We start from the raw sequence: 106,066 nt of genomic DNA, 5'->3' as shown, positions 1-106,066 counted from the left end.
CTAGGGGGTCATCCCGACTTACCAAACCGATGCAAACTCCGAATACCTGGAAGTGCCGAGCATGGGAGACACACGGCGGGTGCTAACGTCCGTCGTGAAAAGGGAAACAACCCAGACCGTCAGCTAAGGTCCCAAAGTTATGGTTAAGTGGGAAACGATGTGGGAAGGCTTAGACAGCTAGGAGGTTGGCTTAGAAGCAGCCACCCTTTAAAGAAAGCGTAATAGCTCACTAGTCGAGTCGGCCTGCGCGGAAGATGTAACGGGGCTCAAACCATACACCGAAGCTACGGGTATCACTTAGGTGATGCGGTAGAGGAGCGTTCTGTAAGCCTGTGAAGGTGAGTTGAGAAGCTTGCTGGAGGTATCAGAAGTGCGAATGCTGACATGAGTAACGACAATGGGTGTGAAAAACACCCACGCCGAAAGACCAAGGTTTCCTGCGCAACGTTAATCGACGCAGGGTTAGTCGGTCCCTAAGGCGAGGCTGAAAAGCGTAGTCGATGGAAAACAGGTTAATATTCCTGTACTTCCGGTTATTGCGATGGAGGGACGGAGAAGGCTAGGCCAGCTTGGCGTTGGTTGTCCAAGTTTAAGGTGGTAGGCTGAGATCTTAGGTAAATCCGGGATCTCAAGGCCGAGAGCTGATGACGAGCGCTCCTAGAGCGCGAAGTGGTTGATGCCATGCTTCCAAGAAAAGCTTCTAAGCTTCAGATAACCGGGAACCGTACCCCAAACCGACACAGGTGGTTGGGTAGAGAATACCAAGGCGCTTGAGAGAACTCGGGTGAAGGAACTAGGCAAAATGGCACCGTAACTTCGGGAGAAGGTGCGCCGGCGAGGGTGAAGGACTTGCTCCGTAAGCCCATGTCGGTCGAAGATACCAGGCCGCTGCGACTGTTTATTAAAAACACAGCACTCTGCAAACACGAAAGTGGACGTATAGGGTGTGACGCCTGCCCGGTGCCGGAAGGTTAATTGATGGGGTTAGCTAACGCGAAGCTCTTGATCGAAGCCCCGGTAAACGGCGGCCGTAACTATAACGGTCCTAAGGTAGCGAAATTCCTTGTCGGGTAAGTTCCGACCTGCACGAATGGCGTAACGATGGCGGCGCTGTCTCCACCCGAGACTCAGTGAAATTGAAATCGCTGTGAAGATGCAGTGTATCCGCGGCTAGACGGAAAGACCCCGTGAACCTTTACTATAGCTTTGCACTGGACTTTGAATTTGCTTGTGTAGGATAGGTGGGAGGCTTTGAAGCGTGGACGCCAGTTCGCGTGGAGCCATCCTTGAAATACCACCCTGGCAACTTTGAGGTTCTAACTCAGGTCCGTTATCCGGATCGAGGACAGTGTATGGTGGGTAGTTTGACTGGGGCGGTCTCCTCCTAAAGAGTAACGGAGGAGTACGAAGGTGCGCTCAGACCGGTCGGAAATCGGTCGTAGAGTATAAAGGCAAAAGCGCGCTTGACTGCGAGACAGACACGTCGAGCAGGTACGAAAGTAGGTCTTAGTGATCCGGTGGTTCTGTATGGAAGGGCCATCGCTCAACGGATAAAAGGTACTCCGGGGATAACAGGCTGATACCGCCCAAGAGTTCATATCGACGGCGGTGTTTGGCACCTCGATGTCGGCTCATCACATCCTGGGGCTGAAGCCGGTCCCAAGGGTATGGCTGTTCGCCATTTAAAGTGGTACGCGAGCTGGGTTTAGAACGTCGTGAGACAGTTCGGTCCCTATCTGCCGTGGACGTTTGAGATTTGAGAGGGGCTGCTCCTAGTACGAGAGGACCGGAGTGGACGAACCTCTGGTGTTCCGGTTGTCACGCCAGTGGCATTGCCGGGTAGCTATGTTCGGAAGAGATAACCGCTGAAAGCATCTAAGCGGGAAACTTGCCTCAAGATGAGATCTCACTGGAGCCTTGAGCTCCCTGAAGGGCCGTCGAAGACTACGACGTTGATAGGTTGGGTGTGTAAGCGCTGTGAGGCGTTGAGCTAACCAATACTAATTGCCCGTGAGGCTTGACCATATAACACCCAAGCAATCTGCGCGGAAGCCGGATTGTGGTGGTGAAGACGAATGAACCGAAGATTCGTGAACCCACAAAGATCACATACCCGATTTGCCGAAGCGTCGAAAGACGAGTTGGCACACAGAATTTCTTGACGACCATAGAGCATTGGAACCACCTGATCCCATCCCGAACTCAGCAGTGAAACGATGCATCGCCGATGGTAGTGTGGAGCTTCTCCATGTGAGAGTAGGTCATCGTCAAGATTAAATTCCGAAACCCCTATCTGCGTACGCAGGTAGGGGTTTTGTCTTTGCGCGCGTGAAAAAGGCCAGCAGGAAACCGCGGGGCAGCGCCCCGCGATAGAGGTTCAGACGAACGCTTGAGGAGCCGCGCCGCGAGGCAGGCGGCAACGCTCAGGACGGGCAGCCAGGCGTACGCGCCAGTTGGCCTTGAAGCAGAAGGGGGCGGCCTTGATCTGGCTCGCTTGCCGCTGCTTGCGCAGGTCGGCCAGCGAGGGTGCTTTCTTGACCGGTGCCGTTTCGACCTTGGTCAGGGAACGCTGGCACGATTTGCAATCCACATCATCCGCCACAGCGGTAGTGCTCAGGTTGTTGCCAGCACGGCCACAGGCGACGGCATCGCCGTTGGTTGAGTAATGCATTACCAAAACTGTACATCTCCACACATATGAACAAAACGCCGCGCATTTTCGCATAGCTCGGCCGACAGTGCCGTCGTCTCCGCCGGTCTGCGCTCATCTTGTTGCAATTGCCATCATGGATGGCTTCTCTATAGAATGCGATCAATTCTTAATTACATCCCTGCCGTCGTTGGCTGGAGTGTTCAGTGGACGCTATGTCTTCGACCGATCGCACGCTCAACCTGCATATCGAAAACCTCTACTGCGAGCATCACGGCTGGCTGCACGGCTGGCTCAACCGCAAGCTGGGCAATGCCAGCGATGCCGCGGACCTGGCCCACGACACCTTCATCCGCCTGCTGACCCGGCAAAGCAAGAGCTTCGGCGCTGAGCCGCGTGCCTTGCTGACCCACATCGCCAAGGGCCTGGTCATTGATCGCTGGCGGCGCCAGGACGTCGAGCGCGCCTACCTGGAATCCATCGCCCACTTGCCCGAGCCGGAGGTTCCGTCGCCGGAAACCCGCTGGCTGATTCTCGAAGCCCTGTACCGCATCGACGCCATGCTCCGTGACATGCCCAGCCGCGTGCGCCAGACCTTCCTGCTCTCGCAGATCGATGGCCTGACCTATCCGCAGATCGCCGAGCAACTGGGCGTGTCGCTGATTACCGTCAAGCGCGACATGCGTGACGCCTTCATCGCCTGCCTGAGCGTCGCCTGATGACCGCCCAGATCGACCCGCTGATCCTCGGTGAAGCCGCCGACTGGCTGGTGCAACTGCAATCCGGTGCGGCCACTGAAGAAGACCACCGAGCCATCCAGCTCTGGCGCAACCGCAGCCCCCAGCACGCCATCGCCTGGCAGCGTGCCGAAACCTTGCTCGGCGATCTGCGCGCCGTACCGGGAGGCCTGGCCAGCGACACCTTCCAGCGCCTGAACCGCAACAGCCGCGTCGGTCGACGCCAGGCCCTGCATCGCCTTGGCCTGTTCCTGCTGGCCGGCCCGGCGCTGTGGATGGCGTACCGGGAACTGCCATGGCAGGAGTGGAGTGCCGACCAACGCACCGCCATCGGCGAGCAGAAGAGTGTCCGCCTGCCAGACGGCACCCAATTGCTGATCAACACCGGCAGCGCCCTGAACATTGCGTTCAACGCCCAGGAACGGCGGATCAAACTGCTGGAAGGCGAAGTGCTGATCACCACGGCCAAGGACCCGTCCCGCGCCTTCATGGTCGAGACCCGCCACGGTACTGCACGGGCCTTGGGCACGCGCTTCAGCGTGCGGGTCGGCGAGCAGCGCAGCCACGTAGCGGTAACCGAGGGCGCCGTGGAGATGCTGCCGCTGCACGCGAGCCAGGGACGGCTGCTCAAGGCCGGCGAGCAGAGCGCCTTCGGCTTCGACAGCTGTGAGCTCGTCGCGCCGCTGGACGCCTCCGCCCTGGCTTGGGAGCACGGCATGATGGTCGCCCGCAATATGCGCCTGGATGACCTGCTGGCCGAGCTTGGCCGCTATCGTCCCGGTGTCCTGCGTTGCCATGAGGCCGTTGCCGGGCTCGCCGTGTCCGGCGCATTCCCGCTGAAGGACACCGACGCCAGCCTGCGCCTGCTGCAGGACACCCTGCCGATCCGCGTCAGCAGCCTGACCCGCTACTGGGTTGCCGTCGAACCCGGCTGACCTGCCAAAAAATCGTGACGAGGCTGATACCTTTTTCGCACTCGTTCGGTGTGGAAGTGAATCCTCACTTTTCCAGGCTTCGACAGGAGCACCGAATGTTGCAGTCCACCTCCCGCATCAGCCCTCCACGTAGTGCCATGAAGGCGTTGAGCCTGGCCGTCGCCATGGCGCTGATGCCGGTTCACAGCGCCTTGGCCGCCGACGGCACGCCGGACACCAGTGTCCGCAGCTACAACATCGCTCCCGGCCCGCTGGGCGATGTGCTGGCTCAGTTCGCGGCGATGTCCGGGGTACCCATGTCGTTCGATGCCAGGCTGCTCAATGACCGCCAGAGCCCGGGCCTGCAAGGCAGCTACAGCGCCGAAACGGGCTTTGCCCAGTTGCTCCGGGGCAGCGGCTATACCCTGCAAAACGCCGGCGGCAACGGCTACACCCTGGCGCCGTTGTCCACTGACGGTGTGCTGGAACTCGACGCCACCAACGTCAACGCCGCCGTCAGCAGCATGAGCGACGACACCTACGCTGGTGGTCAGGTCGCCCGCAGCGCGCACTTGGGCGTGCTGGGCAACCGCTCGATCAACGACGTGCCGTTCAGCGTCACCAGCTACACCGCCAAGGCCATCGCCGACCAGCAGGCCCGCACCATCGGCGACGTACTGCTCAACGACGCCTCGGTGCGTCAGTCTGCCGGATTCGGCAACTTCTCCCAGGTCTTCACCATCCGCGGCCTGCCGCTGCAAAGCGATGACATCGCCTTCAATGGCCTGTACGGCGTGTTGCCGCGGCAGATCATCAACACCGAGGCGGTGGAGCGGGTCGAGCTGTTCAAAGGTCCCAACGCCTTCCTCAACGGTGTCGCGCCCCAGGGCAGTGGCATTGGCGGCAGCGTCAACCTGATCCCCAAGCGCGCCGAAGACACCCCGACCCGCCGGGTCACCCTCGACTACACCAGCGACACCCAGGTCGGCGGTCACCTCGACCTTGGTCAGCGCTTCGGTGAAGACAACCGTTTCGGCGCCCGCATCAACCTGGCCCAGCGCGGCGGCGAAACCGCCATCGACGACGAGAAGAAACGTACCTCGCTGATCGCCGTCGGCCTCGACTACCGTGGCGAACGCCTGCGCCTGTCCACCGACTTCGGCTACCAGAAGCAGCGCATCGATAACGGCCGTTCGGTGGTCTATCCCAACGGTACCAAGGTTCCCCATGCGCCATCGGCCAAGGACAACTACGCCCAGGACTGGAGCTGGTCGGAGCTGGAGGACACCTACGGCATGATCAACGGCGAGTACGATCTCAACGACAACTGGACCGCCTACGCCGGCATCGGTGCCAAGCACACCCGCGAGAACGGGGTTTACTCCTCGCTGTATGTCGGCAATGACGGCAGCGGTCGCACCGGCTTTCTCTACCCGCCCCATGACGAAGACAACAAGAGTGCCGTCGCCGGCCTGAATGGTCGTTTCGCCACGGGCCCGGTCAGCCATCAGGTCAACTTCGGCCTGTCCGGCATGTGGGGCGAGCAGCGTTCGGCGTACGAGGCGATCCTGGTGGCCAATCGGCCGGTCGGCAACCTGTACAACCCGATCCAGGTGCCGCGTCCCACCAACACCTACTTCGGCAGCGATATCCACGATCCGCGCATCGTCGGCAAGAACCGCGTCAAGAGCGTCGCGGTGTCCGACACCCTGGGCTTTGTCGATGACCGCGTGCTGCTGACGCTCGGCGTGCGTCGCCAGACCATCGAGGTCGATGCCTGGAACACCGCCAGCGGCGCGCGCAACGCCAACTACGACGAGTCGATCACTACGCCGGTCTATGGCCTGGTGATCAAACCCTGGGAGCACGTCTCGCTCTACGCCAACCGCATCGAGGGCCTGGCTCAGGGCCCGACCGCGCCGTCCACCGCGAGCAACCGCGACACGGTGTTCCCGCCCAAACGCAGCAAACAGACCGAGGCTGGCGTCAAGCTGGACTGGGACAGCTACGGCGCCACCTTCGGTGTGTACCGCATCGAGCAGCCGAACAGCGCCACTACCAACAATGTGTTCAACGTCGATGGCGAGCAGGTCAACAAGGGTGTCGAACTGAACCTGTTCGGTGAGCCGGTGGACGGCCTGCGGGTGCTGGCCGGCGCCACCTGGATAGACACCGAGCAGAAGAACACCTCCAACGGAGCCACCGACGGCAACCGTGCGGCGGGCGTGCCGCGCTTCCAGTTCAATCTGGGCGGCGAGTGGGATGTACCGGGTATCGAAGGCGCGGCGATCAGTGGCCGCCTGCTGCGCACAGGGGGCGAATACGTCAACGCGGCCAACACCCTGAGCATTCCGGCCTGGACCCGGGTCGATCTCGGTGCGCGCTATGGCTTCAAGGCGGATGACAAGTACATCACCCTGCGCGCCAACGTGGAGAATGTCGCGAACAAGGCGTACTGGGCGTCGGCCTCGACGGCGAACAACTACCTGACCCAGGGCGAGCCGCGGACCTTCAAGGTGTCGGCGACAGTCGATTTCTGATGGGATCGGGACCGCGCTACTGTCCTTCGCGACGGTTCGGCATCCCGACAAGCTCGTTCACAGACGAAAAGAAGGGACCGCAGTGCGGCCCCTTCATTGCCTCAAAAACCGGCACTGACCGATGCCACCAGTGACGCCGGTTCCCCTGCGTAGTTGCCCGAGCTAGCGATGGTCTCGATGTAATCCTGATCCGTCACGTTGCGTGCATTCAGCGACACCCGCAGCTTGTCGTTGATGTCATAGAACAGGCTCAGGTCCAGCCGCCCGTAGCCGCTGGCACTGTAGCTGTTGGCCAGGTCGCCGTAGCGCTTGCCGGCGAAGAACACCCCGGCGCCCACGCCCAGACCGCGCCACGCGCCATCCTGCAACTGATAGGTCGACCACAGCGAACCGCTGACCGTCGGCACGCCCTCCAGCCGGTTGCTTTCCTCCAGCCGCGTGTCCTTCACCAGCTTGGCGTCGAGCACGGCGATATTGCCGATCACATTCCAGCCGTCACTGATCTCGCCGCTCACATCCAGTTCGACGCCGCGCACCCGCTGTTCGCCCGTCTGGATCGAGTAGCTGCTGTCCAGCGGGTCGGTGGTGGACAGGTTCTCCCGACGGATCTCGAAAGCCGACAGGGTGGCCGCCAGCCGCTCCGGTATCAGCTCGTACTTGGCACCCACTTCGTACTGCTTGCCGGTCTCCGGATCGAGCACGCTGCCGTCGCGGGTCAGGCGGTTCTGGGGCGCGAAGGAGGTGCTGTAGCTGGCATACAGCGCCAGGCGGTCGGTGGGCTGGTAGACGATACCGGCGCGCGGCGACGTGTCGGACGGGTCGATAGGGATGTCGTTGTAGCTGCCGCTGGCGGTGTAGTTGCGGTTGCGCTGGGTGACCTGGTCCCAGCGCACGCCGAGCAGCAGTTTCCATTGTGCGTTCAGGTCGATCTGGTCCTGCAGGTAGACGCCATGGCTTTCCTGGTCGAAGCGCGAATCCTCGCCAAAGGTGAACGCACCCGGCTGTGCGCCGTAGACCGGGTTCCAGATATCGATCGAGGCGACGCTGGCCCGCAGCATGGTCACTGCGCGCCGGCCCTTCACGGTTTCCACGCCGGTGAGGAACTGATGGTGCAGCCCGGCGGTGGCGAAACGGGCGACGGCTTCGAACTGCGCACTGAGGGAGCGCGCCGTCTCGTCGAAGTCGGTGGCGCGACGCACCAGGGTGCGGCCATCGGCCTGCAATGTGCGCTGGGAGATGTTCAGCATGGTTTTGTTGGAATGATCCCAGCGCGTGATCTGGCGCAGGGTCAGCCAGTCGTTGAGGTCGTGTTCCAGGCGAAACCATGCAGCGCTCTTGTCGCTGTCGCTATGGGACCAGGGTTCTTCGAGAAACACCTTGTGGCGGGAGTCGACCCGGTCGCCGATCACCTGCAGGCCACGGTCGTAGGGGGCGTCCGTTTCGGTGTATTCCAGACCCATGTCGAGGCGCGTGGCGTCATTCGGCGTCCAGGACAGCGATGGCGCAAAATGGCGGCGGTGGCTGTCGCGGAAGTGGTCGCGGAAGCTGCCCTCGGTCTGGTAGGCCATCGCCAGGCTGCCGGCCAGACCGTGCTCGGCGGACAATGGGCCGCTGAGCCACGCCTGGCCGCGCTGGTAATCGAAGGACCCGGCCTGCAGCTTGACCTGTGCCTCGGGCGTCAGCGAGGGACGGCGGGTGACGATATTGATCAGTCCGCCGGGGTTGCCGCGTCCGTAGAGCACCGAGGCGGGGCCCTTGAGCACTTCAACCCGTTCGACGTTGACCAGGTCGGTGAGGATCTCCGGGCGCACCGCCAGCGAATTGGTGAGGATGCCGTCGATGGCGTAGGTGGTGCCCTGGAAGCCGCGCACGATAAAGCTCTCGACACTGCCGCCATGGGTGTTGCCGCGCTGGATGCTGCTGACGTTGCTCAGGGCATCGGCCATGCTGCTGGCCTGCTGGTCTTCCAGCACCTGGCGCGGCACCACCTGGATCGACTGCGGGATATCGCGCAGCGCGGCATCGGTCTTGGTGCCGACCGAACTCTGCGCGGCCCGGTAGCCGGTCAGTGGGCCGATGGCCGACGGTCGTACGCCGTGCAAGGCATTGATATCGGTGGCGTCCAGTTGCAGGGCCGACGAGGCGGGGCGTGGTCGCAGGATCCAGGTGTTGCCGGCCTGCGGTATGGCTTGCAGCGTGGTGCCGCGCAACAACTGTTCGAAGCCCCGGGCGGTGCTCCAGCTGCCTTGCAGACCGCTGCTGTGCAGGTCGCCAGGCATGGCTGGATCGATCGGCAGCGTCACGCCAGCGCTGGCAGCGAAGGCCGCCAGGGTTTCGCTGAGCGGGCCGGGGGCGATGTTGTAGGTGCGGGTGTCTTCGGCGAACGCCAGGGGCGCCGCCAGCAGGCTGCCGCCGGTCAGCAGCGGTGTGGCAATGGCGTGGGCGAGCCGGGCCAGACGGAACAACGAGGGAGTGGACATACGGGCTTCCTGAACGCGAGAAGTGACGGTTTCAGGAGGAGGACACCCAGGTCCGGAAAAACACGACAGGCTTTTTTTCACGCCGCCTCGAGGGTCACCCAGTAGCGCGTCACATAACGCACGCGCACCGGGAAGGTCAGCGCCAGGGCCGCCAGCGCGGCGTCGGTATCGGCCAGCTGGAAGGTGCCGGACACCGGCAGGTCCGCAACTTCCGGTGCACAACGGATCCAGCCGTGGCGATAACGGCTCAGTTCCGCGAGTACCTGCGCCAGCGGCATGCGCTGGACCCGCAACACGCCGTCGACCCAGTCCACTGCCGTGACCGGCGTCGCCAGCGTGCTGACGGTATCGGCGGTGAGCGTCGCCTGTTCGCCGGCAGCGATGCGCCGGGCGGCCTGGGCGGCGTCCCGGGGCGTTGCCAGTACCGCGCCCTCGACGACCCGGAGCAGATCGTGGTCCGCCTCCTGCCGTACCGAAAACCGCGTGCCCAGCGGCTGGAACAGCCCGCGTGCGGACTCCAGGCGCAAGGGGCGGGGGTCGGCGGCGGTGCGCACGAACACCTCGCCGCGCCGCAGCACCAGGGTGCGGGCATCGGCACTGAAGCGGATATCCACGGCGCTGTCGGTATTCAGGTGCAGTTCGCTGCCGTCGGCGAGGGTGATGCGGCGCCGCTCGCCCACGCCGGTGCTGGCGTCGGCCAGCACGTTGTCGAGGACGCCGGTGCGCGACAGGGAAGCCCCCAGCGAACCCAGCACCACCAGCGAGGTGAGCGCCTTGAGGGTGGCGCGGCGATTGAGCGTGGCCGGGCGTTGCAGCGTCGAGCGACCGATAGCCGGGGGGATCGACTGCACCTGCGCGCTGAACCGTGCAGCCAGTTGCCAGGCACGCTCATGGGCGTCGTCCGCCGCCCGCCACTGGTCGCAGGCCTGGCGCTCCTGTTCGGTTGCCGTCGCCGCCTGCAAGCGCAGAAACCACTGCGCCGCCTGATGGGCCACCTTGCGTTCGATGGGCGCGCCGTTCATGGCCATTCACTCGAAGCCAGCACGATGCACTCCTCGAACGCCTGCACCAGCCAGCGCTGCACCGTGCGCACACTCACCGCCATCGCCTCGGCGATGTCCTCCTGGGTACGGCCCTCGACCTGCGACAGCAGAAAAGCCCGGCGTGCCTTCGCTGGCAACCGCGCCAGCACCTGCTCGACCGCCTGCAGCGCTTCGAGGATCGCCGCGTGATGTTCGGCGCTGAGTGCCTCGTCTTCCGGCAAGGTCGTCAGCGCGTCGAGATAGGCGCGCTCCAGTGAGCGGCGACGATAGAGATTGGCCAGCAGCCGCCTGGCGATGGTCGCCAGATAAGCCCGTGGCTCGCGCAGGTCGGCGTTGTGCTGAGGGGCGCTGAGCAGGCGGACGAAGGTGTCCTGGCTCAGGTCCGCCGCATCGCAGCGGTTTTGCACACGACGATACAACCAGCCCAGCAGCCAGGCGTGATGGCTGCGGTAGAGCTGTTGCACGGGGGCGCGGTCCGCGGATGAGGGCATAGACGTCAGGGAAGGGTTGCCAGTTGAGAATGGGTTGCATTTTATGCGGCGGAGAACACACGCGGCAATCATTCCCTGTCGCTCAGTCAAATGGTGGTTGCGCTTGTGGTAGGACAAGTGCAATGTAATGACAGATGTCATTACGTGAGGGCCGACAGATGGCTTCCATCAATATCCGTGTCGATGATGAGCTCAAGGCGCGGGCTTATGATGAACTGGAGCGGTTGGGCGTGACGCCTTCCGAGTTCATGCGCCAGGCGTTGCAGTACGTCGCAGAGCAAGGGCGATTGCCGTTTCGACCGGTGCTGATGAGCGAGGACGATGAGGAACTGGTTGCGACGGTCCGGGAACGACTGGCTGCACCACAGCGGGTAAAGGTTGAGCTGGATGACCTATAGCCTTGAGTTCGACGCCCGGGCGCTAAAGGAGTGGCGCAAGCTTGGTGACACCGTTCGACAGCAATTCAAGAAAAAGCTGACAGAGGTCCTGCTTCAGCCACGCATCGAGGCAAACCGACTGCACTCGTTGCCCGACTGCTACAAGATCAAGCTACGCAGCAGTGGTTATCGGTTGGTCTATCAGGTGATCGATCAAGAGGTGGTGGTTTTCGTGGTTGCAGTAGATCGCCGTGAGCGGGATCAGGTTTATCGCAAGGCGGCTGATCGGCTCTGAGCTGTTCTCTCGTACGTCGCAATGGGCTGCATGGCAACCCATTGCCTATCAGCCGATCAGAGACATGGTTGAGCAAACACCTCATCCAGCACCCGCAGGATCTCGTCTGCTTCTCCCTGACTCAACGTCAGCGCCGGGCTCAGGCACAGCGTGTTGTTGTAGTCGGCGAACGAGCGGTTGGTGCGGCCGATGATCAGCCCGCGGGCCATGCAGGCGCCAGCGATGCCCATCGCCACGCGCTCCGGCGCCGGCTCGCGGGTGGCGCGGTCGGTCACCAGTTCGATACCGAGGAACAGGCCTTTGCCGCGCACGTCGCCGATCAGCGGGTGTTTGTCCTTCAGCGCCAGCAGGCCGGCCATGAGGTATTCGCCCATGTGCGTGGCATTTTCCAGCAGGCGCTCGTCCTCGATGATGCGCAGGTTTTCCAGGGCCGCCGCCGGGCCTGCCGTGCAGCCGCCGAAGGTGCTGATGTCACGGAAGTAGGCGGCGCGGTCGCCTGGCTCGCCACGGAACTGCTCGAATACCGCCTCGGTGGTGACGGTGCAGGAGATCGCCGCGTAGCCGGAGGCCACGCCCTTGGCCATGGTGACGATGTCCGGCTGGATGCCGTAGTGCTGGTAGGCGAACCAGGCGCCGGTACGGCCCAGGCCGCAGACCACCTCGTCGATATGGATGAGGATGTCGTACTTGCGGCAGAGGGCTTCGATGGCCTTGAAATAGCCTTCGGGCGGGGTGATTACGCCGCCGCCGGCGGTGATCGGTTCCAGCACCACGGCACCGATGGTGTCCGGGCCTTCGCGCAGGATGACCTCTTCCATGGCGCGGGCGGCCAGTTCGCCGTAGTTGTCCACGGCGCCGAACTGGCTGCGGTACTCGCAGCAGTGGGGAAACTCGACGAAGCCCGGGGTGAAGGGGCCGTATTGCATGCGCCGCTCTTCCTGGCCGGTGGAGCTCAGGCAGGTGATGGTGGTGCCGTGGTAGTCGCGTTCGCGGTAGAGGATCTTGGATTTCTTGCCGCCGTATTTGCGGTGGGCGATCTGCCGCACCATCTTGTAGGCCTTTTCATTGGCCTCGGAACCGGAGTTGGAGAAGTACACCCGGCTCATTCCCGGCATGCGCGCGATCAGCGCTTCGGCGAAGCGCGCCGTCACCGGGGTACCGGCGGTCCCGGCGAAGTAGTTGAGCTGCACCAGTTGATCGCGCACGGCATCGGCGATGCTCTGCCGGCCATAGCCCACGTTCACGCACCAGACGCCGCCCGAGGTGGCGTCCAGGTGACGCTTGCCGTTGACGTCCCAGACGTACAGGCCCTCGCCGCGTTCCATCATCGGTGGTGCGGCGTTGTCGAAGGCCTGGTGCTGGGTCAGGTGATGCCACACATGCTTGCGGTCGAGTTCCTGCAGTTCGGCGGCTGGGGTGAGGTCGTTCATGGTCGGGCTTCCGTGGTGGACGAAGGGCGAGCGGTGAGAGGGCGGCAGGCGGTCAGTCGCGGTGGATGGCGAAGTTGTTCCAGGACTGGTTCACCGGCATCAGCTCCAGGCTGTTGACGTTGATGTGCGCCGGCTGGTTGAGCAGCCAGAAAATGGTCTCGGCGATATCCGCCGGTTGCAGCGCGTTGGCGCCGCCGTAGATCGCGTCGTAGCGCGCCTGGTCGCCGCCGAAGCGCACCAGCGAGAACTCGCTTTCGCACAGACCGGGTTCCAGATTGGTGACGCGCACGCCGGTGCCGGCCAGGTCGCAGCGCAGGTTCAGCGAGAACTGCCGGACGAACGCCTTGCTGGCGCCGTACACATGGCTGCCAGGGTAGGGCCAGTTGCCGGCGATGGAGCCGAGATTGACGATGCCGGCGCCGGGGCCATGGGCGATCAACCGTGGCAGCAGCAGGCGAGTGCTGTAGAGCAGGCCCTTGATGTTGGTGTCGACCATGGTGTCCCAGTGATCGAGGTCGCAGTCCTGGGCGGGGTCGGTGCCCAGTGCCAGACCGGCGTTGTTGATCAGTCCGCGCAGGGTGGCGAAACGCGTCGGCAGGTTGGCGACGGCGTGCTGCATGGCGTCGCGGTCACGCACATCGAGTACCAGCGGCAGCACATCGGTCTGAGCCGATAGTGTGTCGGCCAGGGCGTCGAGGCGTTCGCCGCGGCGGCCGCTGATGATCAGCGACCAGCCGGCCTCGGCGAAGCGTCGGGCGCAGGCTTCGCCGAAACCGGAGGTGGCGCCGGTGATGAAAACCGAAGGGGGCATGGCAGATCTCCTGAAGCTTACGGGTCAGTGTTGCCACCAGCCGAGCAGGCCGAGGCTGGCGAGGATCAGCAGCAGCCACTGAGTGCTCAGGGCGGCGGCCTGTGGGGTGATATGGCGGAACAGGCGCTGGCCGATGAGCAGGCCAATTCCCAGCGCGGGCAACAGCAGCAGGGCCTGGCTCAGGGTGTCGCTGCCGACGGCGCCGTGCAGGGCGAGGCCGGCGAGGGCGGCCAGATCGACGGCGCAGAAGAACAGGATCAGCGTGGCGCGCAGGGCCACCGGGCTCAGGCGCAACTGGCTCAGGCAGGCCACCAGCAGCGGCCCGCCGATCGAGAAGGCGGCGATCAGCGCACCGCTGACTCCGCCCACCAGACCGAGCGTCAGCGGGCCGCGTCCGAGGGGCAGGCGAATGCGCGCCAGGCCGATCACGGCCAGGCCGCCCACCAGCAGATACACCAGCAGGGTCAGCCAGTGCGGGTCGCTACCGCCGAGCAACAGCAGGCCGCAGGGCACGCCAAGCAGTGCGGCCAGCAACAGGCGGCGCAGCAATGGCTGGTCGGCGTCGCGCCAGGCGCTGCCGAGCAACAGGGCGCTGCTGGCGATCTCCAGGCAGAGAATCAGCGGCACTGCCTGGCGCAGCGGCATCAACAGGATCAGCCCGACCACCGACACCGCGGCGAAGCCGAAACCGGTGAGCCCGCGCACGATGGCGGCGGCGAACACGCACAGGCTGGTGAGAAGGGACGGCGGTTCGATGATCACGGGCGGCTCCACGGGGCAAGTGCCGCCACTCTAGAGCCGCGTATCGATCCCTCTTAGGGCCAGATGCCTCTCGTCATGGTGCCAGTTGTCGCTGGCGCATTTCTGTCCAGGCCGCGCCCAGGGCGGCGATGCCTGGCTCGATCAGCGCCTCGTCGATGGCGCCATAGCCAAGACGGAAGAAGCGCTGCGGGCGCTCGGCATCGAGAAAGTGGATATCCCCCGGCTCGATCAGTACCCCGCGCCGGGCCGCCAGCCGCTGCAACTGCCAGGCGTCGAAACCGGGTGGGCCTTCGATCCACAGCGACGAGCCACCGGTCATGGCGCTGGTCTGGCACTCCGGCAGGTGCTCCAGCAGCGCGTGGCTGATGCGCTTCCACTTGCGCGACAGGCTGTCGCGCAGACGGCGCAGGTGCGCATCGTAATGGCCCATGGCGAGGAACAGGGCGAGGATCCGCTGATTGTTGGCCGGCGGATGGCGGTACTGGTAACGGCGCAGGGCGCGCAGCTCGTGGATCAGTTCCGGGGCGGCGACGATGAAGCCGAGGCGAATGCCCGGCAACAGGCCCTTGGTCAGGCTGCCGAGGTAGATGACCCGGCCACTGTCATCGAAGCTCTTCAACGCCGGATGGTTGCCGCCCAGGTGATTGTGCTCGCTGTCGTAGTCATCCTCAATCACCAGGAAGTCGTCCTCCCGCGCCCGCTCCAGCAAGGCCATGCGCCGGTAGACCGGCATGGTCACGCCGGTGGGCGACTGGTGGCTGGGGGTGCAGAAGATCATCTCGCAGCCGTGCAATTGCGCGTCCACCACCAGGCCCTGGCGGTCGATGCGCAGCGGTCGCGGCGCACAGCCGGCCAGTTGCAGGATATTGCGGGCATCGACGTAGCCGGGATTTTCCAGGCCCACCACCTGGCCCGGCCGGCCCAGCAGGCAGCCGAGCATGTACAGCGAGCTCTGGGTGCCGACGGTGATCAGGATCTCCTCGGCACCGGCCTTGATCCCGCGCCGTGGCAGCACCCGCTGGCAGATCTGCTCGATCAGCAGCGGGTCGTCCTGGTTGACCTGGTCATCGACCCAGCTGCGCATGTGGGCGCCGCTGGTGGCGATGCGCGCGCAGTCGCGCCAGCGGGCGGTGGTCTGTTCGTCGTGCTCCACCTGGCCGTAGATGAAGGGGTAGCGGTAGTCGCGCCAGTTGCGCGGCTTGACGATGGCCTTGAGCGAGGACGGCTGCAGTTGCAGGCGGGCGTCCCAGTCGGGGGCGTGGTCCGGGCGCTCGAACAGCGCTTGCGGACGCGAGGGGATGGTGACGTTGAGTTGTTGGCGCAGAAATTTTTCGTTGATGAAATAGCCGCGGCGGTCGGACGGAATCAGAAAACTGTCCTGCACCAGTTTGTCGTAGACCAGCACCACGGTGTTGCGCGACACCTTCAGCAGCTTGCTCAGCTCGCGGGACGAGGGCAGTGCGTCGCCGGGTGGCAGGACGCCGTCGAGAATGGCCTGCAGCAGGTTCTCGCGCAGTTGCTCCTGAAGGCTGCGGCCCGGTTCGAAGGGGCGGAAATAGCGTTCCAGCATGGGTCGGTTTCCGTGGGTGGTGCACTGTTGAAGGGCTGTAGTGGGGGACCGGTAGGAGCGGCTTCAGCCGCGATTGGGCGCGAAGCGGCCATAAAGCCTGAGTCCTGGGTGGATCAGGCTGATCGGCGGTTCAGGTTCTACGACGGCTGCGCCGCCGTTCGCGGCTGAAGCCGCTCCTACAAGGATCGCGACAGTCTGAAGACTGGCCCCACGCTCGCGCGCCTCTGGATCTAAAGCAAGGTCCGGGCCGGCACTAAGATCGCATGGCACCTGGACCCCTACGGAGAATCCGCCATGTTGAAGTACGCCCGTCGTCTGCTGTTGGCACCTGTCGCAGCGTTGTCCCTGGGAATGGCCGTCGCGGCCCAGGCCGAAACCGTCACCATCGGCATCCAGAGCATGTACGCGCCCTGGAAGAACGCCATCGTCGAAAAAGAGTTCGAGAAAGCCACCGGCTGGGATATCCAGTGGCGCAACTTCGACAGCGGTGGCGATGTGATGATGGCCATGGCGTCGGGGGACGTGCAGATCGGCGTCGCCGGCAGCAGCCCGATCGCGTCGGCGGTCAGTCGCGGTGTCGGCATCGAAGTGTTCTGGGTCTTGGACAACATTGCCAACGCCGAGGCACTGGTGGTACGCAACGGCAGCGGCATCGAGGCACCACGGGACCTCGCCGGCAAGACCCTCGCCGTACCTTTTGTTTCCACCACCCACTTCCACACCCTGTTCGCCCTGGAGCAGTTCGACCTGGTCGGCAAGGTCAAGGTCATCAACCTGCAACCGTCCGACATCCCCGCCGCCTGGGAGCGCGGCGACATCGACGCCGCCTTCATCTGGGACCCGGCCCTGGGCAAGCTCAAGCAGAGCGGCAAGGTGCTGATCAGCTCCGGCACCCTGAGCAACTGGGGCAAGGCGACCTTCGAAGCGCTGGTGGCCGACAAGAACTTCGCCGCGAAACATGCCGAGGGCATGACCGCCTTCACCAAGGTTCTGCAAAGCAGCACCGCCGACTACGTCAAGGCGCCCGAGACCTGGGACGCTGCCTCGCCGAAGGTGGCCAATGTCGCCCGCCTGTCCGGTGGCAAGGCCGAGGAAGTGCCGCCGGTACTGGCGCTGTACGAGTTCCCGCTGGCGGCCGACCAGGCCAGTCTCACCTGGCTCGGCGGCGGCAAGGACGGCGGCGCGGCCAAGGCGCTGGCGGCCACCGCCGAATTCCTCAAGGAACAGAAAAAGGTCCCGGCGGTACTGCCCGACTACAGCGTCGCCATCAACGCGAGTTTCGTCGAAGCGGCGAAATGATCGCCAGGGCTGTCGTGTTCACGCCGGCAGCCCTCGCTTCTCAGTGGGAGTCGTTATGAGTCACAGCCTGAAAATCCACGACGTGTCCGTGGTCTACCCGAGCCTGCAGGGCGGCCAGCCGGTGACGGCGCTGTCCGGCGTCAACCTGAGCATCGAACCCGGCGATTTCGTCATGGCCCTGGGCGCCTCGGGGTGCGGCAAGACCACTTTGCTCAACCTGATGGCCGGCTTCATCCGGCCCAGCAGTGGCGTGTTGACCCTGGGCGACTACCACGGCCAGGTGCCCCGGCAGATCGACCCCGGCGCGCAACTGCGCGACCAGATCAGCGGCCCCGGCGCCGAGCGCGGCGTGGTGTTCCAGAAACACGCGCTGATGCCCTGGCTCAATGTGCTCGACAACGTTGCCCTCGGCCTCAAGCTGCGTGGCGTCGGCCAGCGCGAGCGCGAGGAGCGGGCCATGCACTTCCTCGGGCTGACCGGCCTGGCGGAGTTTCGCCATCACGCCATCTACCAGCTCTCCGGTGGCATGCAGCAGCGGGTCGGCATCGCCCGGGCGCTGACCAACGACCCGCACATGCTGCTGCTCGACGAACCCCTCGGCGCCCTCGATGCGCTGACCCGCGAGCGCCTGCAGGAACTGCTGCTGGAGATCTGGCAGAGCACCGGCAAGATGATGTTCTTCATCACCCACGACGTCGAAGAGGCACTGTTCATGGGCACCCGGCTGATCATCATGTCGCCGCGGCCCGGGCGCATCACCCACGAATTCCAGCTGGACTTCGGCAAGCGTTTCCTGGCGTGTCGCAACGCCCGGCAGGTCAAGTCCATGCCGGACTTCATCGCGATGCGCGAGCAGGTCCTGAGCATCATCCACGGCGACGAGGAGGCGGCATGAGCATGTTCGACAGTCAACAGCGCAAGGCAGTGCAGCGCACCCTGCAGGCGCTGCGCCGTGGCCAGTCGGCCAGGCCGGGCGAGCAGTACGGCGCGCCGGGCAACGGCTCCAGCCTGTGGCTCAGTTGCGTCACGGTGGCGGGTTTCATCGCCCTGTGGTTTGCCGCCACCAACCTGGGCTGGGTCAAGCCGCTGTTCCTGCCGACGCCCCAGGCGGTGTGGGAACAGGTGATCGCCGTGGCCCGGGACGGCTTCGCCGATGCCTCGTTGCTCACCCATATCGGCTGGAGCGCCCTGCGGGTGTTCAGCGCCTTTGCCCTGGCGGTGGTCACCGCAATTCCGCTGGGCATCCTCATGGGCGTCAACCGCATCGCCCGGGGCATCTTCGACCCGCTGGTGGAGTTCTACCGGCCCTTGCCGCCGCTGGCCTACCTGCCGCTGGTGGTGATCTGGATGGGCATCGGCGAAGGCTCCAAGGTGCTGCTGATCTACCTGGCGATGTTCGCGCCGCTGGCGCTGAGTGCGCGGGCCGGCGTGCGCTCGGTGGCGATCGAGCAGATCCACGCCCTCTACTCCATGGGCGCCAGCCGCGGCCAGGTGCTGCGCCATGTGATCATGCCGGCGGCGTTGCCGGAAATGCTCACCGGCATGCGCATCGCCATCGGCTTCGGCTGGACCACCCTGGTGGCCGCCGAGATGGTCGCGGCCACGGCGGGGCTGGGCTTCATGGTCCTCAGCGCGTCCAAGTTCATGGTCACCGAGGTGGTCATCATGGGCATCCTGGTGATCGGCGTGATGGCGCTGCTGTTCGACTTCGGCATGCGTGCACTGGAACGACGCCTGGTGCCCTGGAAGGGCAAGGTGTAGCCGGTTCTGCTTTACTTTCTCCCCGCCAACCGCACCGTCCGTCGACGTTTTGTCATACGCAATGGAACTCAATGATCGACAGCCATTTCCTTCGATTCGCCAAGAAGGAAATGGCTATCGATTCAATAAAATTCATAAATTTGTTCCATTGATGGTGCCGATTTAGTCTTGCTCTATCGTCGGCCGCAGCGCAAAGGGCCGGTCTGCTGAGGAAAAAGGAGAAAGCAGCATGTCGAACCAAGGTAAATGCCCGTTCCACAACACATCCGGTGGCGGCACCAGCAATCGCGACTGGTGGCCTGAACAACTGCGTGTGGAACTGCTCAGCCAGCATTCGAACCGTTCGAACCCGCTTGGGGAGAATTTCAACTACCGCGAAGAATTCAAGAAGATCGACTACTCCGCGCTCAAGGCCGATCTCAAGGCATTGCTGACCGACTCGCAAGACTGGTGGCCGGCTGACTGGGGCAGCTACGGCGGCCTGTTCATCCGCATGGCCTGGCACAGCGCCGGCACCTACCGCACCGTCGATGGCCGTGGTGGTGCAGGCCGTGGCCAGCAGCGTTTCGCCCCGCTCAACTCCTGGCCCGACAACGTCAGCCTCGACAAGGCCCGTCGCCTGCTGTGGCCGATCAAGCAGAAGTACGGCCAGAAGATTTCCTGGGCCGACCTGATGATCCTCGCCGGCAACGTGGCGCTTGAAGCCTCGGGCTTCCGCACCTTCGGTTTCGGCGCGGGCCGTGAAGACGTGTGGGAACCGGATCTGGACGTCAACTGGGGCAGCGAGAAAGCCTGGCTGACCCACCGCGACCCGGAAACCCTGGCCAAGAACCCGTTGTCGGCCACCGAAATGGGCCTGATCTACGTCAACCCCGAAGGCCCCAACGCCAGCGGCGACCCGGCGTCGGCGGCAGCCGCCATTCGCGCCACCTTCGGCAACATGGCGATGGATGATGAAGAGATCGTCGCCCTGATCGCCGGCGGTCACACCCTCGGCAAGACCCACGGTGCCAGCGCCGCCACGCACGTCGGCGTCGATCCGGAAGCCGGCGGCATCGAAGCCCAGGGCCTGGGCTGGACCAGCACCTACGAAAGCGGTGTCGGCGCCCACGCCATCACCTCCGGCCTGGAAGTGATCTGGTCGCAAACCCCGACCCAGTGGAGCAACAACTTCTTCGAGAACCTGTTCAAGTTCGAATGGACCCAGACCCGCAGCCCGGCCGGAGCCATCCAGTTCGAAGCGCTGGACGCACCGGAGATCATGCCCGATCCGTTCGACCCGTCGAAAAAGCGCCGGCCGACCATGCTGGTGACCGACCTGACCCTGCGGTTCGACCCCGGTTTCGAAGCGATCTCGCGGCGTTTCCTCAACGATCCGCAGGCGTTCAGCAACGCCTTTGCCCGCGCCTGGTTCAAGCTGACCCACCGCGACATGGGCCCGAAAGCTCGCTACCTCGGCCCGGAAGTGCCGAACGAAGACCTGATCTGGCAAGACCCGCTGCCGCAGGCGCTGTACAAGCCGAGCGCCGACGACATCGCCGACCTCAAGGCACGCATTGCCGAGTCGGGGCTGTCGGTCAGCGAGCTGGTTTCGGTGGCCTGGGCGTCGGCCTCGACCTTCCGTGGCGGCGACAAGCGCGGCGGCGCCAACGGTGCACGGCTGGCGCTGGCACCGCAGAAGGACTGGGCGGTCAACACCATCGCGGTCGGCACCCTGGACCGCCTGAAAGCTGTGCAGCAGGCGGCCAACAAGGCGTCGCTGGCAGACGTGATCGTGCTGGCCGGTGTGGTCGGTATCGAGCAGGCAGCCAAGGCAGCGGGCGTCAACGTGCATGTGCCGTTCGCACCGGGCCGGGTCGATGCCCGCCAGGATCAGGTGGACGTAGAGTCGTTCGAATACCTCGAGCCGCTGGCCGATGGTTTCCGCAACTACCGCAACACCGAGAGCCCGGCCACGACCGAATCGCTGCTGATCGACCGCGCCCAGTTGCTGACCCTGACCGCGCCGGAGCTCACGGCACTGGTAGGTGGCCTGCGCGTCCTCGGCGCCAACTACGACGGTAGCCGCCACGGCGTGTTCACCGACCGCGTCGGCGAACTGAGCAACGACTTCTTCGTCAACCTGCTGGATATGGGCACGCAGTGGAAAGCGGCCGATGGCACCAACGAGGTCTTCGAAGGCCGTGACCGCAAGACCGGCGAAGTGAAATACACCGCCACCCGCAACGACCTGGTGTTCGGTTCCAACGCGATCCTGCGGGCTTACGCTGAGGTGTACGCCAGCAGCGATGCCAAAGAGAAGTTCGCTCGCGACTTCGTGGCCGCCTGGACCAAGGTCATGAACCTGGACCGTTTCGACCTCGCCTGAGGTGAGGCGCTGAGGTAAACCAAGGCCCGGTGAAGTTCTGCTTCACCGGGCCTTTTTTCGTTGTCACTTCCGGATACAATGCCGCGCCCTCACCACCCCTCATCGTTCAGGTTTCCATGTCCGGCAACGCTCTCTATACCGACCTGTCGGGCTACTACGACCTCATGTGCGCGAACATCGACTACCGCGCGCAAAGCCACTGTATTCACCGCCTGCAGCAGCTCTTCGGTAACGGCGGCAAGCGCCACCTGGACCTTGCCTGCGGCACCGGGCCTCATGTCCGTCATTTCATCGACGCCGGCTACCAGAGTGCCGGGCTCGACATCAACCAGCCGATGCTCGACAAGGCCGCCCGGCGCTGTCCCGAAGCACGTTTCTCGCTGGGTGACATGTGCGGCTTCAGCGTCGCCGAGCCACTGGACCTGATCACCTGCTTCCTCTACTCCGTGCACTACAGCGGCAGTATCGACCGGCTCAAGGCGTGCCTGGCCAGCGTGCACGGCGCCTTGGCCGAAGGCGGTGTGTTCTGCTTCAACGCCGTGGACAAGCGGCGGATCGACAACGACTCGTTCGTTTCCCACAGCGCTGAAGAGGAGGGCGCCCGCTTCGTCTTCCGCTCCGCCTGGGGTTATCCGGGGCAGGGCGAGCGGCAGGCGCTGCGGTTGAGCATCGAACGGACGCTGGGGGATGAAACGCAGCTCTGGCACGACGAACATCTGATGGTGGCGGTGAGCTTCGATGAACTGCGCGAGTTGCTGGCGCTGTACTTCGAGGTGCAGGTGCTGGAGCACGACTACGAGAAGTTGCTGCCGTGGGATGGTGTTTCGGGGAATGCGCTGTTTGCCTGCGTGAAGCGCTGAAACTGTTGGCATTACCGCAAAGATGAGAAAAAGTCTCATCAATCGCGTGACCTGCCTGTTCATTCCATGAGTTACTTCCGTCTGCGCTGACCGGGCCTGCGGCCCGTCAGGCGATTGGCCCGACGCGCTGCCTGGCGCAGCGCGCTTTCACAAGGAAATGAGCATGGAAAAGGTAAACCGCCGCTGGATGACGACTGGCGGCTCCGTGGTACTGGGACTGGTTGTGCTGAGCGTGGTGCTGGGCAGTTTCTATACCGTGGATGAAAAGGAGCGCGGCGTGGTCCTGCGCAATGGTGCCTTCATCGAAGTGGCAGAGCCGGGGCTGCACTGGAAGCTGCCGTTCTTCGACACCGTCAAGGCGATCTCCATCCAGAACCAGGCCTCCAAGTGGGAAGGTCTGCAGGCGTACAGCCGCGACCAGCAGGCCGCGCAACTGACTGTCTCCGTCTCCTGGCACGTCACCCCTGGCGAAGTGGCCGACGTGTACAAGGGCTACAGCGACCTCGACGGCCTGCTGTCCCGCGCCATCGCCCGCCAGGTCCCGACCCAGGTGGAAAACGTGTTTGGCCAGTACACCGCCGTCAACGCCGTGCAGAAGCGTGGCGAACTGGTTGCGGCGATTTCCCAGGCGATCAAGTCCAACGTCGCCGGCCCGGTGGTGATCGACAGCGTTCAGGTCGAGAACATCGACTTCAGCGATGCGTACGAGCGCTCCATCGAAGAGCGCATGAAAGCCGAAGTGGCGGTGAAGACCCGCGAGCAGCAACTGGAAACCGAGAAGATCCAGGCCCAGATCAGCGTGACCCAGGCCCAGGCGAAGGCCGATGCGGCGCTGGCACAGGCCAAGGCCGAAGCCCAGGCGATCGAGTTGCGGGGTAATGCCGAAGCGGCGGCGATCGAAGTCCGGGCCAAGGCGCTGGCGAGCAACCAGAACCTCGTCGAACTGACCAAGGCCGAGCGTTGGGACGGCAAGCTGCCGACCACCGTGTTGCCGGGTGGGACCATGCCGTTTATTGATGCGAGGAAGTAGGTCGTCAGCAGAGCCAGGTGCGGTGAATCCGAGACAGCACCTGGCTGAGACCCGTGCTGGATGGATTGGGGACCGCCGTGCGGTCCTTCGCTGGCAAGCCAGCTCCCACAGGGTCCGCGTCAGCCGCACCAGCAGTGCCTGGCTCAACACCAAAGCGAGGTCTGCTCCGACACCCTGTGGGAGCCGGCCTTGCCGGCGATGAGGCCAGTAGCAACACCCCGATGCTTGCCCGATGATGCTGAACCTGTGGGAGCGAGCTTGCTCGCGAAGGGCCGCAACGCGGCCCCAAAACCCTCGCTTAAAACTGCTGCGCGTGAAAGTCGGATGACTTTAAAACGCCATATCAGGATCTGAAAATAAAAAAGGCTGCCCGAAGGCAGCCTTTTCGATAGAGCCGTGCGGGACCGATCAATCCCAGCTCAACGCCCCACCGGTCTGATACTCGATCACACGCGTCTCGAAGAAGTTCTTCTCCTTCTTCAAGTCCATGATCTCGCTCATCCACGGGAACGGGTTGGTGGTACCTGGGTACTCTTCCTTCAAACCGATCTGCGACAGGCGACGGTTGGCGATGAACTTGAGGTAGTCCTCCATCATCGCCGCGTTCATACCCAGTACGCCGCGCGGCATGGTGTCGCGGGCGTATTCGATTTCCAGCTGGGTGCCCTGCAGGATCATCTGCGAGGCTTCTTCCTTCATTTCGGCATCCCACAGGTGCGGGTTTTCGATCTTGATCTGGTTGATCACGTCGATACCGAAGTTCAGGTGCATGGACTCGTCACGCAGGATGTACTGGAACTGCTCGGCAACGCCGGTCATCTTGTTGCGACGACCCATGGACAGGATCTGGGTGAAGCCGCAGTAGAAGAAGATGCCTTCCAGAACGCAGTAGTAGGCGATCAGGTTGCGCAGCAGTTCCTTGTCGGTCTCGACGGTGCCGGTGTCGAATTCCGGATCGGAGATCGAACGGGTGTAGCGCAGGCCCCAGGCGGCCTTTTTCGCGACCGACGGGATCTCGTGGTACATGTTGAAGATCTCGCCTTCATCCATGCCCAGCGATTCGATGCAGTACTGGTAGGCGTGGGTGTGGATCGCTTCCTCGAAGGCCTGGCGCAGGATGTACTGGCGGCACTCGGGGTTGGTGATCAGGCGATACACGGCCAGGGCCAGGTTGTTGGCAACCAGGGAGTCGGCGGTGGAGAAGAAGCCGAGGTTGCGCATGACGATGCGACGCTCGTCGTCGGTCAGGCCTTCCGGGCTCTTCCACAGGGCGATGTCCGCGGTCATGTTGACCTCTTGCGGCATCCAGTGGTTGGCGCAACCGTCCAGGTACTTCTGCCAGGCCCAGTCGTACTTGAACGGGACCAGTTGGTTGAGGTCGGCGCGGCAGTTGATCATGCGCTTTTCGTCAACGGCGACACGGGCTGCGGAGCCTTCCAGCTCGGCCAGGCCTTCGGCGATGTCGAGGTCGTCCAGGGCGGCCTTGGCGCGGATCACGGCAGCCGAGTCGGCGCTGGTCACGGCGCGGGCTTCGAGGGCGGCGGCACCGCCGGCGCTGTCGAGTTTGTCGATGCCGGTGGCGGCAGCCTGGGCGTTACCGGACTTGGCGGGGGCTTCGCCGTCTTCTTTGTCGAATTCGTCCCAACTCAGCATGGTGGGTCTCCTGCTTGAGGGCCATTTTCAGTATGGCCGGTGGATCTTGGTTGCGGTGCTTGCGTTCGGGTACTGCAGTGCACGCAAAAATCGGTGCCCGGGGAGGGCGGCCGGAGCAGTGGATGCCCCGGTCTTTTTGTAGGGATGGAACGAGGCTTCCCGGGGGAAGCCTCGCGATCACCTTATTGGCAGGCTTCGCAGTCCGGCTCGTCGATCGCGCAGGCCTTCGGCACTGGCGCTGGAGCAGGGGCTGCGGCCGGAGCGGCCTGGGCCTGGACCGGAGCGCTGCTGTCGCCACCGCTGGACACGGCGTTGAGCTTGCCGGTGGTGATGGTCGACTTCTCGGTGCTGGTCGCGGCCAGGGCACGGAGGTAGTAGGTGGTTTTCAGACCACGGTACCAGGCCATGCGGTAGGTCACGTCCAGCTTCTTGCCCGAGGCACCGGCGATGTACAGGTTCAGCGACTGAGCCTGGTCGATCCACTTCTGGCGACGGCTGGCGGCGTCGACGATCCACTTGGTTTCCACTTCGAACGCCGTGGCGTACAGGTCTTTCAGCTCTTGCGGGATACGCTCGATCTGCTGCACGGAACCGTCGTAGTACTTCAGGTCGTTGATCATGACCGAGTCCCACAGGCCGCGCGCCTTGAGGTCGCGAACCAGGTACGGGTTGATCACGGTGAATTCGCCCGACAGGTTCGATTTCACGTACAGGTTCTGGTAGGTCGGCTCGATGGACTGCGATACGCCGGTGATGTTGGCGATGGTCGCGGTCGGCGCGATGGCCATGATGTTCGAGTTACGGATACCTTTCTGTACGCGCTCGCGCACCGGTGCCCAGTCCAGGGTCTCGTCCAGGTTGACGTCGATGTACTTGGCGCCACGGGCTTCGATCAGGATCTGTTGCGAATCCAGCGGCAGGATGCCCTTGGACCACAGCGAACCTTCGAAGGTCTCGTAGGCACCGCGTTCGTCGGCCAGGTCGCACGAGGCCTGGATGGCGAAGTAGCTGACCGCTTCCATGGAACGGTCGGCGAACTCGACGGCGGCGTCGGAACCGTAGGCGATGTGCTGCAGGTACAGCGCGTCCTGGAAGCCCATGATGCCCAGGCCGACAGGGCGGTGCTTGAGGTTCGAGTTACGCGCCTGCGGCACGGAGTAGTAGTTGATGTCGATCACGTTGTCGAGCATGCGCACGGCGGTGTGCACGGTGCGTTGCAGCTTGGCGTGGTCGAGCTTGCCGTCGACGATGTGGTTCGGCAGGTTGATCGAGCCCAGGTTGCAGACCGCGATCTCGTCCTTGTTGGTGTTCAGGGTAATCTCGGTGCACAGGTTCGAGCTGTGGACCACGCCCACGTGCTGCTGCGGGCTGCGCAGGTTGCACGGATCCTTGAAGGTCAGCCATGGGTGGCCGGTCTCGAACAGCATCGAGAGCATCTTGCGCCACAGGTCCTTGGCCTGGATGGTCTTGAACACCTTGATCTTGTTGTACTCGGTCAGGGCTTCGTAGTACTCGTAGCGCTCTTCGAAGGCCTTGCCGGTCAGGTCGTGCAGGTCCGGCACTTCCGATGGCGAGAACAGGGTCCACTTGCCGTCTTCGAAGACGCGCTTCATGAACAGGTCAGGGATCCAGTTGGCGGTGTTCATGTCGTGGGTACGACGACGATCGTCACCGGTGTTCTTGCGCAGCTCGATGAACTCTTCGATGTCGAGGTGCCAGGTTTCCAGGTAGGCGCAGACTGCGCCCTTGCGCTTGCCGCCCTGGTTGACCGCGACGGCGGTGTCGTTGACCACTTTCAGGAACGGCACGACGCCCTGGGACTTGCCGTTGGTGCCCTTGATGTAGGAGCCCAGCGCGCGCACCGGGGTCCAGTCGTTGCCCAGGCCACCGGCGAATTTCGACAGCATGGCGTTGTCGTGGATCGCGTGGTAGATGCCCGACAGGTCGTCCGGAACGGTGGTCAGGTAGCAGCTCGACAGCTGTGGACGCAGGGTACCGGCGTTGAACAGGGTCGGGGTCGAGGCCATGTAGTCGAAGGACGACAGCAGGTTGTAGAACTCGATCGCACGGGCTTCACGGTCTTTCTCGCCCAGGGCCAGGCCCATGGCGACGCGCATGAAGAACACCTGCGGCAGTTCGAAACGCACGCCATCCTTGTGGATGAAGTAGCGGTCGTACAGGGTCTGCAGGCCCAGGTAGGTGAATTGCTGGTCGCGCTCGTGGTCGATGGCCTTGCCGATGCGGTCCAGGTCGAAGCCGGCCAGGGCCGGGTCGAGCAGTTCGAACTCGACACCCTTGGCGATGTAGGCCGGCAGAGCCTTGGCGTACAGGTCGGCCATTTCGTGGTGGGTGGCGCTGTCGGCGACGTCGAGGAAGCCCAGGGCTTCGGCGCGCAGGGTGTCCATCAGCAGGCGGGCGGTGACGAAGGAGTAGTTCGGCTCACGCTCGACCAGGGTACGGGCGGTCATCACCAGGGCGGTGTTGACGTCCTTGATGGCCACGCCGTCGTACAGGTTCTTCAGGGTTTCGCGCTGGATCAGGTCGCCATCGACTTCGGCCAGGCCTTCGCAGGCCTCGGAGATGATGGTGTTCAGGCGGTTCATGTCCAGCGGGGCCAGGCTCCCGTCGGCCAGGGTGATGCGGATGCTCGGGTGTGGCTGGACCACGGCTTCGCCGTTGCTGCGGGTAGCGCGCTCGCGGGCACGCTGGTCGCGGTAGATCACGTAGTCGCGGGCGACTTTCTGCTCGCCGGCGCGCATCAGGGCCAGTTCGACCTGGTCCTGGATCTCTTCGATATGGATGGTGCCGCCGGACGGCATGCGGCGCTTGAAGGTGGCGGTGACCTGCTCGGTCAGGCGCGCGACGGTATCGTGGATGCGCGACGAGGCGGCGGCGGTGCCGCCTTCAACTGCGAGGAACGCTTTGGTGATGGCTACGGTGATCTTGTCGTCGGTGTAGGGGACGACAGTGCCGTTACGCTTGATCACGCGCAGTTGGCCAGGGGCGGTCGCTGCCAGATCCTGATTCGAATCGGCGGCCTGCGGCGCCTTGGCCTGCGGGTTCTCGCGAGTTGTGTCGGTGTGCATGGGTGTCTCCACGTTCTCTATGTTTGTTTAGGCGCCGGGTGGGCGCCAACCGTTCCATCCAAAAGCCCGACAGGCACCTGGCACGCGCGTGGCTCAAAGGCTCTCGCGCGCCGCTCAGGGCGCGTACCCGACTTCGGGACAGATCAGGAAAAGGGGGCATTCGCATGCCGCTCCCTGGCCGAAGTCAAAAGTCTTGGGTCGACAACCCAAAATCCGTTGCTGTCGAGTGCTGCGGCCCTGGCCTGCAACACCCATACCCGAAACAAGGCCCTCCAGGGCTTGCATCGGTCGCCTCCGCAGGAGCGGTTTGGCTGCTGAAATCACTTTAAGTTCAAGCAAAAAAACAGCCATTTAAGGCTTGAGTCTGACGCTTGACTTGTGCTTGGGGATTATCGGTAAAACCCAAGATGTAGTGTTTTGCTGCGAGTGAGATACAAGATAATGCGGTATCGGGCCTATTGCAAGGCGACGATCTGTGGATAAGTTGTGTGTAGTTTGTGAGTGAAATGGGACAAATCGCTGTAAGCCTTATCCTGCGCTGTCAGAACCATCCATCGCCGTTTTTTCTTGTAAACAAACGCGAGCGCCGGATTTTCGGGGGCGCGAACCCTATCACAAAACCGGGCCCTGGCAAGCGCGTCTGGCAGGCTAATTGCTCGGCCGCGTGCACCGATTGGCAGCCACAGGTACGCCACGTAGTATCCAGAGCCGATGTTGCCCTTTGGTGATGGCAACCCGTTGTCCCATAACAAAAATGCAGAGGTGGCCCGTGGAGCAGCAAAGCAGTCAGGTGTTGATCGTCGAGGATGACCAGCGTCTCGCCGAACTGACCCGCGAGTACCTCCAGGCCAACGGCTTTGCCGTGGATGTGGAAGGCGATGGTGCAAAAGCGGCGGAGCGTATCATCAACGAGCAGCCCGACCTGGTGATCCTCGACCTGATGCTGCCCGGCGAAGATGGCCTGAGCATCTGCCGCAAGGTGCGCCAGCGCTACGCCGGGCCGATCCTCATGCTGACCGCCCGCAGCGATGACCTCGACCAGGTCCAGGGCCTCGACATGGGCGCCGACGACTATGTTTGCAAGCCGGTGCGCCCGCGCCTGCTGCTGGCCCGCATCAACGCGTTGCTGCGGCGCAGCGAGCCACCGGCGGCGCCGGCCGAGCGCCGCGCCCTGCAGTTCGGCCCGTTGCGGGTCGACAGCACCCTGCGCGAAGCCTGGCTCGGCGAGGCCGGCATCGAGCTGACCAGCGCCGAATTCGACCTGCTCTGGCTGCTGGTGAGCAACGCCGGGCGCATCCTGTCCCGGGAAGAAATCTTCACCTCCCTGCGCGGCGTCGGCTACGACGGCCAGGACCGCTCCATCGACGTGCGCATTTCGCGGATCCGCCCGCGTATCGGCGATGACCCGATCCACCCGCGGATGATCAAGACCATCCGCGGCAAGGGCTATCTGTTCGTCCGCGAGGCCGCCGAGGCCATGGGCCTGCCCGAATGAACTCGATCTTCCTGCGCATCTATGGCGGCATGCTCGGCGTGCTGGTGCTGGTGGCAGTGCTCGGCGTACTCAGCCTGCACCTGCTCAACGAAGTGCGCGCCGGCCAGTACCGCGAGCGCCTGGCCCATGGCACCTTTACCCTGATGGCCGACAACCTGGCGCGAATGAACAAGGTCGAGCAGACCCGCGCCCTGGCCCTGTGGGAGCGCCTGCTGGGCATTCCGCTGGCGTTGCAGAGCAGCGCCGAGGCCGGCATCGACGGCAGCCAGCGCACCCGCCTGCAGCGTGGCCAGGTCCTGGTGGAACACACCGGTCCCCATGCGGCCAAGGTCATCAGCCAGCTCAAGGGGCAGGACCTGTTGCTGACCGGCGACGTACAGCAGATCAGCGAGCAACTGGCCCGCGCCACCATTTACCTGCTGGTAGATGAGTTGATCCGCTATCCGGTCAGCGAGCAGGCCCGTCGCCTCGCCGAACTCAAGCAGAGCAAGGGCTTCGGTTTCGACCTGCGCCTGCTCGCCCAGAGCGACGCCGACATGGACGACGACCAGCGCCGCCGGGTGGAGGAGGGCGACACGGTGATGGCCCTGGGCAAGGACGGCGACTCCATCCGCGTGTTCGCCGGCATCGCCGGAACGCCCTGGGTGCTGGAAATCGGCCCGCTGTACCAGATGAATCCCTACCCGACGCAACTGCTGGTGCTGATCGCTGCCCTCGGTTTGAGCCTGATCGGGCTGGTGGTCTATTTCCTGGTGCGGCAACTGGAGCGGCGCCTGTCCAAGGTCGAGGTGGCCGCCACGCAGATTGCCCAGGGCAGCCTGGAAACCCGGGTGATGGTGCAGGGCGCCGACTCGGTGGGGCGCCTGGCCGAAGCCTTCAATGGCATGGCCGAGCACCTGCAGCGTTCGCTGACCATCCAGCGCGAACTGGTGCGGGCGGTATCCCACGAGCTGCGTACACCGGTGGCGCGGCTGCGCTTCGGCCTGGAGATGATCGCCAGCGCCAGCACCGACCAGACCCGGGAAAAACACCTCGCCGGCATGGACAACGACATCCAGGACCTCGACAAGCTGGTGGACGAGATGCTGATGTACGCCCGCCTCGAACAGGGCGCCCCGGCCCTGCATTTCCAGCGGGTCGACCTGGACGCGCTGCTTGATCAGGTCATCGCCGAGCTGGCGCCGCTGCGCCGCGAGGTGCGGGTACTGCGCGGAGCCTGCCAGGGGGGCGAGGACGGCGCCTGGGTCGAGGCCGAGCCGCGCTACATCCACCGCGCCCTGCAGAACCTGGTGAGCAATGCCATGCGCCATGCCGAGTCCCAGGTCATCCTCAGCTACCAGCTCGGGCTGCAACGCTGCCGCATCGACGTCGAGGACGATGGCCCCGGCGTGCCGGAAAGCGCCTGGGACCGCATCTTCACGCCGTTCACCCGCCTTGACGACAGCCGCACCCGCTCCTCTGGCGGCCACGGCCTGGGGTTGTCCATCGTGCGGCGGATCATCTACTGGCATAACGGCCGTGCGCTGATCGGCAAGAGCGTGCGCCTGGACGGGGCCTGCTTCAGCCTGAGCTGGCCCCGCGAGCAGGTGGCGGGCGGGCAATGACCCTGCTGACGCGGGACGCGCTGTTCGAGTCGCAGACTTTCCACGGTCTGTTGCTGGCGCTCTATGGCCCGGAACTGATGCCGGCGCAATTGCCGGTGCTGGTGTCGCAGTGGTCCAAGTACTACTTCATGCTGCTGTGGCGCGAAGCGCTGGCAGGGCGCGCGCCGCGCTGGTCGGCGGAGCTGCGGGTGGAGCTGGACGCACGCGGATTGCCAGCGGCCTATGGCGCCGGTGATGGACTGAACGGGCTTGCCGAGGTGATCGATGCGCATCTGCCGCCGCTGATCGAACGCCTGGCGCGGCTGGGGGGCGTACCGGCAGCAGTGCTCTGGGGCAATGCCGGGGATTGTCTGGAGCAGGTGGCGGGAGACGCAGCGAAACCTTGGCTGCAAGACCTCGACAGCCCGCTGTTCGCCGCCGTCGGCGAGGATGCTGCCGGGCGTCGCCGGCGACGGACCTGCTGCCTGAGCTACAAAGTGGAGTGGGTCGGGCACTGCGAGCATTGCCCGCTGTTGCCCTGAATCAGACCGCGACCAGGCTCAGCAACTGGTCGCCGCTCACGGCGAACTGTCCTTCCAGCTCGCGCCCGTGGTGCCATTCCTCCGACAGATCGGTAAGCAGCCGCAGGCGGGCATGACCGTCGTCGCTCCACGCCAGCACCTCGGCGTGTTCGAAATAGAAGCGCTTGAGCACCAGCGGATAGAGCGCCTTGAACAGGCTTTCCTTGAGCGAGAAGGTTAGGGTGACGGTGAGGCTGGTGCGGGCCGGATCGAGACGTTGCAGCTCGGCCGGCGTGAGGATCTCGCTGGCCAGGCGTTCGGCGCGCTCGTGTTCCAGCAGGTTTTCCTGATCCAGTCCCAGCCCTGCACAGTCGCTGGCCCTGGCCACCACGGCGGCGGCCCAGCCCTTGCCGTGGGTGATGGAGCCGCGTATGTCCGCAGGCCATACCGGCGCCCGATCGTCGCCGGTGGCGGGCACGTAGTCGCGACCATCCAGGCGCTGCAGCGCGGCGCGGGCACAGGCGCGGCCGGCGAGGTACTCGGCCTGGCGCTTGGCCACCGAGCGTTGCAAGGCGGGTGTCTGCTCGATGGCGGCGCGCTGGAAATCATCGCTGGCGAGCCGGGTCGGGTCGAAGGCGCAACTGACCAGCACCGCGCCGGGGACCGGGCGCGGCAGTGGCCAGTGGTGCTGGAGTGGGGAGCAGCAAGCGGGGAGTCGGTTCATGGCCGCTATTTTAGGCGCAAAGCGCCGGGCCACAAGCCTCTAGCTGCAAGCTTCAAGCCGCAAGCGCCAAGCCAGGAAACCTCCAGCACCGCGGACTGCTCTTTCTTGCCGCTTGCAGCTTGAAGCTTGCCGCTGCCCTCAAAAGATCTTCTTGAAGAACGCCTGCAGATCCGCCCAGGAACTTTCGTCTGCCGCCTTGTTGTAGCCGATGTCCGGCCCGCCATGTTCGCCGTGGCTCAACCGGTCGGCATCCGGGTTGGTGAAACCGTGCTTGGCGCCCGGGATGCTGACGAAGTCGAACGGTGCATTCGCCTTGTTCATCTCTTCCTTGAACGCCTCCACCTGTTGTGGCGTGACCATGCTGTCTGCCGCGCCATGCTCCACCAGGATCTTCGCCTTCACGCTGCCGGGCGTGGCCGGGGTGCTGGTCGCCAGCGCACCGTGGAAACTGGCCACGCCGGCCAGCGGTTCGCCGCGCCGGGCAGCGTCCAGCACTACCTTGCCACCGAAGCAGTAGCCGATCGCGGCGATACGGTTCTTGTCGGTCTGCGGCTGGAGCTTCAGCAATTCGACGCCGGCATCGAAGCGCTTGGCCGACGCACTCGCGTCCTTCAGCGCGGCCTGCATGAAGGCCATGGCATCGGCCGGATGCTCGGTGTTCTTGCCGTCGCCGTACATGTCGATGGCCAGGGCGCTGTAGCCCAGGGCCGCGAGGTCGCGGGCGCGGCGCTTGGCGTAGTCGTTCAGGCCCCACCACTCATGCACCACGACGACGCCCGGCACCGGTCCTTTGACCGCGTCGTCGTAGGCGTAGTAGCCAACCAGGCGCTTGCCGTCGGCGTCCTGGTAGGGAATCTCGCGGGTTTGCACCGCAGCCTGGGCCAGGCCCGCGGCGCCAAGCAGTGCGGCAGCCAGCAGTAATCGCATGATCGGTACTCCTGTGATCGAAACATGAAAAGCGTTCAGCCGAGGTTCAGGCCGGGTTCAGCGGCGGTTCAGGGCCGGGTCCTTACTCTAGCTCTCAATTTCCCAACCCACGCAGCATTGTGGAGTACATCACCATGAAAACCCTCAACACCCTGCTGGCCGCCCTGACATTCTGTGGTGCAAGCATGGCCGTGCAGGCCGACGATAACTTCGCCAGCCTCACCTACGGTCAGACCAGCGACAAGGTCAAGAAGTCCGGGTTGCTCACCGAAAACGTCGGCCACCTGAACAGCGACGGCATCATCGGCAAGGACGATACCTGGGGCGTGCGCCTGGGCAGGATCAACGACCAGGGTCGCTACTACGCCACCTACGACAACGTCTCGGGCACTCACAACGGCCTCAAGCTGCGTCAGGAAAACCTGCTGGGCAGCTACGACCTGTTCTACCCGGTCACCAGCACCACCAAACTGTTCGGCGGTGCCACCGCCGGCCTGACCAAGCTCACCCAGGATTCGCCGGGCGCCAGCCGCGACAGCGACATCGGCTACGCCGTCGGCCTGCAGGGCGGCGTGTTGCAGCAAGTCAGCGACAACGCCTCGGTAGAGCTGGGCTACCGTTACCTGCGCAGCAATGCCACCACCGAGCTGGCTGAAAGTGGCGGCAGCAAGGTCGGCGCACTGCGCCTGGACAGCAGCGCCCAGACCTACCTGTCGGCCAACTACCGGTTCTGACCGGTTGCCTGGCCTTGCCAACCGGCCCTTCGACAGGGCCGGTTCGCTGTTATTCTGCACACCGCACTGCAAGGGGAGAGGGTGATGAAACTGTTGGTGGTCGAGGATGAAGCGCTGTTGCGCCACCACCTCCAAAGCCGCTTGAACGAAAGCGGCCATGTGGTCGAGGCGGTGGGCGATGCCGAAGAGGCGCTGTACCAGGTCGAGCAGTTCAATTTCGACCTGGCGGTGGTCGACCTCGGCCTGCCTGGCATCAGCGGCCTGGAACTGATCGGCCGCCTGCGGGCCTCGGGCAAGACCTTTCCGATCCTGATCCTCACCGCGCGCGGCAACTGGCAGGACAAGGTCGAGGGCCTGGCCGCCGGTGCCGACGACTATGTGGTCAAGCCATTCCAGTTCGAGGAGCTGGAAGCCCGCCTGAACGCCTTGCTGCGCCGCGCCAGCGGCTTCACCCAGGCGACCATCACGGCAGGCCCGCTGCTGCTCGATCTCAACCGCAAGCAGGCCGTGCTGGACGAACAGCCGCTGGCGCTGACCGCCTACGAATACCGCATCCTCGAATACCTGATGCGCCATCACCAGCAGGTGGTGGCCAAGGAGCGGCTGATGGAACAGTTGTACCCGGACGACGAGGAGCGCGACCCCAACGTCATCGAAGTCCTGGTCGGCCGCCTGCGGCGCAAGCTGGAGGGGGATCGCGGCTTCAAACCGATTGATACCGTGCGCGGCCTCGGCTACCTGTTCACCGAGCGCTGCCGATGATCCGTTCGCTGCGCCTGCGCCTGATGCTGGCGGCGGCGCTGCTGGCGCTGCTGTTCATGCTGGCCTTGCTGCCGGCATTGCAGAAAACCTTCAGCCTGGCCCTGCAGGAATCCATCGAGCAGCGCCTGGCATCGGACGTGACCACGCTGATCTCCGCTGCCCGGGTCGAAGACAACCGGCTGATGATGCCGGTACTGCTGCCGGACGAGCGTTTCAACTTGCCCGACAGTCGTCTGCTCGGCTACATCTACGACCGCCAGGGCAACCTGGTCTGGCGCTCGCGGGCCACCGCCAACGAGCACATCAACTACCAGCCACGCTACGACGGCCGTGGCAACGAATTCGCGCGGATCCGCCAGGACGATGGCGAGGAGTTCTTCGTCTACGACGTCGAGGTCAAGCTGCTCGGCGGTCGCAGCGCGGCCTACAGCATCGTTGCCCTGCAGCCCCTTCGCGAATATGAACAGACCCTCAGTGGCCTGCGCGAGAAACTCTATCTCGGCTTCGGCGCGGCCTTGCTGGTCTTGCTGCTGTTGCTCTGGGCCGGGCTGACCTGGGGCTTGCGCTCGTTGCGCCGCATGACCGTTGAGCTGGACGAAATCGAATCCGGCGCCCGCGAGGGACTGAGTGGCGAACACCCCCGCGAGTTGCTGCGCCTGACCCGTTCCCTCAACCGCCTGCTGCACAGCGAGCGCGAGCAGCGCGGGCGCTACCGCGATTCGCTCGGCGACCTGGCCCACAGCCTGAAAACCCCGCTGGCGGTCCTGCAAGGGGTGAGCGAGAACCTGGGGCAGCGTCCCGAAGACCGCGAGCAGTCGCGGGTGTTGCGCAGCCAGATCGAGCGCATGAGCCAGCAGATCGACTACCAGTTGCAGCGCGCCAGCCTGCGCAAGAGCGGCCTGGTTCGGCACCAGGTGCGTCTGCAGCCGTTGCTGGAAAGCCTGTGTGGGACCCTGGCCAAGGTCTACCGGGAAAAGGACGTACAGGTTGAATACGCCATGGCCAGCGATGCCCGGGTGCCGATGGAGCAGGGCGCCTTGCTCGAACTGCTTGGCAACCTGCTGGAAAACGCCTGGCGGCTGTGCCTGGGGCGGGTGCGCATCAGCCTCGGCCACGACGAGGCCGGGCATCTGCAGCTGTGCATCGAGGATGATGGCCCCGGCGTGCCAGCGGACCAGCGCGAGCGCATTCTCAAGCGAGGCGAACGGCTCGATCGCCAGTACCCCGGGCAAGGCATCGGCCTGGCGGTGGCCAAGGACATCATCGACAGCTATGACGCGCGCCTGACCCTCGGTGATTCGCCGCTGGGCGGGGCGGCCTTCCGCATCGACTTTCCCCTCGACTGACAGGCGGCGGGATTTCGCCTGTCAGCCATTTCCCCTACGTCCTGTGGGCGGATTACCGCCATCTATCCCGGTTCAAAAACCGCCACGGGCGGAAATCCGCCAACCTCGATCGACCGGCATGCCCTCTGTTTGTGCGAGAAAACCCAATGAAACCGGGCTCTGCACCGCGAAAGCGCAAATTGGCATCACGCTTGCTATGAAGCTCGCAGAGTTCTGCCACGCAGCTCGACACAACAAATCCCTCCAGTGCAGGAGGGTTCGCGATTCAGGTACCCACGTCCTGGGAAGGACGCCGCGGTACCCTTGAGGAACTAGCCATGACGACAACCCGTCAGCCACTGTACAAATCGCTGTATATCCAGGTGCTGGTCGCTATCACCATCGGTATCCTGCTGGGTCACTACTTTCCCGAAACCGGCGTGGCCCTCAAGCCACTGGGTGACGGCTTCGTCAAACTGATCAAGATGGTCATCGCCCCCATCATCTTCTGCACCGTGGTGAGTGGTATCGCCGGCATGCAGAGCATGAAGTCGGTGGGCAAGACCGGCGGCTACGCGCTGCTGTACTTCGAAATCGTCTCCACCATCGCCCTGATCATCGGTCTGGTCGTGGTCAACGTCGTCAAGCCGGGCGCCGGCATGCACATCGACGTCAACACCCTGAACGCCAGCAGCGTGGCCGCCTACGCCGCCGCCGGCGCGCAGCAGACCACCGTCGGCTTCCTGCTGAACATCATCCCCAGCACCGTAGTCGGTGCCTTCGCCAACGGCGACATCCTGCAAGTGCTGATGTTCTCGGTGATCTTCGGCTTCGCCCTGCATCGCCTCGGCGCCTACGGTCGTCCGGTGCTGGACCTGATCGACCGCTTCGCCCATGTCATGTTCAACATCATCAACATGATCATGAAGCTGGCCCCGGTCGGTGCCTTCGGTGCCATGGCCTTCACCATCGGCCAGTACGGCGTTGGCTCGCTGGTACAGCTGGGCTACCTGATGGCGTGCTTCTACATCACCTGCCTGCTGTTCATCCTGGTGATCCTCGGCGGTATCGCCCGTGCCCATGGCTTCAGCGTCCTCAAGCTGATCCGCTACATCCGTGAAGAACTGATGATCGTGCTGGGTACGTCCTCCTCGGAATCCGCCCTGCCACGCATGCTGACCAAGATGGAGCGCCTGGGCGCCAAGAAATCCGTGGTTGGCCTGGTGATCCCGACCGGCTACTCGTTCAACCTTGACGGTACCTCGATCTACCTGACCATGGCTGCGGTGTTCATCGCCCAGGCCACCGACACCACCATGGACATCACCCACCAGATCACCCTGTTGCTGGTGCTCCTGGTTGCCTCCAAAGGTGCTGCCGGCGTCACCGGTTCGGGCTTCATCGTCCTGGCGGCCACCCTGTCCGCCGTCGGCCACCTGCCGGTTGCCGGCCTGGCGCTGATCCTTGGTATCGACCGCTTCATGTCCGAAGCCCGTGCCCTGACCAACCTGATCGGCAACGCCGTTGCCACCGTGGTTGTGGCCAAGTGGGTTGGTGAACTGGACAACAAGACGCTGCAGAAAGAGCTGGCTTCCGGTGGTTCGCCGATCATCGAAAGCCGTCCTGTCGATGACCTGGGCGTGCAGGAAGGCCCGGCTGTTCGCTAAGCCTGTCGCCTGTTGAAAAAACCCATCTTCGGATGGGTTTTTTTTGCTTCAAGTTTCAAGCTTCAAGCTGTAAGAGAAGCATCGCTGCGACGCCGAGTGCTCTTTCTTGCAGCTTGCAGCTTGCAGCTTGCAACTTGCCGCTTCTTTTTTCAGTGGAACAACCCCAGCAGCAGGGTCGCCAGGATCACCGTCGAAGCCCCACCGATGCGCGTGGAGATCTGTGCGAAGGGCATCAGCGCCATGCGGCTGGACGCCGACAGGATCGCCACGTCACCCGTGCCGCCCAGGCCGCTGTGGCAGCAGGTGACGATGGCCGACTCGATAGGGAACATCTTCAGCAGGTTGCCAATCAGGAAGCCCGCCAGGGTCATGGCGATCACCACCGAGGCGCAGACCACCACGTAGCCCACCGAGAACACCTTGACCACGCTGTCCAGCGGTACGTAGAGCATGCCCAGGCCGATCATCACCGGCCAGATGAAGGCCGTGGACACCAGCTTGTAGAACGCCTTGCTGCCATCTTCCAGACGGGCTGGCAGCACTTGCAGGTATTTGAACAGCACCGCCACCAGGATCATCATCACCGGCCCGGGGATGTGCACCACTTTCTCCAGCAGGCCGCCGAGGATGAAGAAGGCGCAGATCACCAGCACGCCAGCGCCCATGTAGCGGAAGTCGATCCCGGCGCTCTTGTCTTCCTGTTCGCGAAACAGGTCGTTCTCTTCCCGGGCCCGGATCAGCATGCCGTTGCCGTTCAGGTGCGGTTTGCGCAGGGCCAGGCGGGCCAGCACGCCGGCGCAGATAATCGCGACGATATTGCCCACCACCGCCGCCGGTACCAGTTGTGCCACGTACTGGTCGGGGCTGCCGCCGAGGATCGCCGAATAGGCCAGCGACAGCGGCAGGATGCCCTCGCCGATGCCGCCGCCAATGATCGGCACGATGATGAAGAAGAAGGTGTGGTAGACGCTGTAGCCGAACAGCGTGCCCACCAGCAGCCCGGCCGCCACTGCGGCCAGGGTGCCCACCACCAGCGGCACGAACATGCGCACCATGCCCTGGACCAGGATGAAGCGGTTCATGCCGAGGATGCTGCCCACCACCAGGCTGGCGATGACGAAGTAGAGGAAGTTGGCATCCTTCATCAGCATCTTCGTCGCGTCGATGGTGGTGCTGCCGAAGAAGCCATAGAACACCAGCACCGACGGCAGCATCAGGCAGAGGATGGCGCCGCCACCGATTTCCTTGAGGATCGGCAGGCGCTGGCCGATCTGGCCGAAGAACACGCCCATGGTCATGATCACGGCGAGGCCGCCGATCATGGTCTTCGGCAGCAGGCCGAAGTGGGCCGAGAGAAACACGGTGAGGGCGATGCCGATGAAGTACGGCAGCGGAATCACGCCGATTTCGTAACGCAGCAGTCGGCGCAGCGGAGAGGTGGCGGTGTCGTCGTGCGCCACCGCGGAATCGGAAACCAGGCTCATGGTTTTTCCTCTGTTTGTTGTTGTAGGAGGAGAAGGCGATGCGCCGAATCCGCGGCTCGGAGCATCGATGGAGGAATGCTATCCTTCGCGTTTGGTGGAATAAACGCGCGAACCATAAGAGCTATGAACACACTTCGTATCGAATCCCCGTTGCCCGAAGACCTCCGTGTGTTCCTCACGGTCATCCGCAAAGCCAGCTTCGCCGGGGCTGCCGACGAGCTTGGGCAGTCACCGGCCTATGTCAGCAAGCGCATCCGCATCCTCGAAGAGACACTGCGGACCCGGCTGCTGCACCGCACCACCCGGCGCATTGCCCTGACCGAGGCGGGCGAGCGCACCCAGCGCTGGGCGATCCGCATCCTCGATGACCTGGACGACTTCGTCGGTGAGCTGACCGAAGCGCGCAAAGCGCCCCGGGGCATGCTGCACATCTGCAGCAGCTTCGGTTTTGGCCGCAACCATGTGGCGCCGGCCATCGCCGAACTCAGCTCGCTGTACCCCGGCCTGGAAGTGCGCCTCGACGTGTTCGACCGGGTGGTGGACATCGTCGCCGAAGGCTTCGACCTGGAGATCCGCGTGGGCGACGACATCCCCGGCCAGCACATCAGCCGCAAGCTGGTGAGCAACCACCGGGTGCTGTGTGCCACGCCGGACTACCTGGCTGCCCGCGGTACGCCGAAGACGTTGAAAGACCTCGACGAGCACGACTGCCTGGTGCTCAAGGAGCGCAACAACCCGTTCGGCGTGTGGCACCTGGAGAGTGGTGGGCGGCAGGAGTCGGTGCGGGTCAGCGGGGCGCTGTCGTCGAACAATGGCGAGATCGTGCTGCAGTGGGCACTGGGCGGGAAGGGCATCCTGTTGCGATCGCAATGGGACGTGCAGCCGCTGCTGGAACAGGGGCGCCTGGTGCAGGTGCTGCATGAATACAGCCAGAGTGCGAACATCTGGGCGGTGTATCCGACGCGGCTATCGGATTCGGCCAAGCTGCGGGTGTGTGTGGAGTTTCTGGAGCGGTACCTGCGGGATCGGTAGGGTTTTCTCGGGCCTCATCGCCGGCAACGCCGGCTCCCACAGGTTATCCAGCCAGGCGCCAGACCCAATGTGTGGGAGCTGGCTTACCAGCGATGAGGCCGGGACAGTCAATAAAGATTCATCAGGCCAGCCAGGGATTCCTCTGCAAATGCCCCGCCTCGAACTCCCGGATCTGCGCCGTGCGCTGCAAGGTGCTGCCAATCGCATCCAGCCCCAGCACCAGCGCCTCCTTGCGCAGCGGATCGATGTCGAACGGGATGCTCTGCCCGTTGCGCAGGCGAATTTCCTGGGCCGGCAGGTCGATGCACAGCTCGGCATCGTCGCCATTGCTCACCAGTCGACCAATCTCCTGCACCCTGGCCTCGGGCAACTGGATCAGCAGCACACCGTTGCGCTGGCAGTTGTCGAAGAAAATCCCGGCAAAGCTGCTGCCGATCAGGGCGCGGATGCCCAGTTGCTTGAGCCCCCACACCGCATGCTCGCGGCTGGAGCCACAGCCGAAGTTCGGCCCCACCACCAGGAAGCGCGACCACGCCCACGGTTTCTGATTGAGCACGAACTCCGGGTTCGGCTGGCCGTCGGCGAGAAAGCGCAGGTCGAAGAACACGCCGCGGTCCAGGCCGGCGCGGTCGATGCCCTTGAGGAACTGCTTGGGCATGATCACGTCGGTGTCGACGTTGGCCGCCAGCAGGGGCGCGGCAGTGCCGCAGACGCTATCGAAAGGTTGCATGTCAGGCCTCCAGGGCAAAGTGGCGAACGTCGGTCAGGTAACCGCTGACCGCAGCGGCGGCGACCATCGCCGGGCTCATCAGGTGGGTCCGCGCCCCGGCGCCCTGGCGGCCTTCGAAGTTGCGGTTGGTGCTGGAGGCGCAGCGGTCGCCGGGGCTGAGCACGTCGTCGTTCATGGCCAGGCACATGGAGCAGCCGGACTGCCGCCACTCGAACCCGGCTTCGCGGAAGATGCGGGCCAGGCCCTCGGCTTCCGCCTGGTCGCGCACCAGGGTCGAGCCGGGCACGATCATCGCCCGCACATGGGCCGCGACCTTGCGCCCCCGCACCACGCGGGCGGCGTCGCGCAGGTCTTCGATGCGGGCATTGGTGCAGGAGCCGATGAAAGCATGGCTGATACTGATCCGGTCCAGCCGCGCGCCGGGCTCCAGGCCCATGTAGCGCAGGGCCCGTTGCAGGTCCTGGCGACGGATCAGGTCGCTTTCAAGGCTCGGGTCTGGCACCAATTCGCCGATCGGCGCGGCCTGGTCCGGGCTGGTGCCCCAGGTGACCATCGGCTCCAGCACGGCGGCATCCAGCTCAACCTCGGCGTCGAATACCGCGCCGGGGTCGCTGTACAGCTCGCGCCAGCGCGCCACCGCCTGTTCCCACAGTTCGCCACGGGGCGCGCGGGGCTTGTCCTTGAGGTAGGCGAAGACCTTGTCGTCCGGGGCCATGAAGGCACCGCGGGCGCCTGCTTCCACCGCCATGTTGCAGATGGTCATGCGCGCCTCGACGCTGAGGGCGTCGATGGTCGGGCCGCTGAACTCGATGGCGTAGCCGGTGGCGCCGGACGCGCCGATACGGCGGATCAGGGCCATGATGATGTCCTTCGACGTCACGCCCAGGCCCAGTTCGCCGGACACCCGGACGTGCATGGTCTTCAGCCGCTTGTACACCAGTGTCTGGGTGGCCAGCAGGTGCTCGATCTCCGAGGTGCCGATACCGAAGCCAAAGGCGCCCAGTGCGCCGTAGGTGGTGGTGTGGCTGTCTCCGGCAGCGACCACCATGCCCGGCAGGATGAAGCCCTGTTCGGGGGCGACCACGTGCTCGATGCCCTGGCGCTTGTCCAGCACGTCGAACAGCTCGATGCCGAAGTCACGGCAGTTCTGCTCGAAGTACGACACCTGCAAGGCGCCGCCGGCGTCGGGCATGGCCGCGATGCGCCGGGGCGCGGTGGGGTTGACGTGGTCCACCACGCACAGGGTCGCCGACGGCCGCCACACCTTGCGCCCGGCTTCGCGCAGGCCGCTGAAGGCCTGCGGGCTGGTGTACTCGTTGGCGACCTGGCGGTCGATGTACAGCAGCACATGCCCGTGGTCGTCCAGGGTGCAGACGGTGTGGGAGTCGATGTGCTTGTCGTAGAGGGTTCGCGGGCTATTCATGGCAGTTCTCGCGCGTGATTGTTATGCGAGTCCGAAGACATCGGTGCGCGGCCCTTGCGTGGAGGACCGGCCTGCCGGAAAGCATCATTCAATGCGAATAACGCATCAATTGGGATAATGGAATGTCTTGCTTCACGAATCGTGATGAGTTAGCCCGTGCACAGGCCCGCACCGGCCGGTTTCATTCCAGACGGGTTTCGCCGCTGAACACCAGCGTCTGCCGGCATTTGCGGCACAGGTAGCGGCGGCCCTTGCGCACCAGGCCGTGGCGCTGCGCGGAGAACGGGAAGTCGCTGCCAGGGCAGGGGCATCGATAGATGTAGCGGGTCACGGTGCGGCGCTTGACGTCATAGTTGTGGCAGCGGTTGGGCGGCAACTCGTAGACGCCGCGCATGATCAGTTGCCATTCCTCGCCGTGGGGCTGGATGCGCTCGCCGAACAACTGGTGGGCGATCATGTGGGCGACTTCATGGGCGACGGTCTGGCGCAGGAAGTCTTCGCTGTTCTCGCGGTACAGCTGCAGGTTGAAACGCAGCAGGTTCTCGTGCAGATGCGCGACGCCGGCCTTCTGCCCGCGCAGCTTGAAGCTGACCTCGGGACGCTGGAAGGGACGCTTGAAAAAGGCTTCGGCTTGCTTGTAGCAGTCTTCGACGCGGGATGTGAGCAGCTCTGGCATGCGGGTGGGTACTCCTCGGCGGCGAAGTATGCCGCAACTGCGGGCCCGCTGCCGAGACCGTCGGTCCGCGAACGAAATCAGGCCGCCTTGCGGCGGCCTGACAGTGATGCCCCTGTGTTGCCAGCAGTTTTTTCTAATTGGTGTAGACGGGCCCCACGCCCAGTCCCCAGGTGATCACGGTGAAGGCCATGATGGCGACCAGCACCACCAGCCCCACCGCCAGGACCGAACTCGAGAACAGGAAGCCTTCGTCCGAAGGAATGTTCATGAAGGTCGGCAACCCGACGTACAGCAGGTAGACCGTGTAGCAGATGGCCGCCGTGCCGACGATCATCCCCAGCCACAGGTGGGGGTAAAGCGCCGCCAGGCCGCCGATGAACAGCGGGGTGGCGGTGTAGGTGGCGAACGCGATGCATTGCGCCAGGCTCGGGTTGGCGTCGTAGGTACGGGCCATCCAGTGGATGAAGGCGCCCATGACCGCAACGCCGGCGAGCATGGCCAGGTACGACATGAGGGTCATCCACAGGGCGCTTTCCATGGTCAGCATGACCGGAGCGCGCTCGCCGATGACCCAGCCGACCTGGGTAGTGCCGATAAACGCCGATACCGCGGGAATCGCCGCGAGTATCAGGGTGTGGGTGAGGTACATGTGGCTGATGGTTTCTTCTTCGCCACGGATTTCACGCCATTCCTGATCGGGATGGGTGAACAGCCCTACAACGTGATGGATCATGCCAATCACTCCTACGCCGTTTCCAATCGCCCCCCAGCGGAGCGCTTGCTAGCCCACAAGGCACGGGCCGGACAGGACAGGCCGCTATTGGTGCGGTCTTATGTCGCAGTATAGGAAGGCGTTCGCCGCATAAAACCGCTTTTTTAGAGCAAATCGCGCTGTCAGGGCGGGGCTTCATTTCGTCCCGGTCTTTATCGGATAGGTCTGCCAGCGGTGGCGGTTTGTGCGTAAAATACGCGCCTTTTGTCACACCTTGCGGATTCAAGCGCCATGGGCACCCTTTCGGTCAACCAGAACAAACTGCAAAAGCGCCTGCGGCGTCTCGCCGGCGAAGCCATCACCGACTACAACATGATCGAGGATGGCGACAAGGTCATGGTCTGCCTGTCCGGCGGCAAGGACAGCTACACCATGCTCGACGTTCTGATTCACCTGCAGAAGGTGGCGCCGATCAAGTTCGAGATCGTCGCGGTGAACATGGACCAGAAGCAGCCCGGCTTCCCCGAGCATGTGCTGCCGGCTTACCTGGCCACGCTTGGCATCGAGTACCACATCGTCGAGAAGGACACCTACTCGGTGGTCAAGGAGCTGGTCCCGGAAGGCAAGACCACCTGCTCGCTGTGCTCGCGCCTGCGCCGTGGCACGCTCTACACCTTCGCCGACGAGATCGGCGCGACCAAGATGGCCTTGGGGCACCACCGTGACGACATCGTCGAGACCTTCTTCCTCAACATGTTCTTCAACGGCACCATGAAGGCCATGCCGCCGAAGCTGCGCGCCGACGACGGCCGCAACGTGGTGATCCGCCCGCTGGCCTACTGCTCCGAGAAGGACATCCAGGCCTACTCGGACATGAAGGAATTCCCGATAATCCCGTGCAACCTCTGCGGCTCCCAGGAAAACCTGCAGCGCCAGGTGGTCAAGGAGATGCTGGTGGAGTGGGAGCGCAAGTCGCCGGGCCGCACCGACAGCATCTTCCGCAGCCTGCAGAACGTGGTGCCGTCGCAACTGGCCGACCGCAACCTGTTCGACTTCACCAGCCTGCGCATCGACGAGAGCGCGCCGGCGCGTTTCCTCGACGTGCTGAATATCTGACCGATGCGCGACTATCAGTGGCTGCATGAGTTCTGCCTGAACCGCTTCGGTTCCGCCGCCGCGCTGGAGGCGTTCCTGCCCCAGCCGCGCACCCCGGCGCAACTGCGCGACATCGGCGATGACCGCTACCTTTCGACCCTGGCCTTGCGGGTGTTCCGCGCCGGGCTCAAGCACAGCCTGGTGGACGCCAAGTGGCCGGCGTTCGAAGAGGTGTTCTTCGGCTTCGATCCGGAGAAAGTGGTGCTGATGGGCGCCGAGCACCTGGAGCGGTTGATGCAGGACACCCGCCTGATCCGCCACCTGGGCAAGCTCAAGAGCGTGCCGCGCAACGCGCAGATGGTGCTGGACGTGCAGAAAGAGAAGGGCAGCTTCGGCGCCCTGATCGCCGACTGGCCGGTGACCGATATCACCGGGCTATGGAAATACCTGGCCAAGCACGGCAATCAGCTGGGCGGGCTGTCGGCGCCGCGTTTTCTGCGCATGGTCGGCAAGGACACCTTCATCCCCACCGATGACATGACTGCGGCGCTGATCGCCCAGGACGTGATCGACAAGAAGCCCACCAGCCAGCGCGACCTGGCGCTGGTGCAGGACGCCTTCAACCAGTGGCACGCCGAGAGTGGCCGGCCGCTGTGCCAGTTGTCGGTGATGCTGGCGCATACCGTCAATCATTGACCTCTCGGGCCTCATCGCCGCACCGCAGCGATAGGGGCCCTCAAGTCAGGCCGATCCTTCCCCTGCCATCCGCCGATCGAACTGGAACCGCCAGCGGATATACAGCAGCGCACAGACGAACAGCTTCAGGCTGATCACCACTTCCAGCCAGCCGAACAGCGCCCGCGACGGGTCGAACGCCGCTTCCACGCCGGTGATGAAGTACAGGTTGAGCACGAAGCACATCCAGGCATGGGCCCGGGCGCTGCCGCCGATCATGCCCGGCGCTACCAGCGCCAGCGGCAGCAGTTGAATGCCGAGGATCACCCAGGGCCGCGCACCGTGCAGGTCGGTGAAGAACAGGGTGTTGACGATCAATAGCACGATCAGGGCGACGAAGGCCGCCAGGCTCAGGGCCCGGGTCAGACGCACGCGCGGTTCCAGCCACTCCGTTGGCGGAAGGATCTTCGGCTTTTTAGCCACGGCCGTTCTCCAGGCGCTGCGCGGTGCTCGCCAGACGCTGGCCCAGGGCGCGACACAGGGTGATTTCGTCGGCATCCAGATCGCGCTTGCCGTCCGCACCGGCGTGGTGGCTGGCGCCGTAAGGCGTGCCGCCGCCGCGGGTCTCGATCAGTGCCGATTCGCTGTAGGGCAGTCCCATGATCAGCATGCCGTGGTGCATCAGCGGCAGCAGCATCGACAGCAGGGTCGATTCCTGGCCGCCGTGCAGGCTGGCGGTCGAGGTGAAGGCTGCAGCCGGCTTGCCCACCAGGCCGCCGCTCAGCCACAGGCTGCTGGTGCCGTCGATGAAGTACTTGAGCGGCGCCGCCATGTTGCCGAAGCGGGTGGGGCTGCCCAGCGCCAGACCCGAGCAGTGGCGCAGGTCGTCGAGGGTGGCGTACAGGGCGCCGGTCTCGGGAATCGCGGGCGCCACCGCTTCGCACTCGGTGGAGATCGCCGGTACCGTGCGCAGGCGCGCCTCCATGCCGGCCAGCTCGACGCCGCGGGCGATCTGCCGGGCCATCTCGCTGGTGGAGCCATGGCGGCTGTAGTAGAGGATCAGGATGTAGGGCTGGCTCACGGCAGGATCTCCAGCACCTTCTCTGGCGGACGGCCGATCACCGCCTTGTCACCGGCTACCAGGATCGGGCGCTCGATCAGTTTCGGGTGTTCGGCCATGGCGGCGATCAGTTGCTCGTCGGTCAGCGCCGGGTTGGCCAGGTCGAGGCTCTTGTATTCGTCTTCGCCGGTGCGCAGCAACTGGCGGGCACCAATGCCCAGCTTGGCCAGCAGCGCCTGGAGGGTGGCGGCGTCCGGCGGGGTTTCCAGGTAGCGCACCACGGTAGGGTTCAGGCCGCGCTCTTCGAGCAGCTCCAGCGCACCACGGGATTTGGAGCAGCGGGGGTTGTGGTAAAGCGTCAGGTCGGTCATGTCAGGGTCGCATCCAGCTGTGAGTGGCGGGTATTCTAACCGCAGCGTATTGGCATTTTGCTTGAATCTTGAAGAAGGATTGACCCATGACAAGGCGTTTGGCAGCAGCCCTGGCCATCACCGCGAGCCTGTTGCTCGGTGGCTGCGGTGCAGACTACGGCCTCGACCAGAACGGCAACACGGTAAAGGCCGAGCAACTCGACGGGCGTTGGGTGGTGCTCAACTACTGGGCCGAATGGTGTGGCCCGTGCCGGGTGGAAATTCCCGAACTGAACAAGGTGACCCAGGAGTGGCAAGGCCAGGGCGTCACCGTGGTGGGTGTCAACTTCGACGGTTTGCAGGGCGATGAACTGAAGCAGGCCACCGACAAGATGGGCATCGGCTTTACCGTGCTGGCCCAGGATCCGGCCGAGCGCTACGACCTGCCGCGCAGTGAGGCGCTGCCGGTGACCTACATCATCGACGACAAGGGCAAGGTGCGTGAGCAGTTGCTCGGCGAGCAGACGGCGGCGGGGCTGGCGGAGAAGATCAAGGCGCTCAAGGGCGCCTGATCCGGCCCTTTTTCACTGTGGAAGCGAGCACGCTCGCTCCCACAGGGTGTCTACACCACCAGCGTTCAGCCTTCTTCAGGCCAGAAACGCAGCGGCTTGCCCTCGGCCGGCCAGAACCGGATCTGTTCGATGGGCGAGATGTCCCAGCGTTGTACCGTGGTCAGGGCCTGCAGGAAGCGTTTTTCCTGTTCCATCACCGCCGGTGCGCACAGCTTGCGGGTGCTGCCGACGGCGCCGAAGCTGAGTTTGTCGCCGTCCAGGGTGTACGGCGCGAACCAGTGGTTGCAGCCGGCATTGCCGTAGGCCCGGCCATCGGCGGCGAGGGTCAGGGTCAGGTGGCTGTAGTCCATCAGCGGACGTTCGCCGATCCATTCCAGTACATAACTGCGTTCCTGCTGCAGCTTGATCGGCTCGGCCGCACAGCCCGCCAGGGCAGCGCCGACCAGCGCGCTCGACAAAACCTTTTTCACTGCGCCTGCTCCCGGCATTTGGGGCACAGGTGCTTGTCGCCTTTGGTGCTCCAGCCCAGCTCGGCGATGCGCGCCACGGCGGCCGGTTGCTGGGCTTTCTTGCCCAGCTTGGCATCGACGGCGAACTCGAAGTCGAGGGTGGTTGCGCAGGCGTCGCAGTTGACCTGCCACTGATGGATCGCCAGCTCGCCGAAGACCGGTCCCGTGGCCACCGCGACCCACTGGCCGCGCGGGTTGATCAGGTGGCGGACGCTGTCGACGGTCAGGCGCATGGACAAGTCCTTGCTGCCCTTGAGGGTGACCAGCAGGACGTCGCCTTTCTGGATCGAGCCGCCGTTGCCGGTGACCTGGTAACGGCCTGGCACCAGCGCACGGCATTCGATCAGGGTGTGTTGCGGGTTGAAGAGGGTGTAGCGGAAATCGTGTTCGACCATGGGGCCTCCAAATTTGCCGCGTATCCTACCTCATCCCTCCACCAGATTCTGCGGCTCGCCGACCATCCATCGGGCAATGTTGTCCAGGGTCGTGCCAGCGATGGCGGCCAGCGCCTCGCGGGTCAGGAACGCCTGGTGGGCGGTGACGATGACATTGGGGAAGGTCAGCAGCCGCGCCAGCACGTCGTCCTGCAGCGGCTGGTCGGAGCGGTCCTCGAAGAAGATCTGCGCTTCTTCTTCGTACACATCGAGGCCCAGGTAGCCGAGCTGGCCGCTTTTCAGTGCCTCGATCAGCGCCGGGGTGTCCACCAGTGCCCCGCGCCCGGTGTTGATCAGCATGGCGCCCGGTTGCAGGTCGGCCAGGCTCTGGATGTTGATCAGATGCCGGGTCTGCGGTGTCAGCGGGCAGTGCAGGCTGATGATGCGCGACTGGCGCAGCAACTGCTCCAGCGGCAGGTAGCGGGCCCCCAGGGCTTCCATCTCTGGGTTTGGGTAAGGGTCATAGGCCAGCAGCTCGCAGCCGAAGCCGGCCATGATGCGGGCGAACGCCACGCCGATCTGGCCGGTACCCACGATACCCACCGTCTTGCCATGCAGGTCGAAGCCGGTCAGGCCGTGCAGGCTGAAGTCGCCTTCACGGGTACGGTTGTAGGCGCGGTGCAGGCGGCGGTTGAGGGCGAGGATCAGCGCCACTGCATGCTCGGCCACGGCATGGGGCGAGTAGGCCGGCACCCGCACGACGGTCAGGCCGAGGCGTTTCGCTGCGGGCAGGTCGACATGGTTGTAGCCGGCCGAACGCAGAGCGATCAGGCGCGTGCCGCCGGCGGCGAGGCGCTCCAGCACCGGTGCCGACAGGTCGTCGTTGATAAAGGCGCAGACCACCTCGTGGCCGGCGGCCAGCGTGGCGGTGTCCTCGGTCAGGCGCGTGGGCTGGAAGTGCAACTCCAGCCCCGGCACCTCAGGGGCGGCAGTGAAGCTGTCCTGATCGTAGGACTGGCTGCTGAAAAACAAGGCGCGCATGGTCAGGCTCCCGAACGGTCGAATGGCGCCAGTGTAGCCAAGCACGGGCGCCGCGCACTTGCCTCAGGTCAGGCGCTCTGGCGTGCGGCCCAGGTCAGCCGGTCGATGGCCCGCTCCAGTTCGTCGAGAGATTGCGGTGCTTCCGGGTCGTCCTGCTTGAGCAGGGTTTCGCTGCGCTGGCAGGCCGCGCGCAGCTGCGGCACGCCACAGTAGCGGGTGGCGCCGTTGAGCCGGTGGACCCGCTCGATGGTCGCGGCGCGGTCGTCGGCATCGCGGGCGGCGCGGATGGCCTGGCGGTCCGACTCCAGCGAGGCCAGGAGCATCGCCAGCATGTCGGCGGCCAGGTCCGGTTTGCCGGCTGCCAGGCGCAGGCCCTCTTCCGGGTCCAGCACCTTCAGTTCGGCGCCGCCGCGCTGGGGTTCGGCGTAGCGTTCGCTGCGGGTCAGGTTGACCGGCAGCCCCGTCCACTTCTGTACCACCTGGGCCAGTTGCCGGTCGCTGATGGGCTTGGTCAGGTAGTCGTCCATGCCGCTGTGCAGCAGGGCACGTTTCTCGTTGGCCATGGCGTGGGCGGTGAGGGCGACGATGGGCAGCGCCTGGCCACCCTGGCCGGCTTCCCAGCGACGGATCTGCTCGGTGCATTGGCGGCCGTCCATACCGGGCATCTGCACGTCCATCAGGACCAGGTCGAAGCTGTCCTGCTGCACCGCCTTGATCGCGGCACTGCCACTGTCCACCGCCAGCACCTCGGCGCCGAGGTCTTCGAGCAGGGTCTGGACCAGCAGCAGGTTGGCCGGGTTGTCATCGACGCAGAGCACTTTCGGCAGGCGCTGGCCGGGCACCACTTTGATTTCGCTGGTGCTGCGCCGTGGCTGGATCAGTTCCAGCAAGGCGCGGCGCAGTTTGCGCGTGCAGGCAGGCTTGGCGTAGAGCTGGCCATGGGCGTTGGGCAGGTAGGGGTGGTACAGCGCCTGCTCGGTGGTGGGGCAGAGTACCAGGGCCTGGCAGGCGAAGTGCTCCAGGCGCTGGATCAACTGGCCGAGGCGTTCCGGCGGCAAGTCGTGCAGGTTGACCCCGAGTACCGCCAGCTCGAAACGTTGCCCGGCCAGGCGCGCGGCCTCCACGCCGCTGAGCAGGTGTTCCGGGGAGTTGAAGGTGGTGACGGCCAGGCCACAGTCCTCCAGTTGGTGCTCCAGTGCCTGGAGGGCCAGTTCATGACCATCGACGATGGCCACGCGGCGCCCCTGCAGGATCGGCAGAGGCTGGTCTTCAAGGGTGTCGCGGGCCTTGGGCAGGGTGAGACTGATCCAGAACTGCGAGCCTTCGCCGGGCGTGCTGTCGACGCCGATCTCGCCGCCCATCTGCTCGATCAGGCGCTTGGAAATCACCAGCCCCAGGCCGGTGCCGCCGGGCTGACGCGACAGCGAGTTGTCGGCCTGGCTGAATGCCTGGAACAGTGCGCGGACGTCCTGGCCGGAGAGGCCGATACCGGTGTCCTGGATGCAGATACGCAGTTGCGCGCTTTCTCCGGTCTCCTCCTCGAGCATGGCACGGGCGACGATGGTGCCCTCGCGGGTGAACTTGATGGCGTTGCTGACTAGGTTGGTGAGGATCTGCTTGAGCCGCAGCGGGTCGCCCACCAGTGACAGCGGCGTGTCGCGGTAGACCAGGCTGACCAGTTCGAGCTGCTTGGCATGGGCCGCGGGGGCGAGGATGGTCAGGGTGTCCTGGATCAGGTCGCGCAGGTTGAACGGAATACTCTCCAGCACCAGCTTGCCGGCCTCGATCTTCGAGAAGTCGAGGATCTCGTTGATGATCCCGAGCAGGCTGTCGGCGGATTTTTCGATGGTGCCCAGGTAGTCGAGCTGGCGCGGGGTCAGTTCGCTTTTCTGCAACAGATGGGTAAACCCGAGGATGCCATTGAGCGGCGTGCGGATCTCGTGGCTCATGTTGGCGAGGAACTCGGACTTGATCCGGCTGGCTTCCAGGGCCTCCTTGCGGGCCATGTCCAGCTCGATGTTCTGGATCTCGATGGTTTCCAGGTTCTGACGCACGTCTTCGGTGGCCTGGTCGATGCTGTGCTGCAGTTCTTCGTGGGCGCTGTGCAGGGTTTCGGCCATGCGGTTGATACCGCCGGCCAGTTCGTCCAGCTCGTAGCTGCCCATGGTCGGCAGGCGTTCCTCGAGGTTGCCGTCCTTGAGCTGGCTGACGGCATGCTTGATCTGCCCGATCGGGCCATTGATCGCACGGCTCATGCGCAGCGCCAGCAAGGTGGTCGCCATCAGGCCGAGGATGATCAGCAGCAGACTGGCGAACAGGCTGCGGTAGCCGCGCAGCAGGGTGCTGCCATGGGATACCTCGATTTCCACCCAGCCCAGCAGGCGGTCGGCTTCTGCCGGAACCGGATCGTCGGTGAGATCGCGGTGGTGACCGAACACCGGCAGCAGGTAGCGGGTGGCGTCGCTGCCGGAGCGCTGCAGCAATTGGTTGCCGCCGCCGGCGGGCGGCAGGTTGAGCATGCTCGGGCCGGCATGGGCCAGGCCGCCGCGATCGGGAGACAGGAACGCCACGGCGCGGACGTCCGGCTGCTCCAGGCTTTGGGTGGCGATGCGTTCCAGTTGTGCCCGATCCCGGCGCGCCAGCGCCGAACCGACCAGCGGTGCCAGGCTTTCGGTGATCATCCGTCCGCGCTGCAGCAACTGGGTCTGCAATTCGTTCTGCTGCACCCAGGTGAAGTAGCCGCCCAGTACCAGTGCCATGGCCCCGGCGGGCACCACGGCGAGCAGGAGCACGCGCGTGCGGATTCCGAAACGATTCAGCACACCCGATCTCCTGTTTCTGCTCTGCGCTGGACGGCACCCACCGCGGTGTGACGGTGGCGCCAGGGAAGAAAGCTACCGCGACTGTCGGTCGATTGCACTCATTTGTCTCCGGTCGGCTCAGCCGGCCTTTCTACCTCGGTCCGGTTGCCCGGGGGAGTGTAATGGCCAATAATCGCGCGATTGAGAATTGCTAGCAGCCGCCAATGAATCCCGCCGTCAGACCCAACCCCAACATCCTCGCCATCGAGGACGACCCGGTGCTCGGTGCCTACCTGCATGAGCAACTGGAGCGTAGTGGTTTTCTCGTGACCTGGTGCCGCAACGGCCGCGAAGGGCTCGAGCAGGCGCGCCAGCAGCATTTCGATGTGGTGCTGATGGATATCCTGCTGCCGGGCATGACCGGGCTGGATGCCCTGATGCAACTGCGGGAGAACAGCGGCACGCCGGTGATCATGATGTCGGCCCTGGGCGCCGAGGCCGATCGCATCACGGGTTTCGAGCGCGGGGCGGACGACTATCTGCCCAAGCCGTTCAGCATGGCCGAGTTGCGGGTGCGCATCGAAGCCATTCTGCGTCGGGTGGCGCTGGAGCGGCGCCATCCGCCGGCGGCGCCGGCCAGTGCGGGACTGGTGTTCGACGAAGCGGCCTGCGATGTGCGCCATGACGGCCAGGCCGCCGGCCTGACGCCCAGCGAGTACCGCCTGCTCGATACCCTGCACCGCAGTCCGGACGAGGTGATGAGCAAAGCCTTCCTTTACCAGCATGTGCTGCAGCGCGGCTATTCCCGCCATGACCGCAGCCTGGACATGCATGTCAGCCAGATCCGCCGCAAGCTCAAGGCCGTCGGTTACCAGGAGCGCCAGGTCCGCACGGTCTGGGGCCAGGGCTACGTCCTGAGTGCCGGCGAGGACCACTGAGTTGCCCAACCGTCATTCGCTGTTCTGGAAACTGGCGATCCTGTTGGTGGGGTTCTGCCTGCTGCTGATCTTCCTGACCCTGTCCTGGGGCCGGCACATGGAGGTGCGCAACGCCTACCTTGCGCCTGGTGCCAAGGCGCTGCTCGAAGGCTACGCCGCCGAGGCGGAACAGGCGCTGACCGAGGGCGGCACCGCCGGCGTGGATGCCTGGCTGAGCAGCATGCGCGAGCGCGAAAGCGGCTTCATCGGCGTGATCGGCCCTGACCTGCAGCCGCTGGGCAGCCTGCCGCTGACTGACAGCGAAACCGAGCGCCTGACCAATCTGCGTGGCGTGGACCGTCCGGTCAGCCGTCATTCGGCGACCTCGCCGTGGATGCGCGTGCCGTTTCCCGGCGATTCGGCGCTGGGCAGCCTGGTGATCGAACTGCCTCACCGGCTGATCCCCGACCGCTGGAACCTGGTGTTCTGGCGCATGGTCACCAACGGCCTGATTCCCGGCCTGTTGACCCTGTTGTTCTGTGTCGGTCTCTACCGCATGCTGATCCGCCCCCTGCACCAGTTGCGCGAGCAGGCCAATGCCTGGCGCTCCGAGCAACTGACCGCCCGGGTGGCCAGCGCCACCACCAGCCGCCGCGACGAATTCGGCGAACTGGGGCGCGCCTTCGACGATATGGCCGAGCGCCTGCAGGGCACCGTGGCGCTGCAGCAACAGTTGTTGCGCGACCTGTCCCACGAAATGCGCACGCCCCTGAGTCGCTTGCAGGTGGCCAGCGACAGCGAGCAGAGCCTGGACGGGCTGCGCGAGCGTCTGGGGCGTGAAGTGGAGTGCATGCAGCGCCTGGTGGAAGACGCCCTGCAACTGGCCTGGCTGGATGCCGAGCGGGCGCCGCTGCCCTGCGAGCCGATCGAGGTGCAGGCGCTGTGGGACATGCTGGCCGAAGACGCCTGCTTCGAAAGCGGCTGGCCGCGCCGGCAGTTGCATTGCAGCCTGCCGGGCGATTGCTGGGTGCGCGGCAATCTCAACAGCCTTGCCCAGGCGCTGGAGAACATCCTGCGCAATGCCATCCGCCATTCACCTGTAGACGGTCGTATCCGGCTCGGCGGCGAGCGCCAGGGCGGCTACTGGCTGCTGTGGCTGGAAGACGAGGGTGGCGGGGTGGAGGATGCCGAGCTGGAACGGATTTTCGCCGCCTTTACCCGGCTCGATGGCTCGCGCCCCGGCGACGGCGGTTTCGGCCTGGGCCTGAGCATCGCCCGCAATGCCGTGCAGCGTCAGGGCGGGCGCCTGTGGGCGCAGAACGGCGAGCGCGGCCTGCGCCTGAATATCCGTCTGCCGGCCTTCGACCCGGCGACGCAGGATTTATAGCCATCGGCTATAAGCCTCGTACATTGCGTGATATGGAGCGGGACGGATTGCCGGTATGATAGGCGACCCCGGCAGTCTGGATTGCGAAAACGCCATGACCTTGCAGTACCCCACTATCGCCGATTGCGTCGGCAATACCCCTCTGGTTCGCCTGCAACGCATGGCCGGCGAGACCAGCAATACTCTCCTGGTGAAACTCGAAGGCAACAACCCGGCAGGTTCGGTCAAGGACCGCCCGGCGCTGTCGATGATCACCCGTGCCGAACGGCGTGGCCAGATCAAGCCGGGCGATACCCTGATCGAAGCCACCTCCGGCAACACCGGCATCGCCCTGGCGATGGCGGCGGCGATCAAGGGCTACAAGATGATCCTGATCATGCCGGACAACTCCACCGCCGAACGCAAGGCGGCCATGACCGCCTATGGCGCCGAGCTGATTCTGGTCAGCAAGGAAGAAGGCATGGAGGGCGCCCGCGACCTGGCCGAGCGGCTGCGCAACGAAGGCCGTGGCCTGGTACTGGACCAGTTCGGCAACGGCGACAACCCCGAGGCCCATTACGCCAGCACAGGTCCGGAGATCTGGCAGCAGACCGGCGGCAACATCACCCATTTCATCAGTTCCATGGGCACCACCGGCACCATCATGGGCTGCTCGCGTTATCTCAAGGAACAGAACCCCGAGATCCAGATCGTCGGTCTGCAGCCGATGGAAGGCTCGGCGATTCCCGGCATTCGCCGCTGGCCGCAGGAATACCTGCCGTCGATCTTCGAGGCCGAGCGGGTCGATCGTGTGGTCGACATGGCCCAGAGCGAAGCTGAAGACGTCACCCGTCGCCTGGCCCGGGAAGAGGGCATTTTCTGCGGCGTGTCTTCCGGTGGTGCGGTCGCGGCAATGCTGCGTCTGTCCCGCGAAGTGGAAAACGCCGTGATGGTGGCGATCATCTGTGACCGTGGCGACCGTTACCTGTCGACCGGCCTGTTCGACGCGGATCGCTGATGTCCAAAAGCAAACGTAATGGCGGCCTGCGCTTCCAGCCGGCCGGCGGCAGCCGCACGCCCCAGGTGCCTGCGGGCAAGAAACAGCGGCTGGGCATCGATCGTCTCGCCGGTGATGGCCGGGGTATTGCCTTCCTCGAAGGCCGGACCTGGTTCGTCAGCGGCGCCCTGGCCGGTGAAGAGGTCGAAGCCCGTGTGCTGAACGCCCATGGCAAGGTGGTCGAGGCGCGTCTGGAGCGCGTGTTCACCGCCAGCTCGCAACGTCGCGAGGCGCCGTGCCGGCATTTCGACCGCTGTGGCGGCTGCAACCTGCAACACCTGCCCCATGCCGATCAACTCGAACTCAAGCAGCGCCTGCTGGCCGAGCAACTGCAGCGGGTCGCTGGCGTTGCCCCGGAGCAGTGGGCGGCGCCATTGAGCGGCCCCGAGTTCGGTTATCGTCGCCGCGCCCGGATCGCCGTGCGCTGGGACCAGAAGGCCAGGCGTCTGGACGTCGGTTTCCGCGCCGAAGCCAGTCAGGACATCGTCGCCATCGACGACTGCCCGGTGCTGGTACAGCCCTTGCAGACGGTCATGCGTCATCTGCCGACCTTGTTGCGCAGCCTGGGCAAGCCGCAGTTCATCGGTCACGTCGAGCTGTTCAGCGGTACCGCGCTGGCCATGCTGGTGCGCCACACCGGCCCGTTGGGCGAGGCTGACCTGGCACGCCTGACGGCCTTCTGTGAAGAAGCGGGCGTGCAGTTGTGGCTGCAGGGCGAAGGCGAGCCGGCAGCGCTGGACCCGCAGGCTTCCCTGGGCTTTGCGCTGGAACCGTGGAATCTCGAACTGGCCTATCGGCCGGGAGACTTCGTCCAGGTCAACGCCGGGGTCAATACGGCGATGATCGCCCAGGCGCTGGACTGGCTCGCGCCGCGTGAAGACGAACGCGTGCTGGACCTGTTCTGCGGCCTGGGCAACTTTGCCCTGCCGCTGGCGCAGAAGGCCGCCGGGGTGGTGGCAGTGGAAGGGGTGCAGGTGATGGTCGACCGGGCCGCCGCCAATGCCCGTAGTAACAATTTGAATAATGTTCGGTTTTTTCAGGCAGATTTATCCCAACCCTTGAGCACGTCCGGTTGGGCGGCCGAAGGGTTTTCTGCGGTACTCTTGGACCCACCGCGAGATGGTGCCTACGAGGTTGTAAGAAATATCGCTGCACTGGGGGCGAAGCGGCTGGTCTATGTATCGTGCAATCCGGCGACTCTGGCCCGCGATACGCTTGAATTGATCAAGCAGGGTTACCGGTTAAAAAGGGCCGGGATCCTCGACATGTTTCCGCAGACAGCGCATGTCGAGGCCATGGCGTTATTCGAAGTCGGCTAGCGTTGCTGGCCGGCCGGTGGGGCTCCCGGAAACAGGCGGATCCCCACCCGAGTTTTCAGGCGCATCGCGCATGCGCTGTAGGGAAAGGTAAACAAAGATGGTACAGGTGAGAGTGCACCAGCCGGTCAACACCGACGGCAGTATCAATCTCGAAGCATGGCTGGATCATGTGGTCAGCGTCGATGCTGCGCTGGACCGGCAAGCCCTCAAGGTTGCCTGCGAGTTCGCCCAGGAAATCGAAAAGAAGGGCAACCAGGCCAAGCATTCCTGGGCCGACGGTACGTCGAGCTTCCAGGCAGGCCTGGAGATTGCCGAGATCCTCGCGGACCTCAAGCTCGATCAGGATTCGCTGGTGGCGGCGGTGATCTACCGCTCGGTGCGTGAAGGCAAGACCACCCTGGCCGAGGTCGGCCAGCGCTTCGGTGCCGTGGTATCCAAGCTGATCGACGGCGTGCTGCGCATGGCGGCCATCAGCGACAGCCTCAACCCGCGCCACTCGCTGGTACTGGGTTCGCAGGCGCAGGTGGAGAACCTGCGCAAGATGCTCGTGGCGATGGTCGACGACGTTCGCGTGGCGCTGATCAAGCTGGCCGAGCGGACCTGCGCGATCCGCGCGGTGAAGGGTGCCGACGACGAGAAACGTCACCGGGTTGCCCGCGAGGTGTTCGATATCTACGCGCCACTGGCGCATCGCCTGGGTATCGGCCATATCAAGTGGGAGCTGGAAGACCTGTCGTTCCGCTACCTGGAGCCGGAGCAGTACAAGCAGATCGCCAAGTTGCTGCACGAGCGGCGGCTGGACCGCGAGCGCTTCATCAACGACGTGATGGCCCAGTTGCAGAACGAGCTGCTGGCCACCGGCGTCAAGGCCGACATCAGTGGCCGGGCCAAGCACATCTATTCCATCTGGCGCAAAATGCAGCGCAAGGGCCTGGAGTTCAGCCAGATCTACGATGTGCGTGCGGTGCGGGTGCTGGTTCCGGAAATGCGCGACTGCTATACCGCCCTCGGTATCGTCCACACCCTCTGGCGGCATATCCCCAAGGAGTTCGACGACTACATCGCCAACCCCAAGGAAAACGGTTACCGCTCGCTGCACACCGCCGTGATCGGCCCCGAGGGCAAGGTGCTGGAAGTGCAGATCCGCACCCACGCCATGCACGAGGAAGCCGAGCTCGGCGTCTGCGCCCACTGGCGCTACAAGGGTACCGACGTCAAGTCCGGTTCCAACCACTACGAAGAGAAGATCTCCTGGCTGCGCCAGGTGCTGGAATGGCACGAGGAACTGGGCGATATCGGCGGTCTTGCCGAGCAGTTGCGGGTGGATATCGAGCCTGACCGGGTCTACGTCTTCACCCCCGACGGCCACGCCATCGACCTGCCCAAGGGCGCGACGCCGCTGGACTTCGCCTACCGCGTGCACACCGAGATCGGCCACAACTGCCGCGGCGCCAAGATCAACGGCCGTATCGTGCCGCTCAACTACAGCCTGCAGACCGGCGAGCAGGTCGAGATCATCACCAGCAAGCACGGCAATCCGAGCCGTGACTGGTTGAACTCGAACCTCGGCTACGTCACCACCTCGCGGGCGCGGGCCAAGATCGTTCACTGGTTCAAGCTGCAGGCCCGCGACCAGAACGTCGCCGCCGGCAAGACCCTGCTGGAACGCGAACTGATCCGCCTCGGCCTGCCGCAGGTAGACTTCGAGCGTCTGGCAGAAAAGGCCAACCTCAAGACTGCCGAGGACATGTTCGCCTCCCTCGGTGCCGGCGATCTGCGCCTGGCCCACCTGGTCAACGCCGCGCAACAGCTGGTGGAGCCGGAGCGCCTCGAAGAAGTCGAGCTGATCACCCGCAAGGCCACCGGCTACAAGCCGGGCAAGCGCGGCGATATCCAGATCCAGGGCGTGGGCAACCTGCTGACGCAGATGGCCGGCTGCTGCCAGCCACTGCCAGGCGATGCCATCGTTGGCTATATCACCCAGGGCCGTGGCGTGACCATCCACCGTCAGGATTGCGCCTCGGTGCTGCAACTGACCGGCCGCGAGCCGGAACGGATCATCCAGGTCAGCTGGGGCCCGGTGCCGGTGCAGACCTACCCGGTCGATATCGTCATCCGTGCCTACGACCGTCCGGGGCTGCTGCGTGACGTCTCCCAGGTCCTGCTCAACGAGCGGATCAACGTGCTGGCGGTCAACACCCGCTCGAACAAGGAAGACAACACCGCCCTGATGTCGCTGACCATCGAAATCCCCGGCCTGGACGCTCTCGGGCGCCTGCTCGGGCGGATCTCGCAGTTGCCGAACATCATCGAGACCCGGCGCAACCGCACGCCTTGATACCTGCCGCCCGCGCCGTCACCGGCGCGGGCGGCCAGGACTTATCCGTCAGACGAGACCCGACGATGTACACCCAGGACGACCTGCTGCACCTCATGGCCCGGCTGCGCGACCCGCAGTACGGCTGCCCGTGGGACCTCAAACAGACCTACGCGAGCATCGTCCCGCACACCCTCGAAGAAGCCTACGAAGTCGCCGATGCCATCGAGCGCGGTGACTTCGAGCACCTGCAGGGCGAGCTGGGCGATCTGTTGTTCCAGGTGGTCTATTACAGCCAGTTGGCCCAGGAAGAAGGGCGCTTCGAATTTGCCGGGGTGATCGACAGCATCACCCGCAAGCTGATCCGCCGTCACCCGCACGTGTTCCCCACTGGCGAGCTGTATGCGCCACTGGATACGCCGCGGCTGGACGAGGATCAGGTCAAGCAGCGCTGGGAAGAGATCAAGGCCGAGGAGCGCGCCGAGAAAAGCGTGCCCGAACAACTGTCCCTGCTCGACGACGTACCGGCCGCCTTGCCGGCCCTGTCGCGGGCGGCCAAGCTGCAGAAGCGCGCGGCCCAGGTCGGTTTCGACTGGCCGGGCCCGCTACCGGTGCTGGACAAGGTCCGCGAAGAGCTCGATGAAGTGCTCGAAGCCATGGCCGACAACGATGCGGCGGCGCTGGCCGACGAGGTGGGCGATCTGCTGTTCGCCACCGTCAACCTGGCCCGCCATCTGAAACTCGATCCGGAAAACGCCCTGCGAGGCGCCAACGCCAAGTTCGAACGACGTTTTCGTTTTATCGAGCAGGCATTGCGCGACACAGGGCGTCCGATCGAAGATTGCACCCTCGAAGACCTGGATGCCCTGTGGGGCGAAGCCAAGCGTCAGGAAAAGAACCTGCCCAGCTGCGGCTGAGCTGATGCATAAGTGAGTGAACACCCATGAGCCTTTCCCTTCGCGACCAATTGCTCAAAGCCGGTCTGGTCAACCAGAAGCAGGTCAAGCAGGTCGACAAGCAGCAGAAGAAACAGAAACGCCTGGAGCACAAGGGCCAGGTCGAGGTCGATGACAGCCAGCAGCGCCTGGCCAAGGAAGCCATGGCCGAGAAGGCCGCCCGCGACCAGGAACTGAACCGCCAGCAGCAGGAAAAGGCCGAACAGAAGGCCCGCGCCGCCCAGGTCAAGCAACTGATCGAAGTCTCGCGTCTGCCGAAGCTGACCACGGAGGACTACTACAACTTCGTCGACGACAAGAAGGTCAAGCGTATCTCGGTCAACGCCCTGATGCGTAGCAAGCTGAGCAGCGGCTCCCTGGCAATCGTCGCCCATGGTGGCGGTTACGAGATCATCCCGCGGGAAGCGGCGCTGAAGATCCAGGAGCGCGATCCCAAGCGCATCCTGCTGCTCAACACCCAGGTGGAAGAGCCGGACGCCGATGATCCGTATGCGGCCTACGTCATCCCTGACGACCTGATGTGGTAAAGACGACAAACCCCGCTTCGGCGGGGTTTGTGCTTTCAGGAGGGAGCGTCAGGAGCTCGCCTTGCGGGTTTCCCAGACTTCCAGCTCCATGCGGTAGCGGTGGGCTTCGTGTTCAGTGTGGAACATGCCGACCAATTGACCCTGCTGGTGCACATCCCAGATGCGCACGCCTGCTGCCAGGCCTTCGTGAGACAGTTTCGATTCGTCGCGCTCAGTTACTTTGACAGTCATGTGCAAACTCCAAATCCGGTTAACTGCGGCACTGTGTCGCAGGACTCTTTTATAGGATTTGTTAGCTGGCTAAGTAAATTAAAAGCGCCATGAAAGATCTTTCATGCGTTTTTTGAGCTGCAAGTTGCGAGCTGCAAGCTACAAGAAAAAGCAGCGGTGATTGCGTTTTTTGAGCTGCAAGTTGCAAGCGGTAAGCCACAAGAAAAAGCGGCGGCGATGCGGGCTGCTCTTTCTTGCAGCTTATAGCTTGCAGCTTATGGCTTGCGACTGGAGAAATCAGTCGATCAGTTGCCCTTGACCGCCTTGCCATCGACCGTGCCGTCCTGCAGCACGATCACGTATTCCTTGCCGTCGGTCTCCACCTGACGCAATTGCACCAGCAGGTAGTCCCAGTCCTTGGCGAACCACAGCTCGGTGATGCGCTTGCTCTGGCTCGGGTCGCGCACGCGCTCGACCTTCACCGCATCGACCTGGCCGGTACGGGTGGTGACTTTCTCGGTACCCAGCACGCGGAAGTCGTAGGTGTCGATCTCGTCGCCATCGACCACCTGGTAGCTCACGCTTTTCTTGCCGGCGGCCACGTCATGCTGCAGCGCCAACTGGTAGGAGGACTTGTCCAGCACGCCACGGTTGAGCGGCAGCTTGACCGCGTCGCCACGGTCGGTGCCGCTGACGACCTTGTTCGACCAGTCGAAGTCGAGGTCGACTTTCTTCGCCTTGCCCAGGCCGCCGCGTTCGAAGTGGTAGCTCTGCGGCAGCAGGGTGTCCTTGTCCAGGCTCAGGGTGCTTTGCTCGGTCAGGCTGGCGATCATCATCGAAGCCTTGAAGTTCAGGTCCCAGGTGCCGTTAGCATTCTTGGTCAGACTGCGCTCGGCGGTGCCGCTCATGGGCAGTTGCTTCCAGTCGGCGGTGTAGCTGGCCGAGAACGGTTTCAGGTCGGCTGCCTGGAGCGGCAACGCGATCACGGCGAGGGCGAAGAGCAGGGCGCGACGCATAAAATCTCCTAGGGTCGAATCAAGTGGCCGCTGGCCGCCAGGGGCTGGCCGTCCAGTAGAGCACCGTGCTCGCCCAGGCGCAAACGGCCTTCGGCGAACCAGCGCACCGCCAGCGGGTAAATCTGATGTTCCTGGCTGTGAACCCTCTGCGCCAGGGTCTCTGGCGTGTCATCCGATGCCACCGGGATGATTGCCTGTACGACCAGTGGCCCGCCGTCGAGTTCCTCGGTGACAAAGTGCACGCTGCAGCCGTGCTCGGCGTCGCCGGCCTCCAGCGCGCGCTGGTGGGTGTGCAGGCCCTTGTATCGGGGCAGCAGGGACGGGTGGATATTGAGCAGGCGCCCTTCGTAGTGGCGGACGAAGCCGCCGCTGAGAATACGCATGAAACCGGCCAGTACCACCAGGTGCGGCGCGAAGGCGTCGATCTGTGCGATCAACGCCTGGTCGAAGGCCTCGCGGCCCTCGAACGCCTTGTGGTCGAGCACCGCGGTGTCGATACCGGCGTCACGGGCGCGCTGCAGGCCATAGGCGTCGGCGCGGTTGGAAATCACGGCGCGGATCCGTACCGGGGAGTCCCCGGCACGGGCGCTGTCGATCAGGGCTTGCAGGTTGCTGCCGGAGCCCGACAGCAACACCACCACATCGCACTTCGGGTCTGGCATCAGTGCGCCTTGAGGTTCTTCAGCTCGACCTGGGCGGCGCCTTCGGCGGCGACGCCGATCTGGCCGATCACCCAAGGCTGCTCACCGGCTTCGCGCAGCACGTTCAGGGCGGCTTCGACCTTGTCCTGGGCAACGCAGATGACCATGCCGACGCCGCAGTTCAGGACGCGGTGCATTTCGTGCTCGTCGACATTGCCTTTCTCTTGCAGCCAGTCGAAGACCGCCGGACGTTCCCAGCTGGCAACGTCGACCACGGCCTGGGCGCCTTTAGGCAGCACGCGCGGGATGTTGTCCAGCAGGCCGCCGCCGGTGATGTGGGCCATGGCCTTGACCGCACCGGTGTCCTTGATCAGCTTGAGCAGCGGCTTGACGTAGATGCGGGTCGGCGCCATCAGCAGTTCGGTCAGCGGCTTGCCGTTCAGTTGGGTCTGCTCGATGTCGGCACCGGAGACTTCGATGATCTTGCGGATCAGCGAGTAGCCGTTGGAGTGCGGGCCGGAAGAGGGCAGGGCGATCAGGGCGTCGCCGGTGGCGACTTTCGAGCCGTCGATGATCTCGGCCTTTTCCACGACGCCGACGCAGAAGCCGGCCAGGTCGTAGTCTTCGCCTTCATACATGCCAGGCATCTCGGCGGTTTCACCACCGACCAGGGAGCAGCCGGCCAGTTCGCAGCCGGCGCCGATGCCGGTGACCACGGTGGCGGCCACGTCGACGTTCAGCTTGCCGGTGGCGTAGTAGTCGAGGAAGAACAGCGGCTCGGCGCCGCAGACCACCAGGTCGTTGACGCACATGGCGACCAGGTCCTGGCCGATACTGTCGTGCTTGTTCAGGTTCAGCGCCAGGCGCAGCTTGGTGCCCACGCCGTCGGTGCCCGAGACCAGGACCGGCTGCTTGTAGCCGGCCGGGATTTCACAGAGGGCGCCAAAACCGCCCAGGCCGCCCATGACTTCCGGGCGCGCGGTGCGCTTGGCGACGCCTTTGATGCGTTCGACCAATGCTTCGCCGGCGTCGATGTCTACACCGGCGTCCTTGTAGCTCAGGGAGGGTTGCTTGCTCATGTGATCCAGGCCTTTAGGAGGGAGGGATTCGGGGGAATCGACCGTGACCTGCCAGGCTGCGGGGAAAAGAGGATCCGCCTGCCCGACCGTCAGCGGTCTGCGAAGGCGCGCGATTTTATCAGGGTTGCCCGGCAGCGGCCATCCTCAGGCCGACGGGCAGGCCCCAATCCAGTGAAAAACAGTGAATCTTGGTGTGCGGGTGGTTGCCTCGTCGCGGCCTGTATAAGGTATAGGAGGGGAAACCATGTCCCCTGAGTGAATTTTGCGTTGTCGCGAAGGTCTGGCTTTCACCTCTTTCGCTTCTTTTTATCTGGACAGGAATCCTTCATGCGTTTGCGTTCTTATCTGTTCGGTTGCTGTGTGGCCCTGTTCGGCGTGACGGCCCAGGCCGAAACGGTCGGCGGTCTTTACCAGGTGCGCGAGCCGGTCAGCGGGCAGGGCGCCGAGGCCCGGGCCCAGGCGACCCAGGCCGCGCTCGATACGCTGGTGCTGCGCCTCACCGGCGACCCGAAGGCGCCGCAGAATCCGGGCCTTGCCGAGTTGCGCAAGGATCCGCAGCAGATCATCAGCCAGTTCGGCACCGAAGCCGGCCCGCCGGAAACCCTGCTGGTGGAGTTCGATCCCGGCAGCACCGAGCGCGCCTTGCGCAAGGCCGGGCTGGCACTATGGGGCAGCAATCGTCCGGCGATTCTCGGTTGGTGGCTGAGCGACAGTACCGAAGGTTCGACCCTGGTGGGCGACGGTCAGAGCGCCGCTGAACCCCTGCGTCGCGCGGCCCAGCATCGCGGCTTGCCGTTGCGCCTGCCGCTGGGGGATCTGGACGAGCAACTGGTGGCCACCGCAAAGAACCTCGAAGGGACCGATCCGGCGCCGCTGCAGGCGGCTTCCGGTCGCTACGCTGCCGATGCGCTGCTGGCGGTGCACGCCACCGAGGCCGATGGCAAATGGAACGGTACCTGGCGCCTGTGGCTGGGCGATCAGCGCGAGCAGGGCAAGGCCGAGGGTGCTGACCAGGCGGCGCTCGCCGACGCCGTGATGCTTGCGGTGAGCCAGCGTCTGGCGCCGCGTTTCGTTGTCAGGCCGGGTGCCAGCAGCGAACAGTCGTTGCAAGTCCAGGGCGTCAACCTGGAGCGTTACGCCGAGCTGGGCCGGGTGCTGGAACCCTTTGGCGGGCGGATCGTCGAGGTGCACGGCGACGTCATGACCTGGAAAGCGACGGCCAGCCCGGATCAGTTGCGTGCGCAACTGGGCCTGGCCCGCCTGCAGGAGCTGCCACCGGAAGCAGCCCCGGCAGCCCCCGTTGCCAACCCGGCAGCACCTGCCGATGGCAGCGCGCCGGCGCCTGCACCGTTCACCGGCATGCGCTTTCACTGGTAAGGAGCCGCTTCGATGATGGATGTGCGCCGCTGGATGTGGCTCGGTGCGGTCGTGGTGCTGGGCGTGCTGTTGTATCTGCTGCACGGGATCCTGTCGCCGTTCCTGATCGGTATCCTCCTGGCCTACCTGGCCGATCCGCTGGTGGACCGCCTGGAGCGCGCCGGCCTCTCGCGTACCGCGGGCGTGGTGGTGGTCTTCACCCTGTTCAGCCTGATCCTGCTGGCGATGCTGCTGGTATTGATCCCGATGCTGGCCAAGCAGTTGGTGCGGCTGTACGAACTGACCCCGCAGATGCTCGACTGGCTGCAACACGTCGCGCTGCCTTGGGTACAGGCCCGGCTGGGGCTTGCGGACGGCTTCTGGAAGTTCGACAAGGTCAAGGCCGCCATCGGCGCACACATGGGCCAGACCACCGACATCGTCGGTGTAGTACTGGCCCAGGCGACGGCCTCCGGCCTGGCGCTGCTGGCCTGGCTGGCGAACCTGGTGCTGATCCCGGTGGTGGGCTTCTACCTGCTGCGGGACTGGGACCTGATGATGGCCAAGCTGCGCAGCCTGCTGCCGCGTCAGCGTGAGGAACAGGTGGTCGGGCTGGCGGGGGAGTGCCACGAAGTGCTGGGCGCGTTCGTCCGCGGCCAGTTGCTGGTGATGCTGGCGCTGGGCGTGATCTATGCTGCCGGCCTGATGCTGGTCGGCCTGGAGCTCGGTCTGCTGATCGGACTGCTGGCAGGGCTGGCGGCCATCGTGCCGTACATGGGCTTCATCATCGGCATCGGTGCAGCGATGATCGCTGGCCTGTTCCAGTTCGGCGGCGACATCTACCCGCTGCTGGGTATCGCTGCAGTATTCATGATTGGCCAGATGCTCGAGGGTATGGTGCTGACGCCGCTGCTGGTGGGTGATCGGATCGGCCTGCATCCGGTGGCGGTGATCTTCGCCATTCTTGCCGGCGGTGAGCTGTTCGGCTTCACCGGCGTGTTGCTCGCGCTGCCGGCCGCAGCGGTGATCATGGTGCTGCTGCGCCACATGCACGACTTCTATAAAAGGTCGGATATGTACGGCGAGGAAATCGACCCTGAACTTTGAGCTGCAAGCTTTAAGCTACAAGCTGCAAGAAAAGGCGGTCCGCAGCGCTCCTGCCTTTTCTTGCAGCTTGCAGCTTAAGCCTTTGATTTGCTTGTGGTCCTCGCGCATTGTGCGAGCGGCGTCACTGGGTATAGACTTTGCAAACTTTTACCAAGGGCCCTTTGCGGTTCCTCGCAACCGCCCAGCCAGCATGAAACCGATCCAGTTGCCCCTGGGTGTGCGTCTGCGCGATGACGCCACCTTCATCAACTACTATCCGGGTGCCAACGCCGCCGCATTGGGCTACGTCGAGCGACTCTGCGAAGCCGACGCCGGCTGGACGGAAAGCCTGATCTACCTGTGGGGCAAGCAGGGTGTCGGGCGCACGCACCTGCTGCAGGCTGCCTGCCTGCGCTTCGAGCAACTGGGCGAACCCGCCGTCTACCTTCCCCTGGCGCAACTGCTCGACCGTGGTGTCGAACTGCTGGATCACCTCGAACAGTACGAGCTGGTCTGCCTCGACGACCTGCATGTCATCGCCGGCAAGCCGGAGTGGGAAGAGGCCATGTTCCATCTGTTCAACCGCCTGCGTGACAGCGGCCGCCGCCTGCTGCTGGCCGCATCCGCTTCGCCGCGGGAACTGCCGATCAAGCTCGCCGACCTCAAGTCGCGCCTGACCATGGCGCTGATTTTCCAGATGCGTGCCCTGTCCGATGAAGATAAACTGCGCGCCTTGCAGTTGCGGGCTTCCCGTCGGGGCCTGCACCTTACCGACGAAGTCGGTCACTTCATCCTCACCCGCGGCACCCGCAGCATGAGCGCGCTGTTCGACCTGCTGGAGCGTCTGGACCAGGCGTCGCTGCAGGAAAAACGCAAGCTGACGATTCCGTTTCTGAAGGAAACATTGGGCTGGTAAACAGCGTCCCAGAGCCTCGATACGGAAAAGTCACATTTTTTTCGATTGAATTTGCAAATCGAATCGATAGAAGGCATAGTCTCGACTTCTTTGAACTCTAGACACGGTCGTGCCCATGCTGAATCGCTTCGCACCCCTCGTGCCCCTCGCACTCGTGACACTGTTGTTCGGTTGCGCCGCGCATAGCCCGGCCCCGCAAGAGCAGGATCACTTCTCCGTTTCCGCCAAGTCCGCCACCAAATCCACCGTCTCCGACGCCGATGCCTCGGTGTTCGACGAAGAGCTGGCGACCGAGCAGGATCTGGAAACCTTCTCCAGCACCAAGTCTTACCAACTGCCCGTCCTGGCCGACAGCATCCTCGAACGTGGCATGTCGCTGATCGGTACCCGCTACCGCTTCGGCGGCACCTCCGAGCAGTCGGGCTTCGATTGCAGTGGCTTCATCGGTTACCTGTTCCGCGAAGAAGCCGGCATGAACCTGCCGCGCTCCACCCGCGAAATGATCAACGTGGATGCTCCGCTGGTCTCGCGCAACAACCTCAAGCCGGGTGACCTGCTGTTCTTCAGCACCAACGGCCGTGGTCGCGTCAGCCACGCCGGTATCTACCTGGGCGACAACCAGTTCATCCACTCCAGCAGCCGTCGCAGCGGTGGCGTGCGTATCGACAGCCTCGGCGATCGCTACTGGAGCAAGACGTTCATCGAAGCCAAGCGCGCGCTGGCAATGGCACCGACCACGCTCTCGCGCAACTGAGTTTCCGCTGACGTCAGGTACACGGCGACGATGCTGAAAAGCTCGTCGCCGTGCGTGTTTACAGAATTAGTCTAATCTTGATTCTCACCTTTCCGGCTTCATGACAGGATGTTCTGATGATGTCGATAATGGCGCGTTTAGCGGTATTGTCCCTGGCGGCACTGCTCGGTGCCTGCTCCAGTCACGCCCCGACCCCGGCCCCGGTGGTCCAGCCTGTATTCAATGCTCCCCAGGTATCGTTCTCGCCCGAAGCGGAGGACGTGTTGTTCCGTGCGCTGGGGCTGGTGGGCACGCCGTATCGCTGGGGCGGCAATACCCCGGACTCCGGTTTCGATTGCAGCGGCTTGATCGGCTACGTCTACCGTGACGCCGCGGGTATTGCCCTGCCGCGCTCCACTCGCGAGCTGATCGTGATGCGCGCGCCGGACGTCTCGAAGGACTCCCTGCAATCCGGCGACCTGGTGTTCTTCGCCACCAATGGCGCGAGCCAGGTCAACCATGCCGGCATCTACGTCGGCGAAGGCCGCTTCGTCCATGCGCCGTCCACGGGCGGCACGGTGCGCCTGGACTACCTGTCGAACAACTACTGGCAGAAGTCCTACCTCCAGGCCAAGCGTGTGCTGCAAGCCCCCGCGCACCTGGCACACAACCCCTGATTCCGGCGAGGTGAGCGGATGACCGGCCAGACGCTTTACCTCGACGATCCCCTCTACGACTACCTGCAGCGGGTCTCCTTGCGTGAGACGCCGCTGCTGGCGCGTCTGCGCGAGGAAACCCGGGCGCTGCCCAACGCCAGTTGGCAGATCGCGCCCGAGCAGGGGCAGTTGATGGCGTTGCTGGCGCGATTGGGTGGGGTACGCAATGCCATCGAAGTGGGCACCTTCACCGGCTACAGCGCCCTGTGCATTGCTGGAGCGCTACCGCCGGATGGCAAGCTGTTGTGCTGCGACCTGCCTGGCGACTACCACGGCATTGCCCGTCGCTACTGGCGTGAGGCGGGTGTGGAAGGGCATATCGACCTGCGCCCCGGCCCGGCGCTGGACACCCTGGCGACCCTGGCGGACGGCGCCTTCGACCTGATGTTCATCGACGCCGACAAGGCCAACTACCCGGTGTACCTGGAGCACGGCCTGCGCTTGCTGCGCCAGGGCGGTCTGCTGCTGTTCGACAACACCCTGTGGAGTGGTCGCGTCCTGCAGGCGCAGCCGGACAGCGCCGATACCCGGGCGATCCAGGCGCTCAACCTGGCGCTGCGGGATGACGAGAGGGTCGACCTGTCACTGCTGCCGCTGGGCGACGGGCTTACCCTCTGCCGCAAACGCTAGCGGGCTTTCGACACCCGCCAGATCACATTGCCCACATCATCGGCCACCAACAGGCCGCCGCGCCCGTCATTGATCACTCCGACCGGCCGCCCCATGGCCTTGCCATCGTCATTGAGAAATCCGGTCAGCAGATCGATGGGCTTGCCCGCCGGCTTGCCGTCTGCGCTGAACGGCACGAACAGCACCTTGTAGCCGCTGTGGGGCTTGCGGTTCCACGAACCGTGCTGGCCGATGAGCGCACCCTGGTCGAAGGGCGGAGGCAATACGCCGGGTTCGGCGAAGGTCAGGCCCAGGGAAGCGGTATGCGGGCCGACCGCATAGTCGGGGGCGATGGCCTTGGCCACCAGGTTCGGGTCTTGCGGCTGTACCCGGACATCCACATGCTGGCCATAGTAGCTATAGGGCCAGCCATAGAAGCCACCGTCGCGCACCGAAGTGATGTAGTCCGGCACCAGGTCGCTGCCGATCTCGTCGCGCTCGTTCACCGCCGTCCACAGTTGCCCGCTGTGGGGCTCCCAGGCCAGACCATTGGGGTTGCGCAGGCCGGACGCGAAGATCCGGTGCTGGCCCGTGGCAGGGTCGACTTCCCAGATCGCCGCGCGGCCTTGCTCCTGGTCCATGCCGTTCTCGGCAACGTTGCTGTTGGAGCCGACGGTGACATAGAGCTTCTTGCCATCGCGGCTGGCGATGACGTTCTTGGTCCAGTGATGGTTCAGCGGTCCGCCCGGCAGGTCCGTCACGGGTTGGCCGGGGCCGCTGATCGACGTGCTGCCGGGCTGATACTGGAAGCGCAGCAGCCGGTCGGTGTCGGCGACGTAGAAATCGTTGCCCACCAGCGCCATGCCGAAGGGCGAATTGAGGTTGTCGAGGAAGACCGTGCGGGTTTCCGCCACGCCGTCGCCATCGGCGTCCCGCAGCAGGCTGATGCGGTTGGCGCTTGGCACTCCGGCGCCGGCGCGGGCCATGACTTTTTTCATCACCCAACCCTTGATGCCCTTGCCATCCTCGGGTTTCGGCGGGGCGTTGGTTTCCGCCACCAGCACATCGCCGTTGGGCAGTACGTAGAGCCAGCGCGGGTGGTCCAGGCCGCTGGCGAAGGCCGCCACCTGGGTGCCGGGTGCGGCGGTCGGCTTGCCGCCGTCGGGCCAGCCGACGGCGGGGGCGATGTTCACGGTAGGGATCAGGGTCTTGTTCGGTTCCGGCAGTTGCGGCGAAGGGCCGCTGCCGTCGGTGACCTGGAGGCGGGCGTTTTCACCGCAGGCGCTCAGGCCGGTAGTGATTGCCAGCAGCAAGGCGATGCGCAGTGAAGACATGGTCCGCTCCTTTCTCTTGACCGGTCGGTCTACAAGGTCAGAGGTGGAGCGGACGCCGGAGGTTCAATCGGTGCAGTCAGGCCTGTTTCAGCAGCAGGGCGACACCGGGGTAATACTGCCCGAGTTCGTCGTGCAACTTCCGGTAGCCATAGGGGAAGCACCAGGCAATCGCGCAGGCGTTGTGCTTTTGCAGGTCGTCGACGAAGTCCTGCAGTTCCTCCGGGCTGGCGTACTGGCCGAGCTTGCACGGGCTGGCGAACAGCGTGGCGATCTTCAACTGGCTGGGATAGGCGATGCTTCGGGCCGTGGTGGTCGCTTCCTGCAGGGCGCTGCTCAGATCGACCCGGCCCACTTTCGGCCAGCGCTGGCTGACATGCAGGTACGCCGATTCGTCGCGGCTGGCCACCAGCAGGTCGCAGCGGGCGCCGCGTTCGCATTCGTCGCGCTGCTTCTTGCTCTGGAAATCCTGCAGGGTCACCAGTTCGGCTTGCCAGAGGGCGCTGGAGAGAATCCCGAGGTTGCTCCGGGCGCTTTGCCAATACGGGCCTTCGTTGTCGCCGAGGACCTGGTTGAAGCGCTCGATGCACTCGCCCCAGCGCTCCAGCGCCGGGCGCAGGAATTCCAGGCTGGGGTTGTTGATGATCAGGCCTTGCATGCTGCTCTCCTTCGTAATTGTTGTACGAGCTACAGCGGGAAAAGCGTGGCACTTTGATATCACTGCGCAGAGTGTGGCACAAGACGACAGAAACGCCATCGAACGCGCCGTACAGGGCGCCTTTCATTGACGCTCCGGATGCAACCCTCTAACCTTCGCGACTTGTTTCAGGTGCTCTGTGGCCCGCCGGCCGACAGGGTGAAACAGGGAAGCCGGTGAGCGCGTCAGGCACGCGTCATTCCGGCGCTGCCCCCGCAACGGTAAATGAGTCAAGGCTGCGCATGGCCACTGGGTGTCGTCACCCGGGAAGGCGCCCGGCCAGGGTTTCGCTACCCGCTCATGAGCCCGGAGACCGGCCTGCGACAGTTCAACGGCATCACGGAGGGTGATGCGCGGTTTTCCGGGCGACGCCGCCTGGCTTCTGCGCGTGTTCCGTGTGCCACCATCCCTTATCTGTCGCCACTGGCCGTTGATTTCGGTCCAGCCTGGGCCGACAGTGGCTCGCGGAGATCCCGATGACCGAATCCACCGAACGTGACGAACGCCACCTGGCGCGCATGCAGCGCAAGAAGGCGGTGATCGACGAGCGTATCGCCAATGCCCCCAACGAATGCGGCCTGCTGCTGGTGCTCAGCGGCAACGGCAAGGGCAAGAGCAGTTCGGCGTTCGGCATGCTTGCCCGGGCCATGGGCCACGGCATGCAGTGCGGCGTGGTGCAGTTCATCAAGGGCCGCAATGCCACCGGCGAAGAGCTGTTCTTCCGTCGCTTCCCCGAGCAGGTGCGCTACCACGTGATGGGCGAGGGCTTTACCTGGGAAACCCAGGACCGCCAGCGCGACATCGCCGCCGCCGAAGCGGCCTGGGCGGTGTCCCGGCAACTGCTGCAGGATCCGGCCATCGGCTTCGTGGTCCTCGACGAACTGAACATTGCCCTCAAGCACGGTTATCTGGATCTCGACCAGGTGCTCGCCGACCTGCAGGCGCGTCCGCCGATGCAGCACGTGATCGTCACCGGCCGCGGCGCCAAGGACGACATGATCGAACTGGCCGACACCGTCACCGAAATGGGCATGATCAAGCACGCCTTCCAGGCCGGTATCCGGGCGCAGAAGGGCGTCGAACTATGAGCGACACCCGGCATTGCCCGGCGGTGCTGATCGCCGCGCCGGCCTCCGGCCAGGGCAAGACCACCGTCACCGCCGCCCTGGCGCGCCTGCATCGCAACCAGGGGCGCGAGGTGCGGGTGTTCAAGTGCGGCCCTGATTTCCTTGACCCGATGATTCTCGAGCGCGCCAGCGGCGCGCCGGTGTATCAGCTCGACCTGTGGATGGTCGGCGCCGAAGAAAGCCGTCGCCTGCTCTGGGAGGCGGCCGCCGAAGCCGACCTGATCCTGATCGAGGGCGTGATGGGGCTGTTCGACGGTACGCCGTCCAGCGCCGACCTGGCCCGCCATTTTGGCGTACCGGTGCTGGCAGTGATCGACGGCACTGCCATGGCCCAGACCTTCGGCGCCCTGGCCCTTGGCTTGGCGCGCTATCAGCCGGACCTGCCGTTTGCCGGTGTGCTGGCCAACCGTGTCGGCTCGCTGCGCCATGCGCAACTGCTGGAAGGCAGCCTGACCGAAGGGCTGCGCTGGTACGGTGGACTGTCGCGGGAAACCGCTATCGAACTGCCGAGCCGGCATCTGGGGCTGGTCCAGGCCAGCGAGCTGACTGACCTCGACCTGCGTCTCGATGCCGCCGCCAAGGCCCTCGGCGACAGTTGCCAGTCGTCGCTGCCGCCCCCGGTGGCCTTTGCCGCGCCCGAGCCGGTCGCCACCGAGCGCCGCTTGCAGGGCGTGCGCATCGCGGTGGCCCGTGACGAAGCCTTCGCCTTCACCTATGGCGCCAACCTCGATCTGCTGCGGGCCATGGGCGCGGAGCTGAGCTTCTTCTCGCCGATTCATGACGGTGCGATTCCCGAGGCCGACAGCCTGTACTTGCCCGGTGGCTATCCGGAGCTGCATCACCATGCCCTCGCGGGCAATGCCCCGATGCTGGCCGCCATCCGCGCCCACCACCAGGCTGGTAAGCCGTTGCTGGCCGAGTGTGGCGGCATGCTGTACCTGCTCGAGGCCCTCACCGACGTCGCTGGCGAGCGCGCCGAGCTGGCCGGCCTGCTGGCGGGCGAAGCGGTGATGCAGAAGCGCCTCGCGGCCCTGGCCTTGCAGGCCGTGGAACTGCCGGAAGGCACGTTGCGTGGGCACACCTATCACCACTCCCTGACCAGTACCGAGCTGGAGCCGGTCGCCCGCGGGCAGAGCCCCAACGGCGGACGCGGTGCGGAAGCGGTGTACCGCATCGGCCGGCTGACCGCCTCCTACGTGCATTTCTACTTTCCGTCCAACCCTGATGCGACGGCGGCGCTGCTGGCGCCATGAGCGATCACGCCTACAGCCCGGCCGAACGCGCGGCGATCTACCGCGCCATCGGCGAGCGCCGCGACATGCGCCACTTCAGCGGTGGTGAAGTCGCCCCCGAACTGCTGGCGCGCTTGCTGGAAGCGGCTCATCAGGCGCCCAGTGTCGGCCTGATGCAGCCCTGGCGTTTTATCCGTATCACCCGCCGCGAGCTGCGCCAGCGCATCCAGGCGCTGGTGGAAGACGAGCGCCTGCGCACCGCCGAAGCACTGGGCCAGCGTTCCGACGAATTCATGAAGCTCAAGGTCGAGGGCATCAACGACTGCGCCGAAGTGCTGGTAGCCGCCCTGATGGACAAGCGCGAACCGCATATCTTCGGCCGTCGCACCCTGCCGGAGATGGACCTGGCCTCGCTGTCCTGCGCCATCCAGAACCTGTGGCTGGCCGCCCGCGCCGAAGGGCTGGGCATGGGCTGGGTATCGCTGTTCGATCCCGAAGCGCTCGCCGACCTGCTGGGCATGCCGGCGGGGGCCAAGCCGCTGGCGATCCTCTGCCTGGGACCGGTGCACGCGTTCTACCCGGCGCCGATGCTGGCGCTGGAAGGCTGGACCACGCCGCGACCGCTGGCGGACATGCTGTTTGCCAATCAATGGGGAGAAACCGAATGAGTGTGGCCTTGCTGACCGTTGCCGGCGTGGCGCTGGATGCGCTGCTGGGCGAACCACGGCGCGGGCATCCGCTGGTGGCCTTCGGCAACATGGCCGGGCGCCTGGAGCAGCGGTTCAACGCCGGTGGGCGGGGCTGGCGCAGCCATGGCGTCACCGCCTGGTTCCTCGCCGTGGTGCCCTTGACCCTGCTGGTCACGGCCTTGTCCTGGCTGCCGTACATCGGTTGGCTGGTGGAAATTCTTGCGCTGTATTGCGCCCTCGGCCTGCGCAGCCTCGGCGAGCACGTGCAGCCGGTGGCCGATGCGCTGCGCGGTGGCGATCTGGAAGAGGCCCGCAAGCGCGTCGGCTATCTGGTCAGCCGGCAGACCCGCGAACTGGACGAGACCGCCGTCGCTCGCGCCGCCACCGAATCGGTGCTGGAGAACGGCAGCGACGCGGTGTTTGCCGCGCTGTTCTGGTTTGTCGTGGCTGGCGCACCGGGTGTGGTGCTCTATCGCCTGAGCAACACGTTGGATGCCATGTGGGGCTACCGCAATGAACGTTTCGAGCGCTTTGGCTGGGCCGCGGCACGGATCGACGATGTCCTCAACTACATTCCCGCGCGGCTGGTGGCGCTGACCTACGCGCTGCTGGGCAAGACCCGTCTGGCCCTGAAGTGCTGGCGCCAGCAGGCACCGCAGTGGGACAGCCCCAACGCCGGCCCGGTGATGGCCGCGGGTGCCGGCGCCCTCGGCGTCGAGCTGGGCGGCCCTGCGGTCTACCATGGTGAATTGCACGAGCGCGCCCGCTTGGGTGAAGGCGAGCCGGCCGATGCCGGTTCCATCGAGCGCGGCTGGCGGCTGGTCTGCCAGGGCGTCTGGTTGTGGTTGCTGCTGCTGTGTCTGGGAGCTGAGTTTTATGCTTGAACACGGTGGTCGCCTGCTGCGGGCGATCGAGCGCTATGGGATCGCCCGTGAAGACTGGCTGGACCTGTCCAGCGGCATCGCGCCCTGGTCTTTCCCGATTCCCGAGATTCCCCTGAGCGCCTGGGCGCGGCTGCCGGAAACCGACGACGGCCTGGAGCGCGCGGCGGCGGCCTATTACGGCGTCTCGCAGCTGTTGCCCGTGGCCGGTTCCCAGGCGGCGATCCAGGCTCTGCCACGGCTGCGGCCACGGGGTACCGTCGGGGTGCTTTCGCCTTGCTATGCCGAGCACGCCGAAGGTTGGCGCCGCGCCGGTCACCAGGTGCTGGAGCTGGACGAAGCGCAACTGGCGGAGCGCCTGGACGATCTGGATGTGCTGGTGGTGGTCAACCCCAACAACCCCACCGGTCGCGTGGTGCCGGTGGACACCTTGCTCGACTGGCATCAACGGTTGGCCCGACACGGCGGCTGGCTGCTGGTGGACGAGGCGTTCATGGACAACACCCCGGCTGACAGCATCGCTGCCTGCAGTGAGCGGGAAGGGCTGATCGTGCTGCGTTCGTTTGGCAAGTTCTTCGGGCTGGCGGGTGTGCGCCTCGGCTGCGTGCTGGCCCAGCCTTCATTGCTGCGGGCCCTGGCCGAGGAGTTGGGGCCCTGGTCCGTCAGCGGTCCGACCCGGGCACTGGCCCAGGCCTGCTTCAGCGACCGCGCCAGCCAGCAGTTGCAGACTGAACGCTGCGCCGCCGCCCGTGCTCGTCTCGCTGCACTGCTGGAAAAGGCCGGCCTCGTACCCGCGGGCGGTTGCGATCTGTTCCAGTACCTGCGCCTCGACCAGGCTGCGGCCTTCCACGATTTCATGGCGCGGCGCGGCATTCTCCTGCGCCTGTTCGAACAACCGCCGGCCCTGCGCTTCGGCCTGCCCGCCGAAGACGCCGACTGGCAGCGACTGGCCGCCGCACTGAATGACTACCGCAAGGAGCAGGCATGACCACGCTGATGGTGCAAGGCACCACCTCCGACGCCGGCAAGAGCACCCTGGTGACCGCGCTGTGCCGCTGGCTCAAGCGCCAGGGCGTCGGCGTGGTGCCGTTCAAGCCGCAAAACATGGCGCTGAACAGCGCGGTAACCGCCGACGGCGGCGAGATCGGCCGGGCCCAGGCGGTGCAGGCCCAGGCTTCAGGGCTTGAGCCTCATACCGACATGAATCCGGTGCTGCTCAAACCCAACAGCGACACTGGCGCCCAGGTCATCGTCCATGGCCGGGCGGTCACCAGCATGAACGCGGTGGCCTATCACGACTACAAGGCCATCGCCATGCAGGCGGTGCTGGCCTCGCACCAGCGACTCAGTGCCGCGTATCCGGTGGTGATGGTGGAGGGCGCAGGCTCGCCGGCCGAGATCAACCTGCGTGCCGGCGATATCGCCAACATGGGTTTTGCCGAAGCGGTGGACTGCCCGGTGATCCTGATCGCCGACATCAACCGCGGCGGCGTCTTCGCCCACCTGGTCGGCACCCTGGAGTTGCTGTCGCCGAGCGAGCAGGCGCGGGTCAAGGGCTTTGTCATCAACCGCTTCCGCGGCGATATCGCCCTGCTGCAACCGGGCCTCGACTGGCTGGAGGCACGCACCGGCAAACCGGTGCTGGGCGTGTTGCCCTATGTCACCGATCTGCATCTGGAGGCCGAGGACGGCATCGACCAACGTCAGGGCGACAAGGCGGCCCAGGTGCTCAAGGTGATCGTGCCGGTGCTGCCGCGCATCAGTAACCACACCGATTTCGATCCGTTGCGCCTGCACCCGCAGGTGGACCTGCAATTCGTCGGCCCCGGCCAGCCGATCCCGCCGGCCGACCTGATCATCCTGCCCGGCTCCAAGAGCGTGCGCGGCGACCTTGCCCAACTGCGCGAGCGCGGTTGGGAGCAGGCGATTGCCCGCCACCTGCGCTACGGCGGCAAGCTGCTGGGTATTTGCGGCGGGCTGCAGATGCTCGGTCGCGAGGTCCACGATCCGCTGGGCCTCGAAGGTGCCGCCGGCAGCAGTCGCGGCCTCGGCCTGCTGGACTACGCCACGGTGCTGGAGGCGGAGAAGCAACTGCGCAATGTCAGCGGCGTGCTGGAGCTGGAGCAGGCCGCCATCGGCGGCTACGAGATCCATGCGGGCGTCACCTCCGGGCCGGCGCTGGAGCAGCCGGCGGTTCGCCTGGCGGACGGTCGCCGTGACGGTGCCATCAGCGCCGACGGGCAGATCCTCGCCACCTACCTGCACGGCCTGTTCGAGTCGCCGGACTCCTGCGCGGCGCTGCTGCGCTGGGCGGGGCTCGGCGAGGTCGAGCGGGTGGACTACCACGCCCTGCGCGAGCGGGACATCGAACGCCTGGCCGATCTGGTGGACAAGCACCTGGATTGCGCCCGGCTCCGTCAACTCTGTGGGCTGGACTGACATGCTCAACCTGATCCTCGGCGGTGCCCGCTCGGGCAAGAGCCGCCTCGCCGAACAGCGGGCCGTGGCCAGCGGCCTGGCGGTCACCTACATCGCCACCAGCGAACCACTGGACGGTGAAATGAACGCCCGGGTGCAACTGCACCGCGAGCGTCGCCCCGCCGAATGGGGCCTGATCGAAGAACCCCTGGCGCTGGCCCGTGTGCTGCGTGCCCAAGCCGCCGCCGACCGCTGCCTGCTGGTGGACTGCCTGACCCTGTGGCTGACCAATCTGCTGATGCTCGACGATCCCGAGCGCCTGGCCGCCGAGCGTGATGCGCTGCTGGCCTGCCTGCCGGAATTGCCGGGAGAAATCATCCTGGTCAGCAACGAAACCGGGCTGGGCGTGGTGCCCATGGGCGAACTGACCCGTCGTTATGTCGATGAGGCGGGCTGGTTGCACCAGGCCGTCGCCGCACGTTGCCAGCGCGTGGTGCTCACCGTCGCCGGCCTGCCGCTTTTCCTCAAGGGAGCCGAATCATGAGTCAACAGTGGTGGCTGAATCCGTGTCGCGCCGCCGACCCACAGGTGCGTGCCGAGGCGTTGGCCCGTCAGCAGCAATTGACCAAGCCGGCCGGTTCGCTGGGCCGGCTGGAACAGGTGACTGTGGAGCTGGCGGCCTTGCAGGGCCGCCTCAAGCCGACGCTGGAACAGGTGTGGATCAGCATCTTCGCCGGTGACCACGGGGTGGTCGCCGAAGGCATTTCCGCCTATCCGCAGGAAGTTACCGGGCAGATGCTGCTCAACTTCGTCAGCGGCGGTGCGGCCATCAGCGTGCTTGCCCGGCAACTGGATGCACGGCTGGAAGTGGTGGATCTGGGCACGGTGAATCTGGCGCTGGACCTCCCGGGCGTGCGTCACGAGCGCATTGCGCCGGGCACTGCCAACTTCGCCCGAGGGCCGGCGATGACGGCGGCGCAGGGCGAGCGCGCGCTGCACGCTGGACGCGACAGCGCCTTGCGGGCGGTGCAGGCGGGCGCACGGCTGTTTATCGGTGGCGAGATGGGCATCGGCAATACCACCGCTGCCAGCGCGCTGGCCTGCGCGCTGCTCGGTTGCCCGGCCATCGAACTGAGCGGGCCGGGCACTGGCCTGGACGCCGCCGGGGTGCGGCACAAGGCCGACGTGATCGAGGCGGCATTGACGCTGCACGGTGACGCGATGCGCGATCCGATGCAGGCGCTGCTGCATGTCGGTGGTCTGGAGATCGCCGCGCTGGTGGGCGCTTACCTGGCTTGCGCCCAGGAAGGCGTGGCGGTGCTGGTGGACGGTTTCATCTGCACCGTGGCGGCGCTGGTGGCGACGCGGATCAACCCGTCCTGCCGCCCGTGGCTGTTGTTCGGTCATCGTGGTGCCGAGCCTGGCCATCGCCGGGTGCTGGCGGAGCTGGAGGGCGAGCCACTGCTGGAACTGGGCCTGCGCCTGGGCGAGGGCAGCGGTGCGGCGCTGGCGGTACCGCTGCTGCGTCTGGCCTGTGATCTGCACGGGCAGATGGCGACCTTCGCCGAGGCGTCGGTGGCGGATCGCCCGGCATGATCCTCGACCTGCTGCGCCACGGCGAGACCGAACTGGGCGGCGGCTTTCGCGGCAGTCTCGACGATGCCCTGACCGACATCGGCTGGGCGCAGATGCACGCGGCGGTGGCCGAGGCCGGTCCCTGGGATCGGCTGGTGAGCTCGCCGTTGCAGCGCTGCGCGCGTTTTGCCGAGGTGCTGGCTGAAGGCCTTGGCTTGCCATTGACGCTTGAGCCAGGTTTTCAGGAGCTGCATTTCGGCGACTGGGAAGGGCGCAGTGCCCTCGATCTGATGCAGGACCACGAAGCCGAGCTGGGACAGTTCTGGGCCGATCCCTACGGCTTCACGCCCCCGGGCGGTGAGCCGGTGGCGGCCTTTGCCGAGCGGGTGTCGGCAGCGCTGGAGCTTTTGCAGAAGAGCTATGCCGGCGAGCGGGTGCTGCTGGTGACCCATGGCGGCGTGATGCGCCTGTTGCTGGCCCGTGCCCGTGGGCTGCCGAAGGAGCAGTTGCTGCAGGTGCAGGTGGGGCATGGCGCATTGCATCGCGTGCATGTCGAGGCGGATGGTCGGGTTCTCGTGGGCGCTAGTCTTGTCGGAGCGCCGAACCGCAGTGATGAGGCCGGTGCTGACAACCCGGTTGCCTGTTCTGGCGCCATCGCCGGCAACGCCGGCTCCCACGGTTTGAGCTGAGCCGAGAGAGACAGACCCATGTTGCCCTTCTGGATCGCCCTGCAATTTCTCAGCAGCCTGCCGGTGAGTCTGCCGGGCATGCCATCGCCGCAACAGAACGGCCGTTCGTTGTTGTTCTATCCGCTGGTGGGTTTGCTCTTCGGCCTGCTGCTGTGGGGATTCGATGGCTTGCTGCAGGGCACGCAGCCGCTGTTGCATGCCGCGCTGCTGCTGGCGGCCTGGGTCATGCTGAGTGGCGGCCTGCACCTGGACGGGCTGGCCGACAGCGCCGATGCCTGGCTGGGCGGTTTCGGCGACCGAGAGCGCACCCTGACCATCATGAAGGACCCGCGCAGCGGGCCGATTGCCGTGGTCACCCTGGTGCTGGTGCTGCTGCTGAAGTTCTGCGCACTGCTGGCGCTGGTGGAGGCCGGGCAGGGCGCGTTGTTGCTGCTGGCACCGGTGCTAGGGCGGGCGGCGATGCTGGCGCTGTTCCTCACCACGCCCTATGTGCGCCCCGGTGGGTTGGGACAGGCGCTGAAAGACCATCTGCCGCGCCAGGCGGCGTACTGGGTGCTGGGGGCGAGCGCCGGGGCTTGCCTGATGCTCGGTGGCTGGCTGGCGCTGGTCGTCGCTACCGGGGTATTCCTGATGCTGCGACGCTCGATGATGCGACGGCTGGGTGGCACCACCGGCGACACCGCGGGCGCCTTGCTGGAACTGCTCGAACTGGCGGTATTGCTCAGCCTTGCCCTGACTCTGGGCTGAAATATTTTGTAATTCCCCATTGTGTAACAAAAGATGCGGGTATATACATGCATTCATGTTGACCAGTACCTGCATCTGCACCCATTTGCGTCGCGCTGCCCGAGGGGTGAGCCGGCATTACGACGAAGCCCTTGCCGGCTTCGGCATCAATGTCGCCCAGTTTTCCCTGCTGCGGCACCTGCAACGCCTCGACAAGCCGAGCATCTCGTCCCTGGCCGACGCCATGGGCCTGGACCGCAGCACCTTGGGCCGCAACCTCAAGGTGCTTGAGGCCGATGGCCTGGTGGCCCTGGCCGAGGGCGACGATCTGCGCAACCGCCTGGTGTTGCTGACCGAGTTGGGCGTGGCGCGCCTGCGTGATGCCGAGCCTGCCTGGGAGCAGGCCCAGACGCAGTTGATAGACACCCTGGGCGAGGATCAGCGCGATGAACTGGTCCGTCTGCTGAAACAGTTGGCTTGAGTTTTTGACGACATCAAGCGGGTATATACCCGCATATTCCACCCGGCACAGGAGCGAATAACAATGACATCCGTATGGCGAACCAGTGGCTGGATCCTGCTGGGCGCGGCCCTGATCCTCGCGTTGTCGCTGGGCGTGCGACACGGCTTCGGCCTGTTCCTGGCGCCGATGAGCGCCGAATTCGGCTGGGGCCGCGGCGTGTTCGCCTTCGCCATTGCCTTGCAGAACCTGATCTGGGGGTTGGCCCAACCCTTTGCCGGCGCTTTGGCCGACCGCCTCGGCGCGGCCAGGGTGGTGGTGATCGGTGGCATCCTCTATGCCAGCGGGCTGGTACTGATGGGGTTGTCGGACTCGCCGGTTTCCCTGTCGCTGAGTGCCGGCCTGCTCATCGGTATCGGCCTCTCCGGCACCTCGTTCTCGGTAATCCTCGGTGTGGTCGGTCGTGCCGTGCCGCCGGAAAAACGCAGCATGGCCATGGGCATTGCCAGCGCCGCCGGCTCCTTCGGCCAGTTCGCCATGCTGCCCGGCACCCTCGGGCTGATCAACTGGCTGGGCTGGTCGGTGGCGCTGCTGGTACTGGGCCTGATGGTGGCCTTCATCGTGCCGCTGGTGACGATGCTCAAGGACCGGCCGCTGCCGGCCCAGGGTCATGAACAGACCCTCGGTGAAGCGCTGCGCGAAGCCTGTGCTCACCCGGGCTTCTGGCTGCTGGCGCTGGGCTTCTTCGTCTGTGGCTTCCAGGTGGTGTTCATCGGCGTGCACCTGCCGGCCTACCTGGTGGACCAGCACCTGCCGGCGACCATCGGCACCACGGTGCTGGCGCTGGTCGGGTTGTTCAATATCGTGGGTACCTACACGGCCGGTTGGCTCGGCGGGCGCATGTCCAAGCCACGTCTGCTGGCCGCTCTGTACCTGCTGCGTGCGGTGGTGATCGTGCTGTTCCTGTGGGCGCCGGTGAGCGAATTCAGTGCCTATCTGTTCGGCATCGCCATGGGCCTGCTGTGGCTGTCCACCGTACCGTTGACCAACGGTACGGTGGCGACCCTGTTCGGCGTGCGCAACCTGTCGATGCTCGGCGGAATCGTCTTCCTGTTCCACCAGTTGGGCGCCTTCCTCGGTGGCTGGCTGGGCGGTCTGGTGTATGACCAGACCGGCAACTACGACCTGGTCTGGCAGATCTCGATCCTGCTCAGCCTGCTGGCGGCGGCGCTCAACTGGCCGGTGCGCGAGCGTCCGGTGGCGCGGTTGCAGGCGTCGGCGGGGGCGGCGTGAGTCGCTACGGCGCCTGGCTCGCCGGGCTGGCGCTGGCGGCGTTGCTGCTGGTGCTGGCCTGGTGGGGCTGGCAGAAGGGCGGGCTGGCGTTGATGCAGTTGGGCATGAGCGTCTGTTAGGCGTAGGCTGAAGGTTCGCACATCAAAAGGAGAACCTTCATGCACGCACGCCGTCTGTTGATTGCCTCTGTCCTGTTCGGTTTCAGCAGCTTTGCCTTCGCCGCAGGCTGTCCGGCCTTATTGCAGGGCGAATTGCCGAAGCTGCGCTCCAAGGACCGGATCGATTTGTGCGAGCAGTTCGGTGGCAAGCCCCTGGTGGTGGTCAATACCGCCAGCTATTGTGGTTTCGCGCCGCAGTTCGAAGGGCTCGAAGCGGTGTACAAGGCGTATCACGGGCAGGGTCTGGAGATGCTCGGCGTGCCGTCCAACGACTTCAGGCAGGAAGACGCCGACAGCGAGAAGACCGCCAAGGTCTGCTACGCCAACTACGGCGTGACCTTCACCATGAGTGAGGCGCAGCGGGTGCGCGGCGACAACGCCACGCCGCTGTTCCTTGAGCTGGCTCGCCAGAGCAGCGCGCCGAAGTGGAATTTCTACAAGTACGTGGTCGACCGCCAGGGCAAGGTGGTGGCCAGTTTCTCCAGCCTGACCAAGCCGGACGACCCGGACTTCAAAGCGGCTATCGAAAAGGCCATCGCCTCGCAGCCCTGATCATTTGGCGGGATGCACGGTCCACGACACCAGCTTGATGACGATCGGGCGCACCACCAGCACACAGGCGAACGCCACCGGCATGGCCAGTTGGTAGGCCTTCAGCACGTTGCCCAGATAGTACTCGTTGATCCCGCTGTTGGCGGCGGTGATCACGAAGCACATCAGCAACGCCATGATCGATGACATATAGAACGCAAAGACATAGGGCGTGGCGCGCACGCCCAGTTTGCGGCGGCGGGTGGTGGCGGATGCAGTCATAGCGTTTCCTCGCGGTGATTCGATGGGGAGGCCGCAGGTTAGCAAGGCAGCCGCCCGCTCAAGTAGACGGGCAGGGCTTAGGTCTTTATAAAGGGAAACTTACGAATCCCAGGAGGCCGCCCGTGAATCTGCTGGGTCTGATCAAGAGCTTCATCAAGGTGGTGGAAGCCGGCAGCATCGCCGGCGGCGCCCGCAGTCTCGGCCTGAGCGCGGCGGCGGTGAGCCAGAATATCGCCCGTCTCGAAACGCACCTGCAGGTACGCCTGCTGTCCCGCACCACGCGCAGCATGGTGCTGACGCCCAGTGGAACGCTGTACTACGAGAAGGTCCGGTACATCGAGCGCGATCTGGAAGAGGCGCAGCGGGCGGTGACTACAGTGGACAGTGAACCCCAGGGCCGGTTGTGCATCGCCACCACCTCGGCATTCGGCCGGCATGTACTGGCCGGACTGATTCCAGCGTTCAGCGCGCTTTATCCGCGGCTTTCGATTGAACTGCTTACGAGTGACAACAAGGTCGACCACGCGCGCCAGGGCGTGGACGTGAGCCTGCGCATTACCCCGCAACTGGAAGATGGCCTGCTGGCCCGGCATATCGCCCAGGTGCCCTTCATCTGCTGTGCCTCGCCCGGTTACCTGGCGCGCGAGGGCTGGCCGCAAAGCCCGGAAGAGCTCAAGCAGCGTCGCTGCCTGGTATTTCGCTACCCCGTGGACGGGCGCTTCCTGCGCTGGGGGTTCGTGCGGGACGGGCTACGTTTCGACGCGGAGTTCGGCGACGTACTGATCAGCGACGACATCGATGTACTGGCGCAGATGGCGGCTCGCGATGGGGGTATCACCCGGCTCGCCGAATTTGTCGCCCGACCTTTTCTCGAGCGGGGCGAGCTGGTGCCGTTGTTCGAGTACGCCAGCGCGGACCAGGCCTACGCCCAGGCAGAGCCGATGGATATCTACCTGTGCGTCACCGACCGCTTCGCCCTCACGCCCAAGGTGCGCGCCTTTCAGGACTTCCTCCGGGCGAGTCTGGGAGACGAGTGGCGGGTCAGGTCGGGGGCATGAAAAAACCGCCACGAGGGCGGTTTCTTCACACAACCAGAGGCGAAATCAGAAGCGGTAGGTGAGGGATGCGCCCACGCCGTGTGCACTGTTCTCGTAGGTGGCGCTGTACGAACCCTTGAAGTGTGCAGGGTCGGTCGGCGACGTGGTCTGGTTGATTTTCGCGTCTTCTTCCCACAGGTAGGAGTAAGCCACGTCGATGGTCATGTCTTCGTTCGGGCTCCAGCCGGCGCCGATGCTGAAGATCTTGCGGTCGCCCGTCGGGATGCGCGGGGAGCGGTTGACGTTGTTGGTCGGCGACTGGTCGACGGTGAAGCCGGTACGCAGTACCCATTCCTTGTTCAGCTTGTAGGACGCGCCGATGGCGTGTGCCCAGGTGTCATGCCAGTTCTGCTCTTCGCTGATCTGACCCAGGGTCGGTGCCAGTGCTGCGGGCACGCCCTTGTTGTTGACGGTGATGGCTTCCAGGCGGCTCCAGCGGGTCCAGGTGCTGCCTGCGTAGAGGGTCCACTGGTCGTCCAGCTCGTGGGTGATCGAGAAGTCCACCGATTCCGGGGTCTTGATCTTCAGCGAGGCGTCGTATTTGGAGCCGTTGAAGACACTGAAGCCAGAGCCCTGGATCTTGGTGTCGCCTTCGAGCTTGTAGTCGACCATCGAGTGGTAGGTCAGGCCGACGCGGGTGCTGTCGGTGGCCTGGACCAGGATGCCGATGTTGTAGCCGATGGCGGTGTCGTCACCGGAGATCTTCACCTTGCCGTCGTTCCTGCCCAGGCTGCCACGGTTCAGTGCCGCGGACTCCAGGGCGCCTTCGATACGGTTGATGGTCGGACCGAAACCGATCGAGACCTTGTCGTTGAAGGCGTAGGAAACGGTTGGCTGCAGGGTGACCACCTGAACTTCGGACTTGCTGCCGAAGTAGCGGCCGGCAAAGCCTTTTTCGTAGTCGGTCAGCAGGCCGAAAGGAACGTACATGCCAAAGCCGAACGCCCAGTGCTCATCGATCGGCTTGACGTAGTAGCCCATGGGCACGCCCACGACCGGAACCATGTCGCCGTCGTTGCTGCCGCCGAAGGTGCCGCGGCCGTTCTTGATATCGGTCTTGGCAATGACCGCGGCGCCGCCCACGGTGACCTGTTCGCGTTTCAGGCGAGACATGCCGGCGGGGTTGCCGAACACGGTGCTGGCGTCGTCAGCGGCAGAAGAACGACCGGCGAAACCGGTACCCATGCCGCTGATGCTTTGCTCGTTGAGGGCAAAGCCGCTGGCGAGGAGGTTGGACGAGGCAAAGGCGACAGCGAGACTGAGGGTGGTTTTGATGAGTGTGACTTTTTTCATTATTAGAACTCCAGGGGATCACCGGGGCGCAAATTACCAACATTTCTCTGGGCGCGCTATAGGCTGAATCGCCGGAGATAGAGCGGTTTTGTAGGACAATCCGACTAAGTTTGGTAATTTTTTCCGTTTTTTAATGTAGTAATTTTCCTAACATGCCTGGTGGTGCAGGGGCGCGATGCAGGCCTGCCAGGCCCGGGTGAAGTCGCGCAGCCTGCCCTGGGGCTGAAATATCTGGCGCCAAATTCTTGCCAGGCCGATCAGATCGTCGGCGTCGGGCAATCGAGGCGCCTGTTCTTCGATGAGCATCCATGCAATGGCGGTGGCGTAGCGCAAATTCACCGTCAGTTCCATGTGTGGACCGTTGAGAAAGGCATGTTGACTAGCCAGACCACGCACCAGGCTCGCCAGTTCCGGATCGCGGGCGAGAAAGTCATCCCAGAGGAGTTGATGACGCAATTCGCCGATGCGGTAGAGGCCGTGGCCGCGGCGGTCGTGCAGGGCCGCGCCGAGGGCCGATTCGCTGGCCGCCACGCCCAGTAGTAGCGCTTCGGCGCTGGGGCAGTGACGGTCCAGATAGATCAGCGTGGGACGGATCACGTATTGGCTCAATTCGCTCGCGGCGATACCCATGGTGCTCTCGACTCGAAAGTGGCCGGCGGGACGCTGGTGCTTGGCAGCAGGTGGGTCGGGGTCAGGCCCGCCGGAAGCGGGCAAGGCCGCTTGAGTTGAAGTGTAGTGTCATATTTGCGCTGTAAAGGGCTGTTTTTAAATCGTTTCCGGCTTCTCGTTATAACTCATATGCCGATCGGTGCTTAAAAACGGAAGGTGGCGGGAGGCTATCGAAAGGGATCTGCAGACAGCAAAAGCCCCTCGAACGAGGGGCTTGGAAGAAGGGGTGTTGCGTCAGGCGACCAGCGCCTGACGAGTCCGGTCGATGATCGCTTGCAGCGGTTCGGCACGGGTGTATTGCTCGGGGTACAGGCGTTCGCTGTGTTGGGCGATGCCGTTTTCATCGACCAGGGTGAAGCTGAAGCTGTTCTTGCGCGAGGCGAGAATGATGCAGTTCAGAGGGGCGAAAGCCTGGGTCAGGGTGCGGATGGCCGCTTGGGTACGGGTGTCATGATTCATCATTGTTAGGACGTTCCTGCATGAGATACGGCATTTTGAGCCGTATATATTTCAAACGTTCCAGTCACGCAGACCTTTAGTCGGTAAATGCGGAAGAACCTGTCTGGAACAGGGCAGCCAGTGATGAGCGCAAATAAGGTAGTGGCGCCTTGGGCTGACTGGTAGGTACTTCGGAGGACAGGCAACACGCCACGGCAAGGTTCTGCGCCTTGGGGTGAGGATCCTGTTCAATCGGCTGGAGGGCTCGGCAGGGCGGGTATGGATTTGCCTGGGGAGCTTTGGTGGCGGGTCCTGTTTTCAGCAGGATGGCCCTTGGGAGTGGGCGATGCTGCAAGGACCGCTTTGGCCAGAATTGACTTTCAGCTTGGTACTAACGGCGGCAAGGTTACCGGCGACGCACGCCAGTGGCAAGCTTTTTTTCTTTCGCCTGGCGAGCCGAGCATTATGTCTGCTTTGGTCGGCGCTGTGAAGCCCCGGTTTCAGGTGCGAACGGCCGCGATGGTGCAGGGTGCCGCCTCGCTTTGGGGCGCTTGTGCACACTTGGAGCGACCGTTGTCACGCCGCTGTAACGCTTCGGCAAGCCTTGCCCATTGACTTGCTCGAGGGGACAAGTCAATGAAAAAAAACACTTTTTTTAGCTGGTGAAAAAATCGACAGTTTGACTGTAAGCCCCATTCCACCGGGGTTTGCGGGTTGTCGGAAGCGGTTGTCCACCGAGTTATCCACAGCTTCTGTGGATTGTCCCGAGCGCTTGCTCTAGGACGGGTGTGCCAGCTTGTGAAGGGCTGTCCGACAATTCTTCATGGTTGTAGTACTGGCTAAAAAATCACCCCGGAAAGGTCAAGAAAAAATTTCGGCAGAATCGAAAAAATCTTCAAAAATGCCTCGGGCAGTCGTCGGAAAAATCGGGTAGAGTGCGCGCCCCAAGAAATGTCTCGCCCTTTTTTATGAAGTTTCGCGGTAAACCCTCCGAGCCTGTTGCGTCTCCATCACCCGTTTCCGAACCCCGGCGCTTTTCCCTGAAGGTGGCGCTGTGGCTGCTGGATAATCCACGGCTGGGCGACAGGCCACAGGTCAAGCATTTCGCCGGCCGGCTGCTCAAGCAGCCCGCGCGCGAAGGTGTGGTGGTGGCGCAGAGCCGGCTGGGGCAGATGCTCTGTCGTGATTGCGGCAATGCCCGCGATCGTCGCATAGGTCATGAGCTGTTGCGACAGGCGGCCCGTGCAGGCGATCGACGTGCGCAACTGGAATACGGCCGGCTGTGCAGCCTGCCCGAAGTCAATGAGCCGGAACAGGCGCGCCACTGGTTGCAGCAGGCCGCCGCCAAGGGCTCGTCAGAAGCGCGGCGCCTGCTCGGGCAATTGCCGCAAGGCTGAGTGCAGCATCAGGCGTGTGGGCTGGTAAGCTCTGCGGGACTTTTTTCCGGGGGTGAGCATGCTGTCGATGGTTGCATTGGATCTGGCCAGCGTGATGCTGGGCGTGGTGCTGGCGCTGGTACCGTCCGCCGCATTGTTGCTGCGCTGGCAGCGAGGGCAGGCGGATCGCCAGGCGCAACTGGCCTTGCAGGAAGAGCGCCTCAACAGCGCGCTGCTGGCCCAGGAAGGATTGCAGGCGCAACTGGAGGCCAGCCGCGACGAGATCAGCGACCTCGGCCAGGCCAACGCAGTCAAGCAGGCCAACCTTGCCGCCCAGGCCCGTGAGCTGGACTTGCTGCAGATCGACCGCGACAACGCCCGCGATGCCGCCCATGCCTGGAACCTCGAACGCACTGCCCGTGAAGCCGAGCTGCGTCGCCTCGACGCCCGTTGTGCGGCCCTCGAGGCCGAACTGCGGGAGCAGCAGGACAGCCACCAGCAACGCCTCGCCGACCTGCAGGGCTCCCGTGACGAGTTGCGCGCCCAGTTCGCCGAAATGGCCACGAAGATCTTCGACGAGCGCGAGCAGCGCTTCGCCCAGACCAGCCAGCAACACCTCGGGCAGTTGCTCGATCCGCTCAAGGAACGCATCCAGTCCTTCGAAAAACGCGTCGAGGAAAGCTACCAGCAGGAAGCCCGCGAGCGCTTTTCCCTGGGCAAGGAACTGGAGCGCCTGCAACAACTCAATCTGCGCCTGAGCGACGAAGCCACCAACCTGACCCAGGCCCTCAAAGGCCAGAAGACCCAGGGTAACTGGGGCGAGCTGATCCTCGAGCGGGTGCTGGAGCACGCCGGCCTGGAGAAGGGCCGCGAATACCAGACCCAGGTCAGCCTCAAGAGCGCCGATGGCGAGCGCTTCCAGCCCGATGTGCTGATCCTGTTGCCCGGCGACAAGCAGGTGGTGGTGGACTCCAAGGTCAGCCTCACCGCGTACCAGCAGTTTGTCGGCGCCACCGAAGATGATGTCGCCCAGGCGGCGCTCAAGCAGCATGTGCATTCGCTGCGCAGCCATGTCAAAGGGCTTTCCAGCAAGGACTACAACCGGCTGGATGGCCTGCACAGCCTGGATTTCGTGCTGTTGTTCGTGCCCATCGAAGCGGCGTTCTCGGCGGCGCTGCAGGCCGAGCCGGGCTTGTTCCAGGAAGCCTTCGACCGGCAGATCGTGATCGTCAGCCCGACCACGCTGCTGGCGACCCTGCGGGTCATCGACAGCCTGTGGAAGCAGGAGCGGCAGAGCCAGAACGCCCGCGAGATCGCCGAACGGGCAGGCTGGCTGTACGACAAGTTCGTGCTGTTCATCCAGGACCTGGACGAGCTGGGCAACCGCCTGCAGCAGGTGGACAAGGCCTATGCCGCAGCGCGCAACAAACTGTGCGAGGGGCGCGGCAACCTGATCAGCCGCAGCGAACAGCTCAAGCTGCTCGGCGCCCGGGCCAGCAAGAGCCTGCCGGCCGACCTGCTGGAAAAGGCCATGGGCGCCGGCGACAGCGATCCGGCCAACGACGCCCCTATTGCACCAGGCTCAGGTGGCGATTGAGCAACGCGCGCAAGGCGGCCGGCTTGACCGGCTTGCTCAGGTAGTCGAGCCCGGCGGCATGGACCTTGGCGGTGGTTTCGCCATGGCCGTCGGCGCTGATCACCACGCCAGGTACCGGTTCGCCGAGGCGGGTACGCAGCCAGGCCATCAGTTCCGTGCCCACTTCGCCGTCGTCCAGGTGGTAATCCACCAGCGCCAGGTGCGGACGCAGGCCCTGGTCGAGCAGGGTTGCGCACTCGTCACGGTTGCGCGCAGTCCAGACCTGGCAGCCCCAGCGGCTGAGCAGGCTGTTCATGCCGATCAGGATGCTGTCTTCGTTGTCCACGCACAGCACCTGCAGGCCTGCCAGCGGCTGCCCGGCCTGCTCGGCCGGTTTCACCGGCTCGGGCGCGCGACTGCTGGCCAGCGGTACGCTGACCCGGAATACGCTGCCCTTGCCGGTCCATGAGCGCACTTCCAGTGGGTGGCCGAGCACCTTGCACAGGCCATCGGCGATCGCCAGGCCCAGGCCCAGGCCTTTTTCGGCGCGGGTCTGATGGCTGTCCAGGCGCTTGAACTCTTCGAAGATCACTTGCAGCTTGTCGTCGGCGATGCCGGGGCCGCGGTCCCAGACTTCCAGCCACAGATGATCCTTGTTGCGCCGCACGCCCAACAGGATCGGGCTCTTGCCATAGCGGAAGGCGTTGGTCAGGAAGTTCTGCAGGATGCGCCGCAGCAGCTTCATGTCGCTGTTGACCCGCAGGCGGCTGCCGCGCAGGCGGAAGTCCAGGCCCTGTTCGCGGGCCAGCACCTTGAACTCGGCGCCCAGGGTGTCGAACAGTTCGCTGAGGGCGAAGGGCTTGGCATCCGGGGTGATCTTGCCGTTTTCCAGGCGCGAGATGTCCAGCAGGTCGCTGATCAGCTCTTCGGCCGAGCGCAGCGAGCTGTCCATGTGCTGGACCAGTTGCTGGGCCTCGCCCGAGAGCCCCTCGGCCTGGTGTGACAACGCCGCGGAGAACAGCCGGGCGGCGTTCAACGGCTGCATCAGGTCGTGGCTGACCGCGGCGAGGAAGCGGGTCTTGGATTTGTTTGCCGCCTCGGCGTGGCTCTTGGCCTGGGTCAGTTCCAGGTTCAGTTGCGACAGCTCGCGGGTGCGCTCGGCAACCCGCTGCTCGAGGCTTTCGTTGGAGTCCTTGAGGGCCTGCTCGGCTTCGCGGAACGGGGTGATGTCGGTGAAGCTCATGACGAAGCCGCCACCCGGCATCGGGTTGCCGATCAGTTCGATCACCCGGCCATTGGGGAACAGCCGCTCGGAGGTGTGGGCGCGGCCCTGGCGCATCCAGTGCAGGCGCCGGGCCACATGGACCTGCGCTTCGCCGGGGCCGCACAGCCCGCGTTCGGCGTTGTAGCGGATGATGTCGGCAATCGGCCGGCCGACGCTGATCAGGCCGTCCGGGTAATTGAACAGTTCCAGGTAACGGCGGTTCCAGGCCACCAGGCGCAGCGACTGGTCGACCACGCTGATGCCCTGGCTGATGTTTTCGATGGCGCCCTGCAGCAGGGCGCGGTTGAACTGCAGCACCTCCGAGGCTTCGTCGGCGATGCGCACCACGTCTTCGAGCTGCATGTCGCGGCCTTCGATGGCCGCCTTCACCACCGCCCGCGTCGAGGAGGTGCCCAGCACACCGGCCAGCAGGCGTTCGGTGTGTTCGATCCATTCGCCGTCGGCGTTCTGGTTGGGGTTGAAGCCCTTGCCCTGGCGGTAGGCAAAACGAATGAAGCTTTGCCGTGCCCGTTCCTCGCCGACGAAGCGTGCGGCCAGGTGCAGCAGGTCGTCGATCTGCACTGCCAGTTGGGTGCGGTGGCTCGGTCGTGCGCTGCTTTGCTGGCCGATGAAGCGCCCGGCCTGCCAGTGCTCGGTCACCCGGGTACGCGACAGGATCGATACCCAGGCAAAGACGATGAAGTTGCCCGCCAGCGACAGCACCACGCCCTGGGTCAGCGGGGTGATCGGCAGGTCCAGCGGGTTGCCGTGCAGCCAGGCCAGGCCCGGGAACAGCTCCAGCGACCAGCCGACGCTGTGGGCGGCGATCGGCAGCACCAGGGTGTAGAACCACAGGAAGGTGCCGGTGGCCAGGCCGGCGAATACACCGCGGCGGTTGGCCTGCTTCCAGTACAGGGCGCCGAGCATGGCCGGGGTCAACTGGGTGACGGCGGCGAAGGCGATCTGGCCGATGGTCGCCAGGCTCGCCGTGGAGCCCAGCAGGCGGTAACTGACGTAGGCCAGCAGCAGGATCACCACGATGGTCACCCGGCGCACCGTGAGCATCCAGTGGCGGAAGGCTTCGAACGGGCGCTCGGCGGCGTTGCGGCGCAGCAGCCAGGGCAGCAGCATGTCGTTGGAAACCATGGTCGACAGCGCCACGGCCTCGACGATGACCATGCCGGTGGCGGCCGAGGCGCCGCCGATGAACGCCAGCAAGGCCAGGCTCGGGTGGGCTTCGGCGAGCGGCAGGCTGATGACAAAGGAGTCGGAGATCACCGTGCCCGGCAGGAGCATCTGCCCGGCCAGGGCGATCGGCACCACGAACAGCGCGGCCAGCACCAGGTACATCGGGAACACCCAGCGCGCCATGCGCATGTCCTGGGGCTCGATGTTCTCCACCACGGTGACCTGGAACTGCCGCGGCAGGCAGATGATCGCCATCATCGCCACCCCGGTCTGCACCACCATCGAGGGCCAGTTGATGGTCTCCTGCCAGTAGGCGTCGAGGGCCGGCGAGGCCTTGGCCTGGCTGAACAGGTCGTCGAAACCGTCGTACAGGTTGAACACCACGAAGGCACCGACGGCGAGGAAGGCCAGCAGTTTGACGATGGCTTCGAAGGCGATGGCCAGGACCATGCCACGGTGGTGCTCGGTCACGTCCAGGCTGCGGGTGCCGAAGACGATGGAGAACAGCGCCAGCACCAGCGACACCACCAGCGCGGTGTCCTGTACGCGGCTGCCGGTGGCGTCGGCGTTGGCGCCGATCAGCAGGTTGACGCCGAGCACGATGCCTTTCAATTGCAGAGCGATATAAGGCAGCACGCCCACCAGGCAGATCAGCGCCACCACCACGGCCAGGGTCTGTGACTTGCCGTAGCGGGCGGCGATGAAGTCGGCGATGGAGGTGATGTTTTCCTGTTTGCTGATCAGCACCATCTTCTGCAGCACCCAGGGCGCGAAGATCAGCAGCAGCACCGGGCCGAGGTAGATCGGCAAAAAGGCCCAGAGTTGTTCGGCCGCCTGGCCGACGGCACCGAAGAAGGTCCAGCTGGTGCAGTACACCGCCAGCGACAGGCTGTAGACCCAGGCGCGCAGGCGCGGCGGCAGCGGGGTGCTGCGACGGTCGCCGTAGAAGGCGATAGCGAACATGATGGCCATATAGGCCAGGGCGACCACCGCGATCAGCCCGCTGGACAACGACATGACGACTCCGGACGAAAAATGAGCTCGACGCCATGGGCGACGAACCTCGATCAATCAGTCTGGCATGCCGCCAGCACTTCGTCAGCGCCGACCAAGGTCGCAGTGGCGGGGTGTCGCAGCAAAGGGCTGTTTCAGACGCTCGGAAGGGGTTGTAGAGGGTTATTTATCGGTAAAACCGATAACAGATAGAGAAAATACCCGTTATATGGATATTCCTTCAGATTGTAAGCTCGTTTCCACCTCATCAGAGGACAGGAGACAACCCTCATGCCCTGCCAGAACGCTACTCATCCCTTGGTGCCTTTCAATCAGTTGGCGCATCCCCGCGAAGTGATCCGCCAGTTCACCCCGAACTGGTTCGCCGTGGTCATGGGCACCGGCGTGCTGGCGCTGGCCTTGCCGCAATCGATGCCGTGGCTGGCGGGTGTTGCCGAAGGTCTGTGGTGGCTGGCGATCGGCCTGTTCGTGCTGTTCAGTCTGTTGTACGGCGCACGCTGGCTGCTGTTCTTCGACGAGGCGCGGCGGATCTTCACCCATTCCACTGTCTCGATGTTCTTCGGCACCATTCCCATGGCGCTGGCGACTCTGCTCAACGGTGCCATGGTCTTCGGCCTGGCACGCTTCGGCGAGGGCATCCTGCCCTGGATCGAAGCACTGTGGTGGCTGGATGTCGGCCTGGCGCTGCTGTGTGGGGTGGCGATCCCGTTCCTGATGTTCACCCGCCAGGAGCACAGCATCGACCAGATGACGGCGGTCTGGCTGCTGCCGGTGGTGGCGGCGGAAGTCGCGGCGGCCAGCGGCGGCCTGCTGGCGGTGCATCTGGACGATGCTGCGCGGCAGTTCCAGGTGCTGGTGACCAGCTACGTGCTGTGGGCGGTGTCGCTGCCAGTGGCATTCAGCATCCTGACCATCCTCATTTTGCGCATGGTCCTGCACAAGCTGCCGCCGGCGCACATGGCGGCGTCGAGCTGGCTGGCCCTTGGCCCGATCGGCACCGGCGCTCTCGGCATGCTGCTGCTCGGCGGTGCGGCCCCGGCGATCTTCGACGCCAACGGCCTGGCCGGTTTCGGCGAAGTCGCCCGCGGCCTGGGGTTGATCGCCGGCATCGTGCTGTGGGGCTGCGGTTTCTGGTGGCTGCTGACGGCGGTGCTGATCACCCTGCGTCATCTGCAGCAGGGCATGCCCTTCAACCTGGGCTGGTGGGGCTTCACCTTCCCGTTGGGCGTGTATGCCCTGGCGACCCTGAAGCTGGCGCTGTGGCTGAAGCTGGGCTTCTTCCAGACCCTGGGCGGGGTGCTGGTGCTGGCGCTGATCGGTATGTGGGCACTGGTGGCCTGGCGGACACTGCGCGGGGCCTGGCGAGGCGAGCTTTTTGTGTCGCCTTGTATTGCCGACTGCACGCACAAACCCGCCTGACGCCCACGCCGCATCGCTGGCAAAGCCAGTTCTTCCGGGAAAAGCAGCACACGGCCCCGGGGGAGCTGGCTTTGCCAGCGATGCGGCCACAGGGGTGGAACGAAGGTGCGTCAATCCGGCAAAGTGTGGCTTTTCCCGCGCCCGGCGCCTCAAACCACAAAGCCCCACTCAGGTACACGGACGATGAGTCACTCTTCGCAGTTCGCCTTGCTCAAGAAGCGTCGCTTCCTGCCGTTCTTCATTACCCAGTCGCTGGGTGCCTTCAACGACAACCTGTACAAGCAGTCGCTGATCCTCGCGATCCTCTACAAACTCAGCCTCGGCGGCGACGGCTCCATGCTGGTCAACCTGTGCGCGCTGCTGTTCATCCTGCCGTTCTTCCTGTTCTCGGCCCTGGCCGGGCAGTTCGGCGAGAAGTACGCCAAGGACGCGCTGATCCGCGCGATCAAGCTGGCCGAGGTGGTGATCATGGCCATCGGTGCGGTCGGCTTCCTTTATAACCAGTTGTGGCTGATGCTCCTGGCGCTGTTCGCCATGGGCACCCACTCGGCGCTGTTCGGCCCGGTGAAGTACTCGATCCTGCCCCAGGCCCTTCGCGAGGAGGAGTTGGTGGGCGGCAACGGTCTGGTGGAGATGGGCACCTTTCTGGCGATCCTCGCCGGCACCATCGCCGCCGGGGTCATGATGTCCGCCAGCGGCTACGCGCCGGTGGTGGCGACCGGCATCGTCGGCACCGCAGTGCTCGGCTACCTCGCCAGCCGCGCCATTCCCCGCGCGGCTGCGGCCTCGCCGCAACTGAAGCTGCAATGGAACATCTTCGCCCAGACCGGCGCGACCCTGCGCATGGGGCTGAGCCAGACGCCAGCGGTATCCCGTTCCATCGTCGGCAACTCGTGGTTCTGGTTCGTCGGCGCCATCTACCTGACACAGATCCCTGCCTACGCCCAGGTGTGGATGCACGGCGATGAAACCGTGGTGACCCTGATCCTTACCCTGTTTTCGGTGGGCATCGCCCTGGGCTCGCTGCTCTGCGAGCGGCTCAGCGGGCGCAAGGTGGAAATCGGCCTGGTGCCGTTCGGCTCCTTCGGCCTGACCCTGTTCGGTCTGCTCTGGTGGTGGCATTCCGGTGATATCCCGGCGGGTGACGCGCCCTACGGCTGGCTGGCGCTGCTGGGCATGACCAAGGCCTGGTGGATTCTGCTGTCGATCGTCGGCCTCGGCGTATTCGGTGGCTTCTATATCGTGCCGCTGTACGCGCTGATCCAGGCGCGCACTCCGGAAGACCAGCGGGCCCGGGTGATCGCCGCGAACAACATCCTCAACGCACTGTTCATGGTGGTCTCGGCCATCGTCACCATGGTGCTGCTGGGCGCGGCCGGGCTGGAGATTCCCCAGTTGTTCCTGGTGGTGTCGCTGCTGAATATCGCGGTCAATGCCTATATCTTCCGCATCGTTCCCGAATTCAGCATGCGCTTCATGATCTGGCTATTGAGCCACTCGATGTATCGGGTCAAGCATCGGGACCTGGAGCAAATTCCCGACGAAGGCGCGGCGCTGCTGGTGTGCAACCATGTGTCGTTCGTCGATGCGCTGCTGATCGCAGGCGCCGTACGCCGGCCGATGCGTTTCGTCATGTACTACAAGATCTACAACCTGCCGGTGCTCAACTTCATCTTCCGTACCGCCGGGGCCATTCCCATTGCCGGGCGCAACGAAGACCTCGCCACCTACGAGCGCGCATTCGAGCGGATTGCCCAGTACCTGGAGGACGGTGAGCTGGTGTGCATCTTCCCCGAAGGCAAGCTGACCAGCGATGGCGAGATCGATGAGTTCAAGGGCGGGGTGAAGCTGATCCTGCAACGCACGCCGGTGCCGGTGATTCCGCTGGCGTTGCAGGGGTTGTGGGGGAGTTTCTTCAGCCGCGACCCGGCCAAGGGCTTTTTCCGCCGCTTCTGGTCGCGGGTGACGCTGGTGGCCGGCACCGCTGTTCCGGGTGAGCAGGCGGAGCCGGCGCTGCTGCGCGAGCGGGTAGGGGCGCTGCGTGGAGAAATCCGCTAACGGCGGATGACGAAGGTCAGCTCGCGCTGACCTTCAGCCCGATCAGGCCGGCAACGATCAGCGCCACGCTGACCAGCCGGACCAGGGCCATGGACTCGCCGAACAGAATGATTCCGGCAATCACCGTGCCCACGGCTCCCACGCCGGTCCAGATGGCATAGGCGGTGCCCAGCGGCAGTTCCTTCATGGCCAGGCCGAGCAGGCCGAGGCTGATGGCCATGGCGGCCACGGTGAGGACAGTGGGAAGCGGGCGGGTGAAGCCGTCGGTGTATTTAAGGCCGACCGCCCAGCCGACTTCGAACAGGCCGGCAAAAAACAGGATGATCCAGGACATGCGTGATACTCCATCAGGTGATGGGGCCGTCCCCGGATGTTGACGCGGTGCGTCGCGAGGCCGTCCTCGCAGAGCGCACTATGGTGCACAGGATTGGTGCGAAGGGCAAATGCTGCACAAATGAACGGGGCCGCAGATGCGGCCCCGTCTTTTCATCAGATCCCCTGCGGAATCTCTTCACCGCCCAGCGCTTCGAACAGCGCCGGCAGGAACTCGGTGAAGGTCAGCATCATCAGGGTGAAGCTGGCGTCCAGTTGGCCCAGGGCCTCGTCGCCGCCGTCTTCCTCGGCCTGGTCCTGCAGCAATTCCTCGAACTTCAGGCGCTTGATGATGGTCTTGTCGTCCAGCACGAACGACAGCTTGTCTTGCCAGGCCAGGGCCAGTTGGGTGACCTGCTTGCCGGTGCCCAGGTGCATCTGGATTTCTTCGCTGGTCAGGTCCTGGCGCTTGCAGCGAATGATGCCGCCATCTTCCTGCGGGTCGCGCAGTTCGCACTCGTCCAGGACATAGAAGTCCGGTGCCGCCTGCTGGTTCTTCACCCAGTCGGTCAGGGTGGCGCTCGGCGCGATCTTCACGGTGACCGGACGCACCGGCAGCGAGCCCATGACTTCACGCAGGGTCGAGAGCAGGTCTTCGGCGCGCTTGGCGCTGGCCGAGTTGACCAGGATCAGGCCCAGCTTCGGCGCGATGGCGGCGAAGATCGTGGCGCGACGAATGAAGGCACGCGGCAGGAACGCCTGGATGATCTCGTCCTTGATCTGGTCGCGTTCCTTTTTATAGACCTTGCGCATCTGCTCGGCCTCGATCTCCTCGACCTTCTCCTTGACCGCGTCGCGCACGACGCTGCCTGGCAGGATGCGTTCTTCCTTGCGTGCGGCGATCAGCAGGAAGTCACCACTGACGTGCACCAGGGGTGCGTCTTCGCCCTTGCCGAACGGGGCGACGAAACCGTAGGTGGTCAACTCCTGGCTGGCGCATGGGCGGGCAGGCTTGGTGGCCAGTGCGGCTTCAAGCGCTTCGGCATCGAACGGAATGTCCTGGGTCAGGCGGTAGCTCAGCAGGTTTTTGAACCACATGGGATGGATCTCTCCTCTCTACATAAGGGGCGCATTATTCTCTGAGCGAAGGGCTCAGGCCAAGTTCTGCTAAGTCTTTGGAACGCTTGGAAAAAAAATTTAAAAAAGTGCTTGCCAGACCATGAGGTGCTCCGTAGAATGCGCGCCACACCGAGACGATGGGTGATTAGCTCAGCCGGGAGAGCATCTGCCTTACAAGCAGAGGGTCGGCGGTTCGATCCCGTCATCACCCACCACTTCTCAGTGTTACGCGCAGCGGTAGTTCAGTCGGTTAGAATACCGGCCTGTCACGCCGGGGGTCGCGGGTTCGAGTCCCGTCCGCTGCGCCATATTTAGCTTCCAGGGCCCACTGAACACCCGGAAGCAACGAAGAAAGCGACCTTAGGGTCGCTTTTTTTGTGCCTGCGATTTTTTCGGCATCGCACGCCACCCCGTGGTGCACGGCTCACCAAGGCGGTGCAGGCATTTCCCGCTAATCGTCCCTGTACCCCGTAAAACAAGGCCCACGGCATTCTGGCGCGGCCCTTGCTTTGACCTGCGCATCAGGCAATCAACGTCGATTGCCCCGTTCACGACAAAGGCGCCGTGCCGCTCCACCTGGATATTCAGGAGGGAGCGGCAGGGCGCCTTTTTGTTTTTGCGCAAGGCAGGGGAGTCAGGGTCATGACCAGCACGACGGTGCGCAGTGTCTGTCCATATTGCGGTGTCGGTTGCGGCATCGTCATGAGCGTGACCGATAACCGCGTGACCAAGGTCAGCGGTGACAAGCAGCACCCGAGCAATTTCGGCCGGCTCTGTACCAAGGGCCTCAGTTGTCATCAGCCGCTGCGCGAGTCCGGACGGATGGAATGGGCGTTCGCCCGCGAACAGCGCCAGCGCGACCCGGTGCGCCTGGGGATCGATCAGGCCATCGAACAGACCGCCCGGCGCTTGCGCGAGATCATCGACCGTGACGGTCCCGACGCTGTGGCGCTCTACGTGTCCGGGCAGATGTCGCTGGAAGCCCAGTACTTGGCCAACAAGCTGGTGAAGGGCTTTATCCGCAGCCGTCATATCGAATCCAACTCGCGGCTGTGCATGGCCAGCGCCGGCAGTGGCTACAAGCTGTCGCTGGGCGCCGACGGGCCCCCGGGCAGCTATCAGGACTTCGAGCAGGCCGAGGTGTTCTTCGTCATCGGCGCGAACATGGCCGATTGTCACCCGATCCTGTTCCTGCGTCTGCTCGACCGGCTCAAGGCCGGCGCCCGGCTGATCGTGGTCGATCCGCGGCGCAGCGCCACCGCCGACAAGGCCGACCTGTTCCTGCAGGTCCGCCCCGGCACCGACCTGGCACTGATCAACGGCCTGCTGCACCTGCTGTTGGAAAACGGCCATACCGACAACGACTTCATTGCCCGCTACACCGAAGGCTGGGACGAAATGCCGGCCTTTCTCGCCGACTACACCCCGGCGCGGGTGGCTGAAATCAGCGGGCTCGCCGAAGCCGATATCCGCCAGGCCGCCGCCTGGATCGGCGCGGCAAAGGACTGGATGAGCTGCTGGACCATGGGCCTGAACCAGAGTATCCACGGCACCTGGCACACCAACGCCCTGTGCAACCTGCACCTGGCCACCGGCGCGATCTGCCGGCCAGGTAGCGGTCCGTTCTCGCTGACCGGTCAGCCCAATGCCATGGGCGGACGGGAAATGGGCTACATGGGCCCGGGCCTGCCAGGGCAGCGCTCGGCCCTGGTGGCAGACGACCGCCATTTCATCGAAGACCTGTGGAAGCTCCCTGCCGGCAGCCTGCGGGCCGAAGCCGGGGAGGGCACTGTCGGTCTGTTCGAACAGATGGCCGCCGGGCAGGTGAAGGCCTGCTGGATCATCTGCAGCAACCCGGTGGCCAGCGTCGCCAACCGCCAGAATGTGATCGACGGGTTGCGCGCCGCCGAGCTGGTGATCAGCCAGGACGCGTTTCTCGATACCGAAACCAACCGTTACGCCGACATCCTCCTGCCCGCCGCGCTGTGGGCCGAGTCCGAAGGTGTGATGATCAACTCCGAGCGCAACCTGACCCTCACCGCGAAGGCCGTGGACGCCCCCGGCGACAGCCTGGCGGACTGGCAGATCATCGCCCGGGTCGCTTGTGCCATGGGCTACGCCGAGGGTTTCAGCTACGCCAGCGCCGAAGCCGTGTTCGACGAGATCCGTGCGGCCTGGAACCCCGCCACCGGCTACGACCTGCGCGGCCTGGACTACGCAAAACTACGCGCCGGCCCACGGCAATGGCCTTGCGAGCCGGGCCGCGACGACGCCCGCAGCCCGCTGCGCTACCTCAATAACGGCCTGAGCCAGCACCTGCGGGAAGTGGCCGACGGCCAGCGCCCGTCGATCAGCTTCGCCACAGCCAACGGCAAGGCACGTTTCTTTGCCCGGCCCTGGCTGCCGCCCTCCGAACTGCCGGACGAATCCTACCCGCTGGTGCTTAACACCGGCCGCGTCCAGCACCAGTGGCACACCCTGACCAAGACCGGCAAGGTCGCCAGCCTCAACAAGCTCGATCCCGGCCCGTTTCTCGAACTCAACCCCGCCGACGCCGCTGCATTGGGCATCGCCGACAAGGACCAGGTGCAAATCCGCTCGCGCCGCGGCCAGGCGGTGCTGCCGGCGCGGATCAGCGCGCGGGTGATGGCCGGCAACTGTTTTGCGCCGTTCCACTGGAACGACCTGTACGGCGAGCACCTGGCGATCAACGCCGTGACCTGCGACGCGGTGGACCCGGTGTCGCTGCAGCCGGCGTTCAAACATTGCGCCGTGGCCCTGACCCGAGTCAGCGGCGAGCGTCTCGACGTCCTTGAACTGAACCCTGCCATCCCCGAGGAGAGCCGGTCGATGCCCACCAATACCTTGCGCCAGGTCCTGGGCCTGGGCGCCACCCCTGCCATGGCCCTGGCCGACGGCGAACAGCATTACCTGCATGGCTTCCTCCTCGGACTCGACGCGGCGCAGCCCGGTGGCGTGCCGGTGCTGCCGGCCAGCGCGCCCGTGGCGCCGGCGCGGCGGCTTTTCATCGACGGCGTGCTGGCCGGCCTGTATTCCCGCAGCGAGCCAACCACCGCCGTGGTGCCGCTGGACGCCCCCGTAGCCCTGGCTGCACCTGCGCACCTGGTGCTCTGGGCCTCGCAGACCGGCAACAGCGAGGCGCTGGCCGAACGTTGTGCCAGCACCCTGCGTGGCGCTGGGCTGGAAGTGCAACTGACATGCATGGAGGCGTTCACTCCCGCACAGGCCGGTGACGCTGCCAGTCTGTTGCTGATCGCCAGCACCTTCGGTGACGGCGAGGCGCCCGACAGCGGTGCGGCGTTCTGGCAGGCCCTGCAGGGCGATGCGGGCTGGGCAAAGCGCCCCTACGCCGTGCTGGCGTTGGGGGATTCCAGTTACGACCAGTTCTGCGGCTTCGGTCGCAAGCTGGATCAACGCCTGGCCGAACTGGGTGGACAGCGCTTGCTGGAGCGGGTCGATTGCGAGCCGGATTTCGACGAGCCTTTTGCCGGCTGGTTGCAGGCGCTGACTGGCAAGCTGGCCGCAGTGCCCGTGACGGCGCCAGTGACCGAGGTCGAAACCGTCGCCTTCAGCAAACAGGCGCCACTGCCGGCGCGACTGCTGGAAAACCGCCTGCTCAATGCTGCCGGTGCCAGCAAGGAAACCCGGCAGATCGTTTTCGACCTCGGCGACAGCGGGCTCACCTACGAAGCGGGCGATGCCCTCGGCGTGTGGCCACGCAACTGTCCGACACTGGTGGACGAGTGGCTGGCGCGCAGCGGGCTCAACGGTAGTGCTGAAGTGACCCTCAAGGGACAGTCACCGATGCCGCTGGCCACCGCGCTGGCCGAGCATCTGGAGATCACCCGCATCACCCCGCAGATACTGGAGCGGGTTGCCGCACAGCATCCACAAGGCGCCTTGCCGACCGACAAGGACGCCCTGAAGGACTGGCTGTGGGGGCGGCAACTGCCGGACTTGCTGGCCGAGTTTCCGTTGTCCCTGTCGCTGACCGAATGGCTGACGCTGCTCAAACCGTTGCAGCCGCGACTGTACTCCATCAGTTCCAGCCCCAGGCTGCATCCGCGTCAGGTTCACCTGACGATGTCCACGGTGCGCTATGGTCGGCGCAAGGGGGTGTGTTCCAGCTTCCTCGCCGACCGCGCCGACGAACTGAAGATAGCGATCTTCCCGCAGCCCTCGGCGCACTTTCGCCTGCCGGCGGATGATCGCCTGCCGGTGATCATGGTTGGCCCCGGCACCGGTATCGCGCCGTTTCGCGCCTTCCTGCAAGAGCGCCAGGCGCGGCAGGCGAGCGGGCGCAACTGGCTGCTGTTCGGCGAGCAACGCCAGGCCTGCGACTTCTATTACCGCGACGAGTTGCTGGCCTGGCAGGAAAGCGGCCTGCTGACCCGCCTGGACACCGCGTTCTCCCGGGATCAGGCAGAAAAGATCTACGTCCAGCAGCGCATGCGTGAGCAGGGCGCCGAACTGTGGCAGTGGCTGCAAGACGGAGCCTTCTTCTATGTCTGTGGAGACGCCGGGCGCATGGCCAGGGATGTGGATGCGGCGCTGAAGGCCGTAGTGGCCGAGCAAGGGCGGATGAGCGCCGAGGATGCCGCGTTGTATGTGGCCGGGTTGAGTCGGGACAAGCGGTATCTGCGGGATGTGTATTGATTTCGGGGGGATGCCGGGACTTTGTGGAAGCCGGCGTTGCCGGCGATTACTGCAGTGATGTCGCTGCAAGAAAATGCGCCATAACGGTGAAGTCTGCACCAGCATGGTTCGATTTCACTGCCTCATGATCGCCAGCCCCTCGGATTTCAGGCTGTTTCGCCACTTGGCACACTCCCTGCTTTTACCCACTCACAACGTCCCAGGTGGTCAACGTCGATCACCGCCACGGACTCCATAACGATTCAAGACCAGGCAAAGGCGCCTGGAGCTTCGGCTCCAGGCGCTTTTTTTTGTGTTTTTTTCAGGGCTCGCCCCGCACCGTGAGGAACCGGATATGAACGCCATCGCGTCCATCGAACAACGAGAGAAGCTGGTCATTGTCGGCAACGGCATGGTGGGCCATCACTGCGTCGAGCAACTGATCGAACGCGGCGCCCTGGCCCGCTTCGAGGTGCGGGTGTTCGGCGAGGAACGGCAGCGCGCCTATGACCGCGTGCACCTGTCGGAGTATTTCAGCGGCAGCGATGCCGAGGCGCTCGCCCTCGGCGAGGCGGGGCTGTACGCAGACAATGGCATCATCCTGCATCTGGGCGAGGCGGTGCTGGAGGTGGACCGCGAGCGCCGCGAGGTGGTGACTCCCGAAGGCCGCTATGCCTACGACCGGCTGATCCTCGCCACGGGCTCCTATCCCTTCGTGCCGCCGATCCAGGGCTCCGAAGACGCGGCGCGGCTGGTCTATCGCACCCTCGATGACCTCGACGGCATCCGTGCCGCCGCCACCAGCGCACGGCGCGGCGTGGTAGTCGGTGGCGGCCTGCTCGGGCTGGAGGCGGCCAATGCCCTCAAGTCCCTCGGGCTGGAAGCACATGTGGTGGAGTTCGCGCCGCGCCTGATGCCGGTGCAGCTCGACGGCGAGGGCGGTGCCGCGCTGCGGGCGCAGATCGAGGCGCTGGGCGTTGGCGTACACCTGTCGCGGGCGACCCAGTCCATCGTTGCCGGCGAGGCGTACCGCTACCGGATGAATTTCGACGGCGGTGAGTTCCTCGAAACCGACCTGATCGTGTTTTCCGCCGGTATCCGTCCGCAGGACGCCCTGGCGCGAGCCTGCGGTCTGGAGGTGGCGCCCCGTGGTGGCGTGGTGATCGACGGCGATTGCCGCAGCAGTGACCCGCGGATCTTCGCCATCGGTGAGTGCGCGTCGTGGAACGGCAGTGTGTTCGGCCTGGTCGCTCCGGGCTACAGCATGGCCCGCAATCTCGCCGCCGCGCTGGCCGGGCAACCGTCCACGGCGTTTGCCGGCGCCGATATGTCCACCAAGCTCAAGCTGCTCGGCGTCGATGTGGGTTCCATCGGCGACGCCCACGGTGCCACGCCCGGTGCGCGCAGCTACCGCTTCATCGACGAGGCCGGCAGTGCCTATCGCCGGCTGGTGCTGGATGCCAGCGGCAAGCGGGTGATCGGCGCCGTACTGGTGGGCGACAACAGCTACTACGACACCCTGCTGCAGTACGTGCAGAACGGTATCGCCGTGCCGGCCGACCCCGCCGGGCTGATCCTGCCGCAATCCGGCGGCGCCCCAGCCCTGGGCGCTGATGCATTGCCGGACAGTGCCACCATCTGCTCCTGCCACAACGTCAGCAAGGGGGCGATCTGCGCTGCGATCGACAGCGGCTGCGGCGACCTCGCCGCCGTCAAGGGCTGCACCAAGGCCGCCACCGGCTGTGGTGGTTGCGCGGCGCTGCTCAAGCAGGTCTTCGAGCACGAACTGACCGCCCGCGGCGTGACCGTGGACAAGAGCCTCTGCGAACACTTCGCCTACACCCGTCAGGAGCTTTACGGGCTGGTGCGGGTCGAGGGGATCCGCAGCTTCGCCGAACTGCTCGAACGCCACGGCAAGGGCCACGTCGGCTGCGATATCTGCAAGCCCACCGTGGGTTCGATCCTCGCTTCGTGCTGGAACCAGCCGATCATGGACCCGGCGCTGGTACCGCTGCAGGACACCAATGACACCTTCATGGCCAACATGCAGAAGAACGGCACCTATTCGGTGGTGCCGCGGATTCCCGGCGGCGAGATCACCCCGGACAAGCTGATCGTCATTGGCGAAGTCGCGAAGAAATACGACCTCTATACCAAGATCACCGGCGGCCAGCGCATCGACCTGTTCGGTGCCCAGTTGCACGAGCTGCCGCTGATCTGGGAAGAACTGATCGCCGCCGGCTTCGAGACCGGCCACGCCTACGGCAAATCGACGCGCACGGTGAAGTCCTGCGTCGGCAGCACCTGGTGTCGCTACGGTGTACAGGACAGCGTGAAGATGGCCCTGCTGCTGGAAGACCGCTACAAGGGCCTGCGCTCGCCGCACAAGCTCAAGTTCGCGGTGTCCGGCTGCACCCGCGAGTGCGCCGAGGCGCAGAGCAAGGACATCGGCGTAATCGCCACCGAGAAGGGCTGGAACCTGTACATCTGTGGTAACGGCGGCATGCGCCCGCGGCACGCCGAACTGTTCGCCACCGACCTGGATGACGACAGCCTGGTGCGCCTCATCGACCGCGTACTGATGTTCTACATCCGCACCGCCGACAAGCTGCAGCGCACCTCGGTCTGGCGCGAGAACCTGGAGGGCGGTCTGGACTACCTGAAGCAGGTGATCCTCGACGACAGCCTGGGCCTTGCCGCCGAGCTGGAAGCGCAGATGCAGCATGTGGTCGACCGCTACGAATGCGAGTGGGCCAACGCCCTGAAGGACCCGGAAAAGCTCAAGCGCTTCCGCACCTTCGTCAACGATCACCGCGCCGATCCGGACGTGCACTTCGTCCGCGAGCGTGGCCAGCGCCGGCCCATCGCGGCGGCCGAACTCCACCTGATCCCGACCATCGAGGAGGTAGTCTGATGAGCCTGTCGAACGTAGCGGTACACGCACCCATCACCTGGACCGCGGTCTGCGCCGAGGCGGACCTGGTGGCCCAGTCCGGCGTGGTCGTCTGGCACGAGGGCGCGCAGGTCGCGCTGTTTCACCTGCCCGGCGCGCCAACCGAGGTCTACGCCCTGGACAACCATGATCCGCAGTCCGGGGCCAATGTGATCGGGCGTGGATTGATCGGCAGTCTGCAAGGCGAGCTGGTGGTGGCTTCACCGCTCTACAAGCAGCATTACAGCCTGCGCGACGGTCGTTGCCTGGAGGATGACAGCCAGGCGCTGCGGGTATGGGCCGTGCGGTTGAACGA

The 106,066-nt window shown here is 64.7% G+C and carries 93 protein-coding genes, 2 tRNA genes, 2 rRNA genes, 2 pseudogenes and 1 riboswitch (2 of these 100 running past the window's edge); of the genes and pseudogenes, 62 read left to right on the top strand and 37 right to left on the bottom strand.

Annotated features, from left to right (window positions below; all coding sequences use genetic code 11):
- Positions 1 to 2,025, top strand: a 23S ribosomal RNA gene (locus tag AC05QJ_RS25015) (it extends 865 nt beyond the left edge of the window).
- 132 nt (positions 2,026 to 2,157) lie between these two features.
- A 5S ribosomal RNA gene (gene rrf, locus AC05QJ_RS25010) occupies positions 2,158 to 2,273 on the top strand.
- A gap of 104 nt (positions 2,274 to 2,377) precedes the next feature.
- On the opposite strand, the gene AC05QJ_RS25005 is transcribed toward rrf, so the two are convergent.
- Positions 2,378 to 2,671: a hypothetical protein gene (locus AC05QJ_RS25005; protein ID WP_476743919.1), complete on the bottom strand. Its 294-nt coding sequence runs from the start codon at positions 2,669 to 2,671 to the stop codon at positions 2,378 to 2,380.
- 194 nt (positions 2,672 to 2,865) lie between these two features.
- Here AC05QJ_RS25005 and AC05QJ_RS25000 point away from each other — a divergent pair, with 194 nt between their 5' ends.
- The 3 genes from AC05QJ_RS25000 to AC05QJ_RS24990 all read left to right on the top strand — a co-directional run bounded on the left by AC05QJ_RS25000 (position 2,866) and on the right by AC05QJ_RS24990 (position 6,841).
- Positions 2,866 to 3,369 carry a sigma-70 family RNA polymerase sigma factor gene (locus AC05QJ_RS25000; protein WP_476748005.1) on the top strand — a complete coding sequence of 168 codons (504 nt, stop codon included), beginning with the start codon at positions 2,866 to 2,868 and terminating at the stop codon, positions 3,367 to 3,369.
- Complete coding sequence (locus tag AC05QJ_RS24995; RefSeq protein ID WP_476743918.1) at positions 3,369 to 4,322, top strand: FecR domain-containing protein; 954 nt, start codon at positions 3,369 to 3,371, stop codon at positions 4,320 to 4,322. Before AC05QJ_RS25000 ends, AC05QJ_RS24995 begins: the two co-directional genes overlap by 1 nt.
- A gap of 95 nt (positions 4,323 to 4,417) precedes the next feature.
- The gene (locus tag AC05QJ_RS24990; RefSeq protein WP_476743917.1) at positions 4,418 to 6,841 is read left to right on the top strand and encodes a TonB-dependent siderophore receptor; all 2,424 of its coding nucleotides are present in this window, start codon (positions 4,418 to 4,420) and stop codon (positions 6,839 to 6,841) included.
- 101 nt (positions 6,842 to 6,942) lie between these two features.
- On the opposite strand, the gene AC05QJ_RS24985 is transcribed toward AC05QJ_RS24990, so the two are convergent.
- The 3 genes from AC05QJ_RS24985 to AC05QJ_RS24975 form a co-directional block, all read right to left on the bottom strand.
- A complete protein-coding gene (locus AC05QJ_RS24985; protein WP_476743916.1) occupies positions 6,943 to 9,321 on the bottom strand; it encodes a TonB-dependent siderophore receptor in 2,379 nt (792 codons plus the stop codon).
- Between the two features lie 77 nt (positions 9,322 to 9,398).
- A complete protein-coding gene (locus AC05QJ_RS24980; protein WP_476743915.1) occupies positions 9,399 to 10,343 on the bottom strand; it encodes a FecR domain-containing protein in 945 nt (314 codons plus the stop codon).
- On the bottom strand, positions 10,340 to 10,855 hold the full coding sequence (locus AC05QJ_RS24975; protein ID WP_476743914.1) for a sigma-70 family RNA polymerase sigma factor: 516 nt from the start codon (positions 10,853 to 10,855) through the stop codon (positions 10,340 to 10,342). Before AC05QJ_RS24975 ends, AC05QJ_RS24980 begins: the two co-directional genes overlap by 4 nt.
- Positions 10,856 to 11,013: 158 nt before the next feature.
- Here AC05QJ_RS24975 and AC05QJ_RS24970 point away from each other — a divergent pair, with 158 nt between their 5' ends.
- Together AC05QJ_RS24970 and AC05QJ_RS24965 are read left to right on the top strand one after the other, a co-directional pair.
- Positions 11,014 to 11,253: a type II toxin-antitoxin system RelB/DinJ family antitoxin gene (locus AC05QJ_RS24970; protein WP_476743913.1), complete on the top strand. Its 240-nt coding sequence runs from the start codon at positions 11,014 to 11,016 to the stop codon at positions 11,251 to 11,253.
- Positions 11,243 to 11,527 (top strand): type II toxin-antitoxin system RelE family toxin, encoded by a 285-nt coding sequence (locus AC05QJ_RS24965; RefSeq protein WP_476743912.1) that lies wholly within the window; start codon positions 11,243 to 11,245, stop codon positions 11,525 to 11,527. The genes AC05QJ_RS24970 and AC05QJ_RS24965 overlap by 11 nt, the downstream gene beginning before the upstream one ends.
- Positions 11,528 to 11,583: 56 nt before the next feature.
- On the opposite strand, the gene AC05QJ_RS24960 is transcribed toward AC05QJ_RS24965, so the two are convergent.
- The 4 genes from AC05QJ_RS24960 to pdxR form a co-directional block, all read right to left on the bottom strand.
- Positions 11,584 to 12,957, bottom strand: a complete 1,374-nt coding sequence (locus AC05QJ_RS24960; protein WP_476743911.1) for an aminotransferase family protein — start codon at positions 12,955 to 12,957, stop codon at positions 11,584 to 11,586.
- A gap of 52 nt (positions 12,958 to 13,009) precedes the next feature.
- Entirely contained in the window at positions 13,010 to 13,768 is a 759-nt protein-coding gene (locus tag AC05QJ_RS24955; RefSeq protein ID WP_476743910.1) for an SDR family oxidoreductase, read from the bottom strand.
- A 24-nt stretch (positions 13,769 to 13,792) separates the two neighbouring features.
- Positions 13,793 to 14,530: a sulfite exporter TauE/SafE family protein gene (locus tag AC05QJ_RS24950; protein WP_476743909.1), complete on the bottom strand. Its 738-nt coding sequence runs from the start codon at positions 14,528 to 14,530 to the stop codon at positions 13,793 to 13,795.
- A gap of 73 nt (positions 14,531 to 14,603) precedes the next feature.
- Entirely contained in the window at positions 14,604 to 16,100 is a 1,497-nt protein-coding gene (gene pdxR / locus AC05QJ_RS24945) for a MocR-like pyridoxine biosynthesis transcription factor PdxR (protein ID WP_476743908.1), read from the bottom strand.
- 294 nt (positions 16,101 to 16,394) lie between these two features.
- Between pdxR and tauA the strand changes: the two genes are divergently transcribed.
- From tauA to AC05QJ_RS24915, 6 genes are all read left to right on the top strand, one after another.
- Positions 16,395 to 17,399, top strand: coding sequence for a taurine ABC transporter substrate-binding protein (gene tauA, locus AC05QJ_RS24940; protein WP_476743907.1), 1,005 nt, complete (start codon positions 16,395 to 16,397; stop codon positions 17,397 to 17,399).
- Between the two features lie 55 nt (positions 17,400 to 17,454).
- Entirely contained in the window at positions 17,455 to 18,294 is an 840-nt protein-coding gene (locus tag AC05QJ_RS24935) for a taurine ABC transporter ATP-binding protein (protein WP_476743906.1), read from the top strand.
- Positions 18,291 to 19,160, top strand: a complete 870-nt coding sequence (locus AC05QJ_RS24930; RefSeq protein ID WP_476743905.1) for an ABC transporter permease subunit — start codon at positions 18,291 to 18,293, stop codon at positions 19,158 to 19,160. Before AC05QJ_RS24935 ends, AC05QJ_RS24930 begins: the two co-directional genes overlap by 4 nt.
- 229 nt (positions 19,161 to 19,389) lie before the next feature.
- Positions 19,390 to 21,528: a catalase/peroxidase HPI gene (gene katG / locus AC05QJ_RS24925; RefSeq protein WP_476743904.1), complete on the top strand. Its 2,139-nt coding sequence runs from the start codon at positions 19,390 to 19,392 to the stop codon at positions 21,526 to 21,528.
- 116 nt (positions 21,529 to 21,644) lie between these two features.
- On the top strand, positions 21,645 to 22,388 hold the full coding sequence (locus AC05QJ_RS24920) for a class I SAM-dependent DNA methyltransferase (RefSeq protein ID WP_476743903.1): 744 nt from the start codon (positions 21,645 to 21,647) through the stop codon (positions 22,386 to 22,388).
- Positions 22,389 to 22,545: 157 nt separating this feature from the next.
- A complete protein-coding gene (locus AC05QJ_RS24915; protein WP_476743902.1) occupies positions 22,546 to 23,418 on the top strand; it encodes a prohibitin family protein in 873 nt (290 codons plus the stop codon).
- Between the two features lie 408 nt (positions 23,419 to 23,826).
- On the opposite strand, the gene AC05QJ_RS24910 is transcribed toward AC05QJ_RS24915, so the two are convergent.
- Positions 23,827 to 25,071, bottom strand: a complete 1,245-nt coding sequence (locus AC05QJ_RS24910) for a ribonucleotide-diphosphate reductase subunit beta (protein ID WP_476743901.1) — start codon at positions 25,069 to 25,071, stop codon at positions 23,827 to 23,829.
- 182 nt (positions 25,072 to 25,253) lie between these two features.
- A complete protein-coding gene (locus AC05QJ_RS24905) occupies positions 25,254 to 28,157 on the bottom strand; it encodes a ribonucleoside-diphosphate reductase subunit alpha (RefSeq protein WP_476743900.1) in 2,904 nt (967 codons plus the stop codon).
- Positions 28,158 to 28,926: 769 nt separating this feature from the next.
- On the opposite strand from AC05QJ_RS24905, the gene AC05QJ_RS24900 reads away from it, so the two are divergent.
- The 4 genes and pseudogenes from AC05QJ_RS24900 to AC05QJ_RS24885 all read left to right on the top strand — a co-directional run bounded on the left by AC05QJ_RS24900 (position 28,927) and on the right by AC05QJ_RS24885 (position 31,777).
- Positions 28,927 to 29,652 carry a response regulator gene (locus AC05QJ_RS24900; RefSeq protein WP_476743899.1) on the top strand — a complete coding sequence of 242 codons (726 nt, stop codon included), beginning with the start codon at positions 28,927 to 28,929 and terminating at the stop codon, positions 29,650 to 29,652.
- A complete protein-coding gene (locus AC05QJ_RS24895; RefSeq protein WP_476743898.1) occupies positions 29,649 to 31,256 on the top strand; it encodes an ATP-binding protein in 1,608 nt (535 codons plus the stop codon). Before AC05QJ_RS24900 ends, AC05QJ_RS24895 begins: the two co-directional genes overlap by 4 nt.
- Positions 31,257 to 31,303: 47 nt before the next feature.
- Positions 31,304 to 31,391, top strand: a pseudogene (locus AC05QJ_RS24890) (siderophore-iron reductase FhuF); the annotation flags it as partial.
- Complete coding sequence (locus AC05QJ_RS24885; RefSeq protein WP_476748004.1) at positions 31,385 to 31,777, top strand: (2Fe-2S)-binding protein; 393 nt, start codon at positions 31,385 to 31,387, stop codon at positions 31,775 to 31,777. The pseudogene AC05QJ_RS24890 and the gene AC05QJ_RS24885, both read left to right, overlap by 7 nt.
- Position 31,778: 1 nt before the next feature.
- On the opposite strand, the gene AC05QJ_RS24880 is transcribed toward AC05QJ_RS24885, so the two are convergent.
- Positions 31,779 to 32,480 (bottom strand): 4'-phosphopantetheinyl transferase family protein, encoded by a 702-nt coding sequence (locus AC05QJ_RS24880; RefSeq protein WP_476743897.1) that lies wholly within the window; start codon positions 32,478 to 32,480, stop codon positions 31,779 to 31,781.
- Positions 32,481 to 32,618: 138 nt separating this feature from the next.
- The gene (locus AC05QJ_RS24875) at positions 32,619 to 33,407 is read right to left on the bottom strand and encodes a dienelactone hydrolase family protein (RefSeq protein WP_476743896.1); all 789 of its coding nucleotides are present in this window, start codon (positions 33,405 to 33,407) and stop codon (positions 32,619 to 32,621) included.
- 134 nt (positions 33,408 to 33,541) lie between these two features.
- Between AC05QJ_RS24875 and AC05QJ_RS24870 the strand changes: the two genes are divergently transcribed.
- From AC05QJ_RS24870 to AC05QJ_RS24855, 4 genes are all read left to right on the top strand, one after another.
- On the top strand, positions 33,542 to 34,141 hold the full coding sequence (locus AC05QJ_RS24870; protein ID WP_476743895.1) for a hypothetical protein: 600 nt from the start codon (positions 33,542 to 33,544) through the stop codon (positions 34,139 to 34,141).
- Positions 34,142 to 34,225: 84 nt separating this feature from the next.
- A complete protein-coding gene (locus AC05QJ_RS24865) occupies positions 34,226 to 34,903 on the top strand; it encodes a response regulator (protein WP_476743894.1) in 678 nt (225 codons plus the stop codon).
- The gene (locus AC05QJ_RS24860) at positions 34,900 to 36,249 is read left to right on the top strand and encodes an ATP-binding protein (RefSeq protein ID WP_476743893.1); all 1,350 of its coding nucleotides are present in this window, start codon (positions 34,900 to 34,902) and stop codon (positions 36,247 to 36,249) included. The genes AC05QJ_RS24865 and AC05QJ_RS24860 overlap by 4 nt, the downstream gene beginning before the upstream one ends.
- A 317-nt stretch (positions 36,250 to 36,566) precedes the next feature.
- Positions 36,567 to 37,895, top strand: a complete 1,329-nt coding sequence (locus AC05QJ_RS24855) for a dicarboxylate/amino acid:cation symporter (protein ID WP_476743892.1) — start codon at positions 36,567 to 36,569, stop codon at positions 37,893 to 37,895.
- Between the two features lie 149 nt (positions 37,896 to 38,044).
- On the opposite strand, the gene AC05QJ_RS24850 is transcribed toward AC05QJ_RS24855, so the two are convergent.
- Positions 38,045 to 39,379: a 2-hydroxycarboxylate transporter family protein gene (locus AC05QJ_RS24850; protein WP_476743891.1), complete on the bottom strand. Its 1,335-nt coding sequence runs from the start codon at positions 39,377 to 39,379 to the stop codon at positions 38,045 to 38,047.
- 123 nt (positions 39,380 to 39,502) lie between these two features.
- Here AC05QJ_RS24850 and ttdR point away from each other — a divergent pair, with 123 nt between their 5' ends.
- The gene (gene ttdR, locus AC05QJ_RS24845; RefSeq protein WP_476743890.1) at positions 39,503 to 40,411 is read left to right on the top strand and encodes an L-tartrate utilization transcriptional activator TtdR; all 909 of its coding nucleotides are present in this window, start codon (positions 39,503 to 39,505) and stop codon (positions 40,409 to 40,411) included.
- A 121-nt stretch (positions 40,412 to 40,532) separates the two neighbouring features.
- On the opposite strand, the gene leuD is transcribed toward ttdR, so the two are convergent.
- From leuD to AC05QJ_RS24825, 4 genes are all read right to left on the bottom strand, one after another.
- A complete protein-coding gene (leuD, locus tag AC05QJ_RS24840) occupies positions 40,533 to 41,141 on the bottom strand; it encodes a 3-isopropylmalate dehydratase small subunit (protein WP_476743889.1) in 609 nt (202 codons plus the stop codon).
- Position 41,142: 1 nt separating this feature from the next.
- Entirely contained in the window at positions 41,143 to 42,564 is a 1,422-nt protein-coding gene (leuC, locus tag AC05QJ_RS24835) for a 3-isopropylmalate dehydratase large subunit (protein ID WP_476743888.1), read from the bottom strand.
- Between the two features lie 181 nt (positions 42,565 to 42,745).
- Positions 42,746 to 43,240 carry a SprT family zinc-dependent metalloprotease gene (locus tag AC05QJ_RS24830; RefSeq protein ID WP_476743887.1) on the bottom strand — a complete coding sequence of 165 codons (495 nt, stop codon included), beginning with the start codon at positions 43,238 to 43,240 and terminating at the stop codon, positions 42,746 to 42,748.
- 133 nt (positions 43,241 to 43,373) lie between these two features.
- Complete coding sequence (locus AC05QJ_RS24825; RefSeq protein WP_476743886.1) at positions 43,374 to 43,973, bottom strand: Yip1 family protein; 600 nt, start codon at positions 43,971 to 43,973, stop codon at positions 43,374 to 43,376.
- Between the two features lie 270 nt (positions 43,974 to 44,243).
- On the opposite strand from AC05QJ_RS24825, the gene ttcA reads away from it, so the two are divergent.
- Together ttcA and AC05QJ_RS24815 are read left to right on the top strand one after the other, a co-directional pair.
- The gene (gene ttcA / locus AC05QJ_RS24820; protein WP_476743885.1) at positions 44,244 to 45,068 is read left to right on the top strand and encodes a tRNA 2-thiocytidine(32) synthetase TtcA; all 825 of its coding nucleotides are present in this window, start codon (positions 44,244 to 44,246) and stop codon (positions 45,066 to 45,068) included.
- Between the two features lie 3 nt (positions 45,069 to 45,071).
- The gene (locus tag AC05QJ_RS24815; protein WP_476743884.1) at positions 45,072 to 45,743 is read left to right on the top strand and encodes a DNA-3-methyladenine glycosylase I; all 672 of its coding nucleotides are present in this window, start codon (positions 45,072 to 45,074) and stop codon (positions 45,741 to 45,743) included.
- A 45-nt stretch (positions 45,744 to 45,788) separates the two neighbouring features.
- On the opposite strand, the gene AC05QJ_RS24810 is transcribed toward AC05QJ_RS24815, so the two are convergent.
- From AC05QJ_RS24810 to arsC, 3 genes are read right to left on the bottom strand one after another with little or no spacing between them, the layout of a single operon-like run.
- Positions 45,789 to 46,205: a DUF2069 domain-containing protein gene (locus tag AC05QJ_RS24810; protein ID WP_476743883.1), complete on the bottom strand. Its 417-nt coding sequence runs from the start codon at positions 46,203 to 46,205 to the stop codon at positions 45,789 to 45,791.
- Positions 46,198 to 46,803 carry an NAD(P)H:quinone oxidoreductase gene (gene wrbA, locus AC05QJ_RS24805; protein WP_476743882.1) on the bottom strand — a complete coding sequence of 202 codons (606 nt, stop codon included), beginning with the start codon at positions 46,801 to 46,803 and terminating at the stop codon, positions 46,198 to 46,200. Before wrbA ends, AC05QJ_RS24810 begins: the two co-directional genes overlap by 8 nt.
- Positions 46,800 to 47,153 (bottom strand): arsenate reductase (glutaredoxin), encoded by a 354-nt coding sequence (gene arsC / locus AC05QJ_RS24800; RefSeq protein ID WP_476743881.1) that lies wholly within the window; start codon positions 47,151 to 47,153, stop codon positions 46,800 to 46,802. The genes wrbA and arsC overlap by 4 nt, the downstream gene beginning before the upstream one ends.
- An 86-nt stretch (positions 47,154 to 47,239) precedes the next feature.
- On the opposite strand from arsC, the gene AC05QJ_RS24795 reads away from it, so the two are divergent.
- Positions 47,240 to 47,704, top strand: coding sequence for a TlpA disulfide reductase family protein (locus AC05QJ_RS24795; RefSeq protein ID WP_476743880.1), 465 nt, complete (start codon positions 47,240 to 47,242; stop codon positions 47,702 to 47,704).
- Between the two features lie 65 nt (positions 47,705 to 47,769).
- Here AC05QJ_RS24795 and AC05QJ_RS24790 read toward each other — a convergent pair whose 3' ends face one another.
- From AC05QJ_RS24790 to AC05QJ_RS24775, 4 genes are all read right to left on the bottom strand, one after another.
- Complete coding sequence (locus AC05QJ_RS24790; RefSeq protein WP_476743879.1) at positions 47,770 to 48,192, bottom strand: META domain-containing protein; 423 nt, start codon at positions 48,190 to 48,192, stop codon at positions 47,770 to 47,772.
- A complete protein-coding gene (locus AC05QJ_RS24785) occupies positions 48,171 to 48,608 on the bottom strand; it encodes a hypothetical protein (RefSeq protein ID WP_476743878.1) in 438 nt (145 codons plus the stop codon). The genes AC05QJ_RS24790 and AC05QJ_RS24785 overlap by 22 nt, the downstream gene beginning before the upstream one ends.
- 30 nt (positions 48,609 to 48,638) lie before the next feature.
- The gene (locus AC05QJ_RS24780; RefSeq protein ID WP_476743877.1) at positions 48,639 to 49,628 is read right to left on the bottom strand and encodes a 2-hydroxyacid dehydrogenase; all 990 of its coding nucleotides are present in this window, start codon (positions 49,626 to 49,628) and stop codon (positions 48,639 to 48,641) included.
- Between the two features lie 68 nt (positions 49,629 to 49,696).
- Positions 49,697 to 52,450, bottom strand: a complete 2,754-nt coding sequence (locus AC05QJ_RS24775; RefSeq protein ID WP_476743876.1) for a response regulator — start codon at positions 52,448 to 52,450, stop codon at positions 49,697 to 49,699.
- 203 nt (positions 52,451 to 52,653) lie between these two features.
- Here AC05QJ_RS24775 and AC05QJ_RS24770 point away from each other — a divergent pair, with 203 nt between their 5' ends.
- The 7 genes from AC05QJ_RS24770 (at position 52,654) to AC05QJ_RS24740 (ending at position 60,888) form a co-directional block, all read left to right on the top strand.
- Positions 52,654 to 53,367 carry a response regulator transcription factor gene (locus AC05QJ_RS24770; RefSeq protein WP_476743875.1) on the top strand — a complete coding sequence of 238 codons (714 nt, stop codon included), beginning with the start codon at positions 52,654 to 52,656 and terminating at the stop codon, positions 53,365 to 53,367.
- A 1-nt stretch (position 53,368) separates the two neighbouring features.
- Positions 53,369 to 54,733 carry a HAMP domain-containing sensor histidine kinase gene (locus AC05QJ_RS24765; RefSeq protein ID WP_476743874.1) on the top strand — a complete coding sequence of 455 codons (1,365 nt, stop codon included), beginning with the start codon at positions 53,369 to 53,371 and terminating at the stop codon, positions 54,731 to 54,733.
- A 94-nt stretch (positions 54,734 to 54,827) separates the two neighbouring features.
- On the top strand, positions 54,828 to 55,730 hold the full coding sequence (gene cysM, locus AC05QJ_RS24760) for a cysteine synthase CysM (RefSeq protein WP_476748003.1): 903 nt from the start codon (positions 54,828 to 54,830) through the stop codon (positions 55,728 to 55,730).
- A complete protein-coding gene (gene rlmD / locus AC05QJ_RS24755; protein WP_476743873.1) occupies positions 55,730 to 57,088 on the top strand; it encodes a 23S rRNA (uracil(1939)-C(5))-methyltransferase RlmD in 1,359 nt (452 codons plus the stop codon). Before cysM ends, rlmD begins: the two co-directional genes overlap by 1 nt.
- Positions 57,089 to 57,185: 97 nt before the next feature.
- Positions 57,186 to 59,426: a GTP diphosphokinase gene (gene relA / locus AC05QJ_RS24750; RefSeq protein WP_476743872.1), complete on the top strand. Its 2,241-nt coding sequence runs from the start codon at positions 57,186 to 57,188 to the stop codon at positions 59,424 to 59,426.
- Positions 59,427 to 59,491: 65 nt separating this feature from the next.
- On the top strand, positions 59,492 to 60,322 hold the full coding sequence (mazG, locus tag AC05QJ_RS24745) for a nucleoside triphosphate pyrophosphohydrolase (RefSeq protein WP_476743871.1): 831 nt from the start codon (positions 59,492 to 59,494) through the stop codon (positions 60,320 to 60,322).
- Positions 60,323 to 60,348: 26 nt separating this feature from the next.
- Entirely contained in the window at positions 60,349 to 60,888 is a 540-nt protein-coding gene (locus AC05QJ_RS24740) for a DUF2058 domain-containing protein (protein ID WP_476743870.1), read from the top strand.
- A 48-nt stretch (positions 60,889 to 60,936) separates the two neighbouring features.
- Here the strand turns inward: AC05QJ_RS24740 and AC05QJ_RS24735 are convergent, their stop codons facing one another.
- The 4 genes from AC05QJ_RS24735 to purM all read right to left on the bottom strand — a co-directional run bounded on the left by AC05QJ_RS24735 (position 60,937) and on the right by purM (position 63,834).
- Positions 60,937 to 61,119 (bottom strand): hypothetical protein, encoded by a 183-nt coding sequence (locus AC05QJ_RS24735; protein WP_476743869.1) that lies wholly within the window; start codon positions 61,117 to 61,119, stop codon positions 60,937 to 60,939.
- Positions 61,120 to 61,403: 284 nt separating this feature from the next.
- Entirely contained in the window at positions 61,404 to 62,114 is a 711-nt protein-coding gene (locus AC05QJ_RS24730) for a DUF3108 domain-containing protein (RefSeq protein WP_476743868.1), read from the bottom strand.
- Positions 62,115 to 62,122: 8 nt separating this feature from the next.
- Positions 62,123 to 62,776, bottom strand: a complete 654-nt coding sequence (purN, locus tag AC05QJ_RS24725) for a phosphoribosylglycinamide formyltransferase (RefSeq protein WP_476743867.1) — start codon at positions 62,774 to 62,776, stop codon at positions 62,123 to 62,125.
- A complete protein-coding gene (gene purM / locus AC05QJ_RS24720; RefSeq protein ID WP_476743866.1) occupies positions 62,776 to 63,834 on the bottom strand; it encodes a phosphoribosylformylglycinamidine cyclo-ligase in 1,059 nt (352 codons plus the stop codon). Before purM ends, purN begins: the two co-directional genes overlap by 1 nt.
- A gap of 327 nt (positions 63,835 to 64,161) precedes the next feature.
- Between purM and AC05QJ_RS24715 the strand changes: the two genes are divergently transcribed.
- The 6 genes from AC05QJ_RS24715 to AC05QJ_RS24690 all read left to right on the top strand — a co-directional run bounded on the left by AC05QJ_RS24715 (position 64,162) and on the right by AC05QJ_RS24690 (position 69,271).
- A complete protein-coding gene (locus AC05QJ_RS24715; protein ID WP_476743865.1) occupies positions 64,162 to 65,211 on the top strand; it encodes a DUF2066 domain-containing protein in 1,050 nt (349 codons plus the stop codon).
- Positions 65,212 to 65,223: 12 nt separating this feature from the next.
- Positions 65,224 to 66,297 carry an AI-2E family transporter gene (locus AC05QJ_RS24710; RefSeq protein WP_476743864.1) on the top strand — a complete coding sequence of 358 codons (1,074 nt, stop codon included), beginning with the start codon at positions 65,224 to 65,226 and terminating at the stop codon, positions 66,295 to 66,297.
- Between the two features lie 190 nt (positions 66,298 to 66,487).
- Entirely contained in the window at positions 66,488 to 67,192 is a 705-nt protein-coding gene (hda, locus tag AC05QJ_RS24705) for a DnaA regulatory inactivator Hda (protein WP_476743863.1), read from the top strand.
- A gap of 115 nt (positions 67,193 to 67,307) precedes the next feature.
- Positions 67,308 to 67,946, top strand: a complete 639-nt coding sequence (locus AC05QJ_RS24700; RefSeq protein WP_476743862.1) for a C40 family peptidase — start codon at positions 67,308 to 67,310, stop codon at positions 67,944 to 67,946.
- Positions 67,947 to 68,065: 119 nt separating this feature from the next.
- Positions 68,066 to 68,602: a C40 family peptidase gene (locus AC05QJ_RS24695; RefSeq protein WP_476748002.1), complete on the top strand. Its 537-nt coding sequence runs from the start codon at positions 68,066 to 68,068 to the stop codon at positions 68,600 to 68,602.
- A gap of 18 nt (positions 68,603 to 68,620) precedes the next feature.
- Entirely contained in the window at positions 68,621 to 69,271 is a 651-nt protein-coding gene (locus AC05QJ_RS24690; RefSeq protein WP_476743861.1) for an O-methyltransferase, read from the top strand.
- Here AC05QJ_RS24690 and AC05QJ_RS24685 read toward each other — a convergent pair.
- Complete coding sequence (locus tag AC05QJ_RS24685; protein ID WP_476743860.1) at positions 69,268 to 70,584, bottom strand: PQQ-dependent sugar dehydrogenase; 1,317 nt, start codon at positions 70,582 to 70,584, stop codon at positions 69,268 to 69,270. The genes AC05QJ_RS24690 and AC05QJ_RS24685 overlap by 4 nt on opposite strands.
- 76 nt (positions 70,585 to 70,660) lie before the next feature.
- Positions 70,661 to 71,239, bottom strand: coding sequence for a hypothetical protein (locus tag AC05QJ_RS24680; protein WP_476743859.1), 579 nt, complete (start codon positions 71,237 to 71,239; stop codon positions 70,661 to 70,663).
- A 152-nt stretch (positions 71,240 to 71,391) separates the two neighbouring features.
- Positions 71,392 to 71,614, top strand: a riboswitch (cobalamin riboswitch).
- A gap of 140 nt (positions 71,615 to 71,754) precedes the next feature.
- Between AC05QJ_RS24680 and cobO the strand changes: the two genes are divergently transcribed.
- From cobO to AC05QJ_RS24610, 14 genes and pseudogenes are all read left to right on the top strand, one after another.
- On the top strand, positions 71,755 to 72,366 hold the full coding sequence (gene cobO / locus AC05QJ_RS24675) for a cob(I)yrinic acid a,c-diamide adenosyltransferase (RefSeq protein ID WP_476743858.1): 612 nt from the start codon (positions 71,755 to 71,757) through the stop codon (positions 72,364 to 72,366).
- Positions 72,363 to 73,658: a cobyrinate a,c-diamide synthase gene (locus AC05QJ_RS24670; protein ID WP_476743857.1), complete on the top strand. Its 1,296-nt coding sequence runs from the start codon at positions 72,363 to 72,365 to the stop codon at positions 73,656 to 73,658. The genes cobO and AC05QJ_RS24670 overlap by 4 nt, the downstream gene beginning before the upstream one ends.
- Complete coding sequence (gene bluB / locus AC05QJ_RS24665) at positions 73,655 to 74,305, top strand: 5,6-dimethylbenzimidazole synthase (RefSeq protein ID WP_476743856.1); 651 nt, start codon at positions 73,655 to 73,657, stop codon at positions 74,303 to 74,305. The genes AC05QJ_RS24670 and bluB overlap by 4 nt, the downstream gene beginning before the upstream one ends.
- Positions 74,302 to 75,210, top strand: a complete 909-nt coding sequence (cbiB, locus tag AC05QJ_RS24660; RefSeq protein ID WP_476743855.1) for an adenosylcobinamide-phosphate synthase CbiB — start codon at positions 74,302 to 74,304, stop codon at positions 75,208 to 75,210. Before bluB ends, cbiB begins: the two co-directional genes overlap by 4 nt.
- Positions 75,203 to 76,195, top strand: coding sequence for a threonine-phosphate decarboxylase CobD (cobD, locus tag AC05QJ_RS24655; RefSeq protein ID WP_476743854.1), 993 nt, complete (start codon positions 75,203 to 75,205; stop codon positions 76,193 to 76,195). Before cbiB ends, cobD begins: the two co-directional genes overlap by 8 nt.
- Positions 76,192 to 77,646, top strand: coding sequence for a cobyric acid synthase (locus AC05QJ_RS24650; RefSeq protein ID WP_476743853.1), 1,455 nt, complete (start codon positions 76,192 to 76,194; stop codon positions 77,644 to 77,646). Before cobD ends, AC05QJ_RS24650 begins: the two co-directional genes overlap by 4 nt.
- 1 nt (position 77,647) lies before the next feature.
- Positions 77,648 to 78,169 carry a bifunctional adenosylcobinamide kinase/adenosylcobinamide-phosphate guanylyltransferase gene (cobU, locus tag AC05QJ_RS24645; protein ID WP_476743852.1) on the top strand — a complete coding sequence of 174 codons (522 nt, stop codon included), beginning with the start codon at positions 77,648 to 77,650 and terminating at the stop codon, positions 78,167 to 78,169.
- Entirely contained in the window at positions 78,166 to 79,221 is a 1,056-nt protein-coding gene (cobT, locus tag AC05QJ_RS24640) for a nicotinate-nucleotide--dimethylbenzimidazole phosphoribosyltransferase (RefSeq protein WP_476743851.1), read from the top strand. The genes cobU and cobT overlap by 4 nt, the downstream gene beginning before the upstream one ends.
- Positions 79,218 to 79,772 (top strand): annotated as a pseudogene (gene cobC / locus AC05QJ_RS24635) (alpha-ribazole phosphatase family protein); the annotation flags it as partial. The gene cobT and the pseudogene cobC, both read left to right, overlap by 4 nt.
- A gap of 135 nt (positions 79,773 to 79,907) precedes the next feature.
- Positions 79,908 to 80,636, top strand: coding sequence for an adenosylcobinamide-GDP ribazoletransferase (locus AC05QJ_RS24630; RefSeq protein ID WP_476743850.1), 729 nt, complete (start codon positions 79,908 to 79,910; stop codon positions 80,634 to 80,636).
- Between the two features lie 55 nt (positions 80,637 to 80,691).
- Positions 80,692 to 81,096 carry a MarR family winged helix-turn-helix transcriptional regulator gene (locus tag AC05QJ_RS24625; RefSeq protein WP_476743849.1) on the top strand — a complete coding sequence of 135 codons (405 nt, stop codon included), beginning with the start codon at positions 80,692 to 80,694 and terminating at the stop codon, positions 81,094 to 81,096.
- A 63-nt stretch (positions 81,097 to 81,159) separates the two neighbouring features.
- On the top strand, positions 81,160 to 82,368 hold the full coding sequence (locus tag AC05QJ_RS24620; protein ID WP_476743848.1) for an MFS transporter: 1,209 nt from the start codon (positions 81,160 to 81,162) through the stop codon (positions 82,366 to 82,368).
- Positions 82,365 to 82,487: a hypothetical protein gene (locus tag AC05QJ_RS24615; protein WP_476743847.1), complete on the top strand. Its 123-nt coding sequence runs from the start codon at positions 82,365 to 82,367 to the stop codon at positions 82,485 to 82,487. The genes AC05QJ_RS24620 and AC05QJ_RS24615 overlap by 4 nt, the downstream gene beginning before the upstream one ends.
- 39 nt (positions 82,488 to 82,526) lie before the next feature.
- The gene (locus tag AC05QJ_RS24610) at positions 82,527 to 83,078 is read left to right on the top strand and encodes a glutathione peroxidase (protein ID WP_476743846.1); all 552 of its coding nucleotides are present in this window, start codon (positions 82,527 to 82,529) and stop codon (positions 83,076 to 83,078) included.
- Here AC05QJ_RS24610 and AC05QJ_RS24605 read toward each other — a convergent pair whose 3' ends face one another.
- Positions 83,079 to 83,339, bottom strand: a complete 261-nt coding sequence (locus tag AC05QJ_RS24605) for a DUF2798 domain-containing protein (RefSeq protein ID WP_476743845.1) — start codon at positions 83,337 to 83,339, stop codon at positions 83,079 to 83,081.
- Positions 83,340 to 83,461: 122 nt separating this feature from the next.
- On the opposite strand from AC05QJ_RS24605, the gene AC05QJ_RS24600 reads away from it, so the two are divergent.
- Positions 83,462 to 84,397, top strand: coding sequence for a LysR family transcriptional regulator (locus AC05QJ_RS24600; RefSeq protein ID WP_476743844.1), 936 nt, complete (start codon positions 83,462 to 83,464; stop codon positions 84,395 to 84,397).
- Positions 84,398 to 84,442: 45 nt separating this feature from the next.
- On the opposite strand, the gene AC05QJ_RS24595 is transcribed toward AC05QJ_RS24600, so the two are convergent.
- The 3 genes from AC05QJ_RS24595 to AC05QJ_RS24585 all read right to left on the bottom strand — a co-directional run bounded on the left by AC05QJ_RS24595 (position 84,443) and on the right by AC05QJ_RS24585 (position 86,857).
- A complete protein-coding gene (locus AC05QJ_RS24595) occupies positions 84,443 to 85,729 on the bottom strand; it encodes an OmpP1/FadL family transporter (protein ID WP_476743843.1) in 1,287 nt (428 codons plus the stop codon).
- 147 nt (positions 85,730 to 85,876) lie between these two features.
- Positions 85,877 to 86,359, bottom strand: coding sequence for a hypothetical protein (locus AC05QJ_RS24590; protein WP_476743842.1), 483 nt, complete (start codon positions 86,357 to 86,359; stop codon positions 85,877 to 85,879).
- 273 nt (positions 86,360 to 86,632) lie between these two features.
- Positions 86,633 to 86,857 carry a hypothetical protein gene (locus AC05QJ_RS24585; protein WP_476748001.1) on the bottom strand — a complete coding sequence of 75 codons (225 nt, stop codon included), beginning with the start codon at positions 86,855 to 86,857 and terminating at the stop codon, positions 86,633 to 86,635.
- 947 nt (positions 86,858 to 87,804) lie between these two features.
- Here AC05QJ_RS24585 and AC05QJ_RS24580 point away from each other — a divergent pair.
- A complete protein-coding gene (locus AC05QJ_RS24580) occupies positions 87,805 to 88,233 on the top strand; it encodes a tetratricopeptide repeat protein (RefSeq protein WP_476743841.1) in 429 nt (142 codons plus the stop codon).
- Between the two features lie 58 nt (positions 88,234 to 88,291).
- On the top strand, positions 88,292 to 89,809 hold the full coding sequence (locus tag AC05QJ_RS24575) for a DNA recombination protein RmuC (RefSeq protein ID WP_476743840.1): 1,518 nt from the start codon (positions 88,292 to 88,294) through the stop codon (positions 89,807 to 89,809).
- On the opposite strand, the gene AC05QJ_RS24570 is transcribed toward AC05QJ_RS24575, so the two are convergent.
- Positions 89,781 to 93,257, bottom strand: a complete 3,477-nt coding sequence (locus AC05QJ_RS24570; protein WP_476743839.1) for a PAS domain-containing hybrid sensor histidine kinase/response regulator — start codon at positions 93,255 to 93,257, stop codon at positions 89,781 to 89,783. The two genes, AC05QJ_RS24575 and AC05QJ_RS24570, sit on opposite strands and share 29 nt — an antisense overlap.
- A 267-nt stretch (positions 93,258 to 93,524) precedes the next feature.
- Between AC05QJ_RS24570 and AC05QJ_RS24565 the strand changes: the two genes are divergently transcribed.
- On the top strand, positions 93,525 to 94,673 hold the full coding sequence (locus AC05QJ_RS24565) for a TDT family transporter (RefSeq protein ID WP_476743838.1): 1,149 nt from the start codon (positions 93,525 to 93,527) through the stop codon (positions 94,671 to 94,673).
- A 183-nt stretch (positions 94,674 to 94,856) separates the two neighbouring features.
- Complete coding sequence (locus AC05QJ_RS24560; RefSeq protein ID WP_476743837.1) at positions 94,857 to 96,731, top strand: MFS transporter; 1,875 nt, start codon at positions 94,857 to 94,859, stop codon at positions 96,729 to 96,731.
- A gap of 16 nt (positions 96,732 to 96,747) precedes the next feature.
- Here AC05QJ_RS24560 and sugE read toward each other — a convergent pair whose 3' ends face one another.
- Both sugE and rdgC read right to left on the bottom strand, forming a co-directional pair.
- Complete coding sequence (gene sugE, locus AC05QJ_RS24555) at positions 96,748 to 97,065, bottom strand: quaternary ammonium compound efflux SMR transporter SugE (protein ID WP_476743836.1); 318 nt, start codon at positions 97,063 to 97,065, stop codon at positions 96,748 to 96,750.
- 155 nt (positions 97,066 to 97,220) lie between these two features.
- On the bottom strand, positions 97,221 to 98,141 hold the full coding sequence (rdgC, locus tag AC05QJ_RS24550; protein WP_476743835.1) for a recombination-associated protein RdgC: 921 nt from the start codon (positions 98,139 to 98,141) through the stop codon (positions 97,221 to 97,223).
- A 160-nt stretch (positions 98,142 to 98,301) separates the two neighbouring features.
- Here rdgC and AC05QJ_RS24545 point away from each other — a divergent pair.
- From AC05QJ_RS24545 to nirD, 5 genes are all read left to right on the top strand, one after another.
- Positions 98,302 to 98,377: transfer RNA gene (locus AC05QJ_RS24545), tRNA-Val, on the top strand.
- A 16-nt stretch (positions 98,378 to 98,393) separates the two neighbouring features.
- Positions 98,394 to 98,470 (top strand) — tRNA-Asp (locus tag AC05QJ_RS24540).
- A 334-nt stretch (positions 98,471 to 98,804) separates the two neighbouring features.
- Complete coding sequence (locus tag AC05QJ_RS24535) at positions 98,805 to 102,839, top strand: molybdopterin-dependent oxidoreductase (protein ID WP_476743834.1); 4,035 nt, start codon at positions 98,805 to 98,807, stop codon at positions 102,837 to 102,839.
- Between the two features lie 334 nt (positions 102,840 to 103,173).
- Positions 103,174 to 105,732 (top strand): nitrite reductase large subunit NirB, encoded by a 2,559-nt coding sequence (gene nirB, locus AC05QJ_RS24530; RefSeq protein WP_476743833.1) that lies wholly within the window; start codon positions 103,174 to 103,176, stop codon positions 105,730 to 105,732.
- Positions 105,732 to 106,066: the 5' portion of a nitrite reductase small subunit NirD gene (nirD, locus tag AC05QJ_RS24525; protein ID WP_476743832.1), read on the top strand. 25 nt of this gene lie beyond the right edge of the window; only the first 335 of its 360 coding nucleotides appear in the window; the start codon lies at positions 105,732 to 105,734; its stop codon lies beyond the right edge, outside the window. The genes nirB and nirD overlap by 1 nt, the downstream gene beginning before the upstream one ends.

The sequence above is a fragment of the Pseudomonas sp. TUM25319 genome (assembly GCF_056388475.1).
The sequence above is the reverse complement of the archived record's forward strand: the minus strand, read 5'-3'. Positions and strand labels throughout refer to the sequence as shown.

What these genes read in the sequence shown, in the direction of transcription:
- nirB (WP_476743833.1), top strand. Translation starts at nt 103,174, where the DNA reads ATGAACGCCATCGCGTCCATCGAACAACGAGAGAAGCTGGTCATTGTC.
- AC05QJ_RS24980 (WP_476743915.1), bottom strand. Translation starts at nt 10,343, where the DNA reads ATGAACGGCGCGCCCATCGAACGCAAGGTGGCCCATCAGGCGGCGCAG.
- rdgC (WP_476743835.1), bottom strand. Translation starts at nt 98,141, where the DNA reads ATGTGGTTCAAAAACCTGCTGAGCTACCGCCTGACCCAGGACATTCCG.
- AC05QJ_RS24875 (WP_476743896.1), bottom strand. Translation starts at nt 33,407, where the DNA reads ATGCGATTACTGCTGGCTGCCGCACTGCTTGGCGCCGCGGGCCTGGCC.
- AC05QJ_RS24965 (WP_476743912.1), top strand. Translation starts at nt 11,243, where the DNA reads ATGACCTATAGCCTTGAGTTCGACGCCCGGGCGCTAAAGGAGTGGCGC.
- AC05QJ_RS24895 (WP_476743898.1), top strand. Translation starts at nt 29,649, where the DNA reads ATGAACTCGATCTTCCTGCGCATCTATGGCGGCATGCTCGGCGTGCTG.
- AC05QJ_RS24595 (WP_476743843.1), bottom strand. Translation starts at nt 85,729, where the DNA reads ATGAAAAAAGTCACACTCATCAAAACCACCCTCAGTCTCGCTGTCGCC.
- AC05QJ_RS24995 (WP_476743918.1), top strand. Translation starts at nt 3,369, where the DNA reads ATGACCGCCCAGATCGACCCGCTGATCCTCGGTGAAGCCGCCGACTGG.
- ttcA (WP_476743885.1), top strand. Translation starts at nt 44,244, where the DNA reads ATGGGCACCCTTTCGGTCAACCAGAACAAACTGCAAAAGCGCCTGCGG.
- AC05QJ_RS24825 (WP_476743886.1), bottom strand. Translation starts at nt 43,973, where the DNA reads ATGATCCATCACGTTGTAGGGCTGTTCACCCATCCCGATCAGGAATGG.
- AC05QJ_RS24795 (WP_476743880.1), top strand. Translation starts at nt 47,240, where the DNA reads ATGACAAGGCGTTTGGCAGCAGCCCTGGCCATCACCGCGAGCCTGTTG.
- AC05QJ_RS24985 (WP_476743916.1), bottom strand. Translation starts at nt 9,321, where the DNA reads ATGTCCACTCCCTCGTTGTTCCGTCTGGCCCGGCTCGCCCACGCCATT.
- AC05QJ_RS24610 (WP_476743846.1), top strand. Translation starts at nt 82,527, where the DNA reads ATGCACGCACGCCGTCTGTTGATTGCCTCTGTCCTGTTCGGTTTCAGC.
- mazG (WP_476743871.1), top strand. Translation starts at nt 59,492, where the DNA reads ATGTACACCCAGGACGACCTGCTGCACCTCATGGCCCGGCTGCGCGAC.
- AC05QJ_RS24730 (WP_476743868.1), bottom strand. Translation starts at nt 62,114, where the DNA reads ATGCGTCGCGCCCTGCTCTTCGCCCTCGCCGTGATCGCGTTGCCGCTC.
- AC05QJ_RS24690 (WP_476743861.1), top strand. Translation starts at nt 68,621, where the DNA reads ATGACCGGCCAGACGCTTTACCTCGACGATCCCCTCTACGACTACCTG.
- AC05QJ_RS24790 (WP_476743879.1), bottom strand. Translation starts at nt 48,192, where the DNA reads ATGCCGGGAGCAGGCGCAGTGAAAAAGGTTTTGTCGAGCGCGCTGGTC.
- AC05QJ_RS24960 (WP_476743911.1), bottom strand. Translation starts at nt 12,957, where the DNA reads ATGAACGACCTCACCCCAGCCGCCGAACTGCAGGAACTCGACCGCAAG.
- leuC (WP_476743888.1), bottom strand. Translation starts at nt 42,564, where the DNA reads ATGAATAGCCCGCGAACCCTCTACGACAAGCACATCGACTCCCACACC.
- AC05QJ_RS24620 (WP_476743848.1), top strand. Translation starts at nt 81,160, where the DNA reads ATGACATCCGTATGGCGAACCAGTGGCTGGATCCTGCTGGGCGCGGCC.
- AC05QJ_RS24585 (WP_476748001.1), bottom strand. Translation starts at nt 86,857, where the DNA reads ATGAATCATGACACCCGTACCCAAGCGGCCATCCGCACCCTGACCCAG.
- AC05QJ_RS24870 (WP_476743895.1), top strand. Translation starts at nt 33,542, where the DNA reads ATGAAAACCCTCAACACCCTGCTGGCCGCCCTGACATTCTGTGGTGCA.
- purN (WP_476743867.1), bottom strand. Translation starts at nt 62,776, where the DNA reads ATGCCAGACCCGAAGTGCGATGTGGTGGTGTTGCTGTCGGGCTCCGGC.
- AC05QJ_RS24650 (WP_476743853.1), top strand. Translation starts at nt 76,192, where the DNA reads ATGACCACGCTGATGGTGCAAGGCACCACCTCCGACGCCGGCAAGAGC.
- AC05QJ_RS24625 (WP_476743849.1), top strand. Translation starts at nt 80,692, where the DNA reads ATGTTGACCAGTACCTGCATCTGCACCCATTTGCGTCGCGCTGCCCGA.
- AC05QJ_RS24990 (WP_476743917.1), top strand. Translation starts at nt 4,418, where the DNA reads ATGTTGCAGTCCACCTCCCGCATCAGCCCTCCACGTAGTGCCATGAAG.
- AC05QJ_RS24885 (WP_476748004.1), top strand. Translation starts at nt 31,385, where the DNA reads ATGCTGCTGTGGCGCGAAGCGCTGGCAGGGCGCGCGCCGCGCTGGTCG.
- AC05QJ_RS24850 (WP_476743891.1), bottom strand. Translation starts at nt 39,379, where the DNA reads ATGAGCCTGGTTTCCGATTCCGCGGTGGCGCACGACGACACCGCCACC.
- AC05QJ_RS24815 (WP_476743884.1), top strand. Translation starts at nt 45,072, where the DNA reads ATGCGCGACTATCAGTGGCTGCATGAGTTCTGCCTGAACCGCTTCGGT.
- AC05QJ_RS24570 (WP_476743839.1), bottom strand. Translation starts at nt 93,257, where the DNA reads ATGTCGTTGTCCAGCGGGCTGATCGCGGTGGTCGCCCTGGCCTATATG.
- AC05QJ_RS24735 (WP_476743869.1), bottom strand. Translation starts at nt 61,119, where the DNA reads ATGACTGTCAAAGTAACTGAGCGCGACGAATCGAAACTGTCTCACGAA.
- AC05QJ_RS24910 (WP_476743901.1), bottom strand. Translation starts at nt 25,071, where the DNA reads ATGCTGAGTTGGGACGAATTCGACAAAGAAGACGGCGAAGCCCCCGCC.
- purM (WP_476743866.1), bottom strand. Translation starts at nt 63,834, where the DNA reads ATGAGCAAGCAACCCTCCCTGAGCTACAAGGACGCCGGTGTAGACATC.
- AC05QJ_RS24590 (WP_476743842.1), bottom strand. Translation starts at nt 86,359, where the DNA reads ATGGGTATCGCCGCGAGCGAATTGAGCCAATACGTGATCCGTCCCACG.
- cobT (WP_476743851.1), top strand. Translation starts at nt 78,166, where the DNA reads ATGAGTCAACAGTGGTGGCTGAATCCGTGTCGCGCCGCCGACCCACAG.
- cobD (WP_476743854.1), top strand. Translation starts at nt 75,203, where the DNA reads ATGCTTGAACACGGTGGTCGCCTGCTGCGGGCGATCGAGCGCTATGGG.
- AC05QJ_RS24905 (WP_476743900.1), bottom strand. Translation starts at nt 28,157, where the DNA reads ATGCACACCGACACAACTCGCGAGAACCCGCAGGCCAAGGCGCCGCAG.
- AC05QJ_RS24695 (WP_476748002.1), top strand. Translation starts at nt 68,066, where the DNA reads ATGTCGATAATGGCGCGTTTAGCGGTATTGTCCCTGGCGGCACTGCTC.
- AC05QJ_RS24770 (WP_476743875.1), top strand. Translation starts at nt 52,654, where the DNA reads ATGAATCCCGCCGTCAGACCCAACCCCAACATCCTCGCCATCGAGGAC.
- AC05QJ_RS24780 (WP_476743877.1), bottom strand. Translation starts at nt 49,628, where the DNA reads ATGCGCGCCTTGTTTTTCAGCAGCCAGTCCTACGATCAGGACAGCTTC.
- AC05QJ_RS24920 (WP_476743903.1), top strand. Translation starts at nt 21,645, where the DNA reads ATGTCCGGCAACGCTCTCTATACCGACCTGTCGGGCTACTACGACCTC.
- AC05QJ_RS24710 (WP_476743864.1), top strand. Translation starts at nt 65,224, where the DNA reads ATGATGGATGTGCGCCGCTGGATGTGGCTCGGTGCGGTCGTGGTGCTG.
- katG (WP_476743904.1), top strand. Translation starts at nt 19,390, where the DNA reads ATGTCGAACCAAGGTAAATGCCCGTTCCACAACACATCCGGTGGCGGC.
- AC05QJ_RS25005 (WP_476743919.1), bottom strand. Translation starts at nt 2,671, where the DNA reads ATGCATTACTCAACCAACGGCGATGCCGTCGCCTGTGGCCGTGCTGGC.
- AC05QJ_RS24865 (WP_476743894.1), top strand. Translation starts at nt 34,226, where the DNA reads ATGAAACTGTTGGTGGTCGAGGATGAAGCGCTGTTGCGCCACCACCTC.
- AC05QJ_RS24930 (WP_476743905.1), top strand. Translation starts at nt 18,291, where the DNA reads ATGAGCATGTTCGACAGTCAACAGCGCAAGGCAGTGCAGCGCACCCTG.
- AC05QJ_RS24685 (WP_476743860.1), bottom strand. Translation starts at nt 70,584, where the DNA reads ATGTCTTCACTGCGCATCGCCTTGCTGCTGGCAATCACTACCGGCCTG.
- AC05QJ_RS24580 (WP_476743841.1), top strand. Translation starts at nt 87,805, where the DNA reads ATGAAGTTTCGCGGTAAACCCTCCGAGCCTGTTGCGTCTCCATCACCC.
- pdxR (WP_476743908.1), bottom strand. Translation starts at nt 16,100, where the DNA reads ATGCTGGAACGCTATTTCCGCCCCTTCGAACCGGGCCGCAGCCTTCAG.
- AC05QJ_RS24975 (WP_476743914.1), bottom strand. Translation starts at nt 10,855, where the DNA reads ATGCCCTCATCCGCGGACCGCGCCCCCGTGCAACAGCTCTACCGCAGC.
- AC05QJ_RS24715 (WP_476743865.1), top strand. Translation starts at nt 64,162, where the DNA reads ATGCGTTTGCGTTCTTATCTGTTCGGTTGCTGTGTGGCCCTGTTCGGC.
- AC05QJ_RS24970 (WP_476743913.1), top strand. Translation starts at nt 11,014, where the DNA reads ATGGCTTCCATCAATATCCGTGTCGATGATGAGCTCAAGGCGCGGGCT.
- AC05QJ_RS24630 (WP_476743850.1), top strand. Translation starts at nt 79,908, where the DNA reads ATGTTGCCCTTCTGGATCGCCCTGCAATTTCTCAGCAGCCTGCCGGTG.
- arsC (WP_476743881.1), bottom strand. Translation starts at nt 47,153, where the DNA reads ATGACCGACCTGACGCTTTACCACAACCCCCGCTGCTCCAAATCCCGT.
- AC05QJ_RS24785 (WP_476743878.1), bottom strand. Translation starts at nt 48,608, where the DNA reads ATGGTCGAACACGATTTCCGCTACACCCTCTTCAACCCGCAACACACC.
- sugE (WP_476743836.1), bottom strand. Translation starts at nt 97,065, where the DNA reads ATGTCCTGGATCATCCTGTTTTTTGCCGGCCTGTTCGAAGTCGGCTGG.
- leuD (WP_476743889.1), bottom strand. Translation starts at nt 41,141, where the DNA reads ATGCAACCTTTCGATAGCGTCTGCGGCACTGCCGCGCCCCTGCTGGCG.
- AC05QJ_RS24740 (WP_476743870.1), top strand. Translation starts at nt 60,349, where the DNA reads ATGAGCCTTTCCCTTCGCGACCAATTGCTCAAAGCCGGTCTGGTCAAC.
- AC05QJ_RS24915 (WP_476743902.1), top strand. Translation starts at nt 22,546, where the DNA reads ATGAGCATGGAAAAGGTAAACCGCCGCTGGATGACGACTGGCGGCTCC.
- AC05QJ_RS24955 (WP_476743910.1), bottom strand. Translation starts at nt 13,768, where the DNA reads ATGCCCCCTTCGGTTTTCATCACCGGCGCCACCTCCGGTTTCGGCGAA.
- hda (WP_476743863.1), top strand. Translation starts at nt 66,488, where the DNA reads ATGAAACCGATCCAGTTGCCCCTGGGTGTGCGTCTGCGCGATGACGCC.
- AC05QJ_RS24860 (WP_476743893.1), top strand. Translation starts at nt 34,900, where the DNA reads ATGATCCGTTCGCTGCGCCTGCGCCTGATGCTGGCGGCGGCGCTGCTG.
- AC05QJ_RS24605 (WP_476743845.1), bottom strand. Translation starts at nt 83,339, where the DNA reads ATGACTGCATCCGCCACCACCCGCCGCCGCAAACTGGGCGTGCGCGCC.
- AC05QJ_RS24680 (WP_476743859.1), bottom strand. Translation starts at nt 71,239, where the DNA reads ATGCAAGGCCTGATCATCAACAACCCCAGCCTGGAATTCCTGCGCCCG.
- cbiB (WP_476743855.1), top strand. Translation starts at nt 74,302, where the DNA reads ATGAGTGTGGCCTTGCTGACCGTTGCCGGCGTGGCGCTGGATGCGCTG.
- AC05QJ_RS24670 (WP_476743857.1), top strand. Translation starts at nt 72,363, where the DNA reads ATGAGCGACACCCGGCATTGCCCGGCGGTGCTGATCGCCGCGCCGGCC.
- AC05QJ_RS24535 (WP_476743834.1), top strand. Translation starts at nt 98,805, where the DNA reads ATGACCAGCACGACGGTGCGCAGTGTCTGTCCATATTGCGGTGTCGGT.
- AC05QJ_RS24880 (WP_476743897.1), bottom strand. Translation starts at nt 32,480, where the DNA reads ATGAACCGACTCCCCGCTTGCTGCTCCCCACTCCAGCACCACTGGCCA.
- AC05QJ_RS24830 (WP_476743887.1), bottom strand. Translation starts at nt 43,240, where the DNA reads ATGCCAGAGCTGCTCACATCCCGCGTCGAAGACTGCTACAAGCAAGCC.
- rlmD (WP_476743873.1), top strand. Translation starts at nt 55,730, where the DNA reads ATGTCCAAAAGCAAACGTAATGGCGGCCTGCGCTTCCAGCCGGCCGGC.
- AC05QJ_RS25000 (WP_476748005.1), top strand. Translation starts at nt 2,866, where the DNA reads ATGTCTTCGACCGATCGCACGCTCAACCTGCATATCGAAAACCTCTAC.
- AC05QJ_RS24700 (WP_476743862.1), top strand. Translation starts at nt 67,308, where the DNA reads ATGCTGAATCGCTTCGCACCCCTCGTGCCCCTCGCACTCGTGACACTG.
- cobU (WP_476743852.1), top strand. Translation starts at nt 77,648, where the DNA reads ATGCTCAACCTGATCCTCGGCGGTGCCCGCTCGGGCAAGAGCCGCCTC.
- bluB (WP_476743856.1), top strand. Translation starts at nt 73,655, where the DNA reads ATGAGCGATCACGCCTACAGCCCGGCCGAACGCGCGGCGATCTACCGC.
- AC05QJ_RS24565 (WP_476743838.1), top strand. Translation starts at nt 93,525, where the DNA reads ATGCCCTGCCAGAACGCTACTCATCCCTTGGTGCCTTTCAATCAGTTG.
- AC05QJ_RS24855 (WP_476743892.1), top strand. Translation starts at nt 36,567, where the DNA reads ATGACGACAACCCGTCAGCCACTGTACAAATCGCTGTATATCCAGGTG.
- cobO (WP_476743858.1), top strand. Translation starts at nt 71,755, where the DNA reads ATGACCGAATCCACCGAACGTGACGAACGCCACCTGGCGCGCATGCAG.
- ttdR (WP_476743890.1), top strand. Translation starts at nt 39,503, where the DNA reads ATGAACACACTTCGTATCGAATCCCCGTTGCCCGAAGACCTCCGTGTG.
- cysM (WP_476748003.1), top strand. Translation starts at nt 54,828, where the DNA reads ATGACCTTGCAGTACCCCACTATCGCCGATTGCGTCGGCAATACCCCT.
- AC05QJ_RS24935 (WP_476743906.1), top strand. Translation starts at nt 17,455, where the DNA reads ATGAGTCACAGCCTGAAAATCCACGACGTGTCCGTGGTCTACCCGAGC.
- tauA (WP_476743907.1), top strand. Translation starts at nt 16,395, where the DNA reads ATGTTGAAGTACGCCCGTCGTCTGCTGTTGGCACCTGTCGCAGCGTTG.
- AC05QJ_RS24575 (WP_476743840.1), top strand. Translation starts at nt 88,292, where the DNA reads ATGCTGTCGATGGTTGCATTGGATCTGGCCAGCGTGATGCTGGGCGTG.
- relA (WP_476743872.1), top strand. Translation starts at nt 57,186, where the DNA reads ATGGTACAGGTGAGAGTGCACCAGCCGGTCAACACCGACGGCAGTATC.
- AC05QJ_RS24560 (WP_476743837.1), top strand. Translation starts at nt 94,857, where the DNA reads ATGAGTCACTCTTCGCAGTTCGCCTTGCTCAAGAAGCGTCGCTTCCTG.